A 115,343-nucleotide genomic window follows, 5' to 3' on the forward strand; every position below is an offset into this window, starting at 1 on the left:
GAATCCATGAGAAAAAAATTAAAAAAGAATCACTAATTTTAACACTCAAATGAAACGATTTTTGGCACTTTATTTACACTGCTCACTTTCATCCGGCACGGGTGGTTCACTTTAACCGAATTTTCCATTTTAAGTAACGATTAATGTATATTGTAATTCAATATCACTTTGTATTTTAGCCAAAATGAATATATTTAATAGTTATGCCTAAATTTAAGTTTTATAATATTTTTATTGTTGTACTTTTTCTGTCCTGTTGTAAAAATGGAGGAGGTCAAAAAAGAGAATACACTAACTCTTTGATAAATGAAACAAGTCCCTATTTACTGCAACATGCACATAATCCTGTAGATTGGAGAATTTGGAGTGATGATGCATTAGAAGAAGCAAAGAATAATAATAAGTTGGTTATAATCAGCATTGGATACTCTTCCTGCCATTGGTGTCATGTAATGGAAAGAGAGACTTTTGAGAATGAAGAGATCGCAAAAGTCATGAATAAAAATTTTATCAACATTAAGATAGATAGAGAAGAACGTCCAGATATAGATCATCTGTATCAAGTAGCAGTACAATTATTTAGGGGAAGTTCAGGATGGCCATTAAATGTAGTGGCATTACCAAATGGGAAACCTATATATGGGGGCACATATCATACGAAAGAACAATGGACAAAGGTTTTAAATGAATTATATAAAATATATACCGAAGACCCGGAAAAGTTAGAAGAATATGCAGAAAATTTAGCCTCTGGGATTCAGGAGGTAAACTTGATAAAACCTTCAAATGACTTTGAAAGGCTTTCCAAAGATTCATTAATAGAAAGTATTGAAAGTTGGAAATTAAAATGGGACAAAGAAATGGGAGGTGAGGATGTTATAGAAAAATTTATAAATCCCGTGAATTTAGAATTTTTGTTGGATTATGCCATTCTAACCAATGATGAGCAATCAAAGAGTCATCTAAAATTAACTTTAGATAAAATTGCCCTAGGGGGAATTTATGATCATGTAGGAGGAGGTTTTTTTAGATATAGTACCGATGATCAATGGAAAGTTCCTCATTTTGAGAAAATGTTGTATGATAACGCTCAAATAATAGGTCTTTACTCCAAAGCATACAAGGTTTTTAAAGAACCAATTTACAAAGAAATAGTAATGGAAACTTTTGGTTTTCTTGAACGAGAAATGAAATACCATGGAGGAGGGTATTACTCTTCAATAGATGCAGAAAGTGAAGGAGAAGAAGGAAAGTATTATGAATGGACTGAAGAAGAACTCAAGTCTATTTTGAAAGAGGATTTTCAATTATTTGCTCGATATTTTAATGTTAATTCTAGGCAAGCTTTGGGAAATGGAAAGTTTATTTTGTTTAAAATATTGAATGATAGTGTTTTTATAAAAGAAAATTCAATTTCAAAAGCAGATATAGATTCTTATAGGGTAAAATGGAAGAAACTTCTATTGAATAAAAGAGAGCAAAGAATTCGTCCTAATATGGATGATAAAGTTATTATCTCATGGAATGCATTATTGATTAATGGATTATTAGAGGGATATGAAGCATTTGGAAGTGAGGTTTTTTTAAATAGAGCCAAAACCATTTTTGATTTTATTAATTCCAAAAATATAAGTAAAAATAGGCTTATCCATTCCTATAAGAAGGGAGGCAGAAATGTAGAAGGATTTGTAGAGGATTATGCGTTTATGACGAGTGCGGCTCTTAAACTGTATTATAGTACACTTGATGTTAAATATTTGAATGCCTCTTTAGGTTATACACAAGTCCTAAACGAAGAGTTTTTAGATAATGCTTCTGGAATGTATAAGTATAATCAAGATAGTGAACTAATTTCCATGGTTATTAAAACAGATGATGGGGCTATGCCCTCACCAAATTCAGTTATAGCTCACAATTTATTTGAATTAGGTCATATCCAATATGATGAAGAGTCATTGAAACGATCAAAAGTGATGCTTTCAACAATGGTTCCAATGACAAAAGAATATGCTCGAAACTATTCTAAATGGAACAGTCTATGGTTAAAACATGCATATCCCTATTATGAAGTTGCCGTGGTAGGAGAAAAAGCATTGAATAAGATCAATAACTTTGCTAAAATATATATTCCAAATGTCCTTTTAGTAGGAAGTACTATAGAAAGTAATCTTCCGTTGTTTAACCAAAGATATGTTGACAAAGATACATATATATATGTTTGTCAAAATAGATCATGTAAACTTCCCGTTAAAACTGTAGAAGAAGCATTAGTTCAATTGGAAAATTTTTGAAGTAGTTTATTTTGTTCGCAACCCTTACTTTCAGGGATGTAATAATTTTAAGATATTTATTTGACTTACTCTTAGTTGCGTAAAGAGGCATTTTAAAAATAGTGCTATTTATCTTGTATAATAATTAATACCATATTATATTTGCACGCACCTTAAAAAAGGGTAAAACAAAACAAAAGTTCTTATCAAATAAGTTACCTATTCGGTTACCAAGTGAATCTAATAAAATGTAACTTTTTGATTATTAAAAATATAAAGGGAATGGTAGTCTACCTGCCACCCCGACGAACCTAGTAACAACTAGAATCAAAACACTGTTAATCTTATGATTTTCAGTGTTTTTTGTTTTTATGCATTTTATTTGATTCCAAATAAAAGCATCTATTCGCAGTAAAAAGGTGTGCAATTCGGTGTGTAATTGTCCACTAAAAAAACACTATCTTTAAAGAGCTTTTAGGGTATGATTTGACTTTCGAAAAAAAAACAATGTTCAACAAAAAGTCAATGAAACATGAAAGCAAAAAGCACCTTCACGGTTATTTTCTTCACTCGAAAATCCAGAAGTAAAACAAACGAACTGTCCATTTACGTGCGAATTACTGTAAAGGGCAGGCGCTCAGAGATGAGCCTAAAGCGAAACGTCCAAACAGGCCAATGGGACAGTGCCAGGAACCGTGGCAGGGGGAGTACCGAGCCTATCAAGAACCTAAACGCTTACTTGGATGAGGTATACAACAAACTGCTGCAGTGCCATAAAGAATTGATAGAAGAGGATATGGTAATTTCTTCGGAAGCCATTAAGTCAAGGTATCTAGGAGAGGACGATAACAGCAGGACCCTAAATGAACTTATCGCTTACCATAACGGTAATATGGCACATGTTCTAAAGCCGGGAACAATGAAAAACTACCGTACCACAGAGCGTTATCTATATGGATTCCTGTTGCAGAAGCGAAAATTAAGCGATATCCATTTAAAACAATTGAACTATAGGTTTATTGTGGACTTTGAGCACTATCTAAGAACACATAAGAACAAGAAGAAGCAATTGGTGCTGACCAACAATGGTGTGATGAAACATTTGGAGCGTTTTAAGAAAATGGTAAACCTTGCCATAAAGCTGGAGTGGATGCAGAAAAACCCGTTCAGTCAGTTTCAGTTGAAATACAATAAGTACGATAGGCAATACCTAAACGAAAGGGAACTGGCATTGATCGAGGAAACGGAGTTCACCATTGGGCGATTACAAAGGATAAAGGACTGTTTTGTGTTTTCCTGTTATACGGGACTGTCCTATGTTGATGTTAAAGACCTGACACAGAACAATATTGTTAAGGGCATTGACAACAACCATTGGATATATACCAAGAGGGAGAAAACGGACGAGCAGGTAAAAGTGCCTGTGCTTCCCAAGGCATGGACCATACTGGAAAAGTACAGGATAGCCCAAGAAATGGAAGAGGGTAAGTTGTTACCGATAAGCTCTAACCAAAAGACCAATGCCTATCTGAAAGAGATAGCCATGGCCTGTGGTATTAAAAAGAACCTGACCTTCCATGTGGGCAGGCATACCTTTGCCACGACGGTGATGTTGTCCAACGGCGTCCCCATAGAGACTGTTTCAAAGCTATTGGGACACGCCAAACTATCTACCACTCAAATTTATGCAAGGGTGGTCGAGAGCAAAATAAGTGAGGACATAGGTAACCTATTGGAACGGTTTAGGCAAAAGGAAGAAAACAGGAGTGCATAAAAAATGCTTTCCCCTAATTTAATGTCTTAGGTTCAGGATGATATTTTTTATTTGGTTCGAGCCCTACAAATTTTAAGGGCTGTAATAAATGAAGCCTTAGATTGTTTTTCGGTACAGCGAAAAACAGGGCAGGGCATAAGTAATTCTAAATTAAGGGCATTGGCTTTTTCGCTTAACTGCCTGTACGTTCAATTCGCAAATGCCCTTAAAAGAATTTCTAATGCCCTTGTGGAACTTGTCCAGACCTTAGCAAGTTTTGGAAATAAATAAGGTTTCTGCTTTCTTGTTTTATCCAGACAGTAAGAATGGATTTTGCAGACACTCCTGATTTATTCCCAAAAATCTTGACAAGCCCCACTTCATTTATTGTGAAGCGAATGAAAGTAGCCTCCCATCACCCCTTAAAATTTGTAGGGCTTAAGGGCAAAGAAAAGTTTGTTTTAGGTAAGGGGGATGCATTTGTTAGAAGGCTCCAACATAAACAAGCCTATGTTTCATTTTATTTAGAGCCAAAACAGGGTATTTGAAACTAAATGCCGTTTCGGTTTCATAATATATTGGGTTACATTTATAAAGCTGGTTATTTGTTAGTGCAACTGATGTAAAAATCAGTTGTCGGAGGATTTCGTCATGCCAAAGCATGCCGAGATCGGTAGAGCAAGAGGGTAGCGTGCTAGCGCAGCGCTACATATTTCATTTGCTTCGCAAAGCCTCAGTACATAAGCGTTTAGGGAAATCGGTTAAATTAAGCTAAAAAGAGCTTTACAGTAAAAACCCTTGAAGGCCCAATAAACAGGCAATTATTTACAGTAAAAATGGAGGACAAGTATCAAAAATATCAATTTTCGGCCATTAATATTAAAAAAGAAGTTGCAGAGCGTTTTAGGGAATTTTCTAAAGGAGTGACCGGTTCGCATACTGAAACAATGGAAGCCATGCTCGATTTTTTTGAGATCCACCAATTGTCCCCAATGGATTCTATTGACGGTAGCCTCAGTGCCATAGAGATTAGGATCAAGCGTAGGATAAACAATGTCATTGCCATTATAAAAAGTATAGAACAGAGCCAGACCTTACCGACAGCGGCCATGTTACAGTCTTTATTTGAACAGCAATTGGAGCAGGGAGATGATGACCATTATCTAGAAGAGCATTTAGAATTTATAGAGAAGAAATTTGAGAATGTGGAAAGGGGAGAGGTAGAGATGGAAGAGACCAGCGTTCCCAAAATAAGATACGAACGCCAGGAAGAAAACATGGAAAAGCTAAAGGCAGATTTTAGTTATGTCCTTGGTAAAGTAAAAAAGGTCAATAGCCCTTTCGGGAAAGGTTATCTTAAACTTGAGCTCACAGTGGATGAAGTAGATAAATATAAACGCACCATAAAAAATTCATAACGATGTATATTGCCATTTCCAAACAGCACCAAGGAGAAAACTTCAAGTGCAGTGTCAGTGATTTTGTAAACTATCAGGAAAAAGAAAGAGAAACGATGCATTTCTACCTCCAAGAACATTTTTTCGCCCAGAGCAATGATAGGATCAGTGCCAAAGATGCCATCAAGAAATAGATAGTAAGTCAACAAAGCTAAATATAAACAATCTCAAATTTTATTTCATTGTGGTCAGCTCTCCCAAAGAGAGTTAAGGCTATTGACAATGACCCCAAAATACTTCGGCAATAATATAAGGAATGGAATATTCTAAAATTATAATAGGGTATTTTTTAATGTGCTTCATTTAATATTTTAGAATGCAATCAAGTTTTAATTCGGTTATAGATACGTTAATAACTTTAATTAATTATGTATATTAATATATAATTTGATACTAGCAAGTAATGGATTGTAGAACTCAAAATTGTATGAACTTAAGGTTTTGAGTTTTTTAAATTATTGCATTAGTTCTTATTTGTTTAAAAGTATAAGATGTAATTTGATAGTAGTTTAGTTTACTGTTTAACAGGTGTTTATGATAAAAGGTAGTTCTATTTACTTCAAATATGTATCAAATAAACCTTTAATACGGAACATTTGTTCCTACTACGGTTTAGGTTTGGATATACCTTTGGAGAAACGAACTAACGTATCAAAATATTAAATTTTATGAAAAAAATTTGGAAAAATGTTATTAGACCATTTTTGAAGAGAGGGTTTCTCTTAATGGTTATTTTATTTTTATCGGTTTCAGCCTACGGCCAAAGTAAAGCTGTAAGTGGTACAGTTACCGATCAAAACGGACAACCTTTACCTGGTGCTCAAATTCTTGTGAAAGGCACACAAAGAGGAGCTACTACAGATTTTGATGGTAAATATACCATTGATGTTCAAAATCGAGAAACACTCGTTTTTAGCTTTATTGGTTTTAAAACTGTTGAGCTTGCTGTAGGGAGTAAATCTGTACTTAATGTGCAGCTTGAAGAAGATACTCAACAATTAAATGAAGTTGTTGTTATTGGTTATGGAGAGGTTAGAAGAAAAGACTTAACGGGAGCCTTGGGTTCAATGGAGGTAGATGAGGTCGTTAAAGCACCTGTGGCTTCGTTGGAAGAAGCTATGGCAGGTCGTATTTCTGGACTACAAGTAACTTCAAGCCAAGGAAGACCAGGCGCATCATCAAGTATTGTCATTCGTGGAGCGGGCTCTTTAACCCAATCCAGTGCACCATTATATGTAGTAGATGGTTTCCCACTTGAAGATTTTGATATTTCTTCGTTGGACCAATCAGATATTGCGTCAATTGAGGTGTTAAAGGGACCATCGGCGGTTGCTATTTATGGAGCTAGAGGTGGTAATGGTGTTATTTTAATTACGAGTAAGGATGGTTCTAGAGGAAAAGCAGAGCTCTCCTATAATGCCTTTTACGGGTATAATCAAATAACCCAGTATATGGATGTGTTGTCGTCTTATGATTTCGTGGATTTACAATATGAAATCAATCCAGACAATGCTATAGAACGTTATGGGCCATTGAGTAATTATTTAAACCCAGATGGTACAAGTATAGGAGGGGTGGATTGGCAAAAAGAAGTTTTTGGTAATGATACTGAGGTGCAAAGTCATTCCATTTCAGTTAATGGTGGCAATAAGGATACTAAGTATAACTTATCCCTTTCCGACTATTCATTAGAAGGACTTTTGCCAAATAGTGGATTTGATAGAACCTATGTGAAATTAAAAATCGATCAAAAGCTTTCCAAGAAATTGAGAGCAGGAGCTAACTTTTCATATAGTGTCTCAGAGGTTACCGGTACACATACTTCTACAAACATCTTAGAACCTGAAGCAGACGGTGGTGGATCCAGTAGTGGGCGTTTTAATTTGTTAAAGGATATTGTACAAGGAAGGCCAACAGGTGGGTTGTTCTATTCTAATGAAGAATTATTGTTCTTTGCAGATGACCCAGAAACTGCTGCGGGGGAACCTATTACCAACCCTTTAGTAAATGCCCATACGCAATTAAGAGGAGATAAAAAGGAAAATTTATATTTAAATGGATATTTACAATATGAAATTGCAAACAATCTAGATTTAAAAGTTAGAGGAGGTATTTCAAAGCAGTATAGAAAATTAAGTTCTTTTGATGATGTAAACAGTGCTTTTCATAGACGTAGTGGCTTTACAAGAGGAAGCATAGAAAATAGAGTAAGAACAAACACTTTAATCTCTACTACTTTAAATTACAAAAGGAAGTTTGATAAGCACAATGTAGGCGCTTTATTTGGTTTTGATTATCAAGATATTAAGGAAGAGGGAGTTACGGCTTATGGAAGTGATTTTCCAGACCCCAATTTAGGGTTGGATAATTTAGGGCAAGGTACAGCACCGACATTTTCAGATTCTTACAGAGATGCAACTAATTTATTGACCTCATATTTCTCAAGATTCACCTATGACTATGCAGGGAAGTATTTATTTACTACGACCTTAAGATATGATGGATCTTCAAGGTTTGGATCTAGTAATAAATGGGGGTATTTTCCTTCGTTATCTGGAGCATGGCGTTTTTCTGATGAAAATTTCCTAAAGGATTCCAAAATACTTAACGATGGTAAATTGCGATTTGAATGGGGTCAATCAGGAAATAATAGAATTCCTGCCAATAGATCTACGTCTATTTTGAACCCGACTTCATATGGAGAGGCTAATGGATTAACTCCAGGGGTATATCCATCTAATCTGCCTAATCCAGATATCAAATGGGAAACTCAAGAACAAATTAACATAGGGTTAGATTTGGCCTTTTTTGACAATAGAATTTCATTAACTGCCGATGTGTATAGAAAAGAATCTAAAGAATTATTGTTAAATGCACCAACACCAGGGTCTTCAGGATTTGAGAGTGTTTTTAGAAATATAGGTAAACTTAGAAACGAAGGTTTGGAGTTATCGTTAAGCACTGAGAATTTTAAAGGTAAGTTTTCATGGAATTCAAATCTAAACCTGACATTCCCTAGTAATAAAACCATAGCTTTAGTTGAAGATAATATAATGTTCCACTCTTCAGAATGGTATGCCGACAATGCTTATGTAAATGACTATATTACACAAGTAGGGCAACCCTTTGGATTAATGTACGGTTATATAGATGATGGGCTCTACAGGGAAGAAGACTTTGATACTAATGGAGATCCATTTATTACGGTTGCTTTTGGAGATGAAGAACTTGGCTATAGAAAATATGTTGATGTCAATGAAGATGGTACTATAGATGAAAACGATAAAGTTGTATTGGGAAATCCTAGACCAAAATTCTTTGGCGGTTTCTCTAACAATTTTAAATACAAAGGTTTTGATTTAAATGTGTTTTTCCAATGGTCTTATGGTAATGACTTATACAATGCAAATAGGCTTCTCTATACCTCTTACTTATATAAAGTAAGAAACTTTATCCCAGAAATATTGGGACGTTGGAGAACCGATAGAACTCCAGAAGAAAATGCAGGGGCAACCTTTAGAAGTATTGATGATGCTACCAATGTGTTAACAAGTGCCTATATAGAAGATGGATCGTTTATCAGACTTAAAACGGTTTCGCTAGGTTATACCTTCCCTAAACTGTTTGTAAATAAGCTAGGACTTCAGAACTTTAGGGTATATGTAACAGGTCAAAATTTAGTGACTTGGACAGATTATTCAGGTTTTGATCCTGAAGTGAGTACTAGAGGTAGTGGATTGACCGCTGGTGTGGATTTTGGTGCCTACCCAAGAAGTAAAACGTTTATAGGAGGTATTTCGGTATCCTTTTAATCTATGATTTATAATAATATGAATAATATGAAAACAGTATTTAAAAAGAAAAACCTTAAGGCTAAAATTAGTCAGGGATATAGAACAATAGGCGTTTTTTTAATGCTTGCTCTAACACTATTTTCTTGTAGCGATCCTTTAGAAGAAGAGGTATATGATGCCTTTACTGGTGATGGATTTTTTAATAGTGTAACATCGGCCGAACAAGGCATGTGGGGCATATATGATAAAATAGCGTCTCGCGATTTGTTTGCCGAACGTTTCTTTTTGTTTTTCCAACAAGGCTCAGATCACGCTCGTTATTGGAGGGTGAATCGAGGTAATGATGATGATTTTTTATGTAATTACCAGATTCAGGAAAACAATAGAGAAATAAATGAAGCATGGAAGGGCTTATATCAGGCGGTTTATAGAGCAAATTTAGTTATCGATCAAGTGACACTGTTGCGCGATGGTCTTGCAGGTAAATCGAACCTGTCAAAACCAGAAGCAGAAAATTTGGCGGCCTATAACAATGTTTTGGGTGATGCCCATTTCTTAAGAGGGTTTGTGTACTTCCAATTAATAAAGAATTGGGGAGGGGTACCTTTAAGATTAAGCTCGAACGTGTCCTTGTCAAACTTAAAGTCAGAACGAGCACCTTTGGTAGATGTTTACAAACAAATTGAAAAAGATATCTTATATGCTATAAGCCTATTGCCTCCTGCTTCAGAAACAAGAAGTCCAGGAAGAGTAAGTAAAGGGGCAGCTCAAGGTATGATGTCTAGAGTGTATCTACATTGGGCAGGATTCCCATTAAATGATACAAGTAAATTTCCAGAGGCTGCAAAACAGGCATTGGCTGTTATGCAAAGTGGTCAGCATCAACTGAACACCAATATTGAAAAATTAACTGTTGGAGCACCTTTCGATGGCTATTTTCCAGATGTTTTTCACAACTTGGCCAAAAACATATACGAAAGCAAAGAATCGATGTGGGAAATTCATTATTCCTATCCAGGGGATACCAATGATAATGCCAGTGTTGTAGGGGTATGGCATGGTATAAGGTCCAATACAAGTTCCATTTACAAAAGAGGTGGGCCTAGATGGTATCCATTGCCTAGCTTTTACCATAGTTTTAAAGAAAACGACTCAATAAGGAGAGATTGGTCTATAGCAAGGTTCGAAATAGATGCAAATGCTAATTTTGTTGAGTTAACGGAAGACTCAAGAGCACCTAGGGCTCCTAACTGGGGAGTTGGGAAGTTTAGGAGATATTTAATACCAAACTTATCTCCAGAAAACAATTTTGAATCCATGAATTGGCCTGTAATACGCTACGCAGATGTTTTATTAATGTTTGCAGAAGGTGTAAATGAGTCGGTTTTAAATGGAGAAACCTTACCTGCAGGAGCAACCATGCAGATGGCTTACGATGCGGTAAACCAAGTAAGAAGACGTGCTATGGGTATGTTTTCGCCAAATAGTGAGATAGATTTAGTAGGAGCTGGGGGAGAAGAATTTAGACAGCAAATAAGAGATGAAAGAAGCTGGGAATTATGTTTTGAAAGAACACGTAAATCCGATTTAATTAGATGGGGTATTTTGGGAGACGTAATCGCCCAAACTTCACTTGCGATGGATGATCTTGGATTTACCCATGAAGAAGCATATTTCCAAGCCGATAACTTTGAGCCAAAACATGTCTTGCTACCTATTCCTTATGCTGCTGAAATAAGTCAAAACCCAGATGTTTTGAACACAGATCCAACCAATAACGGATATAGATAATCTTTTTGTTATAAAAAATAAATTAAAAAATATGAATATGAGATTTTTTAAAAATAAAGTACAGGGACTTCTGCAGGTACTATGCACAGCAATATTACTTGTGGTAATGGCATGTACAGATAATAATATAACCTACGGCCCTAGTGATGAACCTATTGCTCCTGTAGGATTTAGAAGTGGTAACCCTACAATTATTGAAGGGGAGTCAGTACCTTACGAAATAGAAGTAGGTGCTTCTAAAGCTGTCTTTAACGACATTAGCTTTGATCTTCAATTGGTCTCCGGCGATGATTCTGAAATTACAATAACTGACGCCGATGGAAATGCAGGCCCTAATTTTACGGTTCCCGAAGGATCTGCTACCATAAAGTTATTTGCTAAAGTAGCTGATAATTCCATTTATTCTGGAAACCGATCCTTAGTTTACGAATTGAAGAATTTAGTTGGAGATGGTGTTTTTCTTGCAGATACCACATATTCTGCATCGAATTCAGAATTAGGTATATCGAGGAGAGTATCACCTGAACTTAGGATTACGATTACTGAGGACGACCCAGTGCCTCCATTGGTGAATTTTGTAGAGCTAGAAAGTGAAGTTCTTGAAAATGCAGGTAGCCATGAGGTGGTAATAGCACTTACTGAAGCAGTGACTACAGGTCAAACATTAGACATCACATTTACAGGTACGGCTGTAGAAGGTACCAACTATGATGCTGGAGCAACTGGAGGAGTGTTAACCGTTAATGTGGGTGCTGGCGAGACAGAAGTAATAGTGCCAATAACCCTTATAGACAATGCTGTAATCGAGGGTGACAAAACCATTGTGATGACTATAGGTAGTGTTAGTCCAGGATTATATCCAGGAGAAAGCTTAACCCATACGGTAACCGTTCTTGAAGATGATTATATAACAGCAGAACTGATTCCTATAGCCGATACCCATGTTAAAGGACTTGCTAGTGGTGATTCTGGTTTTACTGATAATTTTGGGGCAGCAGTGTCATTTGACCCAAGCTATAGAGAAACTAACTCTAGAGATACCCGTAGAGGCTTATTGAAGTTCGATCTTACAGGTATAGATGCTTCTAAGGTGGTAAAAGCTAAATTGGTGCTTACTACAACAAGAGAAGATAAATGGGTTCTAGCAGAGGATGTTGTTGGAGGTATAACAACACAGTACATCCATTATATATCGGATGATTCTTGGGGTGAAAGTACAGTGACCGGTGAAACAGCACCAGAATTTGGTGATATCATTCTGACCTTTACTGGCGATGCGCTAGTAGGGCCCGATAATAGATCTACCCATAATTACGATTTAACTTCTCAATTACAAATGGTAGAAGCCGATAATACATTGTCTTTAGGTATGACCGTTGTTGAGACAGGAGGTAAGCGTATTTTTTACCAATCTAAGGAAGGTACAGATATTCCTAAATTAATCATCTCGATGTTAGAATAGGTAGTATTTTTTAAAGCATTTATAGCCTGGATAAAGAAAGTATGAATACATCTTTATTCAGGCTATTATCAATCATAAAAGTATTTAGTCGTTTTCAATTTGAAAATAATAGGCTAAAAAATTAATGGCCAACACCCTTACAGCTATTGGTTAATATTAAAATAAATAGAGAAATGAAAAAGAAATTAATTTTTGCAGTATTTACAAGTATCACATTAACTGTATTTTGTTGTAGTAAAGATTCGGATAGTGGCCCCAATGCGACACCAGACCCTGAACCAGACCCGGATCCGGTGCCAACTTCAGAATATCGTATACCATGTGTTGATCCATTAAAGTCATCATCACCATATAAAATTACTTATGATTATTGGGCTCAAGGCGATATTATTCCAACCGATAAAATTATTGATTGTCATATGATCCCCATAGGGAGTCCAAATGCTCCGGGTTTTGAAATATGGCGGGATCCACAAATGCTATATAACGGCAAACCGAGCTATCGTTTCAAAATGATCGATCAATCTAAAACGCGAGTCGAATTACAAACGTTATTTGTAACCCAGCAAGATCTTGATGAGGCTGGGCTTACCAATCAAGATATTGAAGACCATGTAGCGACCAAATCCTTATATCATTTTGGTAAAGGAGAAGCTAAAAAAGGAGAGACTTGGCGGTATGAATATGGACTGTACCTACCGGAAGGCCTTAAGGATATGACTGGTATTATTACCCAATGGCATGGTATGCCAGATAGAACAACGGTAGTTACTCCTGAAAAAGACACGATATATGTTCCTCACAAAGAGTTTGTTGACGATTACTTGTCTGTAATGTACTTCAACGGGGCCATTGGCTATAATAAAAGTGATGATACCGTCAATGGTTATATTCTTGATGCTGGAGGTAATCCGCCAATGGCACTTCGGGTTAAAAATGGTTATCTGTATCTAATCTGTAGGTTAGATCGTGCACGTGTTACTAACGACAGGGACGAGCGTATACATATTTATCCTCCTAATAATTTTCCAGAGTCGGCAACAAGTCAAGAGGGTAACAAAACTGTATATGGCATTTGGTCTCAGCCATTATCAGAGCTTCCAATCGAACAATGGATAGATATGAAGATTGATGTGAAGTGGTCTAAATTTGCTGAAGACGGTAGTGGCGTATTAGATGAAGGATTTGTTAAGTTATATATGAATGATGAGTTAAAGGCAAACTGGACTGGTTATATAGGCAACAATGATGAACATGGTACTTATTTTAAATACGGATTGTATGTGCCAGGGCCTAATGGACTGGAAGTTCGGGTAGGCGACTTTAGACAAACCAAAATAGAGTAACCATAGGGTTTGGTTACTCTGTGAAATTGAATACTTTTTAGTGTGTGGAAATGTATTTAAGAAGTTTTCTTTTCTAAATGAATAAATTGGCTAATTACAAGTGGCACTTAACTTAAAATTTAAGTATGAAAAAGAAATTAATTTTTGCAGTATTTGCAATTATTGCATTAACTGTATTTTGTTGCGGTCAGGAATCTGATATTACACCTAATGGAACACCAAACCCAGATCCGGACCCAGATCCGATGCCAATTTCAGAATATCGTACGCCATGTGTTGATCCCATAACATCATCGTCACCTTACAAAATAACATACTATTGTAGGGCTGAAAGAGATATTGCTCCAAGCTCGAAAATTATTGATTGTCACATGATCCCTATTGGGAATCCAAATGTTCCCGGTTTTGAGATATGGCGCGATCCGCAAATGCTTTATAACAACAAACCGAGCTATCGTTTCAAGATGATGGATCAATCAAAAAAGCGAGTCGAATTACAAGCGTTATTTGTAACTCAGGACGATATTGATGAGGCCGGGCTTACCGAACAAGAGGTTCAAGACCATTTAGCAACAAAAACCTTGTATCATTTTGGTAAAGGAGAAGCTAAAAAAGGAGAGACCTGGCGTTATGAGTATGGACTTTATTTACCGGAAGTGCTTAAAGATATGACGGGTATCATTACCCAATGGCATGGTATACCAGATAAAACTACGGTGGTCACACCCGAAAATGACACCATCTATGTGCCTCACAAGGAATTTGTGGATGATTATTTATCTGTAATGTATTTTACCGATGCCATTGGCTATAAGAAAAGTGATAATATCCCTAATGGCTATATACTTGATGCAGGAGGTAATCCGCCATTGTCACTTCAAGTTAAAAACGGGTATTTGTATCTAATCTGTAGGTTAGATAGAGCTCGCGTGCATAGTAGCAATAGTGAACGAGTTCATATATACCCTCCTAATAATTTTCCAGAGTCCGCAACAAGTCCAGAAGGTAACAAGACGGTATACGGCATTTGGTCCCAGCCATTATCGGAACTTCCAATCGAACAATGGATAGATATGAAAATTGATGTAAAGTGGTCTAAATTTGCCGAAGATGGCGGTGGTGTATTAGATGAAGGTTTTGTTAAGTTGTATATGAATGGCGAACTTAAAGCCGATTGGACGGGTTACATAGGTAACAATGATGAACATGGGACCTATTTTAAATACGGATTGTATGTGCCAGGACCAAATGGTTTGGAAGTTCGTGTTGGGGATTTTAGACAAACGAAATTAAATTAAGGGCACTCAAGGAACTTTATTGCTTATTTTAAATTAATAAATGGAGCTGTCTAAAGAGGCAGCTCTTTTTTGTGTCCTTGTTTTTGAAAATGAAACATTTGTCCGGTGCTTATGTAACAATTATTTGGTTTGTTATTAGTGTGTTACGATAAATTTGAAATATGGTAACACTCTAAAACAGTAATACTTTACAAAGAGAACGTTTACAGGATTTTAATGATAACTATAAAAAATTTAACCATGAAAAAAATCATATTCATTTTAATTTTGACAATAGTGGGAGGAGCAACACAATTAGTAGCACAATCCTATACATTCGACAATAAAAAAGACCTTAAGCCATGGCGGCATGCCTCTTGTGTTACACCTCGAATAACAGATGGTTCTTTGATGTTAACTATGGATGGTACAGATATAAATCCTAATATTAGAATATCTAGAATCAATGCAGATGAGGCTAAATATGTTCATATTACATTAAAGAACAATACCAATGCAGTAAACGAGCTGCGTTTCAACTTCACAGATCCTAGCGACGACACTAAAAATATAAAGATAAATGTGCCCATCACAAATGGTGACGATTCCTTTAAAACCTATACCATTCATGCCGGTAGTAAAGCAGAATGGAAGGGTGAAGTAACACCAAATTTTCGTTTTACAGATCGGGAAACTAAAATTACCGGAACTATAGAAATTCATGAGATTGTATTTGATGCCAATCCATAAAAAAATAAGAAAGACGCCCAGATTTTCAATAAGAAACCTGCTAATTAATTGTATAATTTAAAAATAACTCTCATGAAAAAAATTACTTTAATTTTAACTTTATGTTTAATAGCCTCGTTTTTTGCAAATGCTCAAACGTTTGATATGGATTATGTTGATAAAACTGATTTTGATACCGAATGGGACTGGGGAGGTGGAGTTACGCCTAGTTTTAGTGGAGGAATTCTAACCATGACTGCAGATGGTTCTAAGACAACTCCCAATATACGATATATTGGTCCAGAAACTTCTCCTGGATCTGGAGTATATTCTGGTTTTGATACCAGTGGTGTAGATAAAATGGATATTACGTTTAAAAACAATAGTAATGCCAAGGAATTTCGTTTTTATTTCCCTAAAGCTTCAGGTGGTAATTCGTATCATAACATTAAAGATTTACAGACCAATGAAACAGAATTTAAGACCTATACGATCGATTTAAGTGGAGATCCAGAATGGACGGGTGTAAAAGATGTTTTAAACTTTCGTTTTCAAGACCGTACGGTTGATCCATTTCCAAATATCACAGGAACTATGGAGATCGACCAAATTGTATTTTATAGCACGTTAAGTGTGAAAAATAATTTAGAGCAGTTTAGTTTTAATTTTTACCCCAACCCAGTAGATACAGATTTAAAGTTGTCTTCAGCTCGCCCCATAAAGCATATAGCAATATATAACATATTAGGTGCCCAAGTACTAGATAAAAGCTTAAGTTTAAATAAGGAAAGTATAGATATCTCAGGATTACGTTCAGGTATCTATCTTATGAAAGTGCAAATTGAAGATGCTATAGGAACTTACAAGATAGTAAAGAAATAATATTAAATTAATTTCATTTATAAAATTAAACAGGACAATGATGGGTAAATATAGTTTAATGACTCTTTTCATTGTTATGGGATGTTTTTTAGGAGCAAAACCTTTGCCACCCAACCAAGCCAGACCTAATATTTTATGTTTAGTAATAGAGGATACAAGCCCTCACCAGTTTGGGTGCTACGGGAATACCGATATAAAAACGCCCACTATCGATGCTATGGCAGATATGGGCATTAAGTATACCAATGCCCGTTCTAATGCGCCCCATTGTTCTCCTGCACGTTCTACACTTATAACGGGATGCTATGCTACCACTTTTGGTATGGATATCCACCGTCAAGACTATATAACGCCCGATTCTATTTTTTATCCCCAAGCATTGAGAAAGGCAGGGTATTTCTGTACAAATAACGATAAAACAGATTATAATACTCTAGTGAACAATAATGCCATGTGGGATGAGTCTGGAAAGAATGCGAGTTATAATAGTCTTAAACGAAAATCAGATCAGCCTTTTTTCGCCGTATTTAATACGACGGCGACCCATATGGGATTAGTAAGAACCATAACAACCGAAGGTAGACCTGATTTTAAGAATTATGGCATCGATATTAACACCATATTTTTACCGCCACACGTTCCCGATTTACCAGAGGTAAGATCAGACGAAGCTTACCAATTAAAGGCGTCACAAGAAACAGATGCATGGGTTAAGGCACATCTTGAAGACCTAAAATCTAAAGGTTTTGATGAGAACACCATTGTCTTCTTTTTTAGCGATCATGGGGGGTGTTTGCCAAGAGGAAAAGGATATCCGTTTGAGAGTGGTTTACGAGTTCCTTTAGTGGTTTATGTTCCTCCCAAATGGCAGGAAGCGTTTCAATTGGAGAAAGGTATAGTAGAAACCAAAAATGTAAGCTTTGTTGATTTTGCTCCAACTTTTCTAAGTATAGCTGGAATCAAACCTCCAGAATATATGCAAGGAAAAGCTTTTTTGGGATCCTATGAAGAGACGCCTAACCCTATCGAGTTTGGGTTTAGAACCAATCAGGAAAATTATCATTATGACCCGTGTCGTACAGCTTCAGACGGCCATTTTAAATACATACGAAATTATATTCCCCACAAACCTTTTAATTTAAGAAACCTTTATCAGTGGGGAATGCCGGCCAATATAGCTATAGATGAAATGGTTCTGTCTGGATCATGTAAAAATGAAGATTGGTTAAGGCCGTATCAGCCCAAGGAATCTGAAATGCTCTTTGATCTTGTTAATGATCCTTGGGAACTTCATAATTTGGCAAATGACCCCAATTATGCCAACAAGTTGCAATTTTTTAGATCGGAAGTGTCCAGTCATATCAGAACATCCAATGATTTGGGGTTTTTTCCAAGAGAAATGCGGTTAACGAAGGAGCATGGACTCTATCAATGGGTAAAGGATACCAATTTTCCATTGGAAGACTTGTACAGTGTTGCTGAGTTGGTTGGTCATGCTTCAATTGAAGATATTCCACAATTTTTAAAATTATTAAAAAGCCCTTATCCAGAAATTCGATATTGGGCCACAATGGGGCTCTGCGAATTAGGGGGTCAAAAGAAACTCACATATCTTCCAACGGAATTAAAAGAAGCGATGAATGATGAGGTACTTGAAGTGGCCTCCATGGCTGCCGAGGCTGCTTGCTTTGCTGGAGCATTTGATTTGGGCGTCAACAAATTAATCAATTTATTTGAACAAAATTTTGCCCCGGCTTATTCTTCATTAGAAACGCTTACTTGGTATCCTGATCAAAAAAAGATGTTGGGCAAATACCTTTCGGTTTTCCAAAAGTTAAACTTAAAATATTCAAGAGAAGATGAAGATCGTATGGGACTGGGTATAAAAGTGAGATCCATATTGGTGAATTTAGGAGCTTTAAGCATCAATGAACTTTATTTAAATGAAGAAAAGGAAGAAGGTATTATAAAAAATAGAGATGGTAGAAAATTTTTATATCCCAAAAAAATTAATGCAAGAATTAGGTAGGTGTTGATATTTAAAAAATTATATGAAAAAGTATCTGATAGTATTGGTGTGTTTGTTAATACAAACGAATAGTTTTTGTCAAGATATAAATGCCGTATCAGCAAATAGGTCAGAAAGTATGGGATTGATCTCTATAGATTCTTTGCCAGAAGCGCTCTATGAAGAATGGAGGATATCTGAATATCCAAAAAGCAAATCTTCCGTATTAACAAATCCGTCACCCTTGTTATGGGCATCCGAAAAGTACTGGAAAAAAAAGGATGTAAAGTATAAGGTTTATCTTAGTATGGATGAAAAATTCACTAAGGATGAAACTATAACCAGTGAAGCGCTACGCACCTGTTTTTTTAATCCACATTACAAACTAAAAGCGGGCAAATGGTTTTGGAAGTATGACATTATTGAAGAGCGGAGTATAACAAGCAAAGGTGTTTTTTCATTTATAGTCGATCCTGAGACTAAAGTTTTTGAAACCCCTACGTTTGATGAGCTTCTATCCAAAGTCCCAAAAAACCACCCAAGAGTCATGAATCAGGGTAAAAATTTGGGCACGTTAAGGGTAAAGGCCAAAGCTCATCCTTTGTACAAAAAAATAATTGAAATAGGGTATAAAACATTACATAGGGACATATACAGGGGAGCTGTTGCCGATTCTAATCCAGCTAAGGATAGAGCACTTTCCAAAATAGCAGGAAAAGAAATAAAATATTACCAAAGTTTGCTGGAAGCCTATGTGCTGTCGGGTGACCAAGCAATTTTGGATAATTTAATTCAAAGAACTGAAGTATTTTTAGGATGGCCTACAGATGATTTATTGGGATCTAAAGTTTTAACATCGCTTGCTGTTGGGTATGATGTCTTGTTTTCTGAATTATCGGAAACGATGAAACAAAAGCTGTTAAAGGTAATCCAAAAACAATTAATACATGGGTTAAAATCATGGCCTGGACTTATTGAAGGTCGTCAAGTTGAAAATCATTTTTGGCAAATGGAACTCGCAGGTAATTTTGCCGCTGCTTTAGCTACGGTTGGAGACTTAAAGGAAAGTGAGGAAATGCTTAAATATACTTATGAGCTTTATGTGGCCCGTTTTCCTAATTTGGCAACCCAAGATGGAGGATGGGCAGAAGGTCTTGGATATTTTAGGGTTAATAAAACAGCTATTGTTGATATGCCTTTACTGCTTAAAAAAGTGTGTGGTGTAGACATGTTCAAGATGGACTGGTTTAAGAATTTAGCGGACTATTTTACCTATTTTGCGCCAATTGATGAAGCCATTTCTGGATTTGGGGATATGCATGATCGCGTGAAAAATGGTAATATAGGCCATGACATGATGATGGTTATAGGACATGAAAATAATGACGAAAGGACATTATATAGATTAGCATCGTTATTGAAGGCCGAAAAGCCAAAAAATGCAGATAGTAGTTGGTTAGCGAGTGAATTGAGTGAAATGGAACCATGGTATCAGATTATCAATGACATTTATTTTGAGCCAGATAAGATTGCCCAACCAAAAGATTATTCTCAAGATAAGTTATTTAAAGGCGTTGGTCTAGTAGCATTTCATAATGATATTTTAAATAGAAAAAACAATGCGGCCGTATATTTTAGATCTTCACCATTTGGTGCAAAAGGCCATATGCATGCCAATCAAAATTGTTTTAACATTACCAGAAAGGGTGAACCTATTTTCTATTCAACGGGTTATTATACAACGTTTGCCGATCCACATTCCCTAACGTCCTATAGACATACAAGAGCCCATAATGGTATTTTGGTTAACGATATGGGGCAGGCTTTTGGACATGAAGGCTATGGGTGGATAAAACGTTATATAAATGGGGAAAGGATTTCCTATGTGTGTGGCGATGCAACCCAAGCATATCGTCCTATAGTTGATAAACAATTTATTAAACTTAATAAAGACAATGGTATAGAACTTACTCCCGAATTTGGATTTGGTGATGCAAAATTAAAATCTTTTGAAAGGCACCTTATTTTCATTAGACCGAATACAGTTGTTGTTTATGATGTTTTAGAGTCTAAAGAAGCCATGGATTGGACATTCCTTTTACATACCTTGGAAAAACCTGAATTTGATATAAATGGGTATTTAAAATTAAAAACAGGGAAAAGTAATGTTGAAGCTCTTGTAGTTGGAGGGACAGATTTGAAGAAGTCAATTACAGATAAGTTTTATTCGCCAGCTATTGATATCAAGAAAAAATACAATGGTTTACCAAATCAATTTCATGTTTCTTACAAAACAAATAAAAAATCAAAGAAAATGCGGTATTTGGCGATTGTACAGATGGGAGATAAAAACAGTGAAATATCTAAAGTGTCAATAGAAAATGATTCTGTTTTTAAGTTTAGTAATATTGTTTTAAAAGCAGAGTTGGACATTAATAAAGCACCTTTTTTATCTGTGTTAAGTGATCAAGACAGCTTCTATATAAATAAAGAAAACGAGAATACATCTGTTTTGATAGAGGAAAATAGTAATGGCAGGAAAGAATTACGCTCTACCAATATGCTACCTGAATTTTAGATGTAACATTTAACTTCATTTTCTGTAACATAGTTACTTTGATTGTGTTGGGGCTCAATTTAATTTCGTTTTAAGTTTACAATTAGTCGATATGGTTCTTTTGGCACCTTAGGTCGTGTAAAGAAATATCGATGTTTAAACGCTATGATTTGTTATGGATTAAGATGGATTGGCTATAGTTGGAAAAAGTAAACAGTTGTCATACTAAAAAGATAATTATTAAATATGTTAAAAAGTAAAGAAGACAAATCCACGGGGTTTGAGAAAAGATTTGAGAATATAGGTACCGTTATCTTTAAAGATTCATCGGTAGCCTCTAAAGCTGTTGCAAGGGAGATAGCAGATCTAATAATCGAGAAACAACGTAGCAACCAATTATGTGTTTTAGGATTAGCTACAGGGTCGACACCTAAAGGTTTGTATGGAGAATTGGTGCGTTTGCATAAAGAGGAAGGTTTAAGTTTTAAAAATGTAGTGTCTTTCAACTTAGATGAGTACTATCCTATGGAACCGGACTCTGTAAACAGTTACGTGCGTTTCATGCATGAACTGTTGTTCAATCAGGTTGATATCTTACCAGAAAACGTACATATTCCAGATGGAACTTTGCCTAAAGAGGATATCTCAGCTTATTGTAATGGGTATGAAGCGCAAATAGAAGCTTTAGGAGGGATAGATTTGCAAATATTGGGTATAGGTGGTAATGGCCATATAGGATTTAACGAATCGGGGTCACTTCAAAATTCCAAAACCCGCTTGGTAGCTCTGGATCATATTACAAGGGTTGCTGCCAGTGGCGATTTTTCGGGTTTAAGTAATACGCCAAGAACCGCTATTACATTGGGGGTTAAAAAGATTATGGAAGCCAAACGCGTTATCCTAATGGCTTGGGGAGATGGCAAATCTCATATTATTAAAGCTTCAGTAGAAGGTCCAGTAACAAATCAGGTGCCAGCTTCTTTCTTGCAGGAACACAGCAATGCAACGTTTGTTATAGACAAAGAAGCTTCGTCGAAATTAACACGTATTAAAACGCCTTGGTTAGTGGAAGAAGTGACCTGGACCGATAAGTTGATCAGGAAAGCGGTTTTAGGCTTGGCTTTTCATTTAAAGAAGCCTATTTTAATGCTAACGGATGCCGATTATATTGAGAATGGCATGAGTGACCTGTTAGCAGATTCTGGGCCTGCTTATGATATCAATATTAGAATTTTTAACCATGTACAACATACAATAACGGGGTGGCCAGGAGGTAAGCCTAATGCCGACGATACTTACCGTCCGGAACGGGCCCAACCCGCCAAAAAGCGTGTGTTAATCTTTAGCCCACACCCTGATGATGATATTATTGGTATGGGAGGTACTTTTAAACGACTTTGTGAACAAGGGCATGAGGTGCATGTAGCCTACCAAACATCTGGGAATATTGCTGTAGCAGATGAAGAAGCCTTACGCTTTGCCAGTTTTGTTTGTGATTATAATGAGAAATTCGGAATAGATAATTCGGGGGCAAACTCAATTTATGGTAAAGCCTTGACTTTTTTAAGTGAGAAGAAGAACAGTGAAATAGATATACCGGAAGTTAGATATATTAAAGGATTAATTAGAAAAGGAGAAGCAAGAGCAGCCAGTCATTTTGTGGGTTTAAAAGATGAGAATATTCATTTCATGGAACTGCCCTTTTATGAAACAGGGACCATTAAAAAAAGACCTATAGGAGAAACTGATATTAAATTAACGCAGGACTTGATAGATACAATTAAACCACATCAAATTTATGTGTCAGGAGACTTGTCAGATCCACATGGTACACATAAAGCATGTTTGGATGCCATTTTAGAGGCTGTTAAAAACTTGAAGTCCAGACCCTTTATGAAGGATTGTTGGATGTGGTTATATAGAGGTGTTTTGCAGGAATGGAATGCAGATGAAATAGAAATGGCAGTGCCTATGAGTCCCGATCAGGTTTTGGAAAAGCGCCATGGCATATTTAAACATCAATCTCAAAAAGACAGTGTTGTATTTCAGGGAAATGATAGTAGGGAATTTTGGGAACGCGCTGAAGACAGAAATAAAGAAACAGCGAAACTGTACCATCAACTAGGATTGGCACACTATGCCGCTATGGAAGCTTTTGTGAAATGGGAGTTTTGATAATTTTTCCAGTTTTATAAAGAGCATGGATCATCTTTTCATGTACACTCTATGAGCGCTTATGAACCTTATAATTACTGCGCTGGGGAATGATGGTCATAGCAATTAAAGATCAATATTGAGGGTGTCTAAAAAGCGAAGAATTTTGTCATTCAGAGCAAAGCGAGCCTGCCTGTCGGCAGACAGGGAATCTTATTCTGTTAGCAATCTGTAGTTTAAGATTTTAAGAGATTCTTCATTTCATTCAGAATGACACTTTTTAGATACCCTCGATTATTTTAATTTATTGGAACCAAATTAATTAGTTACTTGCTATTTTTTTTAAATCGATATTAGTAATGTTAGCATATCTAATTAAAGCTTCTAAATAATAATAATCAGCATAATTTATAGGCGTATCAATTTCTGAGTAATTGGGTAAGTTACCTACACTATGTTTTAATATGAAAAAGCCATTTTGGTAGGGCTTGGCCAGATATAGATCGTCTGAAAGATTTTTTAAAATTTTCTCTGCATGGTTAAAATAAGTTCTGTTGGAATCTTCAAAAGTACTAAGTTCTAAGAGTGCACTGGCCATGATCGTAGCGGCAGAAACATCTCTGTATCCATGAGGGATAAACGGATCGTTAAAGTCCCAATAGGGAATTTTATCTGTAGGTAGGTTAGGAGAATTTATGATATAAGCCGCAATTTTTTTGGCTTGTTCCAAATAGACTTTGTTTTTTGTTTCTCGGTACATCATAGTAAATCCATAGAGCCCCCAGGCTTGTCCTCTTGACCAAGCAGAATCATCGGCATATCCTTGAGCTGTCATTTTTCTCATGATATTACCAGTTTGTGGATCATAATCAATCACATGAAATGAACTGTTATCTGCTCTGAAGTGGTTTTCCAAAGTTGTGTTTGCATGAGTAATGGCTATTTGTGCATATTTTTCATCGTCAAACTTTTTTGAGGCCCACAGGAGTAATTCCAAATTCATCATATTGTCAATAATTACAGGAAAGCTATATCTTTCAAAATCCCAGGATTTAATACAACCTACGGTTTCTGAAAAGCGGGAAGATAGGGACTCAGAAGCATTTAATAATACAGTTTTATATTTTGTATTGTTAGTTAAACGGAAACCATTCCCATAGGAGCAGAATATTAAAAAACCAAGGTCATGTGTGTTTTTGTTAAATTGTAAGGGGTTTAAAGCCGATGTGAATCTTTCTGCTTGCTCCTTGAAAAATTTGTCTTGGGTAATTTCATAGGCATACCAAAGTGATCCGGGAAAGAAGCCTGCGGTCCAATCGCCTAGATTGGCCATTCTCATCTCACCATCTGGCCAAATGGATCTTGGATAATGACCCGGGGTATATTGGGTGGAAGCTTTTTGAAGCTGAATTTTAGCAACAACAACACCTTTTTTTAGCCAATTTAATTCTGTGTTTATAGCTATGCTGTTATATTGCTTTAAACTAGAAGGGCTTAAATCTTTTTGTGAATATGCACTGGAGCTGAAAAATAAAAGGATAAGTGATAATAGAAAAAATTTGATATACATGAAAACTGTCTTTGGAATAACTCTTTTAACTAAATTTAAAAAAACTTAAGGCCACGCCTTTAGGTTAAATGTTTCTGAAGAAGTGGTCATTTGTTTCATGTGTAATATTTTTTTTTTTGAGTATATAGTTCAGGCTTATTGATTTAAAAAGGAAATGTTTTGCAGGAGTGATGGTAGTTGTTTCTTGAGAGAATTGTATAGGAATGTTTTAAAGTGCTTTTCAGTAGGTATTCTTATAAATGATGCCGACAAGGCACTACTAAAACATATATCTCTATTTTGGTAACATTTAGCAATGCTTTTAGAAACAAGTTAGCTTAGTTAACCATTAATTTAAAAGTATTTTTATACTGTTTAATTCCTAAATAAATTATTATATGTCTTTAAGAAAGAGTCTAGTCGTTTTTATTTTAATTTTTGTGACCTTTTGTGTAAAGGGGCAAGAAGGTTCCGAATTGGAATGGAAAACAATAGATGGGGTTTCTATACCTATTCCACCAAAAGAACATCCAAGACTGTATCTAAGAGCACAACATATTCCTGATTTAAAGGAGAGAATGTCCGATCCGGATTTGGTTCCTGTATGGAATGAACTTGTAAAAATGGGAAATGAATCAAAAGAGGATGATGGCTCCAAAAAGGATTGGCGGTATTACTTTGATCAAAAAGGCGAGACGGTTCGAGCCGAATTAGATGCCCTAAGATATTTAGTTTCCAAGGATTCAAAAAAGGGTAGAAGTGCTATTGATGTCATTCTTAAGGAAATGCAAAAAAGCGAATGGCCTTTAGAAGTTAATGATGTTTCTAGGGCTATAGGTAGAATGATGGTTTCTGGGGCTATAGTCTATGATTGGTGTTATAAGTTATTGTCGGAACAAGAAAAAGAAGCTTTTATATCGGAGTTTCTTCGAATGGCCAAAATGTTGGAGTGTGGTTACCCGCCACGGGATAAACAATTTGTTGTTGGGCATCCCTCCGAATGGATGATCATGAGGGACTTATTGTCTACTTCCGTAGCAATTTATGATGAACATCCTGAAATGTATGAGATTATAGGCAAACTTTTATATAAAGAGTTTAAACCCGCGCGTGATTGGTTCTATAAAGGCCATGCGTATCACCAAGGTACAAGTTATTATAATGTTAGGCATACCAACGAGCTTTTTGCCCAATGGATCATGAATAGGATGGGAGCAGGTAACTTGTTCAGCCCTTCGCAACAGTTTGTGCCGTATAATTTATTTTATGTTCGCAGACCAGATGGACAGTTTGTGCCTAATGGAGATGTGAATTATTATGACAGTTATAGACCCTTGGGCATAGTAGCCCTCTTGTCGGGAAGTTATTATAAAGATGAGTATGTAAATAATGAGTTTTTGAAAAAACCGAGAATAAATTCCCATAATAAAATTTTCGAATTTTTATGGCGAGATACCGGTTTAGGAAAAAAAGAACATTTCGATTTGCCTTTAACTAGATATTTTGATGCCCCTTTTGGCTGGATGGTGGCCAGAACCGGTTGGGACGAGAATTCTGTTATTGCCGAGATGAAAATTAATGAGTATCATTTTGGTAACCATCAACATTTGGATGCAGGAGCCTTTCAAATATATTACAAAGGGCCATTGGCGATAGATTCAGGCATATATAATGGACTATCAGATGGTATTCGAGGTTATAACAATTCACATAACAAAAGTTATTTTAAAAGAACCATAGCGCATAATAGCCTATTGGTTTATGATCCAGATGAGGTCTTCCGGACCAGTGATTATGGTGGTGCCAATAGAACCGATTTTGCGAGAAATGATGGGGGACAGAAAATGCTAGGAAAAGCTTGGACTACTCCCGATCATTTATCTGAAATATTAGAAGGTTATAAAACCGGCGAAATTATAGCTCACGGCTTTGGGCCAAATAAGCATGTGCCTGAGTTTTCCTATTTAAAAGGAGATATTACAGAAGCCTATAGTGATAAAGTCGAAGAAGCTAAACGATCTTTTGTGTTCTTAAACTTAAAGAACGATTCCATACCAGCCGCATTTATTGTTTTCGATAAATTGGTAAGTTCTAATGAAAATTTCAAAAAAGCTTGGCTTTTACATAGTATTGAAGAACCTAAAGTTGTAGGTAATGAGTTTACTATATCAAGGACATTACATGGAGGGCAAGGCCAATTGGTATGCAATACATTATTGCCTACAAAGGAAGCAGTTGAGATAGAAGCCGTAGGTGGAACAGGTAAAGAATTCTGGGTTTTTGGAGAGAATATAGAAACAGAACCTGTTACAAAAGATGTTAGAGGTGAGCGTGGTGCATGGCGAGTGGAAGTTGTTCCTAATCATCCTGAAAAGGAAACATACTTTCTAAATGTGATGCAAATTATGGATAATGGTTACAAAGGCAGGTTAAGTGTTAATAAAATAGAAGCGAAAAATGTTGTAGGAGTACAACTGGAAGATCAGGTAATATTATTCAACAGTAAATCCAAAAGCATGGATGAACAATTTTCTTTTTCAATTGAGGAGAAAGGAACTTATAAAATCCTGATAACGGATATGTATCCTGGAACGTGGCAAATTAAAAAAGATAATGAAGTGTTCATGCCAGCAATGAAAGTTAATGCAGACGATGGTGTATTGTATTTTGAAGGAACTGAAGGGAAATATGAATTTTATAGATAGCAAAGTTTGTAGACTAAGTTTAGTCTTTTACTTGAGGGCTTCGCTTTTAATGATTAAGAATTGAATTAGTTGTACAGTCCATAGGAAAAGGAATGGCCTGTTTGATATATACTGATTAATAGCGCTTAGGCAGGGTTTTTAATCCTGCCTATTTTTTTGAGATTAAAAGAAACTGGAGTTATTTGTGATGTATAGTTTGGTTAAAACTTTATCTGTTTAGCTCAGTTTGGAATGGCTGCTTTTAGTAAGGATTAGATTTTAAGAAAAAAAACTAAAGCTCATCGATTACAATGAGCTTAGTAGTTTTTTCAAATGTCAGATTAGTAATAACTGTCGGGTTAAGTGTTGACTATTATATGTAACATTATATTTAAAGATTAATATTTTTTGTTTTTTCTCGTGTGGTAAAAAGGTTTGCCGAAACACCATATTTCTTTTTAAAACATTTTCTAAAATAGCCTACATCTTGAAACCCTACTTTGTAGCATACTTCATTAATGTTTAGATTGTCTTGTTCCAACAACTCAGCGGCTACTGCCAGTCGAAAATCCCTTATAAAAACTACAGGGGTTTTTCCAGTTATTGCTTTTACTTTTCTGTAAAGGTGTACTCGGCTTATTCCAAGATCTTTTCCAGCTTTATTGACATTAAGTTTGGGGTTTTCAATGTTGTCTCGAATATAATCGGAAAGCTTTTGTAAAAAGGCATCATCAGAAGAGCTTCTGTCTATTTCCGATTCATTAAGAAGGACTTCTTTTCTAGAATGTTCTAGCATTTGTTCTTTGGAACGAACCAAGTTTTTAATTTTGGTTCTCAACATATCCATGTCAAAGGGTTTAGATATAAAGTCATCGGCCCCTACATCATAACCATCCATTTGTATGGATGAAGAACTTCTGGCTGTGAGTAAAATAATAGGGATGTGATTGGTCTTTGGATTGGATTTTAGTGCTTTACATAACTCTATACCAGACATTTTTGGCATCATAATGTCCGAAATTATTACGGACGGATAATTTTTAGAATTTATTAAACCTAAAGCAGCTTTTCCGTCTGGAGCAGTTATAATGTTATAGTCTGAACAAAGCGCTTGTTCTAGAAAAACCCTTAAATCGTGATTATCTTCAGCAATAAGTAAACTATGCGGGTGTATTGTTTTTTTGTCTTTAATGGATGGAGGAATGGTCTTGCTTTGTAACTTAAGGGTTTCAATGGCAGATATTTTATCTTCGTCTAAATAAACATCAGTTAAAGGTAGGCCTATAGTGAATTCCGTATAATGATTGGGCTCACTAATCACTTTAATATAGCCTTTATGAAGTTCCATGAGTCCCTTTGCTAAGGCCAAACCTATGCCGGTTCCAGGTTGTGAATTTACTTCAGCATTGTTTTCTTGGTAAAACCTATCGAATATCTTATCTAAATTCTTTTTTTGTATGCCAGGCCCTGTATTTTTAACAGTTATTTCAACATAGTCACCATTTTCTGTATCCGTCAGCTCGTTTTGGTTTTTTAAAGTTATGGCATACACATCAACACTTATTTTGCCTTCTTCTGGTGTGTATTTAAAAGCATTGGATAATATATTGTACAATACTTTTTCTATTTTAGCTCTGTCAAATAAAACTTTTTTATTTGGAAATCTGCTTGTGAAAGTATATCTGATATTTTGTGTTTTGGCAAACTCCTTAAAGGAGTATGCAATTTCTTTTATAAAGGGAACGAATGGTTCATCTAAAAGTTTGAGCGGGATTTTTTCACTTTCCATTTTTCTAAAATCCATCAGCTGATCAATCAATCGTAGCATAAGAGCGACATTCTTTTTAATAAGTAATAATTGTTTATGAATTGAAGAATTGCCATTGTTTTTAATAAGTTCTTGGAGAGGCCCATGTATCAGGGATAGAGGCGTTCTAAAATCGTGCGATATATTTGTAAAAAAACTTAACTTCAATTTGGTAAGTTTCTCAATTTGCTTTTTCTCCAGTTTTTCTAATTTAAGACTATTTTCAAGGTTTAGTTTTATTAAAAGCGATTTTCTAATGATTAAAAAAAGTGCTAACGCAAATAATGCGTAGAGTAGATAAGCCCATGTAGTTCTCCAAAAGGGAGGATGTTTTACAACGGCTAATGAGATGATATCGTCACTCCAAATACCATTTTCATTGGCTACTTTAGCCTTGAATGTATAACTGCCCGCATCTAGGTTTGTATAAGTAGCTGATCTCTTGTTTCCTACATAATTCCATTTGTCCTCAAAGCCTTCCAACATATACGCGTATTGATTTGAGCCCGATAAAGGATAGTTAAAGGCCGTATATTCGATAGTGAAAACATTGTCTTTGTGTGAAAACTCTATAGTCTTAGTCTGGTCTAGAGCGGTTTCTAAAAGACCACTTTCATCCCCAGGAGATATGGTTTCATTAAACAGTTTAAGGTTTTTTAAAACAATTCTTGGTTTAATAGATGTTTTAATAATTTCTTTAGGATCAAAGGCAACCAAACCATTGAATCCTCCCATATAAATGGTTCCTTTTGAATCTTTGTAGATTGAATTTTCATTGAACTCTTCTATTGGGAGTCCTTTAGTTGAAGTATAATTTTTGAATGTTCGTTGTTCGTAATCAAATTTGGATATACCGCTGGGTGTAGAAATCCATAATTTATGCTCGTTATCTTCTTCAAGACCATATACAATATCATTAACTAAACCATCATTTGTTGTGAATTTATGGAACACCTCTTTTTCTGGGTCCATTAAATTTAGCCCCCCGCCATAAGTGCCTATCCACAATTGTCCAGAGAAGGCCTCTTTAATAAAATTAATTTCATTATGTGTGATACTTAAAGAATCGGCTGGATTGTATTTGTAATTTTTAGTAGAACTGCTAGTATATTTTATGAGCCCCTCAGATTTCGTTCCTATCCATAGGGTATTTTTATTATCTGCATAAAGCGTCTTTACTGTAGGCTCTTCCATTGTTAAATTAGTAGATAAATCTACTTTAATAAGTTTTCCGGTTTCCAGACTATATTGGTTTAGTCCGCCATCAGTGCCAATCCATATGTTTCCAGAGCTATCCTCTAGTAAACTGATTACAGTATTATCCCATAATCCTTCTTGCGGATGCAATTCCTCTTTGTAGCTTTTTAGAGTGCCTCTTTTTAAATCCAATACATATAGGCCGTCCAGATAGGTGCCAATCCATAATCGTTTTTTAGAATCATATAGAAGGGATTTAATGGTGTATATATTTAGCGGTTTACCAGAAAAGGATTTTATAGGAGAAAAGTTATGATTGGACCTGTTAAAGTGATACAAGCCTCCTCCTTCTGTGCCTACATATAAATTTCCTAAATCATCTTCGGTTATAGCTCCCACAATGTTATACCCAAGACTATTTTTATCCAGTAAATTATGGTAGTAATATGAAAACTGTAAAGAGTTTCGATTCACAAAATTTACGCCTCCAAAATAAGTGCCTATCCATAAAAAATCGTTTTGATCAAAAAAAAGCGAACGTACGGAATTATGGCTTATACTATTGGAAGCGCCATCGGTATGCTTGTAAACCTGAAATTTATTTTTTGATGTGTCGAGATAATTTAGGCCCTGATAAGTAGCAATCCATAAATTTCCAATATCATCAAAAACCAAAGCACGAATAAAATTATTGGATAAGGTATTGTTCGAATTCTTTTTGTGATATATGTGATTAAATGATTTATCTGCCTGTAAGATGTTAATACCCTTGGCAGTGCCAATCCAAATGCTACCATTTTTGGCTTCTGAGATCGCTGTAACAAAATTATCGCTAATAGTTTTTGAATTATCTGAATCATGGACAAATTTTTCGAAACCATTGGTGTTGAGGTCATATTTATTTAAACCACCAGTTCTCGTTCCGGCCCAAATGTTCCCTCTGCTATCTTGAAAAAGGCAATAGATATGGTTGTCACTAATGGAATTTGGGTCATCGGGGTTATGATAATACCTAATAAATTCATTGGATCCTTTCTTTTTAAGATTGAGACCATTTTCTGTTCCTATCCAAAGATCACCATTCTTAGCACATAACACAGAAAGGATTTTATTTTCTGAAAGTGATGTTTTTGAATGTTTTGCATGCCTATAAGCCTTGAATGTTTCAGTGGATCTATCAAACGCATTAAGACCATTTTCAGTGCCTATCCATAGTATGCCATTTGAATCTTCTTCGATAGCTCTAATGTAATTATTGCTAATGCTTGTACTATCCAATATATTATGCCTAAATACTTCAAAAGTATATCCGTCATATCTGTTAAGTCCGTCTCGGGTTCCAAACCACATAAAACCTTTACTGTCCTTTAAAATAGCCATGACCCCATTTTGTGATAACCCATTTTTAATGGACAGGTAATTAAAAGACAGATTGTTTGTTTCCGATTGTGAAAAAGCGGATGTACTGATATGAAATACTATGGTATATATCAAAATACATTGTATCGTAATTCTAAATAAAACATGTGATTTTGAAGCGTGCTTTTTCATAATAAGTATACTCAATATTAGAAATATGTATTTGATGTTATGCAATCCAGTTAAGGCTTCATTAAAGGTAATTAAAAAAAATACTTGCAGATTACTAAGGCTTGAAAATGTTACATTTATCTATTTCAAATGTAACATTTGTCCTTATTGTAGAGCAGTCTAATAAGGATGTGAATTAGCTGTGAGGTGTCAGTAGTTTTACAGGGATAAGGAAAACGAGAGGAGTTTTGCTCTTAAGATATGTTATTGAATTTACTAAATGATGGCAATTTCATTTAGGATACATATACCTCTTATTGGTGTAACATTGTTTAGCCTTCTGTAAGCGCATTGAAAATATATTTGTGAAGCAATCTTTTCATTCGAGAAGCAATACTTGGACGGATAATTTTTGAAAGAAAAAGTCTTTTTAAAATATATAAATGAACGTAATAAGAAATATTAATTAATGGGGGCAGTAGGTATAGGTATTGACATTGGTGGTACAATGATAAAATACGGGTTAGTTGATATACAAGGGCAATTAGTTTGGGCTTCAGAAAAACCTACAGAGGCCAATGTTTCAAAAGAAAGAGTAATTACTAATGTTTTAGAAGCTGTAAATGAAGTTTTAAGAGCCTCTGAATCTAAAGGTTTAAATGTTAAGTCGGTAGGAATAGGTAGTCCAGGATTAGTAAACGATTCAAGTGTGATACTTGGAGGAGCCGACAATATTAAAGACTGGAAGCATGTAGCGTTAGGTGAAATAGTCTCAGGGAAAACCAATCTGTTCACGAAAGTTTGTAATGATGCTGATGCCATGGCCATGGCGGAATTTAAGCTTAATTGCAACGAAAATGACACCGTTGTATTTATAACACTAGGCACTGGAATTGGTGGTGCAATATTTATAAATGGAACCCCTTTTCAAGGACATTATGGCCTTGGGGGCGAATTAGGTGTGTTGCCTATAATAGTAGGGGAAACGCATTGTTATTGGGAAGATATCGCTTCAACATCAGCACTAGTTAAACTGTATAAAAAAAAACTAGGTACCGACATAGCTTTACCTAATATTAATGGAAAGTATATTGTCGATCAATATCAAAAAGGAGATAAAATTGCTAAAAAAACACTGCAAATATTTATCGATTATGTAGCGATGGGACTAGCAGGTTATGTTAATATTTTTAATCCTAAAGCAATTATTATAGGAGGAGGATTATCCGAGTCGGAAGTCAATTTCATGGAAGACATAAAAAAGCAAGTCGAAAAGTATGCCATTAAAGAATGTTTTTATGGGGTGGATATCTTGCCAGCAAGATTGGGAAACCAAGCAGGTTTAATAGGAGCTGCATTAAACGGTTTAGATCAATATAACAAAGTGTTAGTATAAATATTAAAAATATAAATATGAAAAACAGATTCATTTTAGTGGCCTTAGTACTTCTAGTATTTTTTGTAATATCATTTCTTACTAATATTTTGGGAGCTCTTAATCCGGCTATAAAAGAAAGTTTTAATCTAGAGTTTTCCTCTTTAGGTTTTATGACTCTTGCTTTTTTTTCGGCCTATGGCTTTATGTCCATCCCAAGTGGTGTTTTAGTTGAAAAATATAAAGAAAAGAAAGTCATGTTACTGGCCTTTTTTCTAGCGTTTATGGGGGCTATTTTATTTGCAATCTTTCCGACGTTTGTGGTCTTTTTAATGTCGTTGTTTTTTATAGGAACAGGGATGGCCATGTTACAAGTAGCCATTAATCCGTTGTTACGAACAGCAGGTGGAGAAGAGCATTTTGCTTTTTATTCCGTACTGGGGCAACTCTTTTTTGGGGCTGCTGGTGTTGCGGGACCTTATTGTTATTCCTATTTGGTAGAAAATTCTAATGAAGAGATAGGGGGACAGAGTATTAAAACATTTTTGAAAGAACTTGTACCTCAAGATATGAGTTGGGTGTCAATTTATGTCCTATTTGCAATTATAGCTTTGATCATGGTTTTTGTTATTTTTTCTTTTAAGTTCCCCAAAGTGGACCTTAAAGAAGATGAAAAGGCGGGAGAATGGGGGCTAATTAAAAGCCTTATAAAAAACAAAACCGTTATTGCATATTTTGTAGGAATCTTTTGTTATGTTGGCTTTGAACAGGGTGTATCTTTTTGGATATCCCAGTTTTTAGAAACCTATCATGATGTCGATCCTGAAACTATAGGTGCGGCAACCGTTGGGAATTTTTGGGGGTTACTAACACTAGGCTGTTTTCTCGGTTTAGTACTTCTAAAGTTTCTGGATAGTAAGTTGGTTCTTAAATTATTCTCCTTATTGGCTTTTGTTGCTTTATGCTTGGCTTTATATGGAACCAAAGATATGGCTCTTATCGCCTTTCCAGCAGTGGGATTCTTTGCTTCTGTAATGTGGTCAATTATTGTGTCGTTGGCATTAAATTCTGTTAAGGAACATCATGGTTCGGTAACGGGCATTCTTTGTACCGGAATTGTTGGAGGAGCCATAGCTCCATTTATTGTAGGAGGCCTAAGCGATCTATTTTCACTAAAAATAGGAATGATGTTCAACTTTGTAACCTTAGCCTATATTTTTGGTATCGGACTTTGGGCAAATCCACTTATAAAAAATAAGACATTTAAATCTGTTTCAGATACTTCCAATGTTGAGAAAGAACCTACTTTGGTTAATGAAGAGATTTTAGATTTTGATTCTTTCAATTAGTATTCACTTTAATTAAACAATTAGTTATTATGAAGATATATACAAATATTTTAAAAACGTTATTAGTTGCTTTTTTGCTCTTAGGATGCAAGGAAGAAAAATCCAATAATCGTTTTCAGATAGAAGAGGAAAGGCCTAATTTTTTAATCCTGATGTCAGATAATCACTCTTATAATCATCTAGGATGTTATGGCGATGAGATTGTTAAAACTCCTAATATAGATAAAGTGGCTAAGGAAGGCGTCCTTTTTTCCAATGCTTATTGTAACTCTCCTTCTTGTTCACCTGCAAGGGCAGCAATGTTAACGGGACAAGATGCATGGAGATTACAAGATGCGGCAAATCTTTGGGGAGGATTCCCAAAAGCGAAAGTCTATACAGAATTAATGAAGGAAGCGGGTTATCATGTAGGTATAGAAGGAAAGGGATGGGGGCCTGGTAATGCCGAAGTTGATGGCTGGGAACATAATCCGGGAGGTGAAGAGTTTAATTCATTTGAGGAGTTCTATAATGAAATAGAAAAAGGACAGCCTTGGATGTATTGGTATAGCAGCAGAGACCCACATCGTCCCTTCAAAAGAAATGGTTGGAAAAAATCTGGGATAGATCTGGACAAAATAGTGGTGCCACCTTATCTTCCGGATACTGAAGAGGTAAGAAAAGATATTGCCGATTATTATAACGAGGTTCAAAATTTTGATAAAGAAGTATCGTCCTATATGGCACTTGTGAATGAAATGGGTGAGCTGGAAAATACGATTGTTATAATTTGCAGTGATAATGGATGGCAAATGCCTAGAGGATTGGCAAATCTATATGACTTTGGAACCAAAGTACCTTTAATTATATGGGCTCCAAAACATTTCAAAGGAAATCGTAGTATAGATGATTTTGTGAGTTTAAACGATTTTGCTCCAACATTTCTAGAGCTTTCAGGAATTGATATTCCTAAAGAGATGAACGCAAAGAGTATTGCTAATATTTTAGAATCGGATAAAAGTGGTCAGTTAGAAAAGGACAGGGATTTTGTGGTTATGGGAAGAGAACGCCATGCTTTTGTTCGTGAAGGAGGTAAAGGGTATCCAGGAAGAGCCATACGAACAAAGGAATACCTCTACATAAAGAATTATGAACCCAATAGATGGCCGGCAGGCGATCCTCCACTGTATGGCGATGTAGATGCGCATATGTTGCAATATCCTGCGCCTACAAAGTTTTATATGTTAGAAAATGAAGACGATCCAGCAGTAAAGCCGCTTTTTGAATTGGCTTTTGGGAAACGGCCTGGAGAGGAATTATATGACCTCATTAAAGATCCGGATCAAATGAACAATGTGGCAGAATTACCAGAGTATAAACAAATAAAAGAAGATTTATCAAAAAGGTTAGTAGATTATCTTGTTAAGTCAGGAGACCCTAGGGAAACAGATGAAGTATATGACTGGGATGCGGCACCCTATTATATGGAAGGGGATAAAACACCACGCCCAGGAGAAGAAGCTATTGAAAAGCTAGGTTTAAAAGAAGAATATAGTTACATGGATTAATATTCATTTCTGCAAGGAATGATTATAACTATGACGTATTTATAACCTATAATAGCTTGACAGTCATTCCCCAAAAACAAAAAGAGTTAGTTGATTGTTTATATAGTTAGTTTTAAAGCCATAAAAAGTTTGACTTTTTATGGCTTTATTTTTTTAGGCTGTTTTTGATTTTTGAATACAAATCTTATATGGCTAAATTAGTAAAAAAGGTCAATATTTAGAACATAAAAAAGTTTACCTAGGTTGCAGTCATATTTGTTTATTGTTTGGGATAAATTAAAAGACGTTTCATAACAACTTTATCATTGTTTTCTACACACCATGCGTAAAGATCTTTACGCATACTTTCAATAAGAGCGTTATACTTGGAATTGTATGCCAAGTTAGTCATTTCATAGGGGTCTTTTTCAAGATCAAAAAGTTGTTCTCTGTTTTTCCCTTGACCATAAATAACATATTTGTATTTATCGGTAACAAGAGCTCGTCCTAAGGTTTGCAATGCGTTTGGTCCATCGAACATGGTTTGTATAACTAAGAAATCACGCTTTTGTTTTAAACTACCTCCGTTTAATGCAGGTTTAATAGATTGCCCTTTGATATTTGAAACTTTATTGGCACCTCCTATATCTAAGATAGAAGGCATAAAATCAAGTCCAATAGAAACTAATTGGTTTGTCGTTTTTACCTGATTATCTAAAGATGGATCTTTCACAATAAGAGGTACTCTTACCGATTCATCAAACAGTACAGTTTTTTGGTTCCAATGATGCGCAGATATGCCATCACCATGATCTGAAGTAAAGATGACAATCGTGTTTTTGTCCAGGCCATTTTTTTCAAGAGCATCCAATACTTTTCCAATTTCAGTATCTACCTTTTCAACTAATTTATAGTAGGCTGCTAAATACTGTCTCCAATCATCATCACTAAAGCTTGTCGTTGGGTAAACCTCGGGGTTAAACTTTTGTTCTAACCGCAATATTTCAGAGTCGTAAGGCCCTATAGGATGATTAATGGGTAAATTTGGACAATCTTTTGGGTCTGTTTCCTCAATACTCCCATTAGGCAACCTTTGTCCTCTTGCATATTCACAAATGTCATGAGGATTTACAAAAGAAGCTACCATAAAAAAGGGTTTCTCATGAGTCTTGTCTAAAAATGCAACACAACTTTCGGCAAGACCTTCATCACCCATATTGGCGATGTTGGTAAAACCAATACCATCGGGCATGCTTAGTTCTGGAATATGCCATTTCCCAGCATATACAGATTCGTACCCATTTCTAGTCATTAAAACTCCTAAACCGTCCTTAAAATCATTTTTTGTAACCCCTACTTTTGCATTAGAATATATTTCTAACTCATGGGGCATTTTTCCAGAAAACATACTAGCTCTTGAAGGGGTACACAAAGGATATGTGACGTATGCCTTGTTAAAAATAGTCCCTTGGTTTGCCAGTCTATCTATATTAGGAGTGGATACATTATCGTTTCCCATGCAACTTAGAGCAGAAGCAGCATGTTGGTCTGTCATAATTACTAATATATTAGGTTGTTTTGTTTGTGACAAAACCAATATACTTGAAAAAAGGAATAGAATGAAAAAGTGTTTTTTCATGGTAAATTTTTTAGATGTAAAATACATAAGCAATTTATTAAATTTTAATTAGAGTGATTGATAGTACCCAATAAGGTAATAATTAATCTGCTTTGATAAGTTTTGCTGTTTTTTCAGCAATGTTCATTTTTACCTTATAGGTTTTATCATCAACGTTAAGGGTGAAAATTAAATTATCTTTTTGAGTTACAACAGTAGATTTTAATTCAGTTGGTTTATTGTTTTCTTTATAGGGAACCAAAGCTGTTAAAAACTCTACTTCTTTGTCTTTATCTGTTTTTTGATAAGAATAACCCCAAGCAGGGCGTTCTTCTTTTCGAAGAATGTCATATGAAATCCAACCTTCTTCTTTTTCTAATGTTACGCTATTTGTTGTTGGAAAGTTTTTCACAATAAGATTAGCACCTTCTTCAAAATCTGTAGATACGGTAAGTGTATTTTTATCTATTGTTACAGGACATGGTACTAATTGAAAGTGTGCCCTAACATCACCTACAGCATCACTAATGGCTTGATCATAAATTAGGAAATAGCTATTATCAATAAATAACGTTGTACGTCGATGGGTCAAATTGTCGTAACTCGAATTTTCATTGACCAGGATCACCAGTTTGTCACTTTCTTTCCAAAAAATATGTTTGGAATCAATCTTTATATCTTCATTGTTTAGAGTTAGTGTTTGATGCGCTACGGAACCTCTAAACCATTTTCTCCAGTTTTGTTCTTCAGGATCGTCACTATTATAAATATAAGCTCCTGAATCTATCATGAAATTACGCCCATAGGCATAAAATTCAAACGTTCCGTTGTCAATTTGAGAATGCCAACTATATTTGGAGTTGTTTTTCATAGACATAAAAACGGCATCCGGTTCCCAATGGGAACGGAAAAAATAAAAACCACTTAAGGGATAGGCCACCGATGTTTTTGGGGGAGGCGTTCCTTCCTTGCCCTTTGTTGCAATGAATTTTAAATAAGGGGTTTCTGGTGCAAACCGAGAAACATTTTTAGTGTAAATGTCAGCAGCATCCCGGTGCTTCCAAGCATCTCCAAATTGGCTAATGGTGTTGTCGGGAAACATGTGGTAAGCGTAGATTTCAGCCATTTTTGTTAACCTATTAAGATAGTCGTTTGGGAGATAACTATCATAAGCATGTTTTTTGAATGCCATATAAGCATCTGTAAATATGCGTAAATACATGCTGTGATAGCTGAAAATAAGTTCTTTGTTCATGCCATCGGGATAAATATCGGTGAACATACGTTCTGGTATGCGTGTAATGGTTTCATCTACCCATTCTTTAGATTTTTTAAATTCCGGGAAAGTAACACCATTTTCAAAAACGGTGATTAACTCACCTAATAGGTGGTTTCCTTTATCAGCATAAACGGTTCGGATATGTTCTGCATTAACATAAAAACTATAAAGAAAGTATAGGAGGGTCTTAGAATCAAACTGTTTTTCATTGATAAAATAGGGAAGTACATTTTTTAGTCTTTCACAACGATTATAAGTTTCCATACCTCGTTTGATATGCTGTGGTGCATCATTTGCTATAGGAAGAAGATCAGTGGCGTTATCAACCATTTCATAGTGCCATTCATCATAATATTTTTCATCTTTTGTAAGATAGAAAGCTTTAGCTAAAGCCTCCCACCATAATAATCGCTGAAATATAAATTGCCACTCTTTATCTTTAATCTCTTTGCCATTGTAAAAAGCAGGGCTTATCCAATCAATATTTGCTCCTCGGTAAATAAGGGGATGGGCATCTTTATTTCCTCTAAAATAGTGGTTAAGAGCACTCTCTGAAGCTTCAACTTCTATGTTGGTCAATGCCTTAACAGAAGGTTTAAAGTCTTTGTATTTGTCCTTAAAATAAGTTAGTAGCGTGTTTTCTGCACGTTCCCAATTTTCCACGTCAACGGCATCTTTAACTTTTTCCAGCCCCGGATAGTCCAGATTTAACCATTGGGTTATTTGTATAATTCCAAATTTGGAATCGTAAGGTAGTTTTTCTTTCCAGTTGTTTTTAAACTTAACGATTTCGGCTTTTACTTCATTTGCTTGTTGATCGCTTGCAACTTGAGCATTACTATGCAAAGCCAATAGAGTAAGTAAGATTATTTGTAAAAGTAATACCAATTTGTTTTTCATGATAACGCATTTTAAATAAAGGAAGTCTATGATAAATACCCACTAAGCCTGTATTAAAGATTTAGTGGGTATTTAAAATATTGAAAAGGGATTTAATAAAGCTTAATGTTCCATGACACTATGAAAAAACTCGTGTTCTTTTTCATCAGGATCATGATCCTGATACAAGCTTTGTTGCTTTTTTAGTTCCAATTTCAGTTCCTCTATTAGTTCTTTGTTCTCAGGTTCGTTATATATATTCTTCATTTCTTGAGGGTCTTTTTCCATATCGTAAAGCTCCCATTCATCAATGTCATTATAAAAATGAATCAATTTGTACTTTTGTGTACGGATACCGTAATGTCTTTTCACGGAATGCCATGAAGGATATTCGTAATAATGGTAATAGGATGATTTTCTCCAGTCATCAGGGGTTTTTCCATGATTATCAAGAACCGGGCGTAATGAAACCCCTTGCATCTCTTTGGGAATTTCGACACCGGCATAATCAAGAAGAGTTGGTGCAAAATCAATATTCATGGCAAGTGCATCTGTCACAGAGCCGGGCTCGATGGTTTTGGGGTATCTTACTAATAAAGGCATGCGGTATACTTCTTCATACATAAAGCGTTTATCAAACCAGCCATGTTCTCCCAAGAAAAAGCCTTGGTCTGAGGTATAAACGATAATCGTATTGTCTAATTCACCTTTTTCTTCCAGATAATCAAGTACATGACCAATATTCTCGTCTAGAGAAAGTAAGCAACCTAAGTAGTCCCTCATGTAGTTTTGGTATTTCCAACTAATGAGTTCTTTGCCTTTTAAGTCTTTCGAATAAAACTCATTTGTTCTGCCTTCATATGCTTTGAACCACAGTTCTTTTTGCGCCTCGGTCATTCTTTTGAAAACGTTATAAAGCATTTTAATTTCGTCTTCTTTTTTATTGGCCGTAGCCATATCATGTGCTTTTTCCTGGAAGTTTTCGTTGTCATCTTTATGTTCTTTTCCAAAAGATTCTAATTGCTCTCGGGTGGCAACTTTTAAATCCCATACGGTCCAAAGGTCTACAGAGAGTTCCATTTCTTGCTCATGTGCAGCAGTTCCTCTTCCTTCGTAATCGTCATAAAGGTTTTCTGGTTCAGGGAAAACAACATCTTCTAATTTGCCCAAATGGCGTGGTGCTGGAATCCAATTTCGATGCGGTGCTTTATGCTGATAAACCATGGCAAATGGTTTCGATGCATCTCTATCTTTATCTAGCCACTTTATGGCTTTACCTGTAATGACATCTGTTACATATCCATCCACTTGAATGGTATCTCCCATTTCAATAAAATCGGGTTGGTAATAGTCGCCTTGACCAGGTAAAACACACCAGTAATCAAAACCTGTTGGCGCCGATCCTAAGTGCCATTTTCCTATTACAGAAGTTTGATACCCTGCTTTTTGTAATAATTTTGGATAGGTAAGTTGAGAGCCATCGAATACTTTGGCATTGTCTGTAACACCATTTAAATGACTGAATTTTCCTGTTAATATAGCAGCTCTAGAAGGCGCACAAATAGAATTGTTAACAAAACAATTATTAAATAAGATCCCTTCTTTGGCAATACGGTCAAGATTAGGAGTTTCAATTAAATTGCTCCCATAACAACTCATGGCATTAGTGGTATGATCGTCTGTCATAATAAATAAGATATTAGGCTTTTTTGGAGCCTTTTTTTCTGTTTTTTTATTACAACTAAAATGTAACGATAAAAGCAAGACTAGAATTAGCCGAGAAAATAGCGTGAATACGAGATTTAGTTTTTTCATGTTTATTAACATCTCAGTAATTAATTACTGCTGATCGTATCTATTTTTTTCAATCTAGATAAAGCCTCGAAATAATAATAATCGGCATAGTTTATGGGCGAATCAACTTCTGAATTGGCAGGAAACATACCTGTTGAATGCATCAGTGCAAATCCCTTATTCGTTCCAATTTCAGCTAAATAAGCAGGTGAACTTAAGCTTTCTATTATTGTTTTGGCCCAAGTCATGTATTCCTCTTTTAGGGCATTATCTACATAGTTGCATAATTCCAATAGGGCAGAAGCTGTAATGGCAGCTGCTGAAGCATCTTTTGGCGTGTCTTGGGTAATTTCAATATCGTAATCCCAATAAGGCACTTGGTCCTCTGGTAATTTTGGATGATTTTTTATAAAAGATGCTATGTTTTTGGCCTGCTCTAAATAAATAGGGTTCTTGGTCTCCCGATACATCACAGTATACCCATATACGCCCCAAGCCTGTCCTCTGGCCCAAGCCGATTCATCAGCACTTCCCTGATGGGTGCTTTTCTTTATAACTTCCCCTGTTTCAGTATTATAATCTACCACATGATAGGAACTATAATCCGCTCTAAAATGATTTTTTAATGTTTGGTTTGCATGAGAAACGGCAATGTTATAATAAGTAGAGTCTTTAGAGATTTCAGTAGCATGGAATAACAGTTCCAAATTCATCATGTTGTCTATAATCACGGGACAACTCCATTCGCCTTCTTCAAAGTGAAGTATTGGTTCCCAAGATTGTATAATACCAGCTTTAGGTCTATACCTTGTGGCAAGAGATTTTGCCGTTTGAACGATTATAGAATCGTAACCTTGTTTGTTGTCAAATTTAATGGCATTACCATAACTACATTCTATCATAAATCCAACATCATGGATGCTTTTTAAATATTGCACCGAGTCTAATTTCTTGGTATACTCTAAAGCACGTTCTTTCCATAAATTTTTACCTGTTAAATCGTAAAGATACCACATGGCTCCTGGGTAGAAACCACTGGTCCAATCATAGGCTTCAGCATACCTGATTTGACCGTTTTTAATGGAGCGTGGTAAAAAATATTTTGAATCTTTCTTTTGTTGGACTGAATCATACAATATCTCATATTGTTGAGAGATTGATTCATATAAATCTACTTCATTGTTTCTAATTTCACTTTGGTTATTGGTAGAAGAGTTTTGTTTGCAACTGAAAAATAAAGCAGTTATTAAAAATGCAAATAGGTAAATGTTCTTTAAGTTCATAATTTAAGTTCCTTTGTTGGAGTGAATTATACATTATAAGAATTGGGATGAATAGATTCGAGTCTTTATTCATTGTCAATTCTTGCTCTAAACAAAATTAGATGCTTGCCCAATTATAAACACCTCCATTTGTTACCTCTTTGAACGACAAATGATACATGGATTATCAAGTGTGTCTGGCCTTACTATGGCGTGGAAAGTACGGTGTTATTTTGTATGCTGTCGACGGATATGGTTGTCTCCTTTTGTTATGATTGTTTATTATGAATCATTTACCCTTTGTTCTGGTAACATCCAAAAGTTAACATGTCGATAGCTCATTCTAATTTTACTGTTATAGGGAATTCTAATTTTTAATCTATATCTGAAGTTGTTTAAGCGCATATAAAAGATTAGGAATTAAAAGGCCTAATAAGACTAAGGTCTTTATGAAGTAATAATATAAATAAACATTGAACAAATTATATATGAGACTAGTACTATTGCATCTTTCAACACTGTTTTTGGGATTCATACTAAACGGATATGCCTTTAATGGGAGTAAAGGAAAATTTGAAAATTCATTATCTATTAATGGCCCCTCTGATGATATTTTGATAAAGGTATTTAAGTTTGAGTCTGTGTCATCAACCGATGTTTGGACATCAGAAAAAGGAGATACAGAGATTTCCCCTCGCCATTTTAAGGATGGACAAAATTCATTATTATGGAATTATAAGGTAGATGATTATCTGGTGGTTGCAGATATGGAAGGATTGAACCGTTCAACAGGAGTGTATCAGGGAGGCATACCAGAATATTATGAGCCAGCATTTTACCCAAAGGGAAAATATGGCGGTATCAAGATGTGGCTGTATCAAGAAAAACCACAAATAGGACACATGGTTTTTCAAGTTGGAAGCTCTGTAAATGCTGCTAAAACTAACCCTAAATATAAGTTTGAAGTTAAACTGGACTTTAAAGGTTGGCGAGCTGTTTGGGTGTGTTTTGAGGAAGATGCCAAAGTGTCAAATTATGAAGGTGATGATACTATGAAAAGTTTTGTGGCCTACCCGTCAAAGGAAGTGTTGGGTAAAGGAGAAATATTCATAGATCATTTTCTTTTGTTGGATTTTGTATCCAAAAAAAGGCATTCAGATCTTCAGCTTGAAAATTCTGAAACAGCAGATGAGGTAATGGATTCTTATGGTATTTTAAAACCTTATAAAAATTATATTAAAATAAAATCAAACTATGGTTCAAAATTAAGTGATGAAAATTCTCAAGTTTCTAAATATTCTAAAATTATATCTGATAAATTAGAGTTTTTGATTCTTGGTGATGGCTCTAATAAATGGAAGCAAAGGAATTCTACGATTAAAGGTAACATAACATCTAAAATATCCAAAAGTAAGAAGGAATACGAAAGTTTAAACCTAAACTTTACTAACGATGGAATTACAGGTGTGCCTTTATTTTCAAGTCGGGATGAGCATTTTTCAAGTAACGGAAGAGGGTTTCAGGAAGTGAGCCAATTAACCATGTTTCCTTTGGCAATGGATTATCGATTAAATAAAAGTATGGAATCCCGTAAAAAACTAATTGAGTTGTTGGATTATTTCGAGGATCAAGGTTGGGCTTCAGGAAGTGCAATTGGAACAGTAAACCATGTTATAAGACTTAACCCAATGGCACAGTCCATATTTTTGATTAGAGAAGAGCTTGCTAAACAGAATAAATTGGATGCTAGGGTAGATATGCTGTTTTGGCACAGTAGGATAGGGAGTATGTTAAATATAGATTACACGCGCGGAGAAAACACCGATAAAATTAGAGGAGGAGCTTTGGTGAAATTAATTGCAATTTTGTTAATGAAGGACAATCCTGAAAAGGAGATGCTTTTAAAGCGTTTTGTAGACTATATGAATTATGTTATTGATTTTTCTCCTGGGTATTCCGATACTATAAAACCAGATTTTTCTATTTATCACCATGAGGGGACATATCTAAATTCATATGGGATACAGGCTGTGAATACTATGGCCTTGATTCACTGGCTTCTAGAAGGGACGCCTTATGAATTGTCAAAAAAGTCAACACATATTTTAAAAAATGTTTTGATGCGCCAGTCAGATATTGCTTTTGGAACAGATCTGCATTATGGCGTATGTGGTCGTTTTCCATATTCGAATGAAGCTATTGGGAGGTTTCTATTGCCGGCATTTACATTTCTAAGTATGAAAAATGGAAGTATTGATGATTGGGATTTGGCCAAGAGGTATAATTATTTGTATGAGATTACAAAACCGAGCCATATCGATGCTATTTTAACACCTGCATTGACCTATTCGGGAACTTTTGGAACCCTGAATTTAATGGTAGATTGCCATAATAAAATTGGAAATGAGTACAGTACTCCTATGGATAGTAACATTTCAATGCCATACTCTAGCTTATCTGTCCATAGACATGGTAAAGCTTATGCAGCGGTTAAGGGTTACAGTAAATACATTTGGGATTTCGAAGCAGGATCAAGTAAGGGAGAAAATAATATGGGACGCTATTTAAGCCATGGCGTTTTACTGGTAGCCCAAAATAATTCTACAGAAGGGTTTGAAGGTGCCGGGATTGAGATAAATAATGGTTTTCATTGGGCCTATTGGCCGGGAGCCACTACAAAGGCCTTGCCAGCAAATAAGGTTTTTCATGATAACGAAAGTACAAACAAATATGTAGAAGGGTATCACAGAAGTTTTTCTGAGACCACTTTTGCAGGAGGATTGACCCAAGAAGGAAAAAATGGTATGTATGCTATGGAGTTAAGGGACGATGTTGGACCAGATGAGGATAAATCGCTTTTTGATGACTCTTTTAGAGCTCGAAAATCATATTTCTTTATTGATGATGAAATTATTTGCATGGGGTCTAATATTAATAATGATGATACGCGTTATAATACCATTACAACCTTGTTTCAATATATTTATAAACCTAATGCAGATACTTACTATAATGGTGAAAGCATAGGCAAAGATCAATCGTTAAACCAGACGTTGACAGAAGGGTATTTTACCGATCAAAACAATATTCATTATATCGTTAGAGATAATGGGAAAACGGTTTTAGAACAGGGACCTCAAAACTCATTAAAAAAAGTAGAAACAAAGTATGAGCCAATCAACACACCATATGTAAAGGCTTACCTAGATCATGGAAAGTCTCCAAAAAATGCTGAATATGAATATCAAATTTTATTAAACACGCCTAAGGCTAAGGTGGGTAAATTTGTAAACTCTAAAAGTTATGAAGTTTGGCAAAAAGACAAAGATCTCCACAGTATTTACCACCTAAGTACAGGGGTGGAAGCCTCAGCCATTTTTACGGCAAATACAGCCTTAAGTAAAGGACATGTTCTTACCGTAGATACGCCCGTTTTAGCGATGTTTAAAAACCCCGGTAAATATTCGGTATTAACCATTGCCGATCCAGATTTAAGGTTGAAAAAGTGGAATCACAATATGTCTGTAATGCCTTTTGATATTGCTCATGGAGCAAACGAAGGTCATGTGGTAACTGTAACCTTAAGAGGTGTATGGTATGCCGTAAAGTCAGTAGAAAATCTAGTATCTATAGACCAACAGGAGGAAACAACGGTTGTAAAAGTGTTCTGTAAGAATGGGAAGAGTATTGATATACCTCTACAAAAAAGAAACCCAAACGATTAACATTTTAATTCTTTAAAATTATGATTAAAAGGCTTATTTTAATTGTCTTAGTAATAGTGTTACATAGTCAAATAAGAGCTCAAGAAGTTTTATTTGCAAATTAGGTTGATGTTGAAGTAAGTCAAAAAGAAGGACACTCGGTTTTTGGAAAAATTCATTTAAAAAGTAATAAGTTCGTGCAGAGCCATCCGATTCCTAAGACTTACAAGTTTGAAATAGAAAATAAGACCTCAATCTTTAAGATTGAAATAAAGTTTGATGATAGCTGGCGAATTTTTGGGGTTTTGAAAGTGTCTCAAGGAAACAAAACCGGCAAAAGTCCTGTAATGTGTCTTTAAGAGTTGTCTTAATGTTTAAAATCAAGGTGTTAGCAATAAAAGATATGATTATTCATATAGCTGAAAAAACTTTGTGGAGACCTTGCTCAATTAGATAATGTATGAAAAAAAATCCCTTCAATTTCTGAAGGGATTTTTTGTGTTAAATCAAATTTCTAATACTTATAAAATTTATGTTGTATGGTATTTTTGTTATTCTTTACCGAAATAAAATATAGACCAGATGATAAGCTGCTTACATTTAATTCAAGTGTCTTGCCGCTAATCGTATGAGGTAAGGTACTGATAGGTATCAGGCTGCCCTGGATGTTATATACTGAGAACTTAGCATTATAAATAGTACCTACTTCACTAAGCCTTACTTTTAGGTAATCTTTTGTTGTGTTTGGATATACCTTCACAGAGGCATCTAAAGCAAGATTTTGTGAGGAGGTCTTTTTTGACGAAGAAGATCTGGATTCCCATCTTCGTAAGGTTCGTAACATTAGCAAAAGAGATAAGGACAAGTCCTTGTGTCAGGCTTAAGGGAATAAGCTGATAAAGGTCAACAAACCCTATCGGCCAGTGATAAGGATCTACAGGCCATAAGGACCAGGAACACCAAGTTGGCCAAGGATCAGGACCAGCGTCCGGGAGCAGGCAATAAAGGGAGTCGCTATACCAGTAACAAAACGCATTACAGCCCGACGGATCCCGATGCCTGTATCAGTGTGAAACCGGGCAAGCCCCGAAAACTTAATTACCAAATCCAGCTCATGGTAGACACGGCCAATCATGTAATTAGTGACATCAAAGCCAATCATGCCGACGGAAAGGATAACCAGCAATTGGCCGATATTGTGGTTCGTGTACAGCGCCGCTTGTGTAGCCTATCCCTTTTTAGGACACCTCTAAATTCGACAAAAAATTGTTAATTAGGTCAGATTTGGAGATTAAATTTATTTCTTCTCCAAATCTGGGCATAAATTCTATAGGGGATTTATTTCCTAAAGATTTATGTGGATGGTTATTGTTGTAATCTTGCTTCCATTGGTCGTTTAGCTTTTGTAATTGATAAATATCATCAAAATAATAGGCATCAAGTATGTCTTCCCTATAATGTCTGTTGAATCTTTCTATATATCCGTTTTGCATCGGTTTCCCGGGTTGGGTATACTTAATTTCTATAAAGTTCCTTTCGCACCAATGGACAAAGGTCTTGGATAAAAACTCTGGACCATTATCACATCTAATATACTTAGGAACACCAATCTCTTCTTTAAGATGCTCCAGGGTTTCTACAACTGCTCTGGCCGGAAAGGACAATGCGGCTTCAACCAGTAATGCTTCACGATTGCAATCATCTATAATATTCAATACTCGAACTTTTCTTCCATCACTAAGAACATCGCTCATAAAGTCTATGCTCCAACAAATGTTTAATGACACAGGAGCTTCTAAAGGCTGTTTAACTCTTGTTGCCAAACGTTTTTTGTGTTTGCGCCTTAATTTAAGTTTCATATTTCTGTATACTCTCAGCACACGTTTTCTGTTCCATTTATGACCTTCACGACGGATTCGGTTATAGTACTCATCAAAACCTCTGGTAGGCAGCTGCTGGGCGAGTTCAGATAGCTTGTCAATGACTTCTCTGTCATTTTTCTTCCTTTGATAATACCACATTGAGCGTGTCAAGCCCATAACTCCACAAGCACGTTTAATAGATACCTCATAGTGTTTAATTAGGTATTTGGCTCGGAATCGCTTGTCGGAAGGTCTTAGAACTTTTTTGACAGCACGTCCTTTAGCATACGTATATCCAGTGAGGCATCGGCATACATCTGTTTGAGCTTGAGATTTTCTTCCTCGAGCTCCTTAAGACGCTTCAAATGGCTCGCTTCCATGCCACCATACTTCTTACGCCAATAATTTATTGTACTCTTATCGATTCCTAATTCCCTGGCTAGTTCGGGAACACTTCTCCCTTGTTCATTTTCCTTTAAAATCTTGACAATCTGTGTCTCGGTAAATTTGCTTTTTTTCATCTGACAGTTTAAAATTTAAAATTAGTAAATTCGAATTTTATACTGTCCTATTTTTAGGGAAGGCTACAAAAAGGGATAGGCTACACATCCTTCTTCAAATTTTTCTTTAAGTTGAGCATTGGAAATTAATGTCGTGAAAAATGCTAATAATAAAAATGTATGTTTCATAGATTTTTAGTTTTGATTATTGCCAACGGAGGACGATAGTGGTTTTTAACGCTTTCTGACAGGATATCATCAACGTGAACCCAAGCAGAACCATTCCATCTTGCAATGTTTATTACATAATCGGGGATATTATAAAAAAACCTCTTGAGCAATCAAGAGGTTTTTCGTTTCTAAACAAATTCCTAATGTTTATAAAATTTATGTTGTATGGTATTCTTGTTATTTTTTACCGAAATAAAATATAGACCAGATGCTAAGCTGCTTACATTTAATTCAAGTGTGTTTCCACTAATCGTATGGGGCAAGGTGTTTAAAGGAATCGACCTGCCCTGTATGTTATATATGGAGAACTTGGTATTATCGTTAGCGTTCTCCTCACTAAGTTTTACTTTGAGGAAATTTTTTGTTGGATTAGGAAATACCTTCACAGAGGCATCTAAAGCAAGATTTTGTGAGGTCTTTTTAGAGGAAGAAGACTTCGCTGCGGTATCGGTTCCAAAAACTCGAAATTCTGGGATACTAATCCAAGGCCCTGAATAATTAGCAGCGCCAGTAACGGTCAGCTTAACATAACGGGCGGTAGTTGAGAAGGTATCCTCAATTGGAGCAGCTACTGTTCCAGGCGTTGTATTGTTACTCCTGTCAACAATAGTACTATAACTGCCACCGTCTGGTTTGGCTTCAATTGTAAATTGATAGGCTCTGTCGTTTAGACAAACCAATTCAGAGCGTGTAATGGCTTTGTCTGCACCAAAATCAAGTTCAATCCATTGGGCGTATTTTTTTGCTGCCCAATAGGTATTTGTATCATCATCAACAGCATTTACGGCTTTGTTGCCATTTTGTTCTTTAGAAAAGTCAAAAAGGTTGTTTATCGCTAGATTAGTTTCTGAAGACGTGGAATTGACTGTAATATCATTAGCATAGGTTTTGGTAGCTCCCAAGTCATCAAAAGCTTTGGCCCTTATGGTATGGTCGCCTACGCTGGCCCCATTCCAATTGTAACTATATGGTGCTGTGGTGTCGGTATACAATAAGGTATTTGTAGCGCCTACAACGTCGAAGAATTCCACTTTTGTAATGTAACCGTCACTATCGCTGGCATCTGCAGCAATGGAAATGGTAGTGCCTTCATCAAACTGGGCACCATTTGTAGGCGAAGTTAAGGTTACTGTAGGTGGATTGTTAGAAGTAGGATTGGATTCTGGATATATAACCTTATACAATATTCTTTTGTTAATGTAGAGATCGGTATCCGGGCTATAGTTTAAAACGGCTACAGGTGAGTTACCTCCTCCTGTTAAGGGGCCAGGTGTATCAAAAGTGGCACCATCGTCGTAAGAAGAGGTTAAAAGACCTACATTGTTAATATCTCGTGCGTACACATTTACCCAGCCACCAGTGAAAGACATAGGAGGACGATAATGGTTTTTAACGCTTTCTGACAGGATATCATCAACACGAACCCAAGACGAGCCATCCCATCTTGCGATGTTTATAACATAATCAGGGTTATTTTGACTAAAATTATTTGCGGTATTATATGGGTACATGACCACAGGTTGCCCTTGGCTGTTTACCGTTACCCTAGGTGTCTGTATTTCGCAAGTGGTATCATCCCAAACTGCCTCTCCTGGGTAGAACAGGTCGGCATCACTACCATCTACAGACATGGGTACACTAACCTCAGTACCATCGGCTTTAAAGTATTTGTCCAAGTCTACATCATATCGCATATAAGTGCCCCTTTGAAAGGTATTGTCCCCACTGTGTAATTGCGACCAAGCGGTTACGATATGGAGGTTATTATTATTATCGGCAAATAAGGTGCTCATGTAGGCATTTTTACCGTGTTGTTTCCCAACGAGGTCCATAGACCAAGTTTTGGTAATGTTGTTCCAATGGTATAGATCCTGTCTTTCATGGGTTTGGGTGTAATTGGCTGTTCTTCTTAGAATGACAAACACATCGCCGTTAGTTGTGGTGGCGGCATAGGGGTAAGAGTACAATTTTTCGTCATCGTCATTGCCTTCGGGTAGGTCTGTATACCAACCTGTATCATTATAACCTGGCATGGAGCTGCCGTAATCCGTAAAATTTTCTATGTCATATGCGTCATTAGATCTCCAATATTTCATTTTATGGTTATGCATACCAATCCAAACGTGGATAAAGCCATCGCCATCTACGGCAATAGCGGATTGGTTATGCCCCTCATCACTTGATGCAGTGTTGGTTACTAAAGTAGGAAAATCGAAAGAAGATCTAATTACCTCTCCGGTATCTAAATTATAGCTACAAATTTTACCCGGATATATACTATCATTTACTACGTTATTATCAACGTATAATACGTATGCAATATTTTCATGATAAGCAAACGAAGCTGCATTTTTGGTGTTTCCAGGGCTTCCATCGTCAGTGAAGTCGAACAAGCTGGTAACTGTTGGAGGTGATTGGGCATTTAAAGTACTGATGGTAAGCAATAATAATGCTAATTGAAATAATTTTTTTTTCATAATTGTTGGTTTTTGATGGTTGAATGTTTGTTTACAACCTACTCATAGTCCAAAATATAAACTTGTAATTTGTATGTGTTTTTACATTCAAAAAACACTTTTATAAATTGGAAAAAACAAGCTATGATTTGATAGTAAGCAAACAAGTGTTATTGTGAGTAACTAATTAACTTAAAATCAAACGATTGATTAGGGATGTATGTGTCACGAATAGTAGACAAATGATACATATATAGCTTAAACAGTAGGTTTTGTTTAATAAATGAGACGTTAGTCTCTGAAAGAAAGGTTTTTAGTATGTTGAGATTGTAAAAAGCCCCTTAAGATTTTAAGAGGCTTTTGTACTCAAAAAACAAATAAGTTTCTAATCTTTATAAAACTTGAGTTGCATGTTATTTTTACGATCTTTAATGGACAGAAAGTACATGCCGGTAGCTAAATTAGTTACATTAAATTGAATGGTATTTTCGTTTATTTTGTTTTTTGTGCTTAACAGATTTGATGTCATTATTTGACCTTGTAGGTTGTAAATGGAATACTTAGCATCATTGCCAAATTGATTATCATCAAATCTTACTTTAAGATAGTCTCTTGTAGGATTAGGAAATATTTTAATAGAGGCATCTAAAGCAAGGTTTTGAGTGTTCTTTTTAGATGAAGAAGACTTAGAAGCTGAGATATCGGTTCCAAATATTCTAAACTCTGTAATATCAATCCAAGGGCCTGAATACCCTGAAGCACCGGTAATGGTGAGCTTAACATATCGGGCAGTAGTCGAGAATGTGTCTGCTATAGGAGCGGCCACAGTTCCTGGGGTCGTATTGTTACTTCTGTCAACAATAGTGCTATAACTGCCACCGTCTGGTTTGGCTTCAATTGTAAATTGATAAGCTCTGTCGTTTAGACAAACCAGTTCTGAGCTTCTAATGGACTTATCCGAACCAAAATCAAGTTCAATCCATTGAGGATAGAATTTTGATTCCCAATACGTGTTTATATCATTATCTACTGCCATTGAAGCATGATGATTATTGGTTTCATCAGAAAAATATAAAGGATTGTTGTTTATAGCTATATTGATATTCACGGTAATATCTCTGGCATATGTTTTAGTGGCCCCCAAATCATCAAAAGCTTTGGCTCTTATGGTATGCGTTCCAGCACTGGCGCCGTTCCAACTGTAACTGTAAGGCGCTGTGGTATCAGTATGTATTAAAGTATTAGTGGTACCGTCATTGTCATAGAATTCTACTTTTGTTATAGAGCCATCACTATCGTTAGCATCAGCGATAATGGAAATGGTAGTACCTTCATTGAACTGGTCACCGTTTTCGGGAGAAGTTAAGGCAACTACAGGTTTAAAATTAACCACAATATCATTGGCATTGGTTTGGGTAGCCCCGGAATCATCAGTCGCTTTAGCACTTATATTATGGGCTCCAGTGGTGGCCGTCCAATCGTAATTGTAAGGGGGGTCGGTATCGATATACAATAGATTACCATTATCGAAAAACTCGACTTGTGTTATGGAGCCATCACTATCGTTGGCATCGGCGGTAATTGAAACAATATCTCCTTCTACAATGTCAAGCTGTATGCCATTGGCAGGATAGGTTAATGTTACCGTAGGTAAAGCATTCACGGTAATATCATTAGCATATGTTTTAGTGGCTCCTAAATTATCAAAGGCTTTAGCTCTTATGGTGTACGCTCCTATAGAGTCAGCAGGGATATCCCAATTGTAGCTGTAAGGAGCACTAGTATCGGTAGCTAATAAGGAGATTTCGTTGTCTTTAATAAGATAGAATTGTACTTTATCAATGGAACCATCACCATCAAAAGCCTCTGCAGTCATGGAAATGGTAGATCCTTCATCAAACACCTCATTTGGCTTGGGAGTATTTAAGATTACTACAGGCTTATTGTTAGGATTTGATTGAGGGTAGACCACCTTATATAAATATCTTTTATTGATGTACAGATCGGTATCAGGGCTGTAGTTCAACACCTGTACAGGGGTGTTACCACCTCCTGTTAAAGGGACGATTGTGTCAAAAGTTGCGCCATCATTGTCAGAATAGGTTAAAACTCCTGCATTGTCAACGTCTCGTGCGTACACATTTACCAAACCACCCGTAAAAGAGATCGGAGGACGATAGTGGTTTTTAACTCCTTTTGGTATGATTGAGTCTGTATGAGTCCAACCAGAGCCACTCCATCTTGCAATATTTACATTGTATTTGGGGTCGGTTTGACTGTAATTATTTCTATTGTAAGGATACATTACCACAGGTTGTCCTTGACTGTTTAGCGTTACCCTTGGGGTCTGTATTTCAGAGACAGTGTCGTTCCACGTAACCCACTCATTAATATCTGGATCCCATTCATTCCATTCTCCTGCATAGAACCGATCGGCATCAGTACCGTCTACAGACATGGGTACGCTAACCTCTGTGCCATCGGCTTTAAAGTATTTGTCCTCGTTTACATCATAGCGCATATAAGTACCCTTTTGAAAGGTATTATCTCCAGAATGTAACTTTGACCAGGCGGTTACGATATGGAGGTTATTGCTATTGTCGGCAAATAAGGTACTCATATAAGCATTTTTGCCGTGTTGTTTTCCAACAAGATCCATAGACCAAGTGTTTTTGCTGTTGTCCCAATGGTATAGATCCTGTCTTTCGTGTGTTTGGGTATGATGAGCTGTTCTTCTTACAATTACAAACACATCACCATTAGTTGTAGTGGCCGCGTAGGGGTAAGAATACAATTTCGCATCATTGTCATTGCCTTCAGGGAGGTCTGTATATTCACCTGAGTCACCATACCCTGGCATATCGCTGCTTTTATCTGTGAAATTTGTGATGTCTTCTGGGGTATCAGACCTCCAATATTTCATTTTATGGTTATGCATGCCAATCCAAACGTGTATACGGCCATTGCCATCTACAGCAATAGCAGATTGGTTATGCCCCTCATCACTTGATGCAGTGTTGGTTACTAAGGTAGGAAATTCGAAAGAAGACCTAATTACCTCTCCGGTATCTAAATTGTAGCTACAAATTTTACCCGGATATATACTATCATTTACTACGTTATTATCAACGTATAATACGTATGCAATATTTTCATGATAAGCAAACGAAGCTGCATTTTTGGTGTTTCCAGGGGTTCCATCGTCAGTGAAGTCAAACAAGCTGGTAACTGTTTGGGAGGATGCAGATAAGACGGTAGCCAGTAACACTAAGTTAAATAAAATTTTTTTCATAATTTTTGTTTATAATGGTTAAGGATTAGTTCAACCCAATTCAATCTACAGTCCTAAAAAATTTACATGACCCTAGAATGATTTTAAAATTTTTTGGTTTGAATGCTTTGGCAAGATATTGAAAGAAATAGGGGAGATTTGGTTTAAATGCATCAAAAAGAGTGGTTTAATGTTACATTTGTTGAATTAACTGAGGCAAAGAATTTTATTTAGATTAAATATCTAATCATTATCTTTTGCTAATGAGAAGAATAAGACCAAATATATTTTAAAATTATTTGTAGTTTTATCAAACTAAAGAAGATCAAATTATATCTTCAAAGTTCTTTTAATAGTTCTGATGTGCAATTAGGTGTGCATGAATAGATGAAAGTTATTGAATAACAGTAAATATAGGGGATAGGAGAGGTTGAAGTTAAGCCTGCCACCCCGACAAAAATGAATACCAACAAAAACTAAAACCTTGTAAATTGTATGATTTACAAGGTTTTATGGTTTTTAGACTATCATAAGAATTGAATTCATATGGTTTAAAAAGCTGCCTGTAAAGGCAGTTTCTAAACATAAGGAACTAAAGTTAATCCATTTATTCTTTTATTATTTTATAAGTCCATATTCCATCTTTGGCTTTTACTTCAACAAAATAAAGTCCTGTTGGGGCTGTTTGGAGGTTAATCAGGGCAGCATTTTTAGAGACGTTTTGTTGTAGAACAATTTGCCCTAGCACACTTCTCACTTTGTATGAGAAAGCTTCATATCCTTTGCAGGTTATGTTAAATATTCCCGTTGATGGGTTTGGAAATACTTTTATATTCGGATTTGTTTGATGGTCATCAATTGAGACCTTGGCCTGTTTTTCGTTCGTGGTCTTAGACGAAGATCCTGATGAAAGGTCAATAACTGCCGTAACCCCTTTATGGTCTGAAGGCCAAGATAGTTGATCGGCTACGAAAGTATCATTCTCGGTATTGGAAGTACTGGATACATTGTTAACGTAAGATGCTTTTGGGCCAACAATGGCGGCACTGGTTGCCGATACATTGGTGCCTCTGTAAAAGATGTAATCAATACGGTCTCTTTCATCGGCTTCGGGTGTCCAACTGGTACTTCCAACACCAGTGGCAACAGATGGCCATGTGATACCAGGATTGGCTACTTCATCAGGATATATCGCCCTAAAGGCATCCGTAAAGCCATTATCCTCTAGGGATTTTGTAGTATGCCAGGGGAATACCACACCATGGTGATCGAACATATTAGCTTGGCCAGAAGTCCAGTCTAGGTGAGACGGTTCGTTAAAGTCTCCCACTAGAATAACTGGTCGTGTTTCACCATTTACATGATTGATGAAAGCTGCAATTTGTTCATCCCTTTGCGACCCCAGATTCTGATCGGTAATAATAGCAATGTCGGTGACAGGCTGAGGTGACTGATTTTTGCGCCCTATTTTGTCCCATCCAGTATAAGGGGCCGAGCCTCCACAGTTGTACCCTCTTGGGAGATAAGTGGCGTAATAGGTGTAGTCTAGGTGAGCAGCAGCCACTATAATGCTTTGTCCATTTACATCCACATCAAAGACAGAAACAGCACCAACCTTTGTTCCAGTTGAGGTAATAGGATATTTGCTAATTATGGAAACATCAGCACCATTGGCATAACCTCTGTTATAGGTCAAACCTACGCCAGCAAGATCATTTACAATTTTTGTGGTCCAGTCACCACTATAGTTCCTTACTTCACTAAAGCTTACAATGTCCGGATTTACTTGGGCAATAACGTCTCTAATATAGGTCATGCCGTTCGGTACCGAGGTTCCTTCCTGCCAAATATTAAATTGTAGAACCTTAATACTGCCGGAATTGCTTACAGTAATATAACCCGTCTTGGTCATGGTGTCACTACCTGTTGCGTTTGTAGCTGTAAGAGTAACACTGTAGGTGCCTTCTGTGTTATAAGTTACCGTAGGATTTTGAGCAGTACTGGTAGCTGGAGTTCCGCCCGTGAAGGACCAACTCCATGACGTTGGGCTATTGGTGGAACCGTCGGTAAAGGAGATTTGTTGCCCCGGAGTTATCGAGGTTGTACTTGCAGTAAAATTGGCAGTGGGAGCACCAGCCTGAATTAACGTGCCTCCCACATTAATCTCTGCTGCGGAAGTATAATTGCTACCATTAATGTCCGAAGTTGCAACCAAACGTACATACTGTCCCTGTTTTTTGGGGAAACTAACTGTCTTTTCTGTTTGATCCGCAGCGAAGGCTCCGCTTGCCACAGCAGTACCCCAATTGGATGGATTGTCACTTACATAGATTTCGTAGTTGGCAATCGTTCCATTTGTTCCTGTTTGACGCGGTAGATATTTTAATTCACAAATATCATATAGGCTGTTTAAGTTAATCTGGATTTCGTGAGGATGAGCGGGCTGGCTGGCACTCCATTCGGTATGCCAAATGGTAGAGGTATTCCCGTCGAATGCATTAGTAGCTGCCCCGTTCTCGCCAGAGATCTCTTGGCTATCCACATATTGCAATGTCCAGCTTGACTGAGCAATTGCATTACAGGTTTCATTCGCTGTTATCATACTACTAGATGTAAAACCTCCATCATTGGTTGTAGCAGTAATAGTAGCGGTACCAATTGCCACTGCGGTAACTACACCTGTAGAACTTACAGTTGCTACACTTGGATCACTTGTACTCCAGATCACAGACTTATTGGTTGCATTGGCAGGACTTACCGTTGCTGTTAGTTGCCCCGTGCTTCCTGCAGACAGAGACAGTGATGTTGGCGTAACGCTAACTCCTGTAACTGCCACTGGGACAGAACCATCAGAGAAGTCGTATGTTGTAAGCAATCCGGCATGATCGGATGGAAATAGCATTCCAGCATCAGCTGTATTATTAATGACTTTAGAACCATTTATTGCCACATTTGGTCCCTTGTGGTACAAAAAGTCAATTCTAAAATCTTTGCAATAATTGTAGAATGCTGACCAGGTGCCTCCAGGATGAGCAACTTCATCAGGATGTGCAGTTCGATAGCTATCTGTGTACCCTTTGGTATCGATCATATAGTGACTTGTGGGTAAATCAACTTCCCATCCATTGTGCAAACCTGCTGCTGCTGCTGCCGCTGTAAAATCAAGATGAGAGCCTGAATTAAAGTCCCCTCCAATGATGACTGGGATATTGGGATCAGTAGCGTAAAAATCTATGTCCTGAGTAAAAATACTTGTGATATCAGCCTTATTAGTAGTGTTGTCGCCATTTATCCATTGTTGGCCTGTGTAGGCCGAGGAGTATTGTAAAAGTGTGTAATCAGCCCCCCAATATCTTAGCCAGACATCATATACAATCACTTCTCGATTATTGTCAAGTTGTACTTTTACGCCAATACCATAAAAACTATTAAACTTAGATGGATAAGTCTCCACGATAGGATACCTGCTGAGGATAGCCAAATTGTCACCTGCACCTAGTGTATATAAATTATACCCAAGTGCATTGGCTATTTCTTGCTGTGCTCCATAGCTTTCCACCATAGTGATGATGTCTGCTTTTGATTCTTTGATGACATCAATTACCCTTTGCACACCTTCATTGTAGCCACTTTCCCTGCCTGCATGCCATATGTTCCACGACAGGACTCTTACGATATCAGCGTTACCTGTGGTTATAACTGATTTTTCTCCATAAGGAGCATGATTGTCTGGCACATACGAGGCCGTTCCAATCTTAAATGAGCTTACCCCTGCATCAAGCAAGGTGCCTTTGGGAGCATCGGTTTTAACATCAAAGCTTACCATGAAATAGTTTACACCATGCGAAAGGTTTTGAGAACCACTAAATGTGACTGAAGATGCTGCTGGTATTCCCGATCCAAAAATCTCCACTTTATTGGCTGTAGAAGGTGTTGTGCCTAAATAATACAGGTGCACATTGTCTAGTGCAGCAGCACCGGCAATGTCCAAATTAATTTCTGAAAAACTCAGCGGATTGTCTAATCCGTTCATAGCCACCTGAAAATTTATTACTTGAGCACCTGTGGTCCCTGGTGTTACATCAAAATTGTTCTGAATTACCTTAGAAGAAACATATTGCATATTCGTAGATGCTACTGTGAAGGCTGTGTTATTATTAGCCACGTATTGAGCATCTACTGCCGAGGCGTTGTACACATCAGAGTTTTTAATATCTCCAGGATAATTACCCGTCATGTCGGTGGCATCAGCAGCCTGATCGTCAAATGCATAATAGGCAACCAAATTATTAAAATTCGGATGTGAAGGATCTATAGTCTTGCTTGTCCAATTTGCCAAAGTGGCCTGAGGTACTGCTGTTTTCCATATTCTTACTTCATCAATTTGACCGCTGAAAAATTCCTTTCCGTCATCTGAACCAATAAAATTAGGACAGATTGGCCTACCACCTGCCTGAGAGGCCACTTCTACACCATCGACAAATATTCTTGATGTTGTACCATCGAATGACGAGGCAATATGGTGCCAATTATGATCTAGTGCATTTGGAGCAATAAGACCGGTTCTGTATAAGTTTGGTTTACCATTTGTCAACAACAATGGATAATCCTCCCACTCAGATACATATACCCATCCACTGCCAACAACATTTTCATAGGTATCCCAAGTGCCATTTCCTTTGACCCAGGCTTCGACAGTCCAATTGTTAATATGGGGAAGTGTAAGGTCGATCTGATCATCCACTCCATCAAAACTCATCGCATAGTTAGGGTTGCTTGCAGAAGTTGTTACCGTAATAGTGCTTGTCGCTGTAAATCCACCATCTGTAGAGGTGGCAGTAATGGTTGCACTACCAATGGCTATTGCAGTAACCAATCCAGAGCTGTTCACTGTGGCCACAGTAGCATTGCTGCTGCTCCAACTTACCGATTGGTTAGCTCCAACAGGGCTCACTGTGGACGTTAACTGTCCGGTACTTCCCGTATTGAGGCTCATTGTCGTCGGACTTACGCTAACGCCAGTAGCAGGGGTGTTGCCAACCACAATACTGGTTGAGGCAAGTATGGTGTAGCCATCGTTTTCTAGAAAATGGACATCATAAGTGCCGGCGGTTGCCAATCCCGAAGAAAATGTAACCGAACCGCTGGTATATGTTTTACCCGCCGATGACTTTTTCCCATTGACATAAAACCAATCTACATTATTTCCAGAGGCAGGAGTAACACCTTGATTAAAAATTCCAATCCAATCCGTTTTATTTCCGGGGCCACCAGAGAAGTTAATTGTAATGGATTCATTAGGTGCGTAAGTAGTCTTAGAAGGGCTCACGCTCTGTGCATGTAACCCGATAATGCTTCCTAAACATAGAAAGCACAATTTGATAATGGTTTTCTTCATAATTTTGGTTTTTGATAGTTTAGTTTATAGTTAATCAAAAATAAATTGACTAACCTGTCAATCAATTAAAACCAAATTTATATATAAAATCTACTTTTTATGGGTGTCATTTTAATCAATCAAGTAGGAGAAATTAGTGGACTGATTGTCTGGTTTTTAGGAAGTTTTAATGTGTTGGAACTTAATTTTGACTAGAAAAGACAGTGAGAGTCTACCATGAGCAATCAAAAGACTAGAAGTATATATTTAATAAAAAAAAAGACACTAGAGTATTAGCTTAATATTTTGGAATTAAATGCTTAAGTACTGTAGATAACTTATTTAGTTAGGTATTAATCCAACTTCACACGTTCTTCCCTATTGGCCAATTCCCAAGCGGTATAAAAAATAAGTCGCGCCCGTGTTTCTAAGAATTCGTAGTTGATTTTGTCTGGCGTATCGCTTGGTTTATGATAATCGGCATGGGTGCCATTAAAATAAAAGATAACAGGAATGTTATGTTTAGCAAAATTATAGTGGTCCGAGCGATAATAGAACCTGTTGGGGTCGTTATCATCATTGTAGGTATAGTCAAATTCTAAATTGGTATAGGTCTTATTAACTGCTTCAGCTAGATTGTGGAGCTCTTTGCTTAATTTATCCGATCCAATAAGGTACAGGTAATTGCCTTGACCTTCATGTTTGGGGTCTACGCGACCAATCATATCTATATTTAAATTGGCTACCGTATTTTTTAATGGGAAGACAGGATCTACATCGGCATAGTAGCGCGATCCAAATAAGCCTATTTCTTCTCCAGTAACATGTAAAAATAGGATGGAACGCTTGGGGCCATTGCCTGCTTTGGCAGCCGTTTGAAAGGCCTCGGCTATTTCCATTACGGCAACTGTGCCAGAACCGTCGTCGTCGGCACCATTATTTATATCGCCATTGCCAGAAACACCAATATGATCTAAATGGGCAGAAATAATAATGACTTCGTCCGGTTTTTCAGAACCCTTTATGTATGCCAATACGTTTTCAGAATCCTGTGCATGGTTATTAAAGTATGAAGCGGGAATTTCTTGAAAATAATCACCTTCAGCAATAGGTGAAGGAATATTGTTTTCTATATAATGGTCCCTTAAAAAATCAACAGCTTTTTTTTGGCCAGGTTCTCCTGTTTGCCGACCTTCAAAATCATCGGAGGCATAGGTGTAAAGCATATCTTTTAATTCGGGAGCCGTGATGGTTTTAGCGAATTTAGTAACTGTTTTTTTATTTGAATATGATGCTTTATTTGCCTGGGATGAGCTGCAAGATACCATCAAGACAGTAGAGTATATAAATAAGGCTATCTTTTTCATATGTAAATGCATTATACTGTTAGGTATAGACCGAGTTAGATTTATAATTGTAAATTACAAGGTGCTATAATACAAAAATATAAGCTAATTTAAGTGTTGGTTTTGGCTATTTTAACAATTCGTGGTTTTCGTCGCATGTTAACCTGTGCGTTTGGTTTGCCAATTGCCAAGCCGTAGCGAATATAAGTTGCGAGCGCTTTTTTAGGAGGACATAATTTATTTTGTCTGGAGTATCGGTTGGTTTATGGTAATCTTCATGCTCACCATTAAAATAAAAGATTACCGGAACACCATGTTTGGCAAAATTGTAATGGTCTGATCTTGAATAGTAGTGGTTTTTGTCATTTTCGGCATTATATCGATAATCAAGATCGAGGTTGTAATAGGTATTATTTACTTTTTCTGAAGTATAATGTAATTCTTTGCTTAGCCTATCGGCTCCTATTAAATAAACATAATTAGGATTGTTTTTATGGCGCTCATCAATACGTCCAATCATATCAATATTAAGATTGGCAATAGTATTTTCAAGGGGAAAAACAGGGAAATTGGTGTAATATTCCGAGCCTTGTTTGCCTATTTCCTCTGCCGTTAGGTGAAGAAACAATAGGCTTCTTTTGGGACCGTTACCCTCTTTTTTGGCGGTTAGGAAAGCTTCTGCTATTTCCATAATGGCCACAGTGCCAGAACCGTCATCGTCGGCACCATAGTTTACTTTGCCGTTTTTTTCTATACCGAGATGATCTAAATGTGCCGAAATAATAATTAATTCATCTGGTTTTTCGGTGCCTTCAATATAAGCCAAAACATTTTCTGATGCCTTGGCATCTCTTGAGAGAAAAGAGGCTGGAATAGTTTGGTAGTAATTTTTATCTTCATAGGGAGATACTACACCAATGTTTTGATAGTAGTCTTTAATAAATTTCGCCGCTAACTTTTGTCCTTTTGTACCAACTTTACGTCCTTCAAACTCCTCTGAAGCGAAAGCGTATAAATGTGTTTTTAGCTCTTCAGAAGTGATCGTATTTGCATATTTAACGGCATTTATGCTGTCTACAATTTTGATGCTATTTTGAAGGTTTTTAATTTTCGTGCTATATTTTTCTGTAGCACAGGTGCCCAAAAGGGAAAAAAGTGAGAGAGTGAGTAATGTTTGAATGTGCATATTAAACAGGTTTTATCCCAAGCAACTTACTATTAAAATATTCTCTGGGGCAATGAAAATATTTAATATGCTAGCTCAATTATATTTTAAAAGCAAATATACACATTACAGAGGAAATTACTTACTATTCTATGTCAATATCTTCAAATTCTTCTGATTCTAAGTCCAAACCTTCCAGTTCTTCAATGGCTTCTTCTTCTAGCTGGGTTTCTTTTGTGTCCAAAACTTTGGTTTCTGCAACTTCGGTAGTAGTGAAAACGGCTTTAAAAATGGTTATTGAAAGCGCAACAATAGTTAATAGAAATGTAAACTGAATGATCTTTTTTACTTCTCCTGTTTTTTTTGATAAGTAAAAGGCCCACAATCCAAAGATTAGAGCAGCAATGGCAGGTATTATCGCTAAGTTGGAAATGGGCAATACAGCAAATAAGGTCGCTAAAATGGAAGTGATAATGGCTAAAATGGTAAATAATTTTTTCATCTGTTTTAAATTTTAAGACATTTAATAACTCGCAAGAAATTAATTTTTTAGGCCTGATGCCGATTTAATTTTTAGTTCACCATTACCTACTGGAATCTTAAATTTACCATAAACTATAATTTTATTGGCATCTGCAGTTAGCCAAAGCAAGTTACTATTGCTTCCTTGTAGAATGGATTCACTAGATCCAATGGCTAATTTGTAGCATTCTTTTTTACCTATAGCGGTACTAATAGTTTCTTTGCCCAGATAGGTAAATTGTGCTTTGGTCTCTTTTCGATCAAAGATAATGGTAAAAGATTGGCGTTGTCCTTTGCTCATGTTTTCAAAATCAAACAATCTAATATTATATAGTGTAGATACAATGTCTTTAGTGCCATTTCCAATGGAATTAGATTTGTTCTCTACATTGTTATTTCTTTTGGTCTGAACCGATTTTACTGTTTTTGTTTTATGGCTGAAGGTGTATTTCATGGCCTTGTAGTAGCTACCTTCATTGATATCTCGGTTGTATAAATATGGTGTAAGGGTTTTGGGGCTAACATAGCTTTCGTATAAATCCCTTATTTTAAAAAAATTATCCCATTTGCTGAAAGTAGCCGCTGTACATTTTAAGCGTAATAAGGTAGCCTTAGAAGTCTTTACAGGGCTGGTTTGCATGGTTACTTGAGCAATATCTGTTAATATACCAGACATGTTGTAGGAGGCCGTGTAAACAAGTTTTTCGTTAGTGCCTATGGCCGTATTTTGGGCACTTATGGTTATGGAAAATAACGCAAAAAGAAATAGGATAATACGCATTTGATAGATTTAGTTTTTGGTTATAACGTATAGTTTAACATTTATTGTGCCGAAAATACAATGCTTTAAAGTTTTAAACTAATTTTTAATTTATTTATATTAAAGTGTGTGCTTTGGCTGATAATTATCATATTTTTAACGGGATAGCCTTCTTATATTTAGGAATAATATTGGGTGTTATGAAATCGATACTTTTACCAACAGATTTTTCGAAAAACTCACTGAATGCCATAAATTTTTCGATGAAATTTTTTAAAGATCAAGTTTGTGACTTTTATATAATGAATGTACAGAAAGCTTCGTCGTTTATTTCTGATGATATGATGGTCGTATCATCTTCTGCCACCATTTATAATACCATTGTAGATGCGGCAAAGAAGTCTATCAATAATATTATTTCTGATATAAAAAAGACCCATAACAATAGTAAGCATAATTTTCATGCGATAGTAGATTACGATAATTTTACAGATGCCATTAATCAAGTTTGTGAAAAGCACAATATCAATTTAGTGTTAATGGGAACTAAGGGAGCTTCTGGTTTGGAAAAGGTGCTCTTTGGAAGTAATACGATTCATGTTATTCAACGCTGTTTAACGCCTGTACTGGTCATTCCACATGGTTATAAATATTCTAATCTGTCGAAAATTGCTTTTGCTACAACTAATTTAGAACCGTTCGCTATTGAAGATATGCAGTTGTTAAAAGAATGGGTGAATTTATATCATTCCGAATTGGATATTCTACACATAGCAGACCAAAACCATTTGGCCTATACGTCTTACGATAATCACGAATTTTTCAATGCGAATTTTAAACAGGCCAAACACGATTATATAGATACCACAAGAAAGGACATGTTTAAGGAAATATATTCATATATTCATAATAACAAAATAAAAATGTTAGCCATAAAAAACAAAAAGCATTCTTTTATAAAGCGGTTGTTTACCTCTAACAGCTTAGAAAATTTAGCTTTTAAAATTGATATCCCTTTTTTGGTCTTCCCTTGCAGGAACGTTTGATGAAGCTTTAATTATAAAAGGTTTTGCAGGGGTAGGTAATTTATCCTGCAAATTAAATTATGTTCCTTTTTTATGTAATTCTTTACAATTTAAGTATTTACGCTTAACTTTATACAATTGTTAAACCAATCACCCTAACATTGTACAATGAGATACAAACTTTGTATACTAATCTGTATTGGCTTTTTTAATTGTTCTTTTGGTCAAATATCAAAAATTGACAGCCTTAAACTTGTTTTTGAAAATCCCAAAGAAGTTGATTCGTTAAGGTACGAAGCGGGATTGGATGCTTTTATGTTATGGTTCAGAAAAGATTTGGATTCGGCTAGGGTTTTGGGAAATCAAGTCCTTGGGTTTTCAAGAAAAAAGCATAATAGGAAATGGGAGGCCACTGCATATAGGTTTATTGGGAATACCTATGCGGTACAAGGCAATTTTCAAGAGGCCTTAACCTATTTTCTAAAAAGCCATGAGCTGCATATCCAATTGTCTGACCGAAAATCTATGGCTACTACCTTCAATAATATTGGGACTGTTTATTACGAATTAGGGAATTTTACCAAGGCATTGGATTATTTACTTCAAGGGTTGAAAATTGCTGAAACTAATGAAGACAAAGAAAATTTAGCACGGCTTACCAATAATTTGGGCAATGTCTTTATACGACAAAAAAATAATGAAAAGGCTCTGGAATACCTCAATTATAGTTTGAAATTAAAACAAGAGATGGGCAACAAGCGTACTCTGGTTCATGCTTATAACAATGTTGCTCTTGTATATACCAATTTAAACCAATTTGATTTAGCGCGTCAAAATCTATTAAAATCGGCAGAACTGGCAGAGCAGGTCAATGACCAAAGAGGGGTTACCCGTGCTTATAACAATATTGCAGAAATTTACGCTAAGCAGGGTAAGTTCAATGAGGCCTTAAATTATTTGAATAAAAGTATAGCCATTAAACAAGAAATAGGCGATAGGGAAGGCTTAACCTCGGCGTATTTGTATAGAGGAGGTGTGTATGTGAAAACCAAGAACTATGCTTTGGCCAAGCAAGATTGTGAGAAGAGCTTGGAACTTGCTTCAGAAATGGGAGTGCTCATTGCCATTAAGGAATCCTGTGAATGCTTAAGTACGGTTTGGGAAAAATTAGGTAACTATAACAAGGCTTTAGGGTATTATAAACAATCTATGCAGGCTAAGGATTCATTATTTAATAATGAAAAGACCAAAGAGATCACACGCCAAGAAATGCAGTACCAATTCGAAAAACAACAGTTGGCAGATAGCATTGCGTTTAACAAACAAAAGGCAGAACAGGAATTGCGTCATGAGCAAGACATAAGCAAACAGCGTAACAAGGTAAACCTGGTTATTTTTGGGACAATTGGCTTATTGCTTATAGCAGGGGTTTACTGGCGCTCCAGGCAAAAAAGTATAAAATTAAAACAAGAGCGGAATGTTATTAGCAAGTTAAAACAAATAGACCGACTTAAAGATCAGTTTTTGGCCAACACATCGCACGAACTACGTACACCACTAAACGGAATCATAGGATTGTCCGAATCTTTAAAAGATGGGGTTGCGGGCAAGATGAGTGGGAAAGCCATCGAAAACCTGGATATGATTGTAAATAGTGGTAAGCGACTGTCCAATTTGGTGAATGATATTCTCGATTTTTCCAAATTAAAGAACAGGGATTTGGCGCTGTCTATCCAAGCCGTAGATATTTTTCCTATAGCAGATTTAGTGTTGAAGGTGTCTGGTACATTGGCAAAAGGAAAGGACCTTAAACTTGTCAATTCAATCTCAAAAGATATTCCGTTAGTTGAAGCTGATGAAAACCGACTTCAGCAGATATTATATAATTTGGTAGGAAATGCCATTAAGTTCACCCAATGTGGAATGGTAGAAATTCAAGCAAAAGAAGAATCGGGATTTTTAAAGGTTTTTGTTTCAGATACCGGTATAGGTATTCCGAAGGATAAATTTGATGCCATTTTTAAATCTTTTGAACAGGCCGATGGTTCAACAGAAAGAGCCTATGGGGGAACTGGTTTGGGCCTCGCAGTGACTAAACAATTGGTGGAGCTACATGGGGGCATTATAAATGTAGATTCTGAAGTAGGTAAGGGGACTACCTTTAGTTTCACCTTGCCTTTAAGTAATGAAAGCAAGACTGGGGTAGCAATCGAAAAAACAGAAGATAAGGCCCAAAATATTCAGAATAATATTGTTTATGAAAACAATGAAGAGGAAGTGGAAACCCATGTCCCAATATCAGATTTAACGATTTTAATAGTTGACGATGAGCCTATTAATAGACGTGTTCTGGAAAACCATTTAACTGTTGCGGGCTATAAAGTCGTTGAGGTTGGAACTGGAAAGGAAGCTTTGGAACTTATTTCTAAAGGCCATTTTTTCGATTTAATTCTTTTGGATATCATGATGCCAAACATGTCCGGCTACGAAGTTTGTGAAACCATTAGAAAAACCTATTCCACTAGTGAATTGCCCATAGTGTTGTTAACCGCTAAAAATAGGGTTAGCGATTTGGTTACCGGTTTTAATGTTGGAGCAAATGACTACTTAACTAAGCCCTTTTCGAAAAATGAACTGTTAAGTAGGATAAAGACGCATCTTAATTTATATGGTATTCATAGGGCGACCAGCAAGTTTGTGCCTTCAGAGTTTTTAAAATCTGTTGGAAGGGAAGCCATAACCGAAGTGACCTTGGGAGACCATATTCAAAAAGAGGTTACGGTATTGTTTACCGATGTTAGGGATTATACCACTTTAGCTGAATCGATGACTCCGGAGCAAAATTTTAAGTTTGTTAATGCATATGTGGGGCGTATGGGGCCATTAATCCAACGCAATGGAGGATTTGTAAATCAGTATTTGGGAGATGGTATCATGGCGCTTTTTCCAGAAAACGCTACACATGCCTTACAAGCGGCAATTGCTATGCAAAAAACAATTTTGGAGTATAACCTAAGACGTGAAAAGGAAGGGTTTAGGCCAATTTCGGTAGGTATGGGAATGCATACGGGGTCTTTGGTTATGGGTATTATTGGTGATACGCATAGAAATGATACAGCTATTATTGCCGATACCGTTAATACGGCATCCCGTATGGAAGGAACAACTAAACACTATGGTGCCAACATTGTATTGAGTGAAAACAGTATGGCGACCATTGAAAATAAGGAGGATTTTAATTTTAGGTATTTAGGAAAGGTTAAGGTTAAAGGGAAAAACGAAGTGATAGGGGTGTTTGAGTGTTTTAATGGTGATGAGGGTGCGGTTATTGATTTGAAAATGAAGACCTTAAAAGATTTTGAAAAGGGCTTGAAGTATTTTTTTAATAAGGAATTTCCAAAAGCATCCGCTGCTTTCGATAAGGTGTTAACTAAAAACCCTAAAGACAAAGTCGCTAGGTATTTTGTAACCAAATCTGCAGAATATACCATTTCGGGTACACCCAACGATTGGGATATGGTCAATGCACTAGATGCCAAATAACAAAAGGCTGTCTAAAAAGTATCATTCAGAGCTGTAAGACAGAGCGCAATCAGAATGACAAAATAAATCACTTTTTAGACAGCCTTTATTGTTTTAGGGGCTATTAATTATTGACTTTCCTTAATGTAGCCCCAGCCGTCTTTTTGTTTTTCAATAATTTCTAAGATACCATCGGGAACACTTCTAACGCCTGATATTAATTGGGAAGCGTCTACACTATGGCGCTTCATGGTGCCTTGGCAAATCACAAAATCAATATTGTCTTTTTTGGCAAGTGCCTCTAGGTCTTCGGCTACCACAGATTTATCTTTTAAGACCATATCCATAGCGCCACTATACATAACGACTTCAAATTTAGAATCTGGATAAGCGCTGGACATGGCTTTTACATGCCTAATGGTCGATTCATGTACTTTTGTATTGCTGCTGGTTACGTCAAATACAATTTTTACTGGTTTTTCCTGAGCAAAAACTATTGTTGCCAGTAGTATTGCTAATGCCGTATTTATTATTCGCTTCATCATTATTAATTTTTTTATTATTCACCTGCAAATATGTATCCACAACCATGTTCTTGAGCTCTGCCAAGCGCCCATACGCCAGAAGGAACTAGCTGAATACCTGGAAGGACACCATTAACCCAGTCTTCATATACTTCGGTAGGATCAAGGTTCATTTGAGCGGCAACAGCATTACTATATACTTTAGTAGCTAAGTCACAAGCACAGAACATAGCACCACGTTCTTGCATGCGTTTTATGCCTTCAATTTGTGGTAAGGGGAAATCGCCTTCTTGAGGTTCGTAAAAAGGGTTTCTGGTATAGGGCTCTCCCGAAGCTGTGTTTATTTCAAAAACTTTTCCTAGTGGATATTTTTCCCATAATCTATCTTCAAAGGCTATCGGGATGGCCTTATGCCTGAGGACGGTCACTGCAGTCATGTCTTCATCGGGAGTTCCTGTGCCATTGTTAGTAAGGTAAAAAGCCCAGTTCCATGTAATGGGAAATCCTTTGTGGGGAGTCGACCCATCGTAAACAATACGATGTTTTCCTTTTATATTGTCAAACCAACTCTCTGCATCAGAAAGTTTTTTTGAATCAGGTATAGGAACATCTTTGTACAAAGGGTTTGTTAGGGCCGATAGGGTACTAGCTGTTGCACCTAGTGCAAGAGCTCCTAGAAATTGTCTTCTTGAATTGTTGTTCATTGTTTTCATGATTACTTGGTTTTAGTTATATTAAATTGTTCTTTGTAGTATTCCATTATGGGTTGAAATGGCCCCATTTGGTGTTGTTCAACAGGGAAATTGTCAGCATAAGGTGGGTAAGGTGTAGATACTGGTTTTTTCTTTAAGTCGGGGAAGTCTTTTTCTGGGTTCGATTTTTTAGGACGTTCCTGAGCGTTTATATATCCAGCAACATCATAAGCTTCTTCATCGGTTAATGTTGGCGCATCATAAGTTGTTCCAAAGGGCATATTGCCTTTAATAAATTGGGCAGCTGTAATTACCCTTGTCATACCTGCTCCATGGTTAAACGAGTTCTCTCCCCAAAGCGGTGGGTATTCATAGGCGTAGCCATCGGCAGCCATAACGCCTTGCCCATCTTCACCGTGGCATACAATGCAGTGCTTTGTGAAGACAGCTTTTCCATGGTCTAAGTCTACAGCTCTATTTGGGATTTTAATCTTTAAAAAGCCATTGCCTTTAATTTTACCGTCCTTTGGAGCATAGCGACTTAGCCAATTTAAATAGGCAATAATGGCTTTCATTTCTTTACTGTCTTCTGGCAGGGCTTTTCCATTCATACTTCGTTCCATACAGCCATTAATGCGTTCTGCAATCGTGCCTATTTTATTTTCCCGACCTCTGAATTGAGGAAATCTTTGGATAATTCCAATTAATGGAGCCGAGTAGGGCTTGGTGCCTAAATCTAAATGGCAGTTTTTACAGGCTAACCGGTTGCCTTGATAGATCATTTTAGGGTCACCATTATCGGGGCCTATATATTTTGGGGTGTTTGAAAACACGTCGTATCCGTATTTTATGAGGTCATTATCTTTTGAATCATTCAATTGCGATACATCATAGTTCATATAATATAGTTTTGACGGGCCGAATTTCGATTTGAATACATGCTGTGGCAAAACATCAAAACAGTAAAGCATGAAAATGAAGGTTAAGGCCAATAAGGCTCCAAAGTATATTAGAATACGTTTTATAATGTTCTTGTATGGCTTATATAGTTCCATTTGTTTTTAACTAATTAATACTTAAGCATAACTGTAATCAAGCTTAAATTTGCTTGGTTAATATGTTCTATAGTAAATTTGGTGGGCTCTGCTATTAGGTAGATAAGGGGTGTTAACTACATGTGCCTAAGTCTGAGGAGTAAATTATAGGCTTAAGTTACAAAAAAATAGTTTTGACTGTATGTGATGTGTTTTGGTTTTTTAATGGGTGTTGTGTGCTATTATTGTAAAAAATAGGTACAGATATTAAGTTACCTTCACAAACCGTTTAGGCTTTTACAATTTCTATTGAAACAGGTGTAGGGTTGATAATCATATCTAGTACAGGAGAGAATCTGGCTAAGTTTTCAAGTTGTTCTGGTGTAGCGTCCGACTTTACTTTTAAGGTGAATTTGATACCGTCAAAACCTTTACGAACTTCAGGCTTTAGCCCTAAAAATCCTTGTAAATCCATACTGCCATTTATGGTCGATTCCGCGCCATCAATATAAATACCATGTGCTGCCGCATGGTAAACCATGGCGCCTGTTAAGCAAGACGCTAAAGCATGCAAGACTACTTCTGGTGGGGTGGCTGCCTCGTCATGGCCAAGTAAAACTTGAGGGTGGCTGCATTCCATAGTGAATATTTCTTCTCGAGACGTGTCTTCTTGTCCAACGCCATAAAAGCCTTTAACGCTAGATACACAATGGCCACCATCTATCCAGTTGTTTTTGGCTCTAAATTCAAATTTGGCTAGTTCTGGATTTTGTTGAACCGCTCCAATAGTTTCTTCTAATTGATCTATGTTTACTCCGTTTTTTATATTAACTGTTGTATTCATGTTTTCTACATTTTTAAATTGTTAATTGATTTATTAAATGTTTGATAGATGAATTGCATTTGTCATGCCAAACAAGTTAATATGCTTAAAATCAAATAGTTATTTTTAAATGTAGAAAATTATTTTTTGCGATATATCATAAATTAACGATATTTCGTTAGTGTGTTACGAAGTTTCGGAAGTGTTTGTTTTTATTTTAAAAATGAAATAGAGGCTTTTGTTTAAAATGTGTTTGTATCTACATCTTTAATGAATTTGATAACCCCTTCAAAATAGGTCTTTTGGTCATCATATTGAGACAAATGGCTGCCATTGGGACAATATAGGTAACGTCCATTTTTTACTTCGGTTGAAATCCATTTCATATGCTCAGGATCCATGGTATCATGCTTAGCGCCTATGGTTAGAGTTGGTACTTCTATATTGTGTAATTGGTCTTTTATGTCCCAGTTTTTTAAGGTAGCATCGCCTTTTATGCCAAATTCACTAGGTCCTTGCATGGTAACATAAACTTTAGGGTTTACATGGTGTATCGCTCTGTTGATAGAGTTGGGCCATTGGTCCAGAGGCATTCTTAAAATGTGTGCCGTGTAGTAGTGTTGCATGACCAAATTTAAATACCGTTCGTTGGAGTAATCTTCGTTATTCTCATAAACCATAATTTCCTTAAGTACATCTGGAGGTAATTGGGGAGCCAGTACCTCGTCAGAATATTTTTGGTATTCTGGTATGGAAGCCACCATATTAGAAATAATTAAGCCTTTAAGGTGTTGTTGGTATTTTAAAGCATATTCCATGGCTAAAATGCCACCCCACGATTGCCCCAATAAATAAAAATTATCCTTATTTAGATTTAGGGCTAGTCTAACCTGTTCTACTTCTTCAACAAAGCGAGGTAAATCCCATAACGATAGATCGTCGGGTTGGTCGCTATAAAAAGAACCCAATTGGTCATAGTAATAGTATTCTATACCTTCTTGTGGAAAATAACCATCGAAGCATTCGTATAGTTCGTGGGTCATTCCCGGACCTCCATGTAACAACAAGACTTTTATTTTGGGATTATTTCCTATACGTTTGGTCCAAACCTTGAACTCGCCTTTTGGTGTTTGTATGGGAATCATTTTGATGCCTCCAGTGAACTGATCATCGTGATTGGAATTATCGTGGTATTCTTGAATTGATAGTACTGAATTTGAATCTTCAGAAGCTTGTGTTTCTGTTTTGGGCGAATTATTGCAGCTAACAAAGATTAAAAGTGTGCAAAGCAGGAAGAAACTTCTCATGTTTTGGTTATTAGTGGTTTATCTAACCAATTTACGAAAAATATCTCATTTTATATTGGCCTTTCTATTCCTAAAGCTTTCATTTTAGAGGCGAGTGTCGTAGAGGGGATTTGCAACAATTCGGCTGCACCATACTTTCCTGATATTTTCCAACGTGTTTGTTTTAAAGCCCTTAAAATATTTTCCTTTTCTAAAGCGATTAATTCTTTAGCCGTTAATATATGCTCTTGTTCAACCGCTTTAGGTATTTGTTCGTTAATTTGCTTACTCGGGATAATGGACCGCCAATCAATAGTGCCATTTTGAGAAACAATAACAGCGCGCTCAATTAAATTTTGAAGCTCCCGTACATTGCCAGGCCAATCGTATGATTTTAAATAGGACAGATCTTCATCGGTTAATGGAATTATTGGTTTATTAAGCTTTTTTGAAAACTGATCGATCATCTCTTGTGCGATCAAGTAAATATCGTTGCCTCTCATTCTTAACGCGGGAACTTCAATTGGAAACACATTTAAGCGATAGTATAAATCTTCCCTAAACTTTCCTGCTCTAGAGAATTCCAATAGATTGCGATGGGTAGCAGCAATGATCCTTACGTCTACTTTTATGGTTTCGGAGCTACCCACGGGGTCAAATTCACCTTCTTGGATAACCCTAAGCAATTTGGGCTGTAATTCTAAGGGGAGTTCGCCAATTTCATCCAAAAAGATGGTGCCTTTATCGGCTAATAGAAACCGACCTTTTCTACTGCTGGTCGCTCCAGTGAACGCGCCTTTTTCATGGCCAAACAATTCGCTTTCAATAAGATTGGTAGGGATGGCGCCACAGTTTATCCGTATAAGGGGTTTGTCGTTTCTGTGACTTTCTTTATGTATGGCCCTGGCCACCAATTCTTTTCCCGTTCCCGTTTCGCCCTGAATTAACACTGTGGCATCTGTTTTGGCAACTTGGTGGATAAGGTTTAAAACAGACTTCATACTCTTATCTTCGGCAATAATCCCATAACTACTCGTAAGTTCTTGAATTTCTTCCTCTAAATATTTTGTTTTATTGGTTAGGAGGGCAATAGTTTCTTCAGCGTTTAATCGGTCTTCAATATTTCTTAAAATAAGGGTATAGTAATTGTCTTTATCGGTACCATACTTGCTTATGGTGCCTTCATTCAAGGTTTCGGTTTCATTAGAGCCTATCACTTTTATTATGCTCGGCAGATATTTATTTGTAAACCCTTTGGAAGCTTCCATTTTTACGGTATCCTCTATTAATTGGGCGCTTTCATTACCTAAAAAGTACAGCACATTACGTTGTAGGACATCGTTATTTTCAAGTAGTTTGTTGGCGGAAGCGTTTGTTAACACAATTTTAAAATCGCTATCGAACATGATAATGGCATCCATTGCACCATTTAAAAGCCCATTCATTTTGCTGTTGGCTATTTCAATGGCTTGTTTTGAAGAAGCCAAACGTTCCTGGATGGTGTCCAGTTCCCGGTGGCGTTTAATCATAACCGCTAAAATGCCTTGGGCAAATCCACTGTCCTTTGTCATCAAATCTAAAAAATGTTCGCGTTCAATTTTTAAGACTTGGGTTTTTTCAATAGCCGTTATGGATGCAGATCGGGTATTGTTGTCTATTAAGGCATACTCCCCAAAGCAGTGCCCCGCTGTAAGTGTGTCGTAAATATGGTCCTTATCATGCACTTTAACGGCTCCAGAAACAATGGCGTACATGGCATGGCCTACATCCCCTTTTTTAAAAACAGTTTCATTTTTAATATAGGTTTCTTCAGTAATATTTTGACTTAACTGAAGCAAAGATGCTTTGGAAACCTCTGAAAAAAAAGGAATTTCCGATAGGAACTCTATAATATTTTTTGATGTGGTTTTCTGCATAATCCTATAAATGACTAGGTTAAAGATAAAAATATTAAATAGGATTTAGAACTTTGGTTTTCTAAAATGCCTCCTTTTAAAGATATTTAATTAAATTTAGAGTTAAACTCAACATTTTAAAATGGCACAGCACAGGCAACTTGGAGCTATCATGTTTACCGATATAGAAGGCTATACTTCATTAATGCAAAATGATGAAATGGAAGCGATGGTAATAAGGAAAAGACATCGGGAAATATTTGACACTGTTACAGAACGGTTTAATGGAGAGCTTATCCAATATTTTGGGGATGGTACTTTAAGTATTTTTAGAAGTTCTGTTGAGGCTATTAAATGTGGTATTGAGCTACAAAATGCCTTTATGAGTGAACCAAAAATACCCGTTAGAATTGGTGTTCATGTTGGCGATATTGTTAGAACAGAATCCGATATTATAGGAGACGCCGTTAATATAGCTTCAAGGATAGAATCTCTTGGCGTAGCAGGAAGCATATTAATTTCAGATAAAGTTAATGACCAGATTAGAAACCAAAGGGATATAACAACCCAGTTTATTGATGCTGTCGATTTTAAGAACGTTAATAAAGTTATTCCTGTTTTTGCAGTAACTAATGGGGATTTGGTAGTTCCGGAAAAAAATAGCCTTAAAGGGAAAACGAAACCAAAAGATTCTGAAGTCTATAAAAGCTATCGAAAAAAGAGTCTTTACACGTTAGCTGCTTTATCGTTAATAATCTTGGTGCTTATGTACTTCATCATGAAAAAAAGTACAGCCTATGAACTAAGGGAACCAACCTTAGCCGTACTTCCTTTTAACGATATGAGTAATAGTGGCAGTTCCAATATTTTTGCTGATGGGATTACCGAAGATATCATAACACATTTATCAAAAATCCAACATATTCAGGTTATTTCAAGAGCCTCGTCGATGCACTATAAAGGAACGGATAAATCCATAAAGGAAATAGCCAAAGAGTTGGGGGTTAATTATATTTTAGAAGGTAGTGTACGTGTTAACGACAATCAGGTACGTGTTAATGCAAATTTGGTCGATGCTTCCAGTAATAAAAATTTGTGGGCCAATAATTACGATAATACCTTGGTGCAAATATTTAAAATACAAACCAATGTATCCAAGGATATAGCCAATACTCTGCAGATTACATTAAGTGATACAGAACAATCGCGGTTGGACAACGAACCTACTAAGAACCCCGAGGCTTACAAGGTCTTTAAGGAAGCGCAGACATTTTTGCACAGGGGAGGGGGAAAAGTAGAAGAATTAAAAAATGCAGAAAATTTATTTAAAAAAGCTATTGATCTGGATCCTAATTTCTGTAGGGCTTATGTAGGTGTGGCCGAAACTTATCTTGAATATATATTTTGGGGCAGGGAGTCCCCAAAAAAGATGTTGGAATTAGCTTCTACACCAGCATTAAAGGCCTTGGCCATTAACTCTAACGATGGAGGGACTTTTGGGGCATTAGGAGCGATAAGTTACTATAAGTATGAAAAGGAAACGGCAATCCTTTACTTAAAAAAGGCTATTGAAATTAACCCCAGTTATGTAGGAGCTTATAATAAGCTGGCCTGGATCTATACTTTTGAGGGAAACTTGGAGTTAATGGAGGAGTATTTTAATAAGGTATTGAAACTGGATCCTCTATCACCCAAATATATTGGTGATATGGGGCAGGCCTATTATTATTTAAGGGAGTTTCAAAAAACTATAGATATGATGGACGAAGCTTTAAAAATTTTTCCAAATGACAATATGCTATTGTGGATGAAAGCTTCTAATCTTTCTGGATTGGGGAAATATAAAGAAGCTATAGCACTGTATACCTCAAGAAGTGTGGCGTCCCATACCAATTGGATGTTGGGGTATTGCTATGGTATGATAGGAGAACATGAAAAAGCTAAAAAAATATTGGAATATCAACTGGATAAAAGTGAACTGATGTATGTGCCTCCTTATATGATTGCTACAATATATATGGGCTTGGGTGATGTTGAGAATGCTTTAACCTGGTTGGAAAAAGACTATGAAGTAGGGGGGCAAGGGCTTTTCTTTTGGGGCTTGAAACAGGATATTAAATTCGATTCCTTAAAAGACGAACCAAGGTTCCAGGCCTTATTAAATAAGGTGCCTTAGAATTTTCTTTAATCGAAAAGAATTCCCCGTATGTTTGCATCGGGGTTTCCGTTGAACCTGCCTGCCGGCAGGCAGGCCTGCAATTCCATTGTAGTTACTTTAGTTTCTATAAACTATTTGCATACTGACTGTCATTTCGAATCTTTCGACTGTCGCTCAAGACAGGCTAAAGTGAGAAATCTCATCATACATCAAAATTATGAGATTCCTCTTCGTGCCTCATTCGGAATGACAACACCAGCTCCAAAAGAATTTCATTCTTTGTTTAGAACTATGGCTTTTTAATCCATAATGTTTTATTTTTTGTAACATTATGGAATTAGTTGCGTCATACAGATGTCAATCAAAATAATCATTGTCATGAGAGAAGATAATCAACTTATAGTCATTACCCACTTAAGCCAGTTAATAACCCTGGTTGTAGGCTTCGGGAGTTTGTTGTTGCCCTTGATATTGTGGCTCACACAAAAAGAAAAAGTGTATAAAATGGATGAACACGGCAAAAACATAGTTAACTTTCAATTGAGCCTACTTGTTTATTGCCTTATATGCATCCCTTTAATTTTATTATTTGGTTTGGGTATCTTAGGTTTTATAGTATTAGGAATCATATCTGTAGTATTTCCTATAGTAAATGCTATTAAAGCCAGTAAAGGCGAAACGCCCCAATACCCCTTATCTCTTAATTTTATTAGTTAGTTTTTGTTAGTATGAGATAAGCAAAACGCTCACCATTTGGTGAGCGTTTTTTATTTATTAACAATTAAAAAACTTTTGGATATATACTTGTTTTAAGAATTCAGCATCACAGGCATTACCAACATGGTAATTTGTTCGCCTTCGTCCAACCCGTCAATAGGTGTTAAAATTCCTGCTCTGTTGGGTAAGCTCATTTCCAGCTGAACGTCATCTGAACCTAAGTTATTAAGCATTTCGGTTAGAAAACGCGAATTGAAGCCAATTTGCATGTCATCCCCTTGATAATCGCAGGTTAAACGTTCTTCGGCTTTGTTGCTGTAATCAATATCTTCGGCAGAAATATTAAGCTCTGCACCAGCAATTTTTAAACGGATTTGATGTGTTGTCTTATTAGAGAAAATACTAACACGACGTACAGAATTTAAAAATTGGTTACGTGCAATGGTTAATTTATTTGGATTTTCCTTAGGAATAACCGCTTCGTAATTAGGATATTTGCCATCAATTAAACGACAGATCAATTCTGAGTTTTCAAACGTAAACTTAGCATTGGAGTCATTGTATTCAATAGTAACTTCTTCTTCGCTTCCAGCTAAAATACCCTTTAAAAGATTTAAAGGTTTTTTAGGCATAATGAATTCAGCTACTTGATCGGCCTTGATATCTTCACGGGTATATTTTACCAATTTATGTGCATCGGTAGCAACAAAAGTCAATCCTTGGTTTGTGAATTGAAAAAAGACCCCGCTCATTACTGGACGTAAATCGTCATTTCCTGCGGCAAATATAGTTTTGCTAATAGCAGTAGCTAATACGTCGCCCAAAACCACCGTTTTACTAGGGTCTTCTAAAGATACTGCTTTAGGAAACTCATTGCCATCGGCATAAGCTAAGGCGTATTTACCGTGGTTAGAGCTTATTTCAATAGTATTATTATCCTCTACAACAAATGTTAAGGGTTGCTCGGGAAAGGTCTTTAAGGTGTCTAAAAGTAAGCGCGCCGGAATGGCAATGCTACCTTCGCTATCGCTCTCTACATCTAGGGTAGAAGACATGGTAGTTTCTAAATCACTTGCAGAAACGGTAAGTTTGGATTGCTCCAATTCAAACAAAAAATTATCTAATATAGGTAAGGTGTTTGAGTTGTTGATTACCCCACCTAAAGTTTGCAATTGTTTTAATAAATAGGTACTAGAAACTATAAATTTCATTTATAAATAAAGTATTTTAATTTTAAAAAAGCTATCTACAAATATATTCGATACCATCTAATATAGGAAACAAACTTATCAACATTTAGGCAGCGTATTTTTTCTTTCTGTAGTAATTAAATGCTAAACCAAAAAGCGCTAATAAAGCTAGTGGTAATGCAGTATTCAAGAGTTGCCATTTGGTTTTTTCTTCTGCTATTTTTTGAGGATTTAAAAAAGCAACAGCTATTTCTTTGGTCCGAATGTTTATAAGTCCATCATCGTCCAGTAAGTAATTTACCGCATTCAATAAAAATTCTTTGTTACCAATGGCTTGGTTACTCGAACGGTCAAAATCCAAAGGTAAGGGGCGGTTTCTGTCTATATCATTTTTAACTACATCGCCATCGGCAACTACAATTAGTTTAGTTGATGGACTTTGATTTTTTTCTGTTACCAGTTTAAATGGCTTGATGCGATTATTGTAAACCGAAGTAAACTCGCCTTCCAAAAGTACCGCAAGGACTTGGTTGCCTTTATTGAACAATGCAGGGTCTTGCTTTTCTGTAGCGTTTTCCAATCGTATTTCTTTGGGCGTACCTTCCAATCGGGTTAGTTTTGAGCTTTGCAACAAAATGGTTTTTTGTATGCTGTTTTTTAAAGTATCGATTTGATTGGCAAAATCAAATTTCACCAAGTTTAAATTACTTGTAATGGGATGATTGGGATTGGCAGATGCTAAAGGTGAATAAGGCCATTGTAAGCGCATAAACTGGGTATCGTTACCACTACCGGTGGCGAGCATAATTGGTGCAGAGTAAAGGTCGCTTAGCAGAACAGGGTTAATACGAACGCCGTATTTAAAAAGGAAATCGGTAAGGTTTAAATCTCGGGAAACGGCAAAATTGGTACCAGCATCGTTTTGCAAACTGTCCTTTTCCATGGCTACGGCATCAATAAGCCATAAGCTCTTGCCGCCATTCATGGTATATTGATCCAGAACCAGTTTTTCTTCTTCAGAAAAAGCTTCGGTAGGTTTGGCGTTGATAATTAAATTGAAAGCCTCCAGATCTTTAAGCGTTTTTTGTGGATTGGCAGAAACACTATCTAGAGTAAAAGGCGCAATAAAGTAGTATTCGCTTAGTTTTTTTAAAAAGTCGGCAATATATTGGTCTTTTAACTGTCCGTTACCTTTTAAAACAGCAATTTTACGACGCTTGGGTTGGGTAAGTTTACTAAAGCCATCAGCAAAGGCATACTCAAGATGCTGTACCGAATTACTAACCAGTTCTTGTTGCGTACTTCCAATTTTATTTTTAATAAGTGGAATGCTAACGGTTACACCATTATAACTTGCCAAAGCCCAAGGAAAAATAATGGCTTGCGATGCTTTGCCGTTTTCCTGAACATTCATTCGCATGGGGGTTAACCCACGTTGGGTTAAGGCTTGTATGTTTTGGTCTATATTATTTTCATTCTCAAGCGGATCGATGAACTTGTAAATAACCTTGTTGTTTTTAGCAGAAAACTCCTCCAGTAACTGGCGGGTTTCATTTTGCAGTCGGCGAAATTCAGAAGGAAAATCGTTACCTTCTAAAAAAACATCGATTTCAATAGGTGATGCTACTTCATCTATAATATTAACGGTGGCTTGGCTTAAGGTATAGCGTGAATCTTCGGTTAAATCGAAACGCTTGTATAGTTTACTGCTTAAAAAGTTAACAGTAACAATAGCTATTAATAATAGGCCGATATGTTTTAGGTTGCTGTTCACTTTTTATTTGTTCTGCTTAGGTTTTGTTTGGTTAACATAATAAAAAAAGTACTAACACTTAAAAAATAGATAATATCCCGAGTGTCCAATACACCACGGCTCATGCTCTTATAGTGGTAGCTCATGCCCAATTGTTCGATAAAAAGACTAGACGTGAAGTCTGCGATACCTTCAAAACCAATATAAAACAAAAAGCAAAGGAATACCGAAACAATAAACGCTACAATTTGATTGTCGGACAAGGTAGAGCCAAACACACCTATGGCGGTATAGGCAGCTACTAAAAACAGTAATCCGAAATAGGAACCCAAGGTACTACCAACATCTAAATTACCAATAGGATTTCCCAATTCGTAAACCGAATACACATATAGTAATGTAGGTAAGAGTGCAATAATAATTAAGATAAAAGCACCAAAATACTTACCTAAAACAATATTGATGTGCGAAATGGGTTTCGTCAATAATAATTCTAAAGTGCCTTGCTTTTTTTCATCGGAAAAACTACGCATGGTTACCGCTGGAATAAGAAAGATCAATATCCAGGGCGCTAATAAAAAGAAAGAAGACAGGTCTGCAAAGCCATAATCTAATATATTGAACTCCCCTTTGAACAACCAAAGAAATAAGCCATTTAGCAATAAAAAAATGGCAATGACCAAATAACCTATGGGCGAAGCAAAAAATGAGTTTATTTCTTTTTTAAGTATGGCAAACATTACATTTGATTAACGATTAACGATTAACGATTAACGATTAATAATTAAACCCTTTGACTGCATACTTCAGCTCAGCTTAGTGTACCATCCAGGGTAAGTTTATAATTTTTGTTTCTCTATTCTCTGTACTTTGTACTTTGTACTTTGTACTCGGAAATCAACTCACGAATATAAAACTTTTTTACAGTTCATTGTATTAATTAAGAGATTCCAGCTTATCAACGCTCCAAGCCTCGGGTTTTATATTAAAAAGCGGCTTGGTTTTGGACCATACATTTTTAAATAATTCCGATTGACGGTATCGCTCTAATGCGGCTTCACTGTCCCAATAACTATAGGTGAAAAATATATTTGGGTTGTTTAGGTCTCGGTATAATTCTAAAAAATGACAACCTTCAAAAGTTCTAATTTTTAGCTTGCTGGTTTCAAACTGATTTAAAAAGGCATCAATACATTCTTGTTTAAAGCCCATTTTAACTATTCGTACAATCATACATCTTCGTTTAATTCAGTTTTTAACGGACGTTCAGGAATAACTTCAATACTTTTCTTGATAAAATTAACACTAACGGTATCCATTAATTTAAGCCCCATTAAGGTTGAAGCGCTACCCACGGTATTGGAGTTGCTCTTGTAAACGGCAATCTCTAAAAAATTACCAGAATTGAAGACCACCAAGCCCCTGCCTTCATCGTGGCGCTTGTCTTCTGGAATATCAAAATTTACAATATCGCTGTACTTATTAAATATTTTTTTGAATTTGTAGTTACGAGCCGAAATTTCAAATTCACGACCTTTTTGCACACCTTCAAAAAAGGAGCGTTTAATATTGGTAATTACATTGCCGTAGTTGTCTATATAAATAACACTGCCTATAATTTGGGTTTTATCGTCATTTACATAAGGGACTACGTTCTTTATAGGTTTTATTTCTTGAATAGGTTTGCCAATAACCTCCAATGTACCGCCTCTGGCAATATGGCAAGCCACTTTAACAAACACATCAAGCACCGGGAAACTGGTTTGTATTTTATCGTGTATATTTATTTCAACAATCTTTTCGGGGGCAATTTCAGAACAGATCATGCTCATAATACCATTGTTGGCACAGATAAAAAAATGATCGTCCAACATCAAGGCAATATGCTTGTTTTCTGGGTTTATTTCAGAATCAATACCAATAATATGTATGGTGCCCTTAGGGAAGCTGCCATAAGCATTCTGGATAATATAAGCCGCCTCAGGAATATTAAATGGCGATACCGAATGCGAGATATCAACAATTCTAACATTGGGGAGTTCACTGTAAATGGCGCCCTTTGTCGCGCCAGCAAAGTGATCTTTTTCACCAAAATCAGTGGTTAATGTTATTATCGCCATGGGCAAAATTGTTGATATTTTTTTAGCATTAGGTCACTCAAATTTATGTATTTTTGAGTTTTATTACCCCTGTATGCAAAACTAATAAATCATTTTGTCTGAGTAAGTATGTTTTTTATTGATGTCAGATGAAGTTATAAACAAAATTTACGCCTTTTGAACGAAATTGTTATTGAACTTGAAGAGATTACTCCAAAAGAGTTTTTTGGAGCCCATAATGCCAATATCGAACTGTTAAAAAAGTACTTTCCAAAACTTAAAATTGTAGCGCGCGGAAACAAAGTTAAAGCCTTTGGTGATGAAGAATTGCTAGAGGAGTTCGATCGTCGCATTACCATGTTGTTGAAGCATTTTGCAAAGTATAATAAACTGGATGAAAATGTTATTGAGCGCGTGCTTACCAGTCAAAGTAGTGACGATTACAATACCTCACAGCAGAGTGGGGAAGTTATTGTACATGGCGTGGGGGGCAGGATGATAAAAGCGCAAACGGCCAACCAACGAAAATTGGTGGAGAGCATGCGTAAAAACGATATGGTATTTGCCATAGGGCCAGCCGGAACAGGTAAAACGTATACAGGTGTAGCCTTAGCCGTTCAGGCGTTAAAAAATAAAGCGGTAAAACGTATTATCTTAACCAGGCCTGCTGTGGAAGCCGGTGAAAACCTAGGGTTTCTTCCAGGGGACCTAAAGGAAAAACTAGATCCCTATATGCAACCACTTTACGATGCCTTGCGCGATATGATTGCTCCCGAAAAGCTGGCACATTATATAGAAAATGGCACCATACAAATCGCGCCATTGGCCTTTATGCGCGGGCGTACACTGGACAATGCCTTTGTGATTTTAGATGAAGGCCAAAACACTACCCATGCACAAATGAAAATGTTTTTAACGCGTATGGGGAAAAATGCCAAGTTCCTGTTAACGGGCGATCCTGGGCAAATTGATTTGCCACGACGAACCATTTCAGGATTAAAGGAAGCATTATTGATCTTAAAGAATGTGGAAGGCGTTGGGATGATATTTTTAGACGATAAGGATGTAATTCGCCATAAACTGGTTAAAAAAGTTATTGAGGCCTATAATAGTATAGAAAATAGGGAATCATAAATTTTTGGAGCTACTTCCAGCTTTCCGCTGTATCTTTTTTTAGTGACGGCGATCACTTCGATAACCTCAGTGCTCGCTTAGGTCACCAAAAAAAGGATGCCGCTTCAATCTGGGCTAAAAGGGCAGATATAATAAGTGTACTGCTATTAAAGAGATATAAGCAAATCAAGGTATATAAAAGAACAAACTATAAATGGGTAATACAATAATAGATACCAATTTTAATTTTCCGGGACAACAAAGTGTTTACAAAGGGAAAGTACGTGAAGTATATAATATTAACGACGAGCAATTGGTGATGATTGCTACAGATAGACTGTCGGCATTCGATGTGGTCATGCCAAAGGGTATACCTTACAAAGGCCAAATCCTTAACCAGATAGCTACTAAAATGATGGCGGCCACCGAAGACTTGGTCCCTAATTGGTTAACCGCAACACCCGATCCTAATGTAGCGGTAGGGCAGTTGTGCGAACCGTTTAAGGTAGAAATGGTGATACGTGGGTATATGTCCGGCCATGCAGCCCGTGAGTATAAAGCGGGCAAAAGGTTGTTATGTGGTGTGCCAATGCCAGAGGGTATGAAGGAAAACGATGCCTTTCCAGAGCCAATTATAACACCAGCGACCAAAGCCGAAATGGGAGATCATGACGAGGATATTTCGAGAGAGGATATTTTAAAAAGAGGTATTGTAAGCGAGGCCGATTATTTAGTGTTGGAGGATTATACCAGAAAACTGTTTAAACGCGGTAGCGAAATAGCCGCATCAAGAGGGTTGATTTTGGTAGATACCAAATACGAATTTGGAAAGACCAAAGATGGCAAGATCGTGTTGATAGACGAAATACACACACCAGACTCTTCACGCTATTTTTATGCCGATGGCTATGAGGAACGTCAAGCCAAAAACGAGCCACAAAAACAATTAAGCAAAGAATTTGTACGCCAATGGTTAATTAGCAACGGATTTCAAGGTTTGGAAGGGCAAACAGTGCCTTTTATGAGCGATGACTATATAGCATCTGTTAGCGAACGCTATATCGAACTTTACGAAAATATTACAGGTGAGACCTTTGTTAAGGCCAATGTGTCCAACATTCAGGAGCGTATAGAAGCCAATGTGTTGGCTTATTTGAAATAAGAATTTGTCACTTCGAGTGTACCGACGTTTACTGTCGGTATGTATCGAGAAGCTTCCATTACTAAAGGTTATCTATACGTCCCGTCTTTGGTGGACACTCGAAGTGACATTCTTGCTACATGACACTATTCTGCATGGGCACTAGGTGCCAAATTAGAATTGAAAATATCCCTAAATAAATGCCATTTACCATCTACTTTTTTCCAAAGGACAATATATTTACATTCGTCTACCTTATCTTCTCCAGCATATAGTTCTACTAGACCTTCTTCTGTAATAAGATCTTCTGTGCCCCAAACATCAATGGTCGTTAGGTCAACAGAAATCCCCGAATTTATAAATCCAGCAACAGCAGATTGAATATTGTCCCTTCCCACTACAGCAGGAGCACCATGCATCATAACTTTACCATCAGGAGTGTATAAATTGGCAACTCCTATGGAGTCCTTAGCGTTAAAACGCTCTGCAAACATGTTGTTGGCGGCTACAATTTCGGCTTTGGCAGCAGCAAGATCGAATGTAGGTTCAGGAGTAGTTTCCTTAGCGTCTTCGGTTTGGTTTTTACAACTAGCGATTAAAGAAATGCATAAAATCAATAGGGCCGCAAATGTAAAAAGACTAATTGGTTTTTTCATTGTTTAGTGTTTTAGTGATGCCTACTCTGGTCGGTTTTCGGCTTCTCCGTTTATCGTTTCATAGTAACAGTTTCCAAGTTTAGTACAGGTAATGATTAAACTAGTACTTCACTAATTTGTATAACAGGTTCTATGTTGGTGTAATTGGGAATGTCTGCCATTATTTTATCGGCATGGGCTCCAAACGAATTCTGGAAGCTATCAATAGATTCAAAATAAATATTTCCCATAGCTATATAAGGGGCGGTGGTATCTGGAGCACCACCAGAGACACCTTGTTCAATAGTAGCGCCAATTAGGGCATCGCCCAAAAGGCCTCCAACCATAGGAACATGTTTGTTACAATAGTAATCCATGTTAAATGTTTTGCCTGTTTCATTGGGGTATAAGACACTTACTTTAATAGTTCCTTTTTTCATTCGTTTAAATTTTAGTAATTACATAATAATTAATTTAATTGTAAAGCCTGCCTGCTTACTGTAGGTAGGCAGGTTTAGAACGAATGCAACCACTCGTTACACTCGTTCTCACATTAAACCTGCCTGCTGGTAGGCAGGAATTTTAAATATGATCTTTTGTAAAGCTATTTTTAAAATTTATTAATGTTCGTTTCATGTTTAAGTGTTTTAATTAAATGCCTACTCTAGTTGGTTTTCGGCTGCGCCACTTTTTTAACATAATATGGGTTAAGAAGTATAGTATAAAAGAAGTGGGAACTCGTGAAGTGTTTACCGAGCTAAACATTAACTTGGTATTTTGTTATTGAAAGATACTAAATTTAATCGATAATCTGGTCGTTCTAAGTAGATTTCAAGATGTGCAAGAATAGTTGCTATTGAATTTATTTGCAAAAATTTCATTTTTGGCAAATTAAGTTATATTAGCACAATTTTAATTCGTAACATACACACTGTTTTTGTAAAATCACATGCAATCTAGGGATTTAATCTTATTAGAAAGACTGAAAAAAGGAGAGGCTTCAGCATTTAAGCAGTTGTTCGATCTTTATTATATGCCTTTAAGTGTGTATGCGTTAAAGTATTGCGGTTCTTTTCAATTGGCCGAAGATATTGTCCAGGAATTATTTGTGAAGTTATGGGAAGAAAAACTTTTTATGAAGTTTGAGGGAACTATTGGGCCTTATCTTTTTAAGGCGGTAAAGAACAATACATTTCAAGCTATAAAAAAGCAGTCTAAATATCAATTTGAAGATATAGATCACCAAGTAAACCTCCTTTTTGAAGATCAAGAAATCGATAAGGACGGTTTGGAAGAAGAGAAGAGAAAGTTATACAAGGCTATTGACGACCTTCCAGATAAATGTAAAGAAGTTTTTAAGGCCATTGTTTTGCAAAACATGAAATATAAAGAGGCTGCAAAACACTTAGGGGTATCTTTAAATACAGTAAAAACCCACTATTCCAGAGCTTTAAAACAACTTCGTAATTCCCTAGATATTATAGTGTTAATGCTTTTGATGTAAAATAATTATATTTTTTTTCACCCATTTTTGGTCTTATGCTATATATAGTATATAAGCATGACTAAAATGGATCATATCAGCGAAGATATATTACAGTTAATTTCAGCATATACTACGGGAGAAATTAACAAAGGCCAATTCAGCGACTTAAAACAATGGTTAGAAGAGGCGCCAGAACACAAAAAGATATTTCTCAAATATTTACATGTCCATAAGACATCCCAACGCATAGGCTTTATTGATAGTTTAGATGAAGACCAGGCTTGGAGCAAAATAGAAAAGCAATTAGAAAGCTTTAACCTAGAGGCGCAAAAACCTAATAAAATAAAAAGACTAAAAATAATTCCTAGACTGTTAAAATATGCTGCAGTAGCTGTGGTTTTAATAAGTGTAGGATACTGGTATGTGTCCAATCGTTCCAATATAAATATTCCAGACGAGAATATAACGCTTCAATTGGAGGATGGTAGCATAGAAATCATTAAGCTAAATAATACATCCAATATTGTTGATATAAAAGGAAATGTTATTGGAGTCCAAAATGGGAACCAGTTGGCATATAGTGATGCAACTGAAAGCGAAACCTTAAAATACAATACCTTAACCGTGCCTTATGGCAAACGGTTTGAAGTGATGCTTTCCGATGGCACCAAGGTCAATTTAAATGCAGGTACCTCGTTAAAATACCCTGTTAAATTTATAAAAGGTAAGGATAGGCAGGTCTTTTTGGACGGAGAGGCCTATTTTACGGTGGCCAAGGATAAGGCACATCCATTTATAGTTAATGCTAACAATGTAAATGTAAGGGTGTTGGGGACCCAGTTTAATATGTCGTCTTACCCAGAAGACAATGCTATTAGTACAGTGTTGGTAGAGGGATCGGTAAGTGTTTACGATAAGGCGCAAGACTATAATCCCAATACGGCAACCCTATTGGAGCCTGGCTATAAAGCTGATTGGCATAAAACGGAGCATAATATTACAATTGAAAAGGCAGATGTTGAGGTACATACCGCTTGGGTTAAAGGTAAGATTATATTAAAGCATATCCCTTTTGATAATATTGTAAAGAAACTGGAACGACATTATAACGTAGTCATAAACAATCAAAATACATCCTTAGGCAAAGATTTTATAACAGCTACTTTCGATATAGAGACTATCGATCAAGTGTTCAAATACATTAATGAACTTCACCCCATAGAATATACCATTCAAAATAACCTAATAACAATTAAGTAATTATAAACTAATCATTAAAAAATAGAAATCGCCTATGAAACAATAACACCAAACAAACTAAATTAAAAAAACAATCACATATACTTCAAAAAAAAACGGAAGATGGTTGCAACATCCTCCGTTAGAAAGTGTGATTAAAATTAATTAACCACTTAATACATTACAAAAATATGAAAATTCGACTTAGGATAAGGAAGTCTAGGGCTTCTTTTCCATTAAAACTAGATTTAAAAATGAGACTAACCATCCTTTTTTTATTAGTTTCTTTGTTTCAACTTCAAGCTAACGAATCATACGCCCAACGAACAAAAATTAGCTTAACACTGGAGAATGTAACTTTAGAGCAGGTATTGGATAAAATTGAATCGCTTACCGAATTCAAATTTATCTATAAGGACAAAGACGTTGATTACCAAAAACTAACATCCATAACTGCTAAAAAGGAGCAAGTTTCAACAATATTGAATAAACTTTTTGAAGGGTCTAAGATAGAATACAAGGTTATTGATAGACAAATTATTTTAAAGTTAAAGAAAGAACCTATAAAACAAAATACAAGGCTCGATAATCTTAAAGCTGATGATGTAAATCCATTACCTCAAGGGATTGAGATAGCAGGAACGGTTGTTGATGCAAACGGCCAGCCCTTACCGGGGGCTAATGTTCTGGAAAAGGGAACTACCAATGGAGTACAATCCGATTTTGATGGTAAATTCTCCCTAACTGTTAGCAATGAAAATGCTATACTGGTCATATCGTATGTAGGTTTTTTAACCAAAGAGATTTTGGTGGGAAACCAGACAAGCATAGCCGTGTCATTGGTTGAAAATGCTGCGGCTTTGGATGAGGTTGTTGTTGTAGGTTATGGTTTGCAGAAAAAAGCGAATTTAACAGGAGCGGTATCATCAGTTAATTTTGATGAAGTCATTGCCGATAGACCACAAACCATTTCCTCGAGGGCACTGCAAGGGGTAATTCCTGGTTTGGATATTGATTTTAATCAAGGAAGACCAGGTACAGGTACATCTATAAGTATTAGAGGGATTGCAGGTATTGATGGTTCGACAGGATCACCTTTGATATTAATGGATAATGTACCTGTTGATATAGGCGATGTGAACCCTAACGATATTGAATCTATTTCTGTACTAAAAGATGCGGCCTCATCCGCAATTTACGGTGGTAGAGCTGCTTTTGGTGTAATATTAATTACAACCAAAAAGGGTAAACGAAATACTAAGCCAAAGTTTAATTATACTACAACCATGACAATGAGTAAGCCCACTGAGGTTGCCAAGGCAACAACAACGGGGCAATTTGTTAGGGCATTGACGGATTTTGGAACGACTTCTTTTTGGACTGGACAGGATATTCCTACCTGGCTAGGGTTTGTGGAACAATATGAGCAGGATCCTAGTGCTTTTCCCTTAGGCTATGCTGAGGATAACGGTTTGAGATATCCTTTGGCTGTTAATGATGTTTTAGGCGAATTTATAGACAATACGGGGTTTACCCAAATACACAATCTAAGCTTTAGCGGTGGAACCGAAAATTCTAATTACAGGGTATCCATGGGCTATAGCGATGAGGATGGTATTATGGTGACGAACCGAGATAGTTTTACACGCTATAATCTTAATGGATATATTGAGTCTGATGTTTCTGACAAGCTTACATTAAGTTTGAATACATTATACCGAGCTAGTAGTAGGTTGGACCCAATAGGCAATTACACCCAGGCAATTTCTTTTTATTCCTTTACGCCTCTTGGTAATTTTATAACCGATACGGGAGAGGAAATTCCGTATGATTCTCCGGCTAATATTGTAAGGCTTAGAACGCCTATAGAGAGAGAGGAAAAAACGACACGTCTTACAGGTAAATTGGTTTACAAACCATTCACGGACTTTACTTTAACAGGCGAGTATACTTATGAAAATGATCTGTTGGATATTCGCAATACAAATAACCAACCACAAACAATTTCTTCTCAGCGGTTTACACCTAATGGTGTTGGAACTACAAGTTATTCTAGGTCACATAGAAGCTTTAATAGAAAAGCCCTGAATATCTATGCATCGTATGCTAAGAGTTTTGGGAATCATAATTTTAAATTATTAGCAGGGTTTAACAATGAAGAGTTCTCTAGAGAAAGTTTTTCAGCTTCTGGGCAAGACCTCATTGATCCTAACTTACCATTTCTGGATGGTACAACATCAAATTTTGCCGTTGGCGATAGTTTTGGGGAATGGGCCACGCAGGGTGTTTTTGGTCGTCTAAACTATAACTATGCCGATAAATACTTGTTTGAGGCCAATGCCAGATACGATGGTTCCTCACGTTTCCCCAGAAATGATAGATTTGGAGTTTTTCCTTCGTTCTCTGCTGGATGGAATATCTCTAAAGAATCCTTTTTTGAACCTTTAAAGACGGTGATATCTAATTTAAAGTTTAGAGGCTCTTGGGGAGATATTGGTAATCAGGATACGGGTGATAATGATAGTGATTTTTATCCTTTTTTACCAGGCTTGCCAGCTGTTAACGCAGGGTGGATAGACCCTAATACAGGGTTGCGTTACACAACATTGCAGAGACCGGGATTGGTTAGTCCAAGTTTTACATGGGAACGCGCCAGAACACTAAACATTGGTATGGACGCAGGCTTCTTTAATAATAGGCTATCCCTTACCTTCGAATGGTTTAAGCGCGACGTGATAGATCAGTTAGACGAGGCTCTTCCCTTACCAGTAGTGTTAGGTACGGCAGCGCCCTTACAAAATGTATCCGATACCCAAAATCTTGGATGGGAAGTTAGTGTTGGGTGGAAAGATACTATTGGGGAACATTTCTCATATTATGTAAACACCAATGTTTCAGATGTTTATAAGTCTCGTGTAACAGGTGTATTGAATGATCCAAGATTGATTGGTACACCATATGTTGGACGCAATTTTGGAGAAATTTGGGGACTGGTTTCTGATGGCTTTTTTACCGTAGACGATTTTGAAAGTGGAACCCTGGATGCTAATCTGGAAAATGGTGTTCTTAAAGATGGCCTTTCGTATTTCCCAGGTGTTAACCCAAATCCGGGCGATGCTAAATATCTAGATCTTGATGGAGACGGAGAAATAAGAAATGGATCAAAAGATCTTGACGATCCGCAAGACAGAACAATTATAGGAAATAGTAGAAGACGTTACCGTTTTGGAGCTTCCGGAGGTGCAAGCTATAAAGGCTTTGATTTTTCTTTTAGATTGGTAGGTGTAGGGAAAAGGGATATGAATATTAGTAATAACGTATTTTGGCCCTACAGGAATCAGTTCCAGAACATATTTCAAAATCAGTTGGATTACTGGACACCAGATAATACAGATGCTTTTTATCCAAGAATATATGTTGAGGGACAAGGTAATTATCCAAGAAGTAGGAATACGCAGTCCCGCTATTTGTCCAATGGGGCCTATTTAACCGTGCAAAATATCACGTTTGGATATTCGTTCCCGAGTACTATTTTAGAAAGGACATTCATTGATAAACTAAGGTTGTATTTTACAGCAGAGAACCCTATAATGATCGATCACCTCCCCGATGGACTGCACCCTGAATTCCAAAATCTAGGGGGTGGAGGTATCTACCCGTTTAGAAGGCAATATGGATTAGGACTAAATATGACATTTTAAAAAAAATAATTATGAGAAAAATATTAATATTAATATGTTCTGTATTTTTTGCGCTTAATGCATGTACAGACGATATTGAGCGTTTGCCGGTAGATCAGTTTGTTATAGAAAACACCTTTACTTCGAGTCGCAATTTTGAGATCTATGCCTGGCAGTTGTACGGGATGTTTCCAGGATATAATTTAGGCGTCATAAACGATGACTTTAATGGCGATCTTATGTGTAATAATAATAATGGAAATGCAGGAAGTGACTGGCTAAAAGGTCGTGTTATTGTTCCTGCGGAAGCAGAGGAATATTCCAGTCCTTATAGTTGGATCAGAACAGCCAACATTATGCTTGATAATATAGATGGAGCCGATGTATTAACGGATACAGAGAAAGGCCATTGGAAGAGTATAGGGTATTTTTTTAGAGCCTACCAGTATTTTGAGCTATTGAAAAAATATGGCGGTGTTATTTGGGTGGAAAATGCAGTGTCCGACAGTGATACGGAAGTACTGTTTGGTGCACGTGCCAGCCGCGATGTGGTAGCTTCAAATATATTGAGTAACCTTCTATATGCCGAGCAGAATATAATTCCCGAAGGTACGGCGCCTAACTCAATTACGAGAGATGTAGTTCTTGCATTGATATCTAGATTTGGATTATTTGAAGGCACCTGGCGTAAATATCATAATTTGGGGGATGCTGAGACCTATTTACGGGCCAGTGCCAATGCTTCACAGGAACTTGTGAGTAATCATACCTTGCATCCTAAGTACGATGAAGTTTTTAATAGTGTCGACCTAGCTGGGGTTACTGGGATATTTCTACATAAACAATATGAGCTTAATGTGCTAACACATATACTTACGTCACGACATAGGAACTCAGCAGGTAACTGGGATCTTACCAAAAAGGCTGCCGATATGTATTTATTTACAGACGGCACTCCGGTAAAAGCAAATTCTAATTGGAGCACTTTGGAAAAAGATCCGTATACTGAGTATAGAAATCGCGACCGTAGAATGTATATAACAACAGTGCCGCCTTATCAAATACAAAATCCCCCAGGCATTTCAGGAAACACAACCGAATGGGAATATACCAGTGATCCTGCTCATAGAGAATATATGGATATTATGGCTGCCATATCGGCTTCGGAAATACACCAGTTACCAGATGTGAATTGGAGAGGGTTAACAGTAAGGAAATCTCCACATTTTCGAAAAAATAATCGCGGTCATGGATATAATGTAAGTCATACCGGATATAAGTTGTTTAAATATTTTAATAAACATGCTTTTATTCAGAATCGAGATTTTACAGATGCGCCTATTTTTAGATTGGGTGAAGCTATGGTTAATTATGCAGAGGCTAAATATGAATTAGGTGAGTTCGATCAAGCCGTTGCCGATGCAACCATAAACCTACTCAGAAGTCGAGGAAATGTGGCGCCATTGGATATTGCGAATATCGTAGAAGATCCCGATAAGGATCCGGCTATAACACCGGTGCTTTGGGAGATAAGGAGAGAACGCGCCATAGAGTTGATGGCCGAAGGTTACCGATTTGATGATTTAAGAAGATGGAAAAAAATGGGAGATTATGCCACCAGTGAGCGACAAGTTGGAAGATGGATTGTAGCCACTGATGAGAACAATAAAGTTCCAATTGTTGGAGGTGTTTCTGAAGGGTATGTGCAGCCCGATGCCTGGAATACAGACCCGACACCTTGGCCAGATCATTGGTATTTGTGGCCTATTCCTTCTAATGAAATCAGTCTTAATGATCAATTGGAGCAAAACCCTGGTTGGGAATAGTTTTTTTAATGAAATAATCAAAAACATCCAAGAGCATTAGCTCTTGGATGTTTTAAGTCTTCTATCATTACATTTAATCGATTAGAGGTTAGTTTGATTGTTTTTTGGATGCCTTGGTTTTTCAATAGTATATTTTCAGCTTGACGAATATATCCCCTAAAATGACGGATATGCCCCCTAAATCTAATCTTAAATATAGCCTTTAAAGAAACTTTTCATGTTATCTTGCAATTTCTAATTTTACTGGGTAGCGTAGGGAGTTTTTTAGGGGAAAATTCAATAATTAACATTTTGGTTAGTATAAGCATATATAAAAAGAGAAATACGTTATGAATTTTAATTTTATACTGTTGGTGCTTTCACTATTGGCTTTTAGTTGTAACTCGGCACAGTCTAATAAAAAAAACTTCCAAAAGCCAAATGTTATTGTGGTGGTAATAGACGATGCTGGATATGCCGATTTTGGTTTTATGGGCTGCAAGGATTTGGAAACCCCCAATATAGATAAACTGGCTAAGCAAGGTGTCGTTTTTACCGATGCCCATGTAACGTCTACGGTTTGTGCGCCTTCCAGGGCTGGGTTAATTACAGGAAGATATCAGCAGCGCTTTGGTTTTGAAGCTAACGGTACGGGGTCAAAGGAGTCGGGAGAAATTGGCTTGGCTGATAGTGTAGTGACCATGGCCGATGTTTTTCAGCAAAATGATTATAAGACTATTGCCTTAGGAAAATGGCATTTAGGCTATAACGAAGATGATCATCCTAATAAACGTGGTTTCAATGAATTTTACGGCTTTTTAGCGGGAAGTCGATCGTATTTTCCGTTAGAAAAGGTGAATGATCATAATATGCTTCAGCAAAATGGAAAGCAAGTAAAATTTGAAGGCTATTTAACCGATGTTTTGGGTGATAGGGCAGCAGGTTTTGTGAAAGAGAATGAAGCACAGCCTTTTTTTATGTATTTGGCCTTTAATGCAGTGCATACACCCATGCATGCCAAAGCAGAACATTTAAAAAAGTACGAAGGGCACCCGCGTCAGAAATTAGCGGCCATGACCTGGTCTTTGGACGAGAATATTGGAAAGTTAATGAATACATTAGAATCTGCAGGCCAGCTGGATAATACCCTTATATTTTTCTTAAGTGATAACGGTGGGGCAACAAACAATCAATCTACTAATGGCTTGTTAAAAGGATTTAAAGGTAATATGTTTGAAGGAGGCCATAGAGTACCGTTTATAGTACATTGGCCAAAGGAATTGAAAGGGAACCAAACTTATACAGGTTTAAGTGCCTCTCTGGATATATTTAAAACAGCTATAGCAGCTTCAAACATAAAAGAAGATGAAAATTGGGGTTTGGATGGCGCAAACCTGTTACCTTATTTAAAAGGAGAAAAACAGGCAGAGCCACACGGCAAACTGTTTTGGAGAAAATTGGATAACGCCGCAGTTAGGATAGGGCATAAAAAACTGGTTCGATTAGAGAACTATGGAAGAGTGATGTACGATCTGCAAGAGGATATAGGGGAGTCTACAGATTTGTCAAAAACAGATATTCAAGAGCATCAAGAATTAATGCATGCGTTGGAAAAATGGGAAAAGGATATGGTCGATCCGTTGTGGGATGAAGGTGAGTATTGGGGGACAATAAATTTTGCAATCCATAAAAATTTAATGGAGAATAAGTATCAAGATGCCAAAGGGATGAAAGCCTATTCAAACAGTAATAAATAAATATTTAACATGAAGTATAAAAACATAGTGTTCCTTATTTTTTCGTTGGTAACAAGTTTGGGTTTAAATGCGCAATCGGGAAATAAGGATTATACAGATGCCCCACTACCCAATACAGGGCCTAATATTATTTTTATTTATGTAGATGATTTGGGTTATGGCGATCTCGGGAATTTTTGGCAAAACCAAAAGGAGGGAGATCGAAAAATGGTGACGCCCCATTTGGATGCGTTGGCCAATGAAGGCGCTATATTAACGCACCATTACACATCGGCTCCCGTTTGTGCTCCAGCAAGGGCTTCATTGTTGGAAGGATTGCATCAAGGACATTCCAGTGTTAGGGACAACCAGTTTGATAAGCCTATTAAAGCGGGCTTAACTATGGCGGAAATGCTTCAGAAATCGGGGTACCGTACCTTGCATGTTGGTAAAGCAGGATTGGCAGGTAAACGAGGAGAAACGGAACCGGATCCCAAGACATTGCCTGCACATCCACTAAAACGAGGGTTCGATCAGTTTTATGGGTATTTGTACCATATACAGGGACATCAGCATTATCCTCAAAACGGAACGACAAATCAAAGGGCTTATTTTACCAATGGGTATACTAATGTTTTAACGGGTACCGATTTAACATATACTACCGATGTTTATACAGCAAAATCCAAGCAGTGGATAACCTTGCACGAAAACACGCGTCCGGAACAACCATTCTTTTTGTATTTGGCTTACGATTCACCCCATGCCGCCTTACAGGTGCCAACCCAAGCCTACCCAAAAGGAGGTGGTTTGCATGGCGGATTGCAATGGACCAGCGAATCTTCTCAAACCCCTTGGGTGAATACGGCTTCGGGAACGAGGGATACCTTCATTCACCCCGATTATGACAACAAAGATTGGAATGAAACTGCAAAGCGACATGCCACTATGATTAGAAGAATTGATAATGCAGTGGCAGACCTAATTCAGCTTTTAAAAGATTTAAACATAGATGATAATACATTAATCGTATTTTCAACAGATAATGGCCCGCACCATGAAGCAGGGAGCGGCGGACGTTATAAGCAAGACCCCCAATTTTTCCAATCGTATGCCAATATGAATGGCACAAAGCGCGATATGTGGGAGGCAGGTATACGAGTGCCTACCATTTGTAGATATCCTGGAGTAATCCCAGAGCAATCTGAAGTGACTTTCCCTTCCGGGCAATGGGATTGGTTGGCTACTTTTGCGGATGTGGCCCATGTGGCCATTCCACAATATACCGATGGGGTTTCCTTAATGCCTTCATTAACAAAGAATAACAAGCATCAAATAGATAAAGGCTATACCTATCATGAATATGGTGTTGGAGGAACCACACAGGCTTATGAGGATTTTGAAACTTCAAAAAGAAACAGGCATAGAGGACAAATGCAAGTGATAAGAATGGGAGACTACAAGGGCGTTAGGTATGATGTTAAAGATCATGGTACTACACTATTTGAAATTTATAATGTAGTTACCGATGAAAGAGAGCATTTTAATTTAGCAGATGCCATGCCCGAATTGCAACGGAACATGAAGGAAAAGGTGCTTCAGGTTCGAAAAAGTAACCCTACCGCGGCAAGACCCTATGATTCAGAGTTGATTCCTGGTAAAACCTTAGTGTCGCCTATTAAAGGTTTAAAGAAAAGTATATTTTCGGGAAAACACCAGTGGGTGCCCAATTTTGAATACCTATCCCCACAATCAACAGCTATTGTTTCTGGGATAGATACAAGTACTAAATTGTCATCAGAATTCGGATTGTTTTATACAGGCTATATTAAAATACCAGAAGATGGACTGTATACCTTTTATTTAGAATCGGGTTCTAAGAGCCATATCATGCTCCACGATATTCATTTGTTGGATAATGATTATATCCATACTACAGAAGAACTATCAGCACAGGTATATTTAAAATCTGGGTTTCATCCCATTCGTATTTCATACCAACAAAACACCATGGGAGAGCCTTCAATTTCATTAAAATTAGAAGGCCCTAATAGGGATAAAGCACTAATACCAAGTAATATGTTCTTTGTGGAAAAAACAAAGACTGAATAAATAATGTTGTAATGATAAAAATTATGGCAAATATATTTAATGGATATGGGAGCAGAATAATAATAGTTTTATATGCTCTAATGGGGATTTTGTCTTGTTCAAAATATGAAGAGCAAAAGCCTAATATTATATTCATAAATGTTGATGATCTGGGTTGGAAAGATGTAGGGTATATGGGCAGTAATTATTATGAAACCCCAAATATAGATAGGCTTTCAGCAGAAGGCATGGTCTTTACACAAGGCTACGCTGGGGCATCAAATTGTGCGCCAAGTAGGGCTTGTTTAATGAGCGGTCAAAATACACCAAGGCATGGCGTTTATACAGTATCACCTTCGGCAAGGGGGAAATCCCAAACCAGAAAGCTTATTCCAACGCCAAATACCGATACACTTGCAGATAGTATAGTAACCATGGCCGAAATGCTAAAAATGGCGGGCTATACCACTGGAACCTTTGGTAAGTGGCATCTTAGTGACAATCCGTTAAACGATGGTTTTGATGTTAATGTAGGGGGAAACCATAGGGGGAACCCAGGTAGAAATGGTTATGAGGCCCCGTATAATAAGCTACCGAATTTAGAATTGGCTCCCGAAGGAGAAAATTTAACGGATAGATTAACAACAGAAGCGATAAAGTTTATAGAAGCTAATAAAGCAAATCCTTTCTTTTTATACTTACCCTATTATGCAGTTCATTCGCCTTTAATGGGTAAAAAGGAACTCATTAAAAAATATAAGAAAAAAGGAGGGAACAACGGGCAGGATAATCCTGTTTTTGCCGCTATGGTAGAAAATGTAGATGCTAATATAGGAAGGCTGCTTAAGGTTTTAGATGATTTAAATTTAAGCGAAAATACATTATTGGTATTTACTTCTGATAATGGTGGTATAAGAGCAACTTCAAATCAAGCTCCGCTTAGGGCAGGCAAGGGATCGTATTATGAAGGCGGAACTAGAGTGCCATATATAGTGCGCTGGCCTGCGATAATAAAAGGAGGCACAAAAAATGAAACCCCTATTGTTAATATGGACTTTTTCCCAACATTTATGGAAATGGCCCAGGTTAGCTTGCCTGAAAAAGTGTTGGATGGAGCGAGTATTTTGCCTCTGTTAAAAGGAGCGTCAATAAAGGAAAGACCGTTGTTTTGGCACTTTCCAATATATTTGCAAGCCTATGACCCCAATGAAGATGATGGAAGGGATCCATTGTTTAGAACAAGGCCAGGATCTACAATAGTATTCAATAATTGGAAATTGCACCACTATTTTGAAGACGATGCCATCGAGCTCTACAATTTAGAAACCGACTTAGGGGAAAGACATAATTTAGCAGAGTCTAACCCACAAAAGGCTAAGGAATTATTTGAGATGTTGAATAATTGGAGAAGGAAAATAAAAGCGCCAATACCCAAAGAACTTAATCCAGATTATGACCCAAATTTTAAAAAGAATTAATAAACACTCTATAACAAGCACTAATATGAAGAAAGCAATGATTTTGACGATAAGTATATTGAGCTTATGGTCTTGCCAACAAAAAGAAGAGAAACAAGAACAACCAAACATCATCGTTATTTATGCAGACGATTTAGGGTATGGTGATGTGAGTAGTTACGGTTCTACGGAACTAATTACACCTAATATTGATCGAATTGCTAACGAAGGCATCCGTTTTACAAATGGTTATGCGACATCACCCACATGTACCCCTAGCCGTTTTGCGTTGCTTTCGGGCATTTATCCATTCAGAAAAAACAAAGCCCATGTTTTACCGGGGAATGCTCCATTGTTATTCGATTTAGGAAAACAAACCTTACCTTCCATGTTGCATGATGCAGGGTATTTTACAGGAGTAGTAGGCAAGTGGCATTTAGGACTTGGAGGAGCCAATATGGACTGGAACAAAGATGTGTCTCCAGGGCCAAACGAAATTGGATTCGACTATTCTTATATCATGGCATCAACCAACGATAGAGTGCCTTCGGTATATGTTCAAAATCATAAAGTCGTGGGGTTAGATCCTGCTAACGATCCTATTCAGGTAAGTTACAGAGAAAATTTTGAAGGCGAACCTACAGGTAAAGAACATCCCGAAATGCTTAAAATGCACCCAAGCCACGGCCACGATATGAGCATTCACAATGGCATTTCAAGAATTGGTTATATGAAAGGCGGTAAATCGGCTTTATTTATAGATGAAAATATGAACGATGATTTTCTAAAAGAATCCATAAAATTTGTAAATGACCATAAAAGTGAGCCTTTCTTTTTGTTTTATGCCTTACATCAACCACATGTCCCAAGAGTACCTCACCCACGTTTTGCAGGTAAATCTGGCTTAGGGCCCAGAGGCGATGTAATTTTGGAAGCCGATTGGTCTGTTGGACAGTTGTTCGACGAATTGGATAAACTGGATTTAGCAGATAATACCATTGTTATTTTTTCAAGTGATAATGGTCCTGTATTGGATGATGGTTATCACGACGATGCGGTTACTAAAATAGGAAAACATACGCCAAGAGGAGGACTAAGAGGCGGGAAATACAGTTTGTTCGATGCAGGAACCCGAGTACCATTTATGGTAAGATGGCCTAAGAAAGTAAAGCCAGCAGTGTCTGATGCTTTAGTATGCCAAATAGATTTTACAGCATCCTTAGCGGCATTGGTGGGGCAAACAAATACAACTCCAGACAGTGAAAATATTTTGGATGCCCTAACAGGAAAATCAGATGTGGGTAGAGAAAGCCTTATACTGGGACAAAGCAATATCACGGCGTATAGAAAAGGGGATTTTGTGCTTATACCACCCCATAAAGGATCTAAAATGACCAATAAATGGGTTAATATAGAGACTGGAAGGGATACGCTTGTTCAATTATATAACTTGAAGAAAGACAAGGGACAGCAACATAATTTAGCTGAAGCACACCCAGAAATGGTTGAAAGCTTAATGCAGGAAATAAAGCAAATACAATCAAAGAAATAGTTTAATATAAATGCTAAACAATTGTTTAAAGTATAATATATTTGGCAATGAAATTTTTAAAGCTTCTCTGTTTTTGGGGCTTAAAGGTTAAACTTAATAAAATAAAATAGAATGAAGTTAGAAAAGGTATGTATACTTTTAGTATTAATGGCATTGTTTTCATGTAAGGAAAAGGATATTACAAAACCCATTTACACAGCAGGAAACTGGGAAAATCCAGAATGGGAAAACCCTGAGGTTTTTCAAATTAACCGAGAGGAACCAACGGCTTCCTTTTATAAGTATACTAATGCCCAATCTGCTTTGGACAACGAATCCTGGAATAACTCACCTTTGTATAAAAGTTTGAATGGCGCCTGGCATTTTTATTATGCCGATAGCGTTCAGGCAAGACCAGTCGATTTTTATAAAAATAATTTTGACCTTGAAGGTTGGGACACCATCGAAGTACCATCCAACTGGGAAATAAAAGGCTATGGCATTCCTGTTTATACCAACGTAAAGTATATGTTTCCGGCCAATCCGCCCTACATTCCCCACAACATGAACAATAATGGAAGTTACAAGCGTAATTTTGAAATACCGGAAGACTGGAATGGCAAGGACATCTATTTACATTTTGCCGGTGTTAGCGGTGCCATGTATGTTTGGGTGAACGGCCAGCAGGTAGGTTATAACGAAGGCAGTAAAACAGCGGCCGAGTTTAATATAACAAAATTTGTCAAATCGGGAACCAACAATGTATCCGTTCAGGTGATGCGGTGGTCTGATGCCAGTTATATGGAAGACCAGGATTTTTGGCGATTGAGCGGTATCGAACGCGATGTATATGTATATGGCACCAATAAAGTAACCCTGAGGGATTTTAAGGTAACAGCAGATCTTACCAATGATTTTAAGGACGGTGTATTCAATGTATCGCTTAAAGTAGATAACAAAACAGAAGCCGCCGTAGCAAAGGAAATAGCCGTAAAGTTATTGGATGGGGCTCATGAAGTCTATGCCGAAACCAAAACAATGGAGTTAAAACCGGGAAGCAATACGGTTGATTTTGCCAAAGACATACCAGAGGTTAAAACGTGGAATGCAGAACATCCCAACCTATATACACTGTTGTTAACGGTGAACGGAGAGTCTACAGCAGTTAAGGTAGGTTTCCGTAACATAACCATTAAAAACAGTCAGTTCTTGGTTAATGGGAAAGCTGTTCTAATAAAAGGAGCCAATTTACACGATCATAGCGATACCGAAGGCCATGTGGTTACCGAGGCTTTGACCATAAAGGATCTAGAAGTGATGAAACAAAATAACCTAAACGCTATTCGTTGTAGTCACTATCCCAAAAATCCGTTTTTTTACAGGCTATGTGATAAGTATGGGTTCTATGTGATTGATGAGGCTAATATTGAAAGTCATGGTATGGGCGCCACTAACCAGGGATTGGACAATAATTTGGAAGCACAAAAAAAGCACCCAGCCTATTTACCAGAATGGAAAGCCATGCATATGGACCGAACCATAAGAATGTACCAACGTGATAAAAATCACCCTTGTATCGTAACCTGGTCTTTAGGGAACGAAGCCGGTAATGGTCAGAACTTTTTCGCCACTTACGAATGGCTAAAAGAACAGGATAGCACCAGGCCAACCCAATACGAAGGTGCTTTAAATTATGAGAATACCGATATTACAGCCCCTATGTATCAGAGTATTGAAGGTATGATACGATATAGCGAAAGCGAAAATACCCGTCCTTTAATCCAGTGCGAATATGCCCATGCCATGGGGAACAGTGTAGGGAACTTACAGGATTACTGGGATGTTATCGAAGCATACGATATCATGCAAGGAGGCTTTATCTGGGATTGGGTAGACCAAGGGCTTTTAACCGAGAACGAAAATGGAGAGAAGTACTGGGCTTACGGCGGTGATCTTGGTGGGTTCGATCTTCAGAATGATAAGAATTTCTGTTTGAATGGTATTGTAAATCCCGATAGGACAGCACATCCATCACTATACGAGGTTAAAAAAGTATATCAGTATATTAAGTTCAAGCCATCAAACCTAAATACAGGAGAAGTAGAAATAAAGAATATTTATGACTTTACAAATCTTGAAGCATTTGATTTTTCTTGGAAATTATTAGAAAATGGTATAGAAATAGCCAAAGGGGATTTACCGACTTTAGACATAGCGCCATATGCATCGAAGAAAGTTAAAGTAGATTTACCCACCATGCAAAACAAGAATGCCGAATACCACTTAAATATTTATGCAAGAACCAAAATGGCTACCGATTTAGTGCCCCAGGGCCACATAGTAGCTTACGAGCAATTTGAGTTGGCCAACCCCAAAGCTAATGTGGTATTACAAGACGGTGGAGACCCAATACAATTAAACTCAGAAAATAATACGATTGCCATATCAGGAACAGGCTTTAATATTGCTTTCGATAAAACTTCAGGAGCCCTTACCACTATAGATTATGGTCAAGGCAATATACTTCTTCAAGGGATACAAGCTAATTTTTGGAGAGCTACCACCGATAATGATTTTGGTTTCAGAATGCCTAAAAAATTAGGGACTTGGAAAACGGCAACCAAAGAGCAGAAGCTGATATCCATAGATGCAAAGGCGACTCCCAATAATACCGTTAAGGTACAAGCCAAATATGAATTGCCAGCTGTAAAAGCAGAGGTGGCAATCACTTATATAGTTAATGCCTCAGGTGCCTTACAGGTAGAAACTAGCCTGTCGGGTGTAGCATCCGATCTGCCAGTCCTTCCCAAATTCGGTAATAATTTTATTGTAAAAGACGAGTATCAGGCCGTTAAGTGGTTTGGTAGAGGGCCTCATGAAAATTATCAGGATCGGTATACATCAGCCCTAGTAGGCTTGTACGAGGCACCTGTTTCAGAGTTGTATTTCCCTTATATCCGTCCGCAGGAAAACGGAAACAGAACAGATGTACGTTGGGTTTCTTTTACAAATAGTGAAGGACATGGTATAGAAGTATCAGGAGTAGATCTATTGAATTTTAGTGCACACCATCAGTATAACGATGATTTTGATGCAGGAGAAAGCAAACAACAGCGCCATACCACCGATATTAAAAAGCGCGATCTGGTAAATATCAATATCGATTACAAACAAATGGGCGTAGGAGGAGATAATAGCTGGGGACAAATGGCTCATAAGGAATACCAGATTCAACCTCAGGATTTAAAGTTCTCTTATATTATAAAACCTCTGTAAGCTATCGATGCCTTTAATAACAGTAATTTAAATAGTCAATTATTTTTATAAAAATTAGTAGATGAAAAGTACAATTAATGCAATTATTTGCCTACTGATAAGTAGTTATGGGTTTGCACAGAACAATCCAGAAAGTATTTATCATTATATTGAAAATGAAACTGTTATTTCGGAAAACAAAGAAGATGCACATGCCTCTTTCACATCTTTTGCTTCCGAAGAAAACAGAAAAAATAACAGCCCTAAATACAGGCTAGATTTAAACGGTGTTTGGAAATTTAAATGGGTGCGGTCACCAAAAGATAGACCTACCGATTTTATGCAGCCACAAACAGATGTTAGTGCTTGGGACGATATAAAGGTACCTTCCAATTGGGAGGTTGAAGGCTATGGTGTACCAATCTATGTAAACCATCAATATGAGTTTGCAGATTATAAAGCACCGGTTGCCAGCGATATCGAGTTTGAGGATCGAATTTATCCAAAATATCCAGGGAAAGTACCACACGAATATAATCCGGTTGGTTCCTATCGCAGGGATTTTACCATATCCCAAGATTGGGATGGTAAGGAATTGTTCCTGCATATTGGAGCCATGAAGTCTGGTGGTTTTGTTTGGATTAACGGCAAGTATGTTGGGTATTCACAAGGCAGTAAGTTGCCGGCCGAATTTAATATTACCAAATACGCAAAACCAGGAAAGAATACAGTGGCCCTTCAAATTTTTAGATGGACCGACGGGAGCTTTTTAGAGTGTCAGGATTTTTGGAGAATTAGTGGTATTGAACGCGATGTATTTGTTTATGCACAGCCTAAAATTAGAATTCAGGATTTTGAAGTGGTTTCAACTTTAGAGAAAGGTTATGAAAATGGTGTGTTTGGGTTGGATGTCGTTTTGAAGAATCATTTAACTAAAAATCAGAATATTGAAGTCTCATACAACATATTGGATGGGCAAAATGTTGTTCAGCAAGGCAGTCAAAATAGCTCAGTCGCAAAGAATGCGTCAGGTACGGTTTCATTTGAAGCCACTATAAATGGAGTAAAAACCTGGAGTGCAGAACATCCTAACCTTTATACCTTAATCATTGAAGTAAAGGATAAAAAAGGTAAACTGATAGAAACAACATCTACCCAAATAGGGTTTAGAAGTGTGGAGATTAAAAACGGATTGCTTTTGGTAAACGGACAGCGCATTACCTTAAAAGGGGTGAATACCCAAGAAGCAGATCCCGAAACAGGGCATGTGATGTCTGAAGAAATGATTTTAAAAGACATTCGTTTATGGAAAGAAAACAATATCAATGCCGTACGTTTAAGTCATTATCCTCGAGGAAGACGATTTTATGAGTTATGCGATAAGCATGGTATTTATGTTGTGGATGAAGCCAATATAGAATCACATGGTATGTATTATGGAGACCATTCTTTGGCTAAAAAGGAAAATTGGGAAGAATCGCATGTAGACCGAATGACGCGTATGGTAGAGCGTGATAAAAACCATCCATCGGTTATTATCTGGTCTATGGGTAACGAAGCCGGTAACGGGGTTAATTTTTATGCGGGCTATAAAGCCATTAAAGCAGAAGATAAAACCAAGCGACCAGTTCAGTACGAACGTCCCTATAAAGACTACGACGGAAGCTTGTACGATATGGATTGGAATACCGATATAATCGTACCACAATATCCATCGCCTGCTAGATTTGAAGCTATTGGAAAGAGTAAAACCGATAGGCCGTTTATCCCTAGTGAGTATGCCCATGCCATGGGAAATAGTACAGGGAATTTCCAAGATTATTGGGATGTTATCGAGCAATACGATAATTTACAAGGAGGATTTATCTGGGATTGGGTAGACCAATCCATTTGGAAAACTAATCAAATTGGAGAACGGTATTATGCTTACGGAGGTGATTATGGCGAAAATATGCCTTCCGATAATACCTTTTTAAATAACGGTATTGTATTTCCAGACAGAACACCACAACCCGGGTTATATGAAGTTAAAAAAGCCCATGAGTTTATCAATTTCAAACCCAAAGGGATTAACAGGCATAACGAGTACCGTATTTTGGTTGAAAACCTATACGACTTTACCAACTTAAACCAGTTCGACATTACAGCTTATATTAAAGCAGATGGGAAATTATTAAAGACAATACCTATAGAAACCATTAATGTAGAAACCCACACCGGAAAATTGGTTAGAGTAGCTTTAAGTGATGTGGACTACCAGCCCAATACCGAATACTTTTTAGAGATAGAAGCGCAAACCAAACAAGATTGGGGGCTTTTGCCTAAGGGGTTTCAAGTGGCTCATGAACAGATTAGGTTAGATCGCATTTATAAAAGCCAACCTATTGAAACGGATTCTGGAACAGCCCTAAAAGTTGAAGAAGATAAAAATGGTGTGAAAATCTATAATGCTATCTGTAATTTAGAGTTTAGCATAGCCGAAGGGCGTTTAACCTCGTATAACTATAAAGGGTCAGAATTATTATTGGATGGCAAAGGGCCAAAGCCCAATTTTTGGAGAGCGGTGACCGACAATGATGCGGGGAATAAAATGTACAAAAACAATATTGAATGGAAGAAAGCATCGTTGTTTTCTAAAGTAACAGACATTAAAACCGAGCAAGTTGTCAACAATATTGTAGAGTTGAAAGTCACTTACCAGTTGCCTGGAGTAGATACCCAATGCTTTAGTACATACCGTGTACATGGCACTGGAGTAGTTGAGGTAGAGAATACTTTGGATATAACCTCTTATAGAGCAGACGCACCAAGAATAGGTATGCGTATGCAGTTGCCAAAAGCATATAATAATATGGTGTATTTTGGTAGAGGACCTTGGGAAAATTATATCGATAGAAAAGCCTCTGCTTTTATCGATGTATACCAATCTCAAGTAAAAGACCAGTATGTGCCTTATATCCGTCCGCAAGAGAATGGCTATAAAACAGATGTGCGTTGGGTAGCGCTTTCAAATGAAAATAAAAATGGATTGTTGGTGGTGGCCAACTCACTGGAGCAAGGGCTTGGAATAAGTGCTTTACATATGCCTATGGAGGATTTCGATATGGCATCCGATTTAAATTATGGGAATGCGGCAACCAAAGATGAGGCCTATAGAATTGATGGTATTCCAGAGTTTAACAACAGCAAGCATACTATAGACATTAAAGAACGCAATTTGGTGGAGTTGAACATCGATTTAGGACAGCGTGGCGTAGGTGGTGATGATAGTTGGGGCGCTAGACCACAAAAGGAATATCAGATGTTAGGAAATAAAAAGCATACTTATGGTTTTACATTAGTACCTTTTGAAAATGGAGATACAAATATGTTTTTAAAACAGTCTAAAACATTTAAGAAGAACTAAATGTAAATAGTGTAAAGAAATAGATTAAAACAAAAACAGCCCAGGCATTCGTCTGGGCTGTTTTTGTTTTGTCTTATGTAATGCATTGGTTATGAGTGCTTTTGTTTGTTTTATTTGTTCAATACAAACAATTTTTTTGTAGATGACAAAAATCATATTTTAATATTGGTTTATGATAGAACTTTGCTTAAACAAAAAGCAATGTTATGAGACCTTTAATTAAAAAAAGCACAATAATTAGTTTTCTAAGTGCCGTTTTGTTCTCCAGTTTATGCTTTAGTCAGGCGTTTAAAATAGACACAGGGAAATCTTCATTGACCGTTTATGGAACGTCTAGTTTACACGATTGGCATATTGTTACCCAAAGCTTTAATGGTGCGTTGTCTTTTACCAATTTAGAAGGGTGTGAAATAGAGCAATTGCAAGTAGAGATCCCTGTTGAAACTCTAAAAAGCGGAAAGAAATCGATGGACAAAAACACTTACAAGGCTTTAAATACCAATACATATCCAAAGGTAAGTTTTAAGTTAACCAAAGTAGATGAAGTGAAGTCTTTAGGCGGTAATAAATATGAAGTAAAAGCTTATGGAGACCTTACCATTGCTGGAACCAAAAAAAATATCCCATTAAAACTTGAAGTACAAATAAATGGAAGTACGGTTAAGCTTGTAGGAGAGAAAGACATTAAGATGACCGATTTTAATGTAGATCCACCAACAGCATTATTTGGAACAATTACCACAGGGGATGCATTAACGATAAAATTCGAATCAATTTTTAAATAAACCAATACTAATAATTAAATTTTTAAATCATGAAATCAATAATGAAAAAAGTAATATTACTAGCACTAATATTAACGGGTTTTAGTTTCTATGCTCAGAATAGAAGTTTAGACAATTATCGGGAGCCCGATCAACGTGGTGTCAACGTTTTTGAGGCTCCGAAGGATACAGTAAGCACTTTCAATGGTGTTAAGGTTAGGGTAGGTGGTTCTTCTACATTGCAATATCAAGCTGTAGACCACGAAAATTCAGGGACAACAGCATTAGCAGAAATTGGAGCTAACTTTAACTTAGCTACAGCAAATTTAGATTTAGATGTAGCCTTGGCAAAAGGTGTTAGAATGCACTTACGTACGTATTTATCATCACGTCACCACCACGAGACTTACGTAAAAGGCGGATATTTTCAAATAGATAACCTAGACTTTATTAGCGAAGGACTTTTGGGTGACCTTATGAACAATGTGACTGTTAAAATAGGGCATATGGAAACCAACTATGGTGATGCCCACTTTAGAAGAAGTGATAATGCACAAACCATTTATAACCCATTTGTTGGTAACTTAATTATGGATTCATTTACAACAGAGGTTGGTGCAGAATTGTATTATCAATGTGAAAGTGGATTTTTAGGAATGATTGGGTTTGCTAATGGTAAATTAAACCAGTCTGTTGTTGAAAAGAATGGTAGTACAGGAGGCGCTTCTTTCTTAGCCAAATTGGGCTATGACAAACAGATTAATGATGACTTTAGATTCAGATTAACAGGATCATTATACAATACAGGATATGTGCCAAGTTTGTATCTATACAGTGCAGATAGAGCAGGATCAAGATATTATAATGTAATGCAAGCTGCAGATGCAACAAAAGATAATTTCAGATCAGGTCGCTTTAACCCAAGCTTTAAAAATAGTGTAACAGCCATTATGTTTAACCCATTCTTGAAATATGGTGGATTGGAATTCTTCGGAACTTTTGAAACTGTTTCTGGAAAATCTTTAGGAGATAGCGATACTAGAAATGTAACACAGATAGCAGGTGAGCTTATTTACAGATTTGGTGAAACAGAAAACTTCTACTTAGGTACTAGATACAATACTGTAGATGCTGAAGAGAATAGTGGCGATGTAACTGTTGATAGATTCCAGTTAGGTGCTGGTTGGTTTATGACCAAGAACATCTTACTAAAAGCTGAGTATGTAAACCAAACTTACGATGGATATGCAGTAGGATCTCTATTGGATGACGGTAAGTTTAATGGACTCATGCTAGAAGCAGCAATTAGCTTCTAAATATTAAATGGTAGACAAGTCTCTTAGTAAGGTGATCAATTAATAAAATGTTTAAATTGACATATACTTAGAGACTTGTTTTTTTAGTTATATTATATAGAATAAAGGTTTTTAAATTAGTTTGATGAACTTAAGAGTTGTAAATAAGGTCCTGTTTGTTATTTCAATAGCAATGTTGATGGCTTTTACAGCTAGTGACACCACATTTAAAAACACTTCGGTTACTGTAACCCCAGAAAGTTCGTTACTGGTTAGGGGGACAACAAACATCAATACATTTACATGTGGATTTAATGTCCTTAAACTTAATAACCCAATTGAAGTGGTTTACAAAAAGGTGGGCAATAGAATGGTTTTTGAAAAAACGGCCTTGATTTTGGATAACGATTGTTTCGATTGTGGAGGAAAAGGCATTAACAGTGACTTTCAAAAAATATTGAAATCCAATAAGTACCCTCAAATATCCTTGTTTTTAAATGAGATTAGCGATTTAGAAGACCAATCCGATGATGTTCTGGCCGCTTTGGATATTGAGATAGCAGGGATCTCTAAAAGGCATAAGGTACCCGTAAAATTTAAAAAAAATAAAGGCATGCTTGTTACGGGAGATTTGGCCATAAGTATGTCTGATTACAATTTAAAACCACCTAAAAAACTATTCGGCCTTATTTCGGTACACGATACCATAGAAATCTACTTTCAATTGGCCGTTCGGGAGAATTAGTCAAAAAAAAGGTCTTCATTTGCATGAAGACCTTTCCGTTTATAATCGATTGGTTGTTTTATGGTTGGTTATTTCTTTTTTATGCTCCCGGAATCACTATTTTTTTTATCCACTTTTTCAGGGTTGCCATAATATTTTATATCCCCACCACTTGAGGCACTGGCCGTAAGTTCCTTTGCGGTGTTTATGGTAATGTCTGCGCCACTAGTGGCTTTCACTTCACTGGATTGGGCAATTAAGTTGCCAGCCTTAATGTCGCTGCCACTGGTTGCTTTAGCTATTAAAGTGTTGGTCTTTCCAGATAATATTAAATCACTTCCACTGGTCGATTCGCAATGTAATGTAGTCGTGTTTACAGCTAGTTTCATATCACTGCCGCTAGTGGTTTTTAAGTTAAGGGTTTCTACATTAATAACATTGGTCGTGTACACATCACTACCGCTAGTAGCAACAATCTCTGAAATATTCTTAAAGCTTACTTTGATTTTTTTTGATTTACATTTTCCTATATTTTGCTTGGTGTGGATTTTTAAGACGCCATCCTCAATATCGGTTAAGATAAGGTCGTGCAGGTTTTCATCGGCTTCAACAATAATACTTTTGCTGTCACCTTGGGTTAGGTATACATCTAAACCTTCAGAGGCTTTAATGGTAGAGAAGTCACCGTTTATAGTACGTTCATCTGTTAAAACGTTGCCATTGCCACGTACCCCTGTTCCAAAATTTAAATCGAAGTTACAGGAGAATAGTGTTAAGCTCAATAAGGAGGTTACAATAATTTTGATTAAAGTTGTCATAACTGTTCGTTTTTTTATGCTGAAGACTCAGCATCTTTTGATTAATGATTGATGATTAGTAATTTATCTTTTGTTAAAGGTCTAACGATTGTTTTATTGATAAAAATTTAAATTACCGACTTGTTGTTTTTCTATGCTGAACCGTTTGTAAAACACTATTTTAAAAGTTTATATGGTGAAACTAAAATAGAAAGCAAAACTCATCCTGATTTTTACATCAGGATCAATCGTCCTTAGATTTTACCGAAAGCCCAGTGCTATCCAAGCTAACGTTAACAGATTCTGTACTGCCTTTTATATTGTTGCGTTTAATGGTTAAACTGGAACTGTCAGCTTTTACTTCAACCCCTTCTTTGTTTATTTTTAAGCTGGAATCATCGCCTTTAATATCAACATCCACTTCAAATTTTTCTTCTTCAGGACAATCGAGGCACTCAATGTCACCATCAAGAATTTTTAAATAATGGTTAGCGTCCTTATAGGATACAATAGAGCCATTGTAGCCTCTGCTATAGAAAAAAGAACTAGAGTTTGGATGGCTCTTAAGTACAGAGCCTTCAGGTAGGTAAAGTGTTAAGCGAATCTCTTGGTCACTATATTTATTTTCAACAGCAGTGGTGAAGTAAGAATCCAATAGTAAGGTATTGTTTTCAAAACTGTAGAGGTAATCTATATTTCTGGCACGCTCTATAGCCTTTTCAAAACTTCTGCCATCTGCACTTTTTTCAATACTTAAGGTTGCTAAAGAATCTGAAGTTGATTTAACTATAATAGCTAGATCTGATGAATAGATGACGCGTTCTCCATTTTCGTTATTCCCCATTTTAAAAGAGCTTCTGTGATATCTTGTGTTTTTATAAAGGTCGTTATTAACCATCTTAATGTTTAAAGTATCGTTAGCGGAAATATTCAACTCATGTTTTTCAATAACCCGTTCGTCAAAAGCATGTTCACTGGCTTCCCTGATACCAAAAACAGTTAGCATAATAACCGAAATTAACCATACACCCAGTAGCGTGAATTTTGCAATGTTACCAATGGATTTTAAATTGGTCACCAATATTTTGAGTCCCAGATAGAACAGAAAGAAAAAAGGGATTCCTACCGCAAAAAAGGTTAACAATGAAACTAACCAAATAGGGGTATTGGCCGCATTAACAATATTGGCATATTCTATTCCAGGGATATTTAAAATATTGACTGCGCCAACCGAAAACAGACTTATAATTAAGGCAATAAGCGTTACGGCACCAATAAACATTAAGAAGACACCAATAAACTTGGCAAAAATCTTAAAGAAAAACAAGATAATGTCACCAATAGTATCAAAGAATGTTTTTGATGACGATTTTATGGAACCGGCCTGTTTTTTAACGTCTACATTTTTGGCGGCATCCGATACATTTTTGGCAGCACCGCTAACCGATTCCTTTACATTTTTGGCTACATCGCTTACCGTATCCGAAACATTATCAAAGCCGTCCTTGATTTTTTTTTCAATGTTGCTAATATTAACAGGTTCGCCCGTCATCATTAGCTTTTCGGCAGTGGTTTTGGCTTCGGGAACTAAAATCCAAAACAAAATATAAATGAATATAAAAGAACCTCCAGAACCAATGGTTAATATAATCCATAGCAACCTAACCCATACGGCATCAATTCCCAAATAGTGTCCCAAACCAGATGATACACCACTTATATAAGAGTTGTCGGTATCCCTAAACAATTTTTTGGAAGGTGACGATTGTTTTTTGTACGAAGCCTTTGGCTCGTCCTCGAAAATTTCGTCGTCCACCAGATAATCTTCCGGTTGCCCCATAATGGTAATAATCTCGTCTACTTCCTTTAAGCGTATCACCTGCTTGTCGTGTTGTACGCGTTCGTTAAAAAGTTCGGCTATGCGCGCTTCAATATCGGCAATGATTTCAGAACGCCCTTGTGAGTCTGTAAATGAACGTTTTATAGCCTCAAGATAGCGCTGCAATTTTAAGTAAGCATCTTCATCGATATGAAAAAATATACCTGCTAAATTTATGTTGACTGTTTTATTCATTTCTTTGTTGTTTTTTGGCTTGTTACTATGTTTACTGCGTTTTGTAGTTCGTTCCAAGTACTATCTAATTCCTTTAAAAAGAGTTTGCCCGTTTCGGTCAAACCATAATATTTTCTTGGAGGTCCAGAGGTCGATTCTTCCCATCTGTAATTTAAAAGTCCTGCGTTTTTAAGTCGCGTTAGTAGGGGATAAATAGTCCCTTCTACTACCAGCAACTTTGCGTCCTTTAGGGTGTCTAAAATTTCCGCAACATAAGCGTCGTCGTCTTTTAAGACCGAAAGTATGCAGAACTCCAGTACCCCTTTTCGCATTTGTGCTTTTGTGTTTTCTATCTTCATGTTCTAAAGCGTTTTAATATGATGAAACTGTTCATTTTTTGATTGATCATTGATTGATGATTGATTGATGATGAAATTTTTATGTTTTACTTCTAGTGATTCTGAACCTGTTCAGAATGCTATCTAGAAGTTGGGTGTTATTCTTACGGTTACCGTCAAGGTCGGGCTTTACATTGCAATCTTTTTGTTCTGTCATTCCTGCGAAGGCAGGAATCCATACCCAAAAGGATTTTCATTGCAATCCCTGCCTGTTGGCAGGCAGGCCTAACGCACGTTATGTACTAATTTGTCATATTATTTTAAAAAATTAATGGTTAATGGGTAATTGTATGGCTCTCCGTCTCGAGCTTTAAGGCTCGCTTTAACGATTAGGGCCAATTCAACAATAAAAGCAATAATCATTAAGACACCCAAACCACCTCCAATATAAAGTAGTGGTGATGGCTTGCCTATATTGATATGAAAATCATGAAAGCCATTAAAATCAATAAAATCCAGATTGCCCAATATCTTAAAAATAAAAAGCGGAATGGTAATCGTACCTATAATAATAGCATACAATAAAATACTCATCTGAAAGTTTATGGCCTGTTTGCCATGATTGTCTATAAACTCCGATTTCTCTTTATTGGAAATCCATAATACCAAAGGGCCAATAAAATTGCCAAAGGGTATTATAAACCTACTAAAGGTCGATAAATGGATAAATGTGGCGATGTTTTTTTGATGATTATCTAGCATGATTTTTAAAACATATAATATTATCTTATGCAAATATATATCTAAAAGAAGGTATTATGCAATACAAAGTACTAAAAATTAACAAAAAATTAACATTTAATACTATGATTTTATTTCATAATTTAGTGAATCAATTAAACATTCTGCAATGCACTTAACTCCCAGAAAATTAAATGTTTTCACCATCTTTAAATTGCCGTCGGCTTACTTATGTGGTGTACGCACCAAGCATATCGATGCTAATACTTGTGTGGTAACGGTAAGACACCGATGGATTAATCAAAACCCATTTAAATCCATGTTTTGGGCAGTTCAGGGTATGGCGGCCGAGTTCACCACTGGTGCTTTAGTAATGAATAAGATTAAAACTTTTGGTAAGCCAATTTCAATGTTGGTGACTTCCAATAAGGCAACATTTACAAAAAAAGCAACAGGTAAAATCACTTTCACATGCAACGATGGAGGTTTGGTTGATGAGACAATAAAGCAAGCTGTTGAAACCAATGAAGGGCAAACCATTGCGATGACATCAGTTGGGGTTAATGAAAAAGGAGAAGAGGTATCTGCCTTTACATTTAAGTGGAGTATTAAGGTTAGAAGTTAGAAGTTGGAAGCTAGAAGTTTTAGATATTAGAAGTGAACTCATGAAAAATCATTTAATTTTATTAGCAATTGTGTTCTTGTTAATAAGTTGCAATCATAAAAAATTATCACATTTGGAGACGGTAATTAAGTACTATCAGGCACATGATAATTCAGATTTCAGAATTGTAAAAGAGTTGATTTGTGATAGT

At 36.7% G+C, this 115,343-nt stretch carries 74 protein-coding genes and 1 pseudogene (1 of these 75 running past the window's edge); 42 read left to right on the forward strand and 33 right to left on the reverse strand.

Annotated features, from left to right (window positions below; translation table 11 throughout):
• The first annotated feature begins 203 nt into the window (after positions 1-203).
• The 15 genes from MR062_RS07510 (at position 204) to nagB (ending at position 23,501) form a co-directional block, all read left to right on the forward strand.
• Positions 204-2,291 carry a thioredoxin domain-containing protein gene (locus MR062_RS07510; protein ID WP_242203513.1) on the forward strand — a complete coding sequence of 696 codons (2,088 nt, stop codon included), beginning with the start codon at positions 204-206 and terminating at the stop codon, positions 2,289-2,291.
• A 511-nt stretch (positions 2,292-2,802) separates the two neighbouring features.
• Positions 2,803-4,044, forward strand: a complete 1,242-nt coding sequence (locus MR062_RS07515; protein WP_242203514.1) for a site-specific integrase — start codon at positions 2,803-2,805, stop codon at positions 4,042-4,044.
• A gap of 305 nt (positions 4,045-4,349) precedes the next feature.
• Positions 4,350-4,571, forward strand: a complete 222-nt coding sequence (locus MR062_RS07520; RefSeq protein WP_242203515.1) for a hypothetical protein — start codon at positions 4,350-4,352, stop codon at positions 4,569-4,571.
• A 288-nt stretch (positions 4,572-4,859) separates the two neighbouring features.
• Positions 4,860-5,441, forward strand: coding sequence for a BfmA/BtgA family mobilization protein (locus MR062_RS07525; protein WP_242203517.1), 582 nt, complete (start codon positions 4,860-4,862; stop codon positions 5,439-5,441).
• A gap of 2 nt (positions 5,442-5,443) precedes the next feature.
• Positions 5,444-5,614, forward strand: a complete 171-nt coding sequence (locus tag MR062_RS17735; protein WP_394800528.1) for a DUF5712 family protein — start codon at positions 5,444-5,446, stop codon at positions 5,612-5,614.
• A gap of 534 nt (positions 5,615-6,148) precedes the next feature.
• Positions 6,149-9,292, forward strand: coding sequence for a SusC/RagA family TonB-linked outer membrane protein (locus MR062_RS07530; RefSeq protein WP_242203518.1), 3,144 nt, complete (start codon positions 6,149-6,151; stop codon positions 9,290-9,292).
• Between the two features lie 27 nt (positions 9,293-9,319).
• Positions 9,320-11,065: a RagB/SusD family nutrient uptake outer membrane protein gene (locus MR062_RS07535; RefSeq protein WP_242203519.1), complete on the forward strand. Its 1,746-nt coding sequence runs from the start codon at positions 9,320-9,322 to the stop codon at positions 11,063-11,065.
• Positions 11,066-11,102: 37 nt separating this feature from the next.
• The gene (locus MR062_RS07540) at positions 11,103-12,527 is read left to right on the forward strand and encodes a CBM96 family carbohydrate-binding protein (RefSeq protein ID WP_242203521.1); all 1,425 of its coding nucleotides are present in this window, start codon (positions 11,103-11,105) and stop codon (positions 12,525-12,527) included.
• A 173-nt stretch (positions 12,528-12,700) separates the two neighbouring features.
• Entirely contained in the window at positions 12,701-13,873 is a 1,173-nt protein-coding gene (locus MR062_RS07545) for a heparin lyase I family protein (RefSeq protein ID WP_242203522.1), read from the forward strand.
• Positions 13,874-13,998: 125 nt separating this feature from the next.
• Positions 13,999-15,171, forward strand: a complete 1,173-nt coding sequence (locus tag MR062_RS07550; protein ID WP_242203524.1) for a heparin lyase I family protein — start codon at positions 13,999-14,001, stop codon at positions 15,169-15,171.
• Between the two features lie 240 nt (positions 15,172-15,411).
• Positions 15,412-15,900: a hypothetical protein gene (locus tag MR062_RS07555; RefSeq protein ID WP_242203526.1), complete on the forward strand. Its 489-nt coding sequence runs from the start codon at positions 15,412-15,414 to the stop codon at positions 15,898-15,900.
• 72 nt (positions 15,901-15,972) lie between these two features.
• A complete protein-coding gene (locus MR062_RS07560; protein WP_242203527.1) occupies positions 15,973-16,761 on the forward strand; it encodes a T9SS type A sorting domain-containing protein in 789 nt (262 codons plus the stop codon).
• Between the two features lie 58 nt (positions 16,762-16,819).
• A complete protein-coding gene (locus MR062_RS07565; protein WP_242203528.1) occupies positions 16,820-18,790 on the forward strand; it encodes a sulfatase family protein in 1,971 nt (656 codons plus the stop codon).
• A 22-nt stretch (positions 18,791-18,812) separates the two neighbouring features.
• Positions 18,813-21,347 (forward strand): DUF4962 domain-containing protein, encoded by a 2,535-nt coding sequence (locus MR062_RS07570; protein WP_242203529.1) that lies wholly within the window; start codon positions 18,813-18,815, stop codon positions 21,345-21,347.
• A 225-nt stretch (positions 21,348-21,572) separates the two neighbouring features.
• Positions 21,573-23,501 (forward strand): glucosamine-6-phosphate deaminase, encoded by a 1,929-nt coding sequence (nagB, locus tag MR062_RS07575; protein WP_242203531.1) that lies wholly within the window; start codon positions 21,573-21,575, stop codon positions 23,499-23,501.
• Between the two features lie 301 nt (positions 23,502-23,802).
• Here nagB and MR062_RS07580 read toward each other — a convergent pair whose 3' ends face one another.
• The gene (locus MR062_RS07580) at positions 23,803-25,050 is read right to left on the reverse strand and encodes a glycoside hydrolase family 88 protein (protein WP_242203532.1); all 1,248 of its coding nucleotides are present in this window, start codon (positions 25,048-25,050) and stop codon (positions 23,803-23,805) included.
• A gap of 377 nt (positions 25,051-25,427) precedes the next feature.
• On the opposite strand from MR062_RS07580, the gene hepB reads away from it, so the two are divergent.
• A complete protein-coding gene (hepB, locus tag MR062_RS07585) occupies positions 25,428-27,734 on the forward strand; it encodes a heparin/heparin-sulfate lyase HepB (RefSeq protein ID WP_242203533.1) in 2,307 nt (768 codons plus the stop codon).
• Positions 27,735-28,104: 370 nt separating this feature from the next.
• Here the strand turns inward: hepB and MR062_RS07590 are convergent, their stop codons facing one another.
• Positions 28,105-32,268: a hybrid sensor histidine kinase/response regulator transcription factor gene (locus tag MR062_RS07590; protein ID WP_242203535.1), complete on the reverse strand. Its 4,164-nt coding sequence runs from the start codon at positions 32,266-32,268 to the stop codon at positions 28,105-28,107.
• A 448-nt stretch (positions 32,269-32,716) separates the two neighbouring features.
• Here MR062_RS07590 and MR062_RS07595 point away from each other — a divergent pair, with 448 nt between their 5' ends.
• The 3 genes from MR062_RS07595 to MR062_RS07605 are packed head-to-tail and all read left to right on the forward strand — an operon-like array spanning position 32,717 to position 36,518.
• Entirely contained in the window at positions 32,717-33,643 is a 927-nt protein-coding gene (locus tag MR062_RS07595; protein WP_242203536.1) for an ROK family protein, read from the forward strand.
• A gap of 17 nt (positions 33,644-33,660) precedes the next feature.
• Entirely contained in the window at positions 33,661-34,971 is a 1,311-nt protein-coding gene (locus MR062_RS07600; protein ID WP_242203539.1) for an MFS transporter, read from the forward strand.
• A 29-nt stretch (positions 34,972-35,000) separates the two neighbouring features.
• The gene (locus MR062_RS07605; RefSeq protein ID WP_242203540.1) at positions 35,001-36,518 is read left to right on the forward strand and encodes a sulfatase family protein; all 1,518 of its coding nucleotides are present in this window, start codon (positions 35,001-35,003) and stop codon (positions 36,516-36,518) included.
• A 259-nt stretch (positions 36,519-36,777) separates the two neighbouring features.
• Here MR062_RS07605 and MR062_RS07610 read toward each other — a convergent pair whose 3' ends face one another.
• The 4 genes from MR062_RS07610 to MR062_RS07625 form a co-directional block, all read right to left on the reverse strand.
• The gene (locus MR062_RS07610; protein WP_242203542.1) at positions 36,778-38,136 is read right to left on the reverse strand and encodes a sulfatase family protein; all 1,359 of its coding nucleotides are present in this window, start codon (positions 38,134-38,136) and stop codon (positions 36,778-36,780) included.
• Between the two features lie 82 nt (positions 38,137-38,218).
• Positions 38,219-40,294 (reverse strand): alginate lyase family protein, encoded by a 2,076-nt coding sequence (locus tag MR062_RS07615; protein WP_242203544.1) that lies wholly within the window; start codon positions 40,292-40,294, stop codon positions 38,219-38,221.
• A gap of 102 nt (positions 40,295-40,396) precedes the next feature.
• Positions 40,397-42,037 (reverse strand): sulfatase family protein, encoded by a 1,641-nt coding sequence (locus tag MR062_RS07620; RefSeq protein WP_262916830.1) that lies wholly within the window; start codon positions 42,035-42,037, stop codon positions 40,397-40,399.
• A 71-nt stretch (positions 42,038-42,108) separates the two neighbouring features.
• Positions 42,109-43,350, reverse strand: coding sequence for a glycoside hydrolase family 88 protein (locus tag MR062_RS07625; protein ID WP_242203548.1), 1,242 nt, complete (start codon positions 43,348-43,350; stop codon positions 42,109-42,111).
• A 467-nt stretch (positions 43,351-43,817) separates the two neighbouring features.
• Here MR062_RS07625 and MR062_RS07630 point away from each other — a divergent pair, with 467 nt between their 5' ends.
• Positions 43,818-47,054, forward strand: a complete 3,237-nt coding sequence (locus MR062_RS07630; protein WP_242203550.1) for a chondroitinase family polysaccharide lyase — start codon at positions 43,818-43,820, stop codon at positions 47,052-47,054.
• 493 nt (positions 47,055-47,547) lie between these two features.
• Here the strand turns inward: MR062_RS07630 and MR062_RS07635 are convergent, their stop codons facing one another.
• Positions 47,548-47,877 carry a T9SS type A sorting domain-containing protein gene (locus MR062_RS07635; protein WP_242203552.1) on the reverse strand — a complete coding sequence of 110 codons (330 nt, stop codon included), beginning with the start codon at positions 47,875-47,877 and terminating at the stop codon, positions 47,548-47,550.
• 99 nt (positions 47,878-47,976) lie between these two features.
• Here MR062_RS07635 and MR062_RS07640 point away from each other — a divergent pair.
• Positions 47,977-48,255 (forward strand): annotated as a pseudogene (locus MR062_RS07640) (IS1182 family transposase); the annotation flags it as partial.
• Between the two features lie 16 nt (positions 48,256-48,271).
• On the opposite strand, the gene MR062_RS07645 reads toward MR062_RS07640, so the two are convergent.
• The 9 genes from MR062_RS07645 to MR062_RS07685 all read right to left on the reverse strand — a co-directional run bounded on the left by MR062_RS07645 (position 48,272) and on the right by MR062_RS07685 (position 64,544).
• A complete protein-coding gene (locus tag MR062_RS07645; RefSeq protein WP_242203771.1) occupies positions 48,272-49,114 on the reverse strand; it encodes an IS3 family transposase in 843 nt (280 codons plus the stop codon).
• A 35-nt stretch (positions 49,115-49,149) separates the two neighbouring features.
• Positions 49,150-49,416 carry a transposase gene (locus tag MR062_RS07650; RefSeq protein WP_242203554.1) on the reverse strand — a complete coding sequence of 89 codons (267 nt, stop codon included), beginning with the start codon at positions 49,414-49,416 and terminating at the stop codon, positions 49,150-49,152.
• 350 nt (positions 49,417-49,766) lie between these two features.
• Entirely contained in the window at positions 49,767-52,103 is a 2,337-nt protein-coding gene (locus MR062_RS07655; protein WP_242203555.1) for a BNR-4 repeat-containing protein, read from the reverse strand.
• A 364-nt stretch (positions 52,104-52,467) separates the two neighbouring features.
• The gene (locus MR062_RS07660) at positions 52,468-55,374 is read right to left on the reverse strand and encodes an Ig-like domain-containing protein (RefSeq protein WP_242203556.1); all 2,907 of its coding nucleotides are present in this window, start codon (positions 55,372-55,374) and stop codon (positions 52,468-52,470) included.
• Between the two features lie 586 nt (positions 55,375-55,960).
• Complete coding sequence (locus tag MR062_RS07665) at positions 55,961-60,751, reverse strand: endonuclease/exonuclease/phosphatase family protein (RefSeq protein ID WP_242203557.1); 4,791 nt, start codon at positions 60,749-60,751, stop codon at positions 55,961-55,963.
• A gap of 332 nt (positions 60,752-61,083) precedes the next feature.
• Positions 61,084-62,097, reverse strand: coding sequence for a M28 family metallopeptidase (locus tag MR062_RS07670; protein WP_242203558.1), 1,014 nt, complete (start codon positions 62,095-62,097; stop codon positions 61,084-61,086).
• A gap of 106 nt (positions 62,098-62,203) precedes the next feature.
• Complete coding sequence (locus MR062_RS07675) at positions 62,204-63,262, reverse strand: M28 family peptidase (RefSeq protein ID WP_262916828.1); 1,059 nt, start codon at positions 63,260-63,262, stop codon at positions 62,204-62,206.
• 124 nt (positions 63,263-63,386) lie between these two features.
• The gene (locus MR062_RS07680; protein WP_242203559.1) at positions 63,387-63,743 is read right to left on the reverse strand and encodes an FUSC family protein; all 357 of its coding nucleotides are present in this window, start codon (positions 63,741-63,743) and stop codon (positions 63,387-63,389) included.
• 39 nt (positions 63,744-63,782) lie between these two features.
• On the reverse strand, positions 63,783-64,544 hold the full coding sequence (locus tag MR062_RS07685; protein ID WP_242203560.1) for a DUF3108 domain-containing protein: 762 nt from the start codon (positions 64,542-64,544) through the stop codon (positions 63,783-63,785).
• Between the two features lie 179 nt (positions 64,545-64,723).
• On the opposite strand from MR062_RS07685, the gene MR062_RS07690 reads away from it, so the two are divergent.
• Positions 64,724-65,569 (forward strand): universal stress protein, encoded by an 846-nt coding sequence (locus MR062_RS07690; protein ID WP_262916829.1) that lies wholly within the window; start codon positions 64,724-64,726, stop codon positions 65,567-65,569.
• A gap of 147 nt (positions 65,570-65,716) precedes the next feature.
• Complete coding sequence (locus MR062_RS07695; protein ID WP_242203562.1) at positions 65,717-69,091, forward strand: tetratricopeptide repeat protein; 3,375 nt, start codon at positions 65,717-65,719, stop codon at positions 69,089-69,091.
• Positions 69,092-69,198: 107 nt separating this feature from the next.
• Here the strand turns inward: MR062_RS07695 and MR062_RS07700 are convergent, their stop codons facing one another.
• The 6 genes from MR062_RS07700 to MR062_RS07725 form a co-directional block, all read right to left on the reverse strand.
• Positions 69,199-69,615 (reverse strand): DsrE family protein, encoded by a 417-nt coding sequence (locus MR062_RS07700; RefSeq protein WP_242203563.1) that lies wholly within the window; start codon positions 69,613-69,615, stop codon positions 69,199-69,201.
• Positions 69,616-69,629: 14 nt separating this feature from the next.
• Complete coding sequence (locus tag MR062_RS07705; RefSeq protein WP_242203564.1) at positions 69,630-70,307, reverse strand: Tat (twin-arginine translocation) pathway signal sequence containing protein; 678 nt, start codon at positions 70,305-70,307, stop codon at positions 69,630-69,632.
• 2 nt (positions 70,308-70,309) lie between these two features.
• Positions 70,310-71,341: a c-type cytochrome gene (locus MR062_RS07710; protein WP_242203565.1), complete on the reverse strand. Its 1,032-nt coding sequence runs from the start codon at positions 71,339-71,341 to the stop codon at positions 70,310-70,312.
• 268 nt (positions 71,342-71,609) lie between these two features.
• Positions 71,610-72,164: an OsmC family protein gene (locus MR062_RS07715; protein ID WP_242203566.1), complete on the reverse strand. Its 555-nt coding sequence runs from the start codon at positions 72,162-72,164 to the stop codon at positions 71,610-71,612.
• A 221-nt stretch (positions 72,165-72,385) separates the two neighbouring features.
• Positions 72,386-73,450 (reverse strand): proline iminopeptidase-family hydrolase, encoded by a 1,065-nt coding sequence (locus MR062_RS07720; protein ID WP_242203567.1) that lies wholly within the window; start codon positions 73,448-73,450, stop codon positions 72,386-72,388.
• A 50-nt stretch (positions 73,451-73,500) separates the two neighbouring features.
• Positions 73,501-75,345, reverse strand: coding sequence for a sigma 54-interacting transcriptional regulator (locus MR062_RS07725; RefSeq protein WP_242203568.1), 1,845 nt, complete (start codon positions 75,343-75,345; stop codon positions 73,501-73,503).
• Between the two features lie 121 nt (positions 75,346-75,466).
• Between MR062_RS07725 and MR062_RS07730 the strand changes: the two genes are divergently transcribed.
• Together MR062_RS07730 and MR062_RS07735 are read left to right on the forward strand one after the other, a co-directional pair.
• Positions 75,467-77,500 (forward strand): FlgO family outer membrane protein, encoded by a 2,034-nt coding sequence (locus tag MR062_RS07730; RefSeq protein ID WP_242203569.1) that lies wholly within the window; start codon positions 75,467-75,469, stop codon positions 77,498-77,500.
• Between the two features lie 360 nt (positions 77,501-77,860).
• Positions 77,861-78,199 (forward strand): DUF4870 domain-containing protein, encoded by a 339-nt coding sequence (locus MR062_RS07735; RefSeq protein ID WP_242203570.1) that lies wholly within the window; start codon positions 77,861-77,863, stop codon positions 78,197-78,199.
• Positions 78,200-78,291: 92 nt separating this feature from the next.
• On the opposite strand, the gene dnaN is transcribed toward MR062_RS07735, so the two are convergent.
• The 5 genes from dnaN to MR062_RS07760 all read right to left on the reverse strand — a co-directional run bounded on the left by dnaN (position 78,292) and on the right by MR062_RS07760 (position 83,262).
• Positions 78,292-79,410, reverse strand: coding sequence for a DNA polymerase III subunit beta (dnaN, locus tag MR062_RS07740; RefSeq protein WP_242203571.1), 1,119 nt, complete (start codon positions 79,408-79,410; stop codon positions 78,292-78,294).
• Positions 79,411-79,495: 85 nt separating this feature from the next.
• Positions 79,496-81,163, reverse strand: a complete 1,668-nt coding sequence (gldG, locus tag MR062_RS07745) for a gliding motility-associated ABC transporter substrate-binding protein GldG (protein WP_242203572.1) — start codon at positions 81,161-81,163, stop codon at positions 79,496-79,498.
• Positions 81,160-81,882, reverse strand: coding sequence for a gliding motility-associated ABC transporter permease subunit GldF (gene gldF / locus MR062_RS07750; RefSeq protein ID WP_242203573.1), 723 nt, complete (start codon positions 81,880-81,882; stop codon positions 81,160-81,162). Before gldF ends, gldG begins: the two co-directional genes overlap by 4 nt.
• Positions 81,883-82,078: 196 nt before the next feature.
• Complete coding sequence (locus MR062_RS07755; protein WP_242203574.1) at positions 82,079-82,375, reverse strand: putative quinol monooxygenase; 297 nt, start codon at positions 82,373-82,375, stop codon at positions 82,079-82,081.
• Positions 82,372-83,262, reverse strand: coding sequence for an SAM hydrolase/SAM-dependent halogenase family protein (locus MR062_RS07760; protein WP_242203575.1), 891 nt, complete (start codon positions 83,260-83,262; stop codon positions 82,372-82,374). The genes MR062_RS07755 and MR062_RS07760 overlap by 4 nt, the downstream gene beginning before the upstream one ends.
• A 156-nt stretch (positions 83,263-83,418) precedes the next feature.
• On the opposite strand from MR062_RS07760, the gene MR062_RS07765 reads away from it, so the two are divergent.
• Together MR062_RS07765 and MR062_RS07770 are read left to right on the forward strand one after the other, a co-directional pair.
• Positions 83,419-84,375: a PhoH family protein gene (locus tag MR062_RS07765; protein ID WP_242203576.1), complete on the forward strand. Its 957-nt coding sequence runs from the start codon at positions 83,419-83,421 to the stop codon at positions 84,373-84,375.
• Positions 84,376-84,568: 193 nt separating this feature from the next.
• Positions 84,569-85,516 (forward strand): phosphoribosylaminoimidazolesuccinocarboxamide synthase, encoded by a 948-nt coding sequence (locus tag MR062_RS07770; protein ID WP_242203577.1) that lies wholly within the window; start codon positions 84,569-84,571, stop codon positions 85,514-85,516.
• A 125-nt stretch (positions 85,517-85,641) separates the two neighbouring features.
• Here the strand turns inward: MR062_RS07770 and MR062_RS07775 are convergent, their stop codons facing one another.
• Positions 85,642-86,151, reverse strand: coding sequence for a YybH family protein (locus tag MR062_RS07775; protein ID WP_242203578.1), 510 nt, complete (start codon positions 86,149-86,151; stop codon positions 85,642-85,644).
• 95 nt (positions 86,152-86,246) lie between these two features.
• Positions 86,247-86,570 (reverse strand): EthD family reductase, encoded by a 324-nt coding sequence (locus MR062_RS07780; protein ID WP_242203579.1) that lies wholly within the window; start codon positions 86,568-86,570, stop codon positions 86,247-86,249.
• 509 nt (positions 86,571-87,079) lie between these two features.
• Between MR062_RS07780 and MR062_RS07785 the strand changes: the two genes are divergently transcribed.
• From MR062_RS07785 to MR062_RS07845, 13 genes are all read left to right on the forward strand, one after another.
• The gene (locus MR062_RS07785) at positions 87,080-87,634 is read left to right on the forward strand and encodes an RNA polymerase sigma factor (protein ID WP_242203580.1); all 555 of its coding nucleotides are present in this window, start codon (positions 87,080-87,082) and stop codon (positions 87,632-87,634) included.
• 66 nt (positions 87,635-87,700) lie between these two features.
• A complete protein-coding gene (locus MR062_RS07790) occupies positions 87,701-88,876 on the forward strand; it encodes a FecR family protein (protein WP_242203581.1) in 1,176 nt (391 codons plus the stop codon).
• Between the two features lie 233 nt (positions 88,877-89,109).
• Positions 89,110-92,556: a SusC/RagA family TonB-linked outer membrane protein gene (locus MR062_RS07795; protein ID WP_242203582.1), complete on the forward strand. Its 3,447-nt coding sequence runs from the start codon at positions 89,110-89,112 to the stop codon at positions 92,554-92,556.
• Positions 92,557-92,567: 11 nt separating this feature from the next.
• A complete protein-coding gene (locus MR062_RS07800) occupies positions 92,568-94,361 on the forward strand; it encodes a RagB/SusD family nutrient uptake outer membrane protein (protein ID WP_242203583.1) in 1,794 nt (597 codons plus the stop codon).
• 329 nt (positions 94,362-94,690) lie between these two features.
• Positions 94,691-96,097, forward strand: coding sequence for a sulfatase-like hydrolase/transferase (locus MR062_RS07805; protein ID WP_242203584.1), 1,407 nt, complete (start codon positions 94,691-94,693; stop codon positions 96,095-96,097).
• 9 nt (positions 96,098-96,106) lie between these two features.
• A complete protein-coding gene (locus MR062_RS07810; protein WP_242203585.1) occupies positions 96,107-98,188 on the forward strand; it encodes a sulfatase-like hydrolase/transferase in 2,082 nt (693 codons plus the stop codon).
• A gap of 23 nt (positions 98,189-98,211) precedes the next feature.
• Positions 98,212-99,645 carry a sulfatase gene (locus MR062_RS07815; RefSeq protein ID WP_242203586.1) on the forward strand — a complete coding sequence of 478 codons (1,434 nt, stop codon included), beginning with the start codon at positions 98,212-98,214 and terminating at the stop codon, positions 99,643-99,645.
• Positions 99,646-99,670: 25 nt separating this feature from the next.
• Complete coding sequence (locus MR062_RS07820) at positions 99,671-101,176, forward strand: sulfatase family protein (protein ID WP_242203587.1); 1,506 nt, start codon at positions 99,671-99,673, stop codon at positions 101,174-101,176.
• A gap of 111 nt (positions 101,177-101,287) precedes the next feature.
• A complete protein-coding gene (locus MR062_RS07825; protein ID WP_242203588.1) occupies positions 101,288-104,431 on the forward strand; it encodes a glycoside hydrolase family 2 TIM barrel-domain containing protein in 3,144 nt (1,047 codons plus the stop codon).
• A 61-nt stretch (positions 104,432-104,492) separates the two neighbouring features.
• Positions 104,493-107,816, forward strand: a complete 3,324-nt coding sequence (locus tag MR062_RS07830; RefSeq protein WP_242203589.1) for a glycoside hydrolase family 2 TIM barrel-domain containing protein — start codon at positions 104,493-104,495, stop codon at positions 107,814-107,816.
• A 206-nt stretch (positions 107,817-108,022) separates the two neighbouring features.
• Positions 108,023-108,601 carry a YceI family protein gene (locus MR062_RS07835; RefSeq protein WP_242203590.1) on the forward strand — a complete coding sequence of 193 codons (579 nt, stop codon included), beginning with the start codon at positions 108,023-108,025 and terminating at the stop codon, positions 108,599-108,601.
• A gap of 29 nt (positions 108,602-108,630) precedes the next feature.
• Positions 108,631-109,896 (forward strand): hypothetical protein, encoded by a 1,266-nt coding sequence (locus MR062_RS07840; RefSeq protein WP_242203591.1) that lies wholly within the window; start codon positions 108,631-108,633, stop codon positions 109,894-109,896.
• A gap of 124 nt (positions 109,897-110,020) precedes the next feature.
• Positions 110,021-110,620, forward strand: a complete 600-nt coding sequence (locus MR062_RS07845) for a YceI family protein (RefSeq protein WP_242203592.1) — start codon at positions 110,021-110,023, stop codon at positions 110,618-110,620.
• Between the two features lie 68 nt (positions 110,621-110,688).
• Here MR062_RS07845 and MR062_RS07850 read toward each other — a convergent pair whose 3' ends face one another.
• From MR062_RS07850 to MR062_RS07865, 4 genes are all read right to left on the reverse strand, one after another.
• Positions 110,689-111,417: a head GIN domain-containing protein gene (locus MR062_RS07850; protein ID WP_242203593.1), complete on the reverse strand. Its 729-nt coding sequence runs from the start codon at positions 111,415-111,417 to the stop codon at positions 110,689-110,691.
• A 223-nt stretch (positions 111,418-111,640) separates the two neighbouring features.
• The gene (locus MR062_RS07855) at positions 111,641-113,470 is read right to left on the reverse strand and encodes a PspC domain-containing protein (protein WP_242203594.1); all 1,830 of its coding nucleotides are present in this window, start codon (positions 113,468-113,470) and stop codon (positions 111,641-111,643) included.
• A complete protein-coding gene (locus MR062_RS07860) occupies positions 113,467-113,808 on the reverse strand; it encodes a PadR family transcriptional regulator (RefSeq protein WP_242203595.1) in 342 nt (113 codons plus the stop codon). Before MR062_RS07860 ends, MR062_RS07855 begins: the two co-directional genes overlap by 4 nt.
• Before the next feature lie 294 nt (positions 113,809-114,102).
• Complete coding sequence (locus MR062_RS07865; RefSeq protein ID WP_242203596.1) at positions 114,103-114,549, reverse strand: DUF4870 domain-containing protein; 447 nt, start codon at positions 114,547-114,549, stop codon at positions 114,103-114,105.
• A gap of 148 nt (positions 114,550-114,697) precedes the next feature.
• Between MR062_RS07865 and MR062_RS07870 the strand changes: the two genes are divergently transcribed.
• Together MR062_RS07870 and MR062_RS07875 are read left to right on the forward strand one after the other, a co-directional pair.
• Positions 114,698-115,153 (forward strand): DUF4442 domain-containing protein, encoded by a 456-nt coding sequence (locus MR062_RS07870; protein WP_242203597.1) that lies wholly within the window; start codon positions 114,698-114,700, stop codon positions 115,151-115,153.
• A 40-nt stretch (positions 115,154-115,193) separates the two neighbouring features.
• Positions 115,194-115,343, forward strand: the start of a protein-coding gene (locus MR062_RS07875) for a hypothetical protein (protein WP_242203598.1). Its footprint extends 411 nt past the window's final position; only the first 150 of its 561 coding nucleotides appear in the window; it begins with the start codon at positions 115,194-115,196; the stop codon falls past the right edge of the window.

This window comes from Aestuariivivens insulae, assembly GCF_022662195.1.
Taxonomy (GTDB): Bacteria; Bacteroidota; Bacteroidia; order Flavobacteriales; family Flavobacteriaceae; genus Aestuariivivens; species Aestuariivivens insulae.

Coding starts and splice junctions, on each gene's coding strand:
- MR062_RS07510 (WP_242203513.1), top strand. CDS start 204: ATGCCTAAATTTAAGTTTTATAATATTTTTATTGTTGTACTTTTTCTG.
- MR062_RS07515 (WP_242203514.1), top strand. CDS start 2,803: ATGAAAGCAAAAAGCACCTTCACGGTTATTTTCTTCACTCGAAAATCC.
- MR062_RS07520 (WP_242203515.1), top strand. CDS start 4,350: ATGGATTTTGCAGACACTCCTGATTTATTCCCAAAAATCTTGACAAGC.
- MR062_RS07525 (WP_242203517.1), top strand. CDS start 4,860: ATGGAGGACAAGTATCAAAAATATCAATTTTCGGCCATTAATATTAAA.
- MR062_RS17735 (WP_394800528.1), top strand. CDS start 5,444: ATGTATATTGCCATTTCCAAACAGCACCAAGGAGAAAACTTCAAGTGC.
- MR062_RS07530 (WP_242203518.1), top strand. CDS start 6,149: ATGAAAAAAATTTGGAAAAATGTTATTAGACCATTTTTGAAGAGAGGG.
- MR062_RS07535 (WP_242203519.1), top strand. CDS start 9,320: ATGAAAACAGTATTTAAAAAGAAAAACCTTAAGGCTAAAATTAGTCAG.
- MR062_RS07540 (WP_242203521.1), top strand. CDS start 11,103: ATGAGATTTTTTAAAAATAAAGTACAGGGACTTCTGCAGGTACTATGC.
- MR062_RS07545 (WP_242203522.1), top strand. CDS start 12,701: ATGAAAAAGAAATTAATTTTTGCAGTATTTACAAGTATCACATTAACT.
- MR062_RS07550 (WP_242203524.1), top strand. CDS start 13,999: ATGAAAAAGAAATTAATTTTTGCAGTATTTGCAATTATTGCATTAACT.
- MR062_RS07555 (WP_242203526.1), top strand. CDS start 15,412: ATGAAAAAAATCATATTCATTTTAATTTTGACAATAGTGGGAGGAGCA.
- MR062_RS07560 (WP_242203527.1), top strand. CDS start 15,973: ATGAAAAAAATTACTTTAATTTTAACTTTATGTTTAATAGCCTCGTTT.
- MR062_RS07565 (WP_242203528.1), top strand. CDS start 16,820: ATGACTCTTTTCATTGTTATGGGATGTTTTTTAGGAGCAAAACCTTTG.
- MR062_RS07570 (WP_242203529.1), top strand. CDS start 18,813: ATGAAAAAGTATCTGATAGTATTGGTGTGTTTGTTAATACAAACGAAT.
- nagB (WP_242203531.1), top strand. CDS start 21,573: ATGTTAAAAAGTAAAGAAGACAAATCCACGGGGTTTGAGAAAAGATTT.
- MR062_RS07580 (WP_242203532.1), bottom strand. CDS start 25,050: ATGTATATCAAATTTTTTCTATTATCACTTATCCTTTTATTTTTCAGC.
- hepB (WP_242203533.1), top strand. CDS start 25,428: ATGTCTTTAAGAAAGAGTCTAGTCGTTTTTATTTTAATTTTTGTGACC.
- MR062_RS07590 (WP_242203535.1), bottom strand. CDS start 32,268: ATGAAAAAGCACGCTTCAAAATCACATGTTTTATTTAGAATTACGATA.
- MR062_RS07595 (WP_242203536.1), top strand. CDS start 32,717: ATGGGGGCAGTAGGTATAGGTATTGACATTGGTGGTACAATGATAAAA.
- MR062_RS07600 (WP_242203539.1), top strand. CDS start 33,661: ATGAAAAACAGATTCATTTTAGTGGCCTTAGTACTTCTAGTATTTTTT.
- MR062_RS07605 (WP_242203540.1), top strand. CDS start 35,001: ATGAAGATATATACAAATATTTTAAAAACGTTATTAGTTGCTTTTTTG.
- MR062_RS07610 (WP_242203542.1), bottom strand. CDS start 38,136: ATGAAAAAACACTTTTTCATTCTATTCCTTTTTTCAAGTATATTGGTT.
- MR062_RS07615 (WP_242203544.1), bottom strand. CDS start 40,294: ATGAAAAACAAATTGGTATTACTTTTACAAATAATCTTACTTACTCTA.
- MR062_RS07625 (WP_242203548.1), bottom strand. CDS start 43,350: ATGAACTTAAAGAACATTTACCTATTTGCATTTTTAATAACTGCTTTA.
- MR062_RS07630 (WP_242203550.1), top strand. CDS start 43,818: ATGAGACTAGTACTATTGCATCTTTCAACACTGTTTTTGGGATTCATA.
- MR062_RS07635 (WP_242203552.1), bottom strand. CDS start 47,877: ATGTTACGAACCTTACGAAGATGGGAATCCAGATCTTCTTCGTCAAAA.
- MR062_RS07650 (WP_242203554.1), bottom strand. CDS start 49,416: ATGAAAAAAAGCAAATTTACCGAGACACAGATTGTCAAGATTTTAAAG.
- MR062_RS07655 (WP_242203555.1), bottom strand. CDS start 52,103: ATGAAAAAAAAATTATTTCAATTAGCATTATTATTGCTTACCATCAGT.
- MR062_RS07660 (WP_242203556.1), bottom strand. CDS start 55,374: ATGAAAAAAATTTTATTTAACTTAGTGTTACTGGCTACCGTCTTATCT.
- MR062_RS07665 (WP_242203557.1), bottom strand. CDS start 60,751: ATGAAGAAAACCATTATCAAATTGTGCTTTCTATGTTTAGGAAGCATT.
- MR062_RS07670 (WP_242203558.1), bottom strand. CDS start 62,097: ATGAAAAAGATAGCCTTATTTATATACTCTACTGTCTTGATGGTATCT.
- MR062_RS07675 (WP_262916828.1), bottom strand. CDS start 63,262: ATGCACATTCAAACATTACTCACTCTCTCACTTTTTTCCCTTTTGGGC.
- MR062_RS07680 (WP_242203559.1), bottom strand. CDS start 63,743: ATGAAAAAATTATTTACCATTTTAGCCATTATCACTTCCATTTTAGCG.
- MR062_RS07685 (WP_242203560.1), bottom strand. CDS start 64,544: ATGCGTATTATCCTATTTCTTTTTGCGTTATTTTCCATAACCATAAGT.
- MR062_RS07690 (WP_262916829.1), top strand. CDS start 64,724: ATGAAATCGATACTTTTACCAACAGATTTTTCGAAAAACTCACTGAAT.
- MR062_RS07695 (WP_242203562.1), top strand. CDS start 65,717: ATGAGATACAAACTTTGTATACTAATCTGTATTGGCTTTTTTAATTGT.
- MR062_RS07700 (WP_242203563.1), bottom strand. CDS start 69,615: ATGATGAAGCGAATAATAAATACGGCATTAGCAATACTACTGGCAACA.
- MR062_RS07705 (WP_242203564.1), bottom strand. CDS start 70,307: ATGAAAACAATGAACAACAATTCAAGAAGACAATTTCTAGGAGCTCTT.
- MR062_RS07710 (WP_242203565.1), bottom strand. CDS start 71,341: ATGGAACTATATAAGCCATACAAGAACATTATAAAACGTATTCTAATA.
- MR062_RS07715 (WP_242203566.1), bottom strand. CDS start 72,164: ATGAATACAACAGTTAATATAAAAAACGGAGTAAACATAGATCAATTA.
- MR062_RS07720 (WP_242203567.1), bottom strand. CDS start 73,450: ATGAGAAGTTTCTTCCTGCTTTGCACACTTTTAATCTTTGTTAGCTGC.
- MR062_RS07725 (WP_242203568.1), bottom strand. CDS start 75,345: ATGCAGAAAACCACATCAAAAAATATTATAGAGTTCCTATCGGAAATT.
- MR062_RS07730 (WP_242203569.1), top strand. CDS start 75,467: ATGGCACAGCACAGGCAACTTGGAGCTATCATGTTTACCGATATAGAA.
- MR062_RS07735 (WP_242203570.1), top strand. CDS start 77,861: ATGAGAGAAGATAATCAACTTATAGTCATTACCCACTTAAGCCAGTTA.
- dnaN (WP_242203571.1), bottom strand. CDS start 79,410: ATGAAATTTATAGTTTCTAGTACCTATTTATTAAAACAATTGCAAACT.
- gldF (WP_242203573.1), bottom strand. CDS start 81,882: ATGTTTGCCATACTTAAAAAAGAAATAAACTCATTTTTTGCTTCGCCC.
- MR062_RS07755 (WP_242203574.1), bottom strand. CDS start 82,375: ATGATTGTACGAATAGTTAAAATGGGCTTTAAACAAGAATGTATTGAT.
- MR062_RS07760 (WP_242203575.1), bottom strand. CDS start 83,262: ATGGCGATAATAACATTAACCACTGATTTTGGTGAAAAAGATCACTTT.
- MR062_RS07770 (WP_242203577.1), top strand. CDS start 84,569: ATGGGTAATACAATAATAGATACCAATTTTAATTTTCCGGGACAACAA.
- MR062_RS07775 (WP_242203578.1), bottom strand. CDS start 86,151: ATGAAAAAACCAATTAGTCTTTTTACATTTGCGGCCCTATTGATTTTA.
- MR062_RS07780 (WP_242203579.1), bottom strand. CDS start 86,570: ATGAAAAAAGGAACTATTAAAGTAAGTGTCTTATACCCCAATGAAACA.
- MR062_RS07785 (WP_242203580.1), top strand. CDS start 87,080: ATGCAATCTAGGGATTTAATCTTATTAGAAAGACTGAAAAAAGGAGAG.
- MR062_RS07790 (WP_242203581.1), top strand. CDS start 87,701: ATGGATCATATCAGCGAAGATATATTACAGTTAATTTCAGCATATACT.
- MR062_RS07795 (WP_242203582.1), top strand. CDS start 89,110: ATGAGACTAACCATCCTTTTTTTATTAGTTTCTTTGTTTCAACTTCAA.
- MR062_RS07800 (WP_242203583.1), top strand. CDS start 92,568: ATGAGAAAAATATTAATATTAATATGTTCTGTATTTTTTGCGCTTAAT.
- MR062_RS07805 (WP_242203584.1), top strand. CDS start 94,691: ATGAATTTTAATTTTATACTGTTGGTGCTTTCACTATTGGCTTTTAGT.
- MR062_RS07810 (WP_242203585.1), top strand. CDS start 96,107: ATGAAGTATAAAAACATAGTGTTCCTTATTTTTTCGTTGGTAACAAGT.
- MR062_RS07815 (WP_242203586.1), top strand. CDS start 98,212: ATGGCAAATATATTTAATGGATATGGGAGCAGAATAATAATAGTTTTA.
- MR062_RS07820 (WP_242203587.1), top strand. CDS start 99,671: ATGAAGAAAGCAATGATTTTGACGATAAGTATATTGAGCTTATGGTCT.
- MR062_RS07825 (WP_242203588.1), top strand. CDS start 101,288: ATGAAGTTAGAAAAGGTATGTATACTTTTAGTATTAATGGCATTGTTT.
- MR062_RS07830 (WP_242203589.1), top strand. CDS start 104,493: ATGAAAAGTACAATTAATGCAATTATTTGCCTACTGATAAGTAGTTAT.
- MR062_RS07835 (WP_242203590.1), top strand. CDS start 108,023: ATGAGACCTTTAATTAAAAAAAGCACAATAATTAGTTTTCTAAGTGCC.
- MR062_RS07840 (WP_242203591.1), top strand. CDS start 108,631: ATGAAATCAATAATGAAAAAAGTAATATTACTAGCACTAATATTAACG.
- MR062_RS07845 (WP_242203592.1), top strand. CDS start 110,021: ATGAACTTAAGAGTTGTAAATAAGGTCCTGTTTGTTATTTCAATAGCA.
- MR062_RS07850 (WP_242203593.1), bottom strand. CDS start 111,417: ATGACAACTTTAATCAAAATTATTGTAACCTCCTTATTGAGCTTAACA.
- MR062_RS07855 (WP_242203594.1), bottom strand. CDS start 113,470: ATGAATAAAACAGTCAACATAAATTTAGCAGGTATATTTTTTCATATC.
- MR062_RS07860 (WP_242203595.1), bottom strand. CDS start 113,808: ATGAAGATAGAAAACACAAAAGCACAAATGCGAAAAGGGGTACTGGAG.
- MR062_RS07865 (WP_242203596.1), bottom strand. CDS start 114,549: ATGCTAGATAATCATCAAAAAAACATCGCCACATTTATCCATTTATCG.
- MR062_RS07870 (WP_242203597.1), top strand. CDS start 114,698: ATGCACTTAACTCCCAGAAAATTAAATGTTTTCACCATCTTTAAATTG.